This is a genomic window from Rodentibacter genomosp. 1 (genome assembly GCF_001999285.1).
In the GTDB taxonomy this organism is placed as follows: domain Bacteria; phylum Pseudomonadota; class Gammaproteobacteria; order Enterobacterales; family Pasteurellaceae; genus Rodentibacter.
In genome coordinates, this window is sequence record NZ_MLHN01000009.1 from 173,014 (window position 1) to 257,625 (window position 84,612).

The following is an 84,612-nucleotide window of genomic DNA, read 5'->3' on the forward strand; positions in this document are numbered from 1 at the left end:
GCTCCCCGCAAGGGAAATTTCAACACCCAATTTATGCGTTGCCTGCAAACAAACGTTTTTCTCGTGCTCAAATTTATGCCGGCGCCTTAGAAGGAAAGGGATTAGAATTGGCTTATAGTGATTCGATGCTTGATAACTTTTTACTCGGTGTACAGGGTAGTGGTTACGTAGATTTTGGTAATGGTAACTTAACTTACTTTGCTTATGCCGGACAGAATGGCTTTAAATATCAAGCCGTTGGTCGTTTGTTGGTGGAAGATGGCGAGATCCCAAAAGAGAAAATGTCAATTCAAGCTATTCGTGACTGGGGAAAAGCAAATCCGTCACGTGTACAGGCTTTACTTGAGCGTAATCCGTCCTATGTATTCTTCAAAAATGATCCGAGTGGCAAAGTAAAAGGTTCCGCAGGTGTACCACTTGTGCCAATGGCCGCGGTGGCTTCCGATCGCAATGTGATCCCATCGGGTTCTGTTTTATTGGTAGAAGTGCCTGATATTGATAATGATGGTAATTGGAAAGGTTCGCATAAATTACATTTAATGGTGGCATTAGATGTTGGTGGAGCGGTAAACGGACATCATTTTGATTTATATCGTGGCATTGGTGATCAGGCGGGGCATATTGCCGGACTTTCAAAACATTATGGACGTGTTTGGGTATTACAATAATGGCACGCATAGATAACTACGAACAGCGTTTTGGCGGTATCGGGCGACTTTATACTCCGGAGGGATTAGAGCGTCTTCGCCAAGCACAGGTATGTGTTATCGGGATTGGAGGGGTGGGATCATGGGTAGTGGAGGCGTTAGCCCGTTCCGGAATTGGGCAGCTCACCCTGATCGATATGGACGATATTTGTGTGACTAATATCAACCGCCAACTTCCGGCATTAAGCGGCAATATCGGCAAACTTAAAACGGAAGTGATGGCGGAACGGATAAAACTGATTAATCCCGAATGTATCGTCAATATTATTGATGACTTTATCACGCCCGATAATCAGACAGATTATCTCAATCGAGGTTATGATTATGTGATTGATGCCATTGATAATGTTAAAACCAAGGCGGCGATGATTGCCTATTGCAAACGTAATAAAATTAAAATTATCACCGTGGGGGGCGCAGGCGGGCAAACGGATCCTACACAAATTCAAATTGCCGATTTAAGCAAGACTATTCAAGATCCCTTGTTGGCAAAAGTGCGGTCGGTTTTACGCAAGGATTTTAATTTTACTCAAAATCCACAACGCAAGTTTGGCATAGACGCCGTATTTTCTACTCAACCGTTGATTTTTCCTAAAATGGGTGAAGGTTGTACCGTCTCCGCTACAATGAATTGTGCTAACGGGTTTGGGGCAGCGACTATGATCACCGCAACATTCGGCTTTTTTGCCGTTTCGAGGGTGATTGATAAATTGTTGAGAAAGTAGAATATAAAATACTTCATTAATATTGAAGGCAACGTAGGTTGCCTTTCTTTATTACACAAAACCATTGCAATTTATTTTAAAGCGTGTAGGCTTTTACGTCTATTTGAGAATCATTATTAAAAATTAGGGAGATAAAATGAAAACGATACTAAAAATGAGAGCCATTTCAACCGTACTTTTAAGCCTTCCAATGATGGCGAATGCGGATGTCTTAGCATCAGTAAAACCCCTTGGTTTTATTGCTTCAGCCATTGCGAATGGTGTAATTGATACCCAAGTTCTTGTGCCGACAGGTGCCTCTCCTCATGACTACAGTTTGAAGTTATCCGATATTCAAAAAGTGAAATCGGCGGATTTGGTATTGTGGGTAGGTGAGGACATTGATTCATTTTTAGAAAGACCGGTGAATCAAATTGATCGCCAAAAAGTGATTACCATTGCCGATCTTGCTGAGATTAAACCCTTATTAATCCAAGCCCATCACGAACATTCCCATGAAGAGGGCGAGCACGATCACAAACATGACCATAAACACGAACACAAAAATGGACATGAACATAATCACGATCATGAAAATCACGAAGGATTAAGCACGAACTGGCACATTTGGTATTCACCGGCAATGAGCCAAATTGTGGCACAAAAAGTGGCGGATAAACTGACCATACAATTTCCAGATAAAAAAGCATTGATTGAGAAAAACCTTGCGGATTTCAACCGCACTTTGGCGGAGCAAAGCGACAAAATCAAAGCCCAACTCGCCCCTTTTAAAGAAAAAGGTTTCTTTGTTTTCCACGATGCTTACGGCTATTTCAATGATGCCTATGGTTTAAAACAAACAGGCTATTTCACCATTAATCCATTGGTTGCACCCGGAGCGAAAACCCTTGCGCATATCAAAGAAGAGATCGCTGAACATCGTGTAAACTGTTTGTTTGCGGAGCCTCAATTCACACCAAAAGTCATTGAATCTTTGGCAAAAGGCACTGCGGTGAAGGTAGGGCGTTTAGATCCCATTGGTGATGGGGTAGCGTTAGGGGCAAATTCCTACGCCAATTTCCTTCAGGCAACGGCAGACAGCTATGCGCAGTGTTTGAGTAAGTAATGATGTTTGATAAATGGTGGGGAAACCCGCCATTTTTTGTTTCTGAAATCCGTGCGCCCCTAATTTGAATGGAAACTTATGCTATAATCGCCAAAATTTTTTTCTTGAGATCCCAAATGAAACAACTATTCGCCACAACTTCTCGTGGCTTTGAAGAACTGCTAAAAGTTGAGCTGACAGAACTCGGTGCTTTGAATCCCAAAGTGGTACAAGGTGGTGTGCATTTCCAAGCCGATGAGGAAACTCTTTATCGCACCTTGCTTTGGTCGCGCCTTGCCTCACGCATTTTACTGCCATTAATCGAAACCAAAATTTACAGTGATTTAGATCTCTATGCTGCTGTTTCCGCCTTTAATTGGCTTGCACACTTTGATGAACGCATGACCTTTTTTGTGGATTTCAATGGTACCAACCAAGAGATTCGCCATACTCAATTTGGTGCAATGCGGGTGAAAGACGGCATTGTGGATTACTTTGAACGCCAAGGCAAAGCCCGTCCGAATGTGGATAAAATGCAACCGGATGTGCGTATTCATGCTTATTTGAATCGTGAAGAATTGGTGATTTCTCTCGATCTGAGTGGTGAAGCGTTGCATTTACGTGGCTATCGTGAAGATACAGGGCAAGCGCCTTTACGTGAAACCTTGGCTGCAGCGATTGTGCTACGTTCCGGTTGGAAAGCGGGTATGCCATTGGTCGATCCTATGTGTGGTTCAGGCACATTGCTTATTGAAGCCGCACAAATGGAAGCCGGTATCGCCCCTCAATTATATCGCTTACATTGGGGCTTTGATTTTTGGAAAGGGCATAATCAAATGGTGTGGGAGAAAGTAAAAAGCGAAGCCATCGCTTCAGCAGAGGAAAAACAAGGTAAAATTCAACCGCACTTTTATGGTTTTGATCTTGATCACCGAGTGTTAAAAAAAGCACAACGCAATGCGCAAAATGCCGGTGTCGCTCACTTGATAACATGGCAGCAAGGCGATGTGGCGGCGCTCACTAACCCAAGCCCAAATGAAGTGGGCATGGTGATTTGTAATCCGCCTTATGGTGAACGTTTAGGTACGACACCGGCGTTGATTGCCCTTTATTCCGTATTTGGACAACGTTTGAAAAAAGAATTCGGTGGTTGGAATGCCTCAATTTTTAGTAGCGAATCCACCTTATTGGATTGCTTGAGAATGCGGGCAAACCGTCAATTCAAGGCGAAAAATGGACCGCTTGATTGTGTTCAAAAAAATTATCAGATTTCCCCTCGAACCCACGAAGAAAGTGCGGTGGAAAATTCCCTTGAATTTGACCGCACTTCAGAGGTGGCAGTAGATTTTGCCAATCGTTTACAAAAGAATATCAAAAAGATTGAAAAATGGGCAAAACAGCAGGGCTTGGATGCCTACCGTCTCTATGATGCCGATCTACCGGAATATAATTTAGCGGTGGATCGTTATGCCGATCATATTGTGGTGCAAGAATATGCTGCACCGAAGAATATTGATGAAAATAAAGCACGCCAACGTTTATTGGATGCGGTGACAGCAACCTTAAAGGTGACCGGCGTAGAAACCAACAAGCTGATTTTAAAAGTCCGACAAAAGCAAAAAGGCACAAATCAATATGAAAAATTAGCTAATAAAGGCGAGTATTTTTATGTGAACGAATACGGCGCACAACTTTGGGTAAATTTAACGGATTATTTGGATACCGGTTTATTTTTGGATCATCGCCTCACCCGAAAAATGGTGGGGGAGTTGGCGAAAGGTAAAGATTTCTTGAATTTGTTTGCCTATACGGGCTCTGCCACTGTCCACGCCGCATTGGGCGGGGCAAAATCCACTACAACGGTAGATATGTCGAATACCTACCTCAACTGGGCGGAGCAAAACCTGATTCTCAACGATCTTGATGGTAAGTCACATCAACTCATTCAAGCGGATTGTTTGCAATGGTTGGAAAAATGTGATCGTCAATTTGATTTAATTTTTGTGGATCCGCCCACTTTTTCCAATTCAAAACGAATGGAAGCAAGCTGGGATGTTCAGCGTGATCACATCAAATTAATGGGAAATTTAAAACGTATTTTACGCCAAAGTGGCACCATCGTTTTTTCCAACAATAAACGGGGATTCAAAATGGATTTTGCCGGGCTGGAGGCATTGGGGTTAAGTGCAGTGGAAATTTCCCACAAAACCTTACCACTGGATTTTGAACGCAATAAACAAATTCATAATTGTTGGTTGGTTACTGAGAAAAACTACGCTAGCTAATTCTAAATTCACGGAGATTACAATGTCATGCTCAAACTGTTGTCATTCAACACCTGTTCACATCTCTTCAGAATACCGTAAAGCTCTATGGATTGCCTTTGGGCTAAATTTCGCAATGTTTTTTGTGGAAATTCTCGTAGGTATAACATCAAGATCAACGTCATTATTATCTGATAGCTTAGATTTTTTTGGAGATAGTGCCAATTATTTAATCAGTCTATATGTTCTACCGATGGCGTTGATTCATCGTGCCAAAGCCTCTCTAGTAAAAGGGGTAACAATGGGGGGATTCGGTATGTTCATTCTTTTTACTACTATATACCGTTGGTTCTATGGCGAAATTCCTCACTATAGTCAAATGAGTATTGTTGGCTCCCTTGCATTATTGACTAACCTTGTTGCGATGTGGGTTCTCTACCGTTTCCGAGAAGGAGATAGTAATATGCGTGGTGTTTGGCTTTGTACAAGAAATGATGCAATGGGGAATCTGGTGGTTATTTTGGCAGGTGTAGTGGTTTATTTTACACAATCCAAATACCCTGATTTAGTTGTTGCTTTTATCCTCTCATTTCTTGCGATTCAAGCGTCTAAAGCGATTATCTTACAAGCTTTGGGGGAATTAAAATAGCAATCGAGGGTTGTGAAATATTGTTTCATGAATAAAAAATATTTCTTACATGGGTGAATGATACACTCTATGGATATAAAATAGCTCACAACCCATTCATCGCATTAATCAGCCTAATTTCATCATATTTTTCAATATCTTGTGCATAAATTGTGGCTTCTCTAATTTTGCTTTCCTGCAATAATTTTTCCCGTTGTGTGCCTTGTAACAATGGTGTATCAGGCGTGAACCATTGATTTCCTTGGCGAAAAATGAGATTTCCAATGGAACAATCCGTTACTTTTCCATGTTTAATAATCATAATTTCATCGCACTTTCCCCGCTGGGCTAAAAGAGAGTTAAGCAAATCCCGATTGGCATATTTCAAGCTGTAATCAATTTCATCACAGATAATTGGCTGAAAAGTGCGGTAGATTTTTCGCTGATATTCAACATATTGAATTTGCGTACTTTCCGCATTGTAATCAATACGGCAACGTACCAGTTGATTTTGCAAGTGAGAGGGGATTTGGATTAGCTCAAAAAGATTGAAAATTTTGACCGCACTTTTGCCATAGAAATGTCGTAAGCTCCGTTCATAACGGGCTTGATGATATTCAATGTTTTGAATGTTGCCCTGTTCAATGGCAAGGGTTTCAAACAGAGGAAACATTAGTTTTTCTCCTCGTTTCGACAAAAAGAAGGTAAATAGACTTTTTCGAGTAATTCTTGATATTCATCTTCCAAACGGCTTTGAATGGTAATACCGCCACCGCTGTGAAAATAATATTTCTCACTCACTTGAGAGATGAAGCGAATTGCTACTGCACTTTGTAGGTTTTCGCCATCAAAAAGACCAAAAATACCCGTGTAATAACCTCGGGGTTGGCGTTCCGCTTGTTGAATAATTTGCACGGTTTTTTCTTTGGGGGCGCCGCTAATCGAGCCTGCGGGCAATAACGTAGCAAGTATATTGCCAATATTTTGTTGCCAATGTTCATCTAGTTCGCCGCAAATCTCCGAACTTGTCTGCAAAATTTCGCCTTTTTGTGTTGCAATACGATCCACATAGCGAAATTTTGTGACCTGAATATTGGTCGCCACCATGGCTAAATCGTTTCGCATTAAATCCACAATGGTGTAATGCTCACGCAGTTCTTTTTCATCATTTAGCAGTTGCTGTTCTGCATTGGGGAGGGCAGCATTAATTGTTCCTTTCATCGGATAAGTGAAAATTTTGTTATCTTGAATATTGATAAAACATTCTGGTGAGAAGCAAACAAATTGATTTTTTAGCCATAATTTATAAGGTGCAGAGGATTGATAAAAAATCTGTTCAAGGGAAAAATTACCCGAAATTTCAGTGGGTGAAGTGAGATTTAACAAATAAGAATTGCCCTTTTGAATCTCTTTTTGTACCACTTCAAAACCTTGTTGATAATAGGAAAGGGGAATTGGGTATTTTTCAAAATGAATGTCTGTGGAGAAGTCTTTTGACTCGGTAATGTTTGTTTTTCCTAAAATATCAAAAAAAATGCCTCGTTGAGCCGTTTCTTCTAAAGGAAAAATTAACGGTTTTTGTTGTTCAAAATCAATCAAAAAAAAGAAAGGTTGGGATTGTTTGCCATAATGATTGGCTTGGTGGATAAAATGTTGCATTGTGCTATTTCTAATTTAGCGTAAAATTGCCCGATTATAACGAAAGCCGAGCAGTTATGAAATTACTCATTATTGATAATCACGATTCTTTCACTTTCAATTTAGTGGAGCTTGTTCGCCGCCTTGGTGTGTCTTTTGATGTGCTTAATGTGGAAGATTTGCATGAAAATACGCCTGAATCTTATAGCCATATCTTAATTTCGCCGGGGCCTGATGTACCACAGGCTTATCCGCAGCTTTTTGCGATGTTAGAAGGGTATCATCAGCAAAAATCAATCCTCGGGGTTTGTTTGGGACATCAAACACTATGTGAGTTTTTTGGTGGAACACTTTATAACCTAAAACAAGTTCGCCACGGGCAAAAACGGCAGTTAAAAGTGCGGTCAAATTCTCCGTTGTTTTTCGGGTTGCCGATGGAATTTGATATTGGCTTATATCATTCTTGGGCAGTGAAAGTTGAAAATTTTCCTCATGAATTAGAAATTACGGCCATGTGTGATGAAAATGTGGTGATGGCGATGGCTCATCAATCTTTACCCATTTATGGCGTGCAGTTCCATCCGGAATCCTATATGTCAGAATATGGTGAGCAAATTTTACGAAATTGGCTAAATATCGATCAATAATAGTGCTTGATTCTTCATCTAAAATTCGTATTATAGCCGTCTATACGTCAATACATCCAAATTAAAAAGAGAAAAATTATGTCTAGTTATTTATTTACTTCGGAATCTGTGTCCGAAGGACATCCAGATAAAATTGCCGATCAGATTTCAGATGCGGTACTTGATGAAATTCTAAAACAAGATCCCAAAGCCCGTGTCGCTTGCGAAACTTATGTGAAAACCGGAATGGCGTTAGTGGGGGGGGAAATCACCACTTCAGCGTGGGTGGATATTGAAAATCTCACCCGAAAAGTGATTTGTGATATTGGCTATGAACATTCCGATATGGGCTTTGATGGCCATTCTTGTGCCGTATTAAATGCTATTGGTAAACAGTCTGCGGATATTAACCAAGGAGTAGATCGTGAAAATCCATTGGATCAAGGCGCCGGCGACCAAGGTATTATGTTTGGTTACGCCACAAATGAAACCGATGTATTAATGCCCGCTGCCATTACTTATGCTCATCGTTTAATGCAAAAACAGGCAGAAGTACGTAAAAGCGGTAAATTAGCCTGGTTACGCCCTGATGCGAAAAGCCAAGTGACTTTAAAATATGAAGATAACAAAATTGTTGGCGTGGATGCTGTTGTGCTTTCAACGCAACATGCAGAAGATATTGAGCAAAAAGATCTTCGTGAAGCGGTCATGGAAGAAATCATCAAACCGGTATTGCCAAGTGAATGGCTTTCAAAAGACACGAAATTCTTTATCAATCCGACAGGTCGTTTTGTGATTGGTGGTCCGATGGGGGATTGCGGTTTAACCGGACGTAAAATTATTGTGGACACCTACGGCGGTGCGGCACGTCATGGCGGTGGAGCGTTCTCCGGTAAAGATCCGTCAAAAGTGGATCGTTCAGCGGCTTATGCAGCACGTTATGTAGCGAAAAATATTGTGGCTGCCGGTTTGGCGGAGCGTTGTGAAATTCAACTTTCTTATGCTATCGGTGTGGCAGAACCGACCTCAATTATGGTGGAAACCTTCGGCACAGGCAAAGTGGCAAATGAATTGTTGGTGGCATTAGTGCGTGAGTTTTTTGATTTACGCCCTTATGGTTTAATCAAAATGCTTGATTTAATTAAGCCTATTTATCGTGAAACCGCCGCTTATGGTCACTTTGGACGTGAGCAATTCCCATGGGAAAAAGTGGATCGTGCGGAAGAATTACGTGCGGCGGCAGGGTTGAAATAATCCTATTATGAATGACTAAAACCGCTATTTTTGGCGGTTTTTATTTTTCTAAATTTTATGTTTTCATCACAAACTCAATTTCGTCATTTAAAAATGCAGGTTCAGCGTAAACTGGCGGAATCTTTACGCCTTGCAGAAGATTATTTTAAACGAGCATTTCCTATGCCAACGGTAAATTATGATTTACGGGGCGTGAAAGCCGGTGTAGCGTATTTGCAAAAAAACGAAATCAAATTTAACCGCACTTTATTGCTTGAAAATATGCAAGAGTTTATTCATCAAGTCGTTCCCCATGAATTGGCGCATTTAATTGTGTATCAAGTATTCGGACGTGTTAAGCCTCATGGCAAAGAATGGCAGGGGGTGATGAATGAGATCTTTCATCTACCAGCAGATACTTGTCACCAATTTGATGTACAAAATGTGCAGGGTCGAACTTTTGCATATCGTTGTGCTTGCCAAACCCATTCTTTAAGTATTCGCCGCCATCATCGAATTTTAAAAGAAGGCGTGGAATATTTATGTCGAAAGTGTAAAGGGAAATTGGTTTTGATGGATGATAACTAATTTAGATTATGTTACACTCCAACCGTTTTTTACCTACAATATATAGGAGTTATCCAATGAAGAAATCATTATTAGCATTAGCGATCGGTACATTGGCTGTTGCTTTCGCTGCAAATGCAAACTGGTATGTCCAAGGGGATTTAGGTTATTCAAAAATCAAAACCTCGGGTGATATTGACTTTAATAAAAATAAATTTACCCCAAGTTTAGCGGTGGGTTACAAATTGGGTAATACCCGTTTTGCTTTAGATTATACGTATTATGGTAAATCCAGCCATTCAGAATTAAGCACTTATGACGGCGCTGATTCAACAGGTGCGCATATTCGCTTAACCGGACCGGAAAAATCGGAGTTGAAAGTTAATTCTTTCGGTTTCTCTGCGATTTATGACATTGATCTTAATTCACCAATCGTTCCTTATATTGGTGCTCGTTTATCCTATAACACAGTTAAGTATAATAGCCATTTCTATGCTTCAAATGGAAATGATAGTTATAGTGAATCAAATTCTTCAAAAGATCACAAAGTGGGCTATGGTGTATTAGCCGGTGTATCTTACAATTTTGCTCCAAATTGGGCGGTAAATGGTGGTATTGAGTATAACCGTTTAGGTTCATTTGATGATGTTAAAATCAACCAATACGGCGTGAAAGCCGGTATTCGTTACGAATTCTAATTTTGGGTTAAAGTGCGGTCAAAAATTTTCTTGTTTAGAGAGATTGAGACCGATAAAAACCGTATTTGGTGGGGAAATCAAATACGGTTTATTTTTTAGTTTAAATTATATTTAAACTAAATTTTCTAAGGCTTGAACAAACTTCAAATAACGTTGATATTTTTTCTGATAAGCGTTGAAATTCTCTTTATTCGGTACAAAAATTTGTCTATCTGAATTTAGTATCGTTGTTTTATCAGCCTTTTCAATAGCGTCCATTGCGATCAAGGCAGCACCGAAACAGCCGGTTTCTTCTACAAGCGGAATTTCTAATGTCATACCGGTTAAGTCTGCCAACATTTGCATCCAAACTTTCGATTTTGTCGGGCCACCCGTGACTCTTAATTTAGTCACATTCGGAAAGCGCTGAGAAATACGCTCTAAGTGATACATCAGGCTAAATAGGACACCTTCGTAAACGGCTTGGAGCAAGTGCATTTCGTTGTGATGCGCCTGTAGTCCGTAAAATCCTGCCTGCATACCTAATTTGGCGTTAGTGCCGTAAAGGAAAGGCATAAATAAGATCGAGCTTGAGGCTGGCTCTAATGTTTCAATACCCTTATTTAGTGCCTCATAATCCAAATGTTTAAAACGATGTAAAAACCATTCTAAATTTCCGGATGAAGTTGGGCTTGCCTCGTGAACAATAAATTTATTGTTTTCGATATAGCGCCCATAGACAAAAGGCGTGGATTGATTTACTGCAATATGATCTGTGATGCCACTTACCACAGACCAAGTACCGAGTACAATATTTAAGGTTTTCTCATCATTTAAGCCGGCACAAAGTGCGGTCGAAACCACATCAAATAATCCGCCAACCACGGCTGTGCCTTCTGCTAGTCCGGTGAGTTTTGCAGCCTGTTTAGTTACATAGCCTGCAATTTCATTCGATCTCATTATTGGTGGAAACTTATCGAAAATCTCTTCTATACCGAGTAATTTTGCGAGCTGAATATCATATTGCCCCGTTTGCATATTATAGATATTTGATTCAGAGATATTGGTCTCTTCACAAAATAATTGATCGGTTAAGCAGAATCTTAGGTAATCATGAGACATTAAAATTGCGCCGATACGATCATAGCGAGTTCGATCATATTCTTTCAGCCAGCGTAAAATTGAAACAGGGTGACCTGTCCACAATGTTTGTCTCGTGATGGGATAAAGTTTTTCCGGAATTTGTTCGGTTTGCCATTTTTTGACGATATCAAGTGCACGTTGATCAGATGATAAAATTGCCCGCCCTAAAGGACGATTTTGTTTATCTAAAAGAAATGCGCCTTTTCCTTGTGCTGAAATTCCAACTGCTTTGATTTGTTTTGCATCAATATGGCTTTGCTCAATCACTTCCTGTATCACCTGTGCAGTGATTTCCCATAAATTTTCCATATCCCGTTCAGCATAACCGGATTGTTCGCTAATCACCGAAACATTTTGGCGTGTAATGCCATACAGTTTTCCGGCACGATCAAATAATGCGGCTTTGATAAAGGTTCCACCGCAATCAATGCCTAAGTAATAATTCATAAAACCTCAATGAAAAATGAAGCAGCCAATGATAGCTGCTTGTGACAGATTAAATTATTTCGCTAATGCATCAATTTGATTGACCAATGTCTCACCATGTTTTTCAACGTAGGATTTACGCACTTTTTCTTCAATGATGGATTTAAATGGTGTTGGTTCAATGGTTTCGGTGACTTCAACGCCTTCTTTTCGCAGTTTCGCAATGATTTCTTGCTCATTTTTAACGTTTAGCTCTCGTTGGAAAGCACCGGCTTCTTTTGCAGACGCTAAAATAGCTTGTTGTAATTCCGCTGAAAGCGCATCAAATTTTGCTTTATTCATCACAACTATTAATGGGGTGTAACCATGGTTACTTAAGGTTAAATATTTTTGCACTTCATATAATTTGGAGGACCAGAAAATCCCGATAGGATGTTCTTGCGCATCCACTGCTCTTGTTTCTAATGCCGTATAAAGTTCCGCTAATGGCATTGGGACAGGGTTTGCACCTAATAGAGTAAAGGCTTCAATATACATCGGGTTTTGGTTTGTGCGGACTTTTAAACCTTTCACATCTTCCGGTTTGGTCATCGTATGCTTAGAATTGGAGAATGCGCGGAATCCTACATCCCAAAAAGCCAGCCCTTTTAGTCCCTTTTCTTCTAATGCTTTTAATAAACCCTCTCCAATTTCACCATCTAATACTTTATAAACATGTTCACGATTTTTAAAAATAAACGGAATATCAATGACATTTAATTCTTGAACCAATCCGGTGAAGTTGGGGGAACCTGACATTTCAAGATCGATTGTACCGCCACGAACACCGGCAATCATGGTTTGTGCATTACCTAAGGTGCTATCAGGGAATAATTTTAACTTTATTTCACCTTTGGTTTTTTCAGCCAATAATTCATTGAATTTTTTCGCTGCGATATGCTGGGTATCGCTACGTGGTGCTTCATAACCAAATCTTAAACTGGTTTCGGCTAAAACGGTTGAGGTAGTCAATACGGCTGCGCCGGCGATTAAAGTTGCTAAAAATTTCATATTAAAACGCTTCATAATGTTCTCCTAAATTAAGAGTGGTTAATAATCAGTGAGTGTTTATAGCATCCATTGTAGTGGAACTAAAATTAATGATGGAAAGAAAATAAACAGGAACAATAGGACAATCATCATTGCCATATAAGGGAGAATGCCTTTTGCTGATTGTTCAAAGGGTAATTTCGATACGCCGGTGATAACGTTTAACACATTGCCCACCGGTGGGGTAATTAAGCCAATAGACGTATTTAAGATAAACAAGACGCCAAAATAAACAGGATCAATACCGGCTTCTTCCACTAATGGCATAAGTACCGGAGTGAGGATTAATACTGTGGGCGTTAAATCCATCACCATACCAATAATGAATACAGAGAGCATAATCACAATTAGCAATAAGGTTGGGCTATCAATTAATGGCTCCAAAAATTCTGTCATGATCTGAGGCAATTCTGCAACGGTAATTAACCAACCGGTCACGTTGGCGGCAGCCACGAGGAACATCACCACTGCAGTGGTTTTTGCCGCTGCAAGAACAACCTTGTATAAGTCTTTGATTTTTAGTTCACGATAAATAAAGAGCGAGACGATCAAAGCATAAAATGCGGCGACAACACCGGCTTCTGTTGGGGTAAATATCCCTGAACGGAAACCACCAATGATGATAACCGGCAATAACAATGCCCAAATACTGTTTTTAAAAGAGATACATAATTCTTCTTTTGTTGCTTTTGAAAAGGTCATTAAATCTAAGCGTTTTGCCTGCCACCACCAAAGTAGGGCTAACATCACGCCCATCATCAAACCGGGGAAAATACCGGCTAAGAAAAGCTTGGTAATGGAAACACCACTTGCGACACCAAAGACAATAAATGGAATGGAGGGGGGAATAATTGGGGCAATGATCCCTGCTGTTCCGATTAAACCGGCGGATTTATCAACAGGATAACCTGTGGTTTTCATCATTGGTAATAGCATTGCTGCCACTGCTGCCGTATCTGCTACGGCAGAACCGGAGAGGCTGGCCATAATCATTGCTGCGATAATCGCCACAAAGCCTAACCCACCACGTTTATGACCTACTAATTTCATGGGTAAATCAATAATACGTTTTGATAATCCCCCTTCGTTCATAATCTCACCGGCAAGAATAAAGAAAGGAATTGCCATTAAAGAAAAGCTATCCGCTCCACTGACTAAATGCTGTGCCAAAATCTGAGAATCGAATAAGTCTAGCTGTAACATTAATGCGATGCCACAAATTAAAAGTGAAAAGGCAACAGGAATGCCTAAGATAATGGCACCAAGTAGGACTGAGAGGAAAATCACCACAATCATGCTTTTTCTCCTTTCGTTAAAAATGCGAGTTTTGAAATAAGGCGTGTGATAAGTAATATGCCAATTAAAATGCCTGCAACGACACTTGCAAAATAAGTGATGCCCTGTGGTAAACCGGAAATAGGTGCCAAATTACTAAGATTTAATTGGAACTGGATCCAGCTACCATCCACAATTAAATAGCAACAATAAAGCATTAGGCTATCTGTAAAAATGCCTAATATATTCCGCCCATTTGGGGAGAGCTTATCGGTTAAAATCGTGACATTAACGTGTTGGTTTTCATTAAATGCCAACACTGCCGCTAAAAAGGTGAGCCATATAAACATATAGCGTGAAACTTCTTCTGTCACACTAATACTGCTGTTGAAGCCATAACGTAGTACCACATTAAGAAAAACCAGAATCGACATCACCGATAAAATGAAAACAACAAGGGCTTCTAATACTTTTCCAACAACTTGAGCAAATGCTTTCATTGTTCCTCCTCAAGGTCATCAATCGCTACCTTAACAACCACTTTGCGAATAGTTGAAATTTCATTTTCCCTACAAGCACTTCGATGAGCATCTTCCGGAAAGAAAACGGCAAAATTGCCGGCGCGACATATCAGTTCCTGCTCGTTTTCAATGTGGGTATAAAAGAGAATGTCACGTTCCGTATCATAGCTTCCCGCAGTTTGATTATTGCCTAAGTCTGTTGCAACGCTCATTCTTTCCATACCGGAATGCCAATATTGCACATCAATATATTGACGATGAACTTCAGGTAAGTTTGTTTCTTTTAGGGAGGTCGTGAGATCGAGAACCTGCACATAGGAGCGACCTTTAAGCGGATAGCGACCGCTTTCCATTTGTTCAAAATCGGTATGTTTTAGGTAATCTAAGGCGGCAAGTACCGCCTTGGGATAATGGTTTGCCACCACATGAGAAATATGTCCGAAAATCATAAGCACTCCCTTAAAAAATTCTGAGAAAAATGACCGCACTTTTACAGTGATTTGAGTTTTGCCCAAACTGTATCGTCCACCGGAATACCGTTGGCTTTGTTATCAGCCAGAATTTGTGTAAATTCATGACCCGGTAAACGGACTTCTACATTTGGATCGGCACGTTCTGCGGTTTTGACATAATCCATAATCCGCTGGAGTTTTTCATTTTTGGTTTTACCATCAATGAGGCGATCCACTTCAATGGCAATAAATACCTGAGAAACACAATATTCATCATCTTTATCTTCGGTGACTGCAGCAGTGGACTCACCATTGGAGAGAAGTGTGGCAATCATATCAAGGACAATAGATAAGCCTGAGCCTTTCCAGAAGCCCATTGGCATTAAACGGCGGTTTTTTTCCACGGTTGCCGGATCTCGGGTTGGGTTACCTTCATCATCAAATCCTGCATCAACAAAAGTTTGACGTCCTTGTAAACGGTGTATTTCCAACATACCGTAAGAGTACATTGAACAAGACATATCAACCATCGTGATAGGATTGGTTGGAATAGCGATGATTAATGGGTTTGTGCCAATACGGCATTCTTTTGCCCCCCATGGTGGCATGACAGCGAGGGCATTTGTCCAACAAATACCGATATAGCCTTTTTCTGCCGCTTGCCAACCATAAGAACCGCCACGCATCCAATGGTTGGCATTACGTAATGCTACAACTCCTATACCATTTTGAGAGGCTAATTCAATTGCCCGAGCCATCATTTTTTTGGCAGTTAAATTACCAATCGCTTGGTGAGCATCCCATTGTTCAATCGCGCCTAATGACAGTTCTTTAGTTGGCAGAGCCTCCGGCACAATATCGCCATTTTCGAGTTGTTGAATAAAACGGGGAAAGCGGTTGACGCCGTGAGAATAAGCGCCCGCTTGTGTGGTATCGGCAAATACGCTGGCACATTCTTCGGCAATGTCTTCCCGAACATGGCGAGAAAGTAGAACCCGTTTGAATTCAGCTTTTAGATCTGCATAAGAAACTCTCATTTAACACCTCTATAATTTCAAATAGTAAAATCATATTTCAAAATATACAATTTGGCTGAGATGAAGTCAATTTTAGAAACAAGATTAAATTTCTTTAAAATCAATAAGATAAAAATAAATTTTCTATTCTGTGACAGAGATCTCATTTTTGCAAAGCAGGATTTCACATTATGAAATATAATACTTAAAGAAAGGAGGAATGCGATGACAAAAGAAAAATTAACTGGAAATCAAAGTCTTATAAGAGGGCTTAGACTTTTAGATATATTAAGTGATTTTCCTAATGGTTGCCCATTGGCGAAATTAGCGGATATTTCAGGACTTAATAAAAGCACTGTTCACCGACTTTTACAAGGATTGCAAAGTGAGGGCTATGTTAAGCCGGCTTCCACTGCGGGGAGTTATCGGTTAAGTATAAAATGTCTCAGCATCGGGCAAAAAATTCTAACTTCAATGAATATTATTAATGTGGTCTCGCCTTATTTGGAACAACTTAATCTCACTTTGGGGGAAACGATTAACTTTTCTCAGAGAGAGGAGGACAAGGCTATTATGATTTATAAGTTAGAACCTACTCACGGTATGCTAAAAACACGAGCTTATATTGGTCAACATATGCAACTTTATTGTTCGGCAATGGGAAAACTTTATTTGGCTTATCCTAAAAAACCGGACTATTTATTGCATTATTGGCAAACACATCAAGACGTTATTCAACAGCTTACGAAAAATACCATTACTCAGTTAGATGAAATGGAAGAGGAGTTGGAGGCTATCCGCCAAAATAAATTTGCCATGGATAAAGAAGAAAATGAAATTGGGGTAGTCTGTCTTGCATGCCCAATTTTTGATTCTTTTAATCAGGTGGACTATGCAGTTTCCGTTTCAATGTCGACTTATAAGTTGAAAAAAATAGGGATTGATTTTTTCCTCAAGGAAATCAGAAAAACGGCGCAGGATATATCAAAAGAATTGGGCTATGCGGAGTGTTAGTTTATAACATATTGAAATAATTTGATTTTGTAGCAAACTCAGTCCGTGTTTTCCTTTAATGCCGATAAAATTTAAAACACTTGAAAATTTAACCGCACTTTAGTCTTATGTTTAACATTGAGCTATTTCATATTTCTATGAGGTAGGGGGTTGAAAATTTCGTTTTCACTCTTATATCTGTGAGGCTCAATTTTTACTTATTTCATTTTATAAGGAAAAACTATGTCTCAAAATAAAGAAACCCGTGGCTTCCAGTCAGAAGTCAAACAACTATTACAATTAATGATTCATTCTTTATATTCCAATAAAGAAATTTTCCTACGTGAACTTATTTCCAATGCTTCCGATGCAGCGGATAAACTTCGCTTTAAAGCCCTTTCTAATCCGGCACTTTATGAAAATGACGGAGAGTTACGTGTGCGTATTAGCTTTGATAGCGACAACGGCACAATAACCATCAGTGATAACGGGATCGGGATGACTCGTGATCAAGTGATTGATCACCTCGGTACGATTGCAAAATCCGGTACCAAAGAGTTTTTGAATGCCCTAGGTAGCGATCAGGCCAAAGATAGCCAACTTATCGGTCAATTCGGTGTGGGATTCTATTCTGCTTTTATTGTCGCGGATAAAGTGACGGTGAAAACCCGTGCGGCAGGCGAAGAGGCTGATAAAGCAGTGCTTTGGGAATCAGCCGGAGAGGGTGAATACTCGATCGCTGATATTGAGAAAAAATCCCGTGGTACGGATGTGATTTTACATTTACGTGAAGATGAAAAAGAATTTTTAAACGAATGGCGTTTGCGTGATGTGATTGGCAAATATTCCGATCATATTGGGCTTCCGGTGGAAATGCTGACGAAAGAATATGATGATGAAGGCAAAGAAACCGGTGAAAAATGGGAAAAAATCAATAAATCCGATGCCCTTTGGACACGCAGTAAAAATGAGATTTCCGATGAGGAATACAAAGAGTTTTATAAACATTTAAGCCACGATTTTGCCGATCCGCTTTTGTGGGCGCATAACAAAGTAGAAGGCAATCAGGAATACACCAGCTTGCTTTATGTGCCGTCTAAAGCCCCTTGGGATTTATTTAATCGTGAACATAAACACGGCTTGAAACTCTATGTTCAACGTGTGTTTATTATGGACGATGCAGAACAATTTATGCCGAATTATCTGCGTTTTATGCGTGGTTTAATTGATAGTAACGATTTACCGTTAAACGTTTCCCGTGAAATTTTACAAGACAATAAAGTCACGGCAGCATTACGCAAAGCCTTAACCAAGCGCTCTCTACAAATGTTGGAAAAATTGGCGAAAGACGATGCGGAAAAATATCAACAATTCTGGAAAGAATTCGGTTTAGTGTTGAAAGAAGGCCCAGCGGAAGATTTTGGTAATAAAGAAACTATTGCAAAATTGCTACGTTTTGCTTCTACGCATAATGATAGTAGTGAGCAAACCGTCTCTTTAGAAGACTATATTTCTCGGATGAAAGAGGGGCAAAAAGCCATTTACTACATCACGGCAGATAGTTATGTGGCAGCGAAAAACAGCCCTCATTTGGAATTATTCAACAAAAAAGGCATTGAAGTCTTACTATTATCCGATCGTATTGATGAATGGATGTTAAGCTATTTAACGGAATTTGACAGTAAACCGTTACAAACTATTAGCAAAGCAGATTTGGATTTAGGCGATTTAGCAGATAAAGAGGAAGCGGAACAAAAAGAGCAAGATAAAGCCTTTGAAAGTTTTGTTGAGCGTGTGAAAACCTTGTTAGGTGAGCGTGTGAAAGAGGTTCGTTTAACCCATCGTTTAACGGACACGCCAGCCGTAGTATCTACCGGTAACGATCAAATGACCACCCAAATGGCAAAACTCTTTGCCGCAGCAGGTCAGCCTGTGCCGGAAGTGAAATATACCTTTGAGCTGAATCCGGAACACCACCTAGTGAAAAAAGTCGCTGATATTGCTGACGAAGCCGAGTTTGCTGACTGGATCGAATTATTGCTTGAACAGGCGATGCTTGCCGAAAGGGGAGCTTTAGAAAATCCGGTGGCATTTATTAAACGGGTGAATAAGTTGTTAGCTTAATCACCTTGATTTCGGTTAAAATCCCTATTCGTTTGAGTAGGGATTTTAAGTTGAGATTAATTTAAATTAGGTTTTTTATTCAAAGATTACAGGAAACTCTTCATTGAAGATAGGTTCTTTCTCCTTGGTTAGGGAATGTATATTTTTATCTTTCATAAATATTGCAGTCATTTTATATAGTTTTTTATGAAGGCAGGAGGATTTAGATAGATCTACATCATGTTCTAGATATGGATTGTTATTTCCATCATCCCTACATTTAACTACACTTGGTTCATCAGGAACAAAATAAGCTTTATAGTATATATGAGTATTATTTAAATGGGTTGTAAATATTTGCTCAGCTTTATCTACTGGCAAATCAATAAATATGTTAGTACAAGTAGGAAATTTATAGTAAATATACTTCTCTGGTGCTAAGGTTTTTTCACATAATCCAGATACACCCTCCCAATGTTCCCTACCAAAGCTGCTATTATAACGTTCTTTTTCAAAGTCATATGCCTCTCCTTTAGGATAATGGTATAGCTGTGAAGTCCAAATAGTTTTGATGTTATTGCTTAATACAAAATTTTTAGCTATATTATATTTTTTATAATATTCATCTAAAAATTCATCTTTATACTTTCTTATCTCAAATGGGTTTAGATTTTTTCTAGCAACATACATTACTTTATTATCGTCACTTAAAATAGAGTTTATATAGTCTTCACTATATTCATCTTTAATATGAGAATTTTCTCTACTTTCTAGAGGTCTAAGTGTTAAGAATTTTTCTGTGGCTAATACCCATTCAACAGCATCACTATAAAGTAGTTCGCTATTTCCTACTCTTAAAGGTTCAAAAAACTGCTTTCTTGCCTCATCTAAATCTACAAAATTAGGCTCTTTTCCCAAAGATGATGTGGAGAATAGGGTAAATAACAGAGAGAAAGTTAATGTTTTTTTCATTTTGTATCCTTAATGTTTTTAATTATGTTTGTATGTAGACGAAATATAGTAACGGCTAAGCGTGTAGATCTTTTCTTCATTTATAAGCTCTTGTAATTCTTTAAGAATGAGTGCTTTACTGATTCCACTTCTAATAAATTTAAGAAATAGGGTTTCTGAATCTAGACCAACAGGAAAAGTCGGATCTTGTTTTAAATCATTTTTACACTTATCTTCAATAAGCTTTAAGATTGACATTTTTAGTGTCATATAAATAACCCTCACATTAATAATGAGCAAAATTTTCCGTATTCTAAAAAAAAAACAACTTGTCAAGCCAATTTTAAAAAAGAAAAAATTCACACTTTGAATGCTTAATGATGATTTATAGCCTAGTTAATGAAATGTTATACATGAAAATATTATTTATAAGCCCTTTTTGCCTAAAGGAGTATCTTGCGAAAACAAATGCGTTTATTAAACGGGTGAATAAGTTGTTAGGTTAATCACCTAAGTTTCGGTTAAAATCCTCAGTCTGATGAGATTGAGGATTTTTTATTTGAGGAGATTTTATGATTACTGTTTACGGCATTAAAAACTGCGACACGGTGAAAAAAGCCTTGAAATGGCTTGTGGATCACCATATTGAGCATAAATTACACGACTATCGGGTTGATGGTTTGGATATGGCATTTTTACAACGGGCGGAAGCCCAATTCGGTTGGGAAAATCTTGTTAATAAACGCAGTACCACTTGGCGAAATTTAGATGATGAGGTGAAAAAAACATTGTCAAAAACAACCGCACTTTCTGTGCTTGCAGAGAATCCGACCTTAATCAAACGCCCGATTATTATGCAGGATGAGAAAGTATTGATTGGTTTTAGTGAAAAAGCGTATCAAGCGGTTTTCGGTAAATAGTTTGTCAGATGATTAAGCCCACTTTCGTTTAGAATCGTGGGCTTATTTTTGCTGATAGGATTAATTTCCTGAGATTTTCATTTTTTCTAATAAGATAGAGCCGGTTTGAATATTGGAGCGGTGCTCAATATCATCAGCAACTGCCACCATATTTTGCAGCATATCGGGGAGTTGTCCGGCAATGGTAATTTCTGCCACCGGATATTGGATTTCCCCATTTTCTACCCAGAAACCTGATGCGCCACGGGAGTAATCACCGGTAACAATGTTGACGCCTTGCCCCATGACATCGGTTACTAATAAACCGGTCCCCATTTCTCGCAAAAGTGCGGTCAATCCGCCGGTTAAATTTGGTTGTACCAGCCAATTATGAATACCACCGGCGTGACCGGTGCTTTTCATTCCCATTTTTTTACCACTGTAATGAGTTAATAAATAAGTTTGTAATATGCCGTTTTGTACGATTTCTAGGTCTTGTGTGCGTACCCCTTCGCTGTCAAAAGGGGTTGAGGCTAAACGGCGGAGCAAGTGAGGGCGTTCACTGAGATTAAACCAGTCCGGTAGTACTTGCTTACCTAAATGATCTAATAAGAAACTGGATTGACGATATAAACTACCACCACTAATGGCAGCAGCAAAATGTGAAATAATGCCTGTTGCCACGTCGTTTAAAAAGATTACGGGAACTTCTCGTGTGGTCAGTTTTTGTGGATTTAAACGTGCCACGACTTTTTTTGCACAATTTTCACCGACCCAATTAGGCGGGCTGAGTTGATTAAATTCACGTGAAACGGTGTATTCATAATCATTTTCTAGCGCATCTTCTACGCCTCCAATGACGGAACAAGATAAAGAATAACGGCTGGATAAATAACTTTGCAACATACCGTGTGTATTGCCATACACACGTACCCCTGTGTGGGAATTAAAACTTGCACCATTGCTATTAATAATCCGTTTATCTGCATCCAGTGCTGCTTTTTCCGTTTGAAAGGCAAGCGCCATTGCCTTTTCTACATCAACATCGGCAGGGTGGTAAAGCTCTAAATCAGGTGCATCAAATGCCATTAATTCCTTTTCGGCTAAACCGGTACAATCATCCGGAGAGGTATATTTAGCGATTGCCAATGCAGCTTCAACAGTGTTTTTTATTGCCTGTTCGCTTAAATCGGAAGTGGAGGCATTACCTTTTTGTTGACCTAAATAAACCGAAATACCAAGCGCCCCATCATTGGTAAATTCAACATTTTCAATTTCTTGCAAGCGGGTTGAAACGGATAAGCCACTCACTTTGGTGACGCCAACTTCTGCTGTCGCACCGGCTTTTTGAGCGGTTTCCAAGGCAAAGCTTACCGCTTGTCGTAATTTTTGTTCTTGAGTCTTTAAAAGTGCGGTCTGATTTTCTGTTGTTTTCATTCTCTTTTTTCCGTTAAAAATTTTTTGCATTTTATCTTATTTTCAAAGTTTATGCTAAAATGCGCCTCAAATTTTGAAGAAGGGATACTATGGCAAAGCGTAATAAAAAAGAAGTATTTGATTGGGAAGATGAAGAACAAGAAGAGATCATTTGGGTCAGTAAAAGTGAAATTAAACGTGATGCGGAAGACTTAAAACAACTTGGTGAAAAGTTGGTAAATTTAACGAAAACCAACTTAGCAAAAATTCCACTTGATGATGCCTTGCTAGAAGCGGTTGAGCTTGCGCAACGTTTACAAAAAGAGGCGCGTCGTCGTCAGCTACAATATATTGGCAAATTGTTACGTGGAACGGATGTAGAGCCTATTCGTGAAGCTTTAGATAAAATTGAAAATAAGCACCTTCAGCAGCAAGCAATGCTTCATAAATTAGAGATATTACGTGATGAATTGGTTGAAAAGGGTGATGTGGCATTGACCGATTTATTAAATGAATATCCGATGGCGGATCGTCAGCAATTGCGTAATTTAATTCGTGCTGCACAGAAGGAAAAAACACAAAATAAACCGGTAAAGGCTTATCGAGAAATTTATCAAGTGTTGAAATCTCTCATTTTACCGGATTAACATGACTTACTTTTGATCCTACTTAACTTCGGACAAAACCTCTATAGAGACTAGAATTGTGGTATGATTCGCCCTTAATTTTAAACAGGACAAAACGTTTTTATGAATATTCGTTGGAATGTTATTCTCGGTGTGACGGCGCTTTGTTTATTAGGCTGGTATTATTCACTGAATCAGGATAATAGCGATTTACAAAGTTTGGTAAAAGCGCCGGATAGCCCTGATTATATTGGTAAAAAAATGGAAACCACCGTTTTTTCACCGGAAGGAAAAAAGCAATATCTCGCATTGTCAGATAATGTTGAGTATTTTAATCAGGATGGTAAAACCAATTTTACTGCCCCCTTGGTTTACCTTTTTGATGGGGTAGGGAACAATCAATCTCAAAAAAATGAAACGGCGAAACTGCTTGAATCACAAAGCTGGAAATTAAGTGCGAAAAAAGCGGTTTTAACAAAAGATGAAATGTTGTATCTGGAAGGTAATGTTATTGCTGAGAGCTTGGAGCCGACCTCACGTCTTCAACGGGTTGAGACCCAATCGGCAACCGTGAATTTAAAAACACAAGATATCACTTCTGATACGATGGTGAAAATTAATGGGCAAAATTTTAATTCCACCGGCTTAAAAATGGTAGGAAATTTACGCCAACAAACGGCAACCTTAAAAGAGCAGGTAAAAACATATTATGAAATTAGTAAACCATAAGCTTTTTCTTATCACGACATTGGCGATGGCATCTTTTTCAGCTTTAGCCTTAAAAGATGACACGAATCAACCGATTAACATTGTTTCCGATAATCAATCCTTAGATATGGAAAACAGTGTGGTGACTTTTACCGATAATGTGGTGATCACACAAGGCTCTATTTTGATTAAAGCAAATAAAGTTGTGATTACCCGTCCTCCGGAAAACTCCGGTAAAAAAGACACGGTAGAAGCCTTTGGTACACCGGTAACATTTAATCAGTTGTTAGATGATGGCAAACCGGTCGATGGTAAGGCAAACCGAGTTCATTACGACCTCGGGGCTGAATTTTTAACACTGACAGGGCAGGCTGAATTAAAGCAGCTTGACAGTAAAATTAATGGTGAACGTATTACCTATGATGTGAAGAAACAGCAGTTAAAAGCAAATGGTGGTAAATCACGCGTTAAAACGGTGTTAATTCCCGCACAATTACAACAAAAAGGTAAAAAATAACCGATGTCTGTTTTACATGCCGAATTTCTCGCTAAAAGTTATAAAAATCGCAAAGTTGTCTCCGATGTGAGCCTGACTGTTCATTCGAACGAAATTGTTGGTTTACTTGGTCCTAACGGGGCTGGAAAAACCACCACATTCTATATGGTGGTGGGATTAGTACGACAAGATCAAGGAAAAATTATCATTGATGGTGAGGATATTAGCTTATTGCCAATGCATAGCCGTGCACAGCGTGGAATTGGTTACCTTCCTCAGGAAGCTTCAATTTTTCGCCGTTTAAGTGTTTACGATAATCTCATGGCTGTATTAGAAGTTCGCAAGGATCTCACACCGGAGCAACGTAGAAAAAGGGCGGATGAATTAATTGAAGAATTTAATATTGGGCATATCCGTGATAGTCTTGGGCAATCCCTTTCCGGTGGTGAACGTCGTCGTGTAGAGATTGCACGAGCGCTTGCGGCAAATCCTAAATTTATTTTACTGGATGAACCTTTTGCCGGCGTTGATCCGATTTCCGTGACGGATATCAAGAAGATCATTACCGATTTACGCAATCGAGGGCTGGGCGTTTTAATCACCGATCATAATGTACGAGAAACTTTAGATGTATGTGAACGTGCTTATATCGTTGGTGAAGGTAAAATTATTGCGACCGGTACACCGCAAGAAGTAATGAATGATGAACATGTTAAGCGTGTGTATTTAGGTGAACAATTTAAGTTATAAAGATGAAATTAACCGATCTTTTTCGCCCTGAGAATATTCGTCAGGGTGTTTGCTTTTCAAGTAAAAAGCGTTTATTTGAATCCATCGCCCATTTTGTTGTAGAACAATTACATTGTGAAAAAGGTGAGCAAGCCTGTTTTGAATGTCTTTTTAATCGTGAAAAATTGGGGAATTCAGGGTTAGGCAATGGTGTGGCAATGCCAAAAGCGAAGTTACCCACTGAGGCAACGGATAAAGCATTAGCAGTTTTTATGCAATTAGAGACACCTATTGACTATGATTCACAAGATGGTAAGCCTGTGGATTTAGTCTTTGCTGTTCTCGTGCCGGAAAACCAGTGCCAGACTTATATCCCAATACTTTCAGATTTAACGGAAAAACTCTCGGACAAAAATTTTCTTAAACAGTTACGTTCTGCAAAAAGTGCGGATGAAATTTGGCAAGTTTTTGAAATCATCGATCAGCTGGCTGAAACTTCAGATCCTTTGCCTGAGGATAAAGAATAATATTAGGGGGCTTTATGGAAATTATCATTATCAGTGGTCGTTCCGGTGCGGGAAAATCGGTTGCTTTGCATGCATTAGAAGATATGGGCTACTATTGTGTTGATAATCTTCCACTGGATCTATTATCTCAATTGACGGAAATTTTAGCCAAAAATCAACGTACAGTAGCGATAAGCCTTGATATTCGTAATTTGCCTGAATCAAGCCAATCCCTTGATCAAATTCTTACCACTATTCAACAGCGTTATGCGACAAAAATTATTTTTTTAGAATCTGATCGAAGTACGCTCATTAGACGATACAGCGACTCCCGACGGCTTCATCCGCTTTCAGTGAAAGATCTTTCACTTGAAGCTGCGATTGATGTGGAATATCAGTTACTTGAACCATTATTTCAGCATGCAAATTTCATCATTGATACCACGCATATTTCTACTCATACTTTAGCGGAGAAATTACGCGAGTTTTTAAGAGGAAATACGGCGAAAGAACTAAAAATTATCGTGGAATCTTTTGGTTTTAAATATGGCATTCCCCTTGATGCGGATTATGTTTTTGATGTCCGTTTTTTGCCGAACCCTCATTGGGATCCTGAGCTTAGACCTATGACGGGCTTAGATGAGCCGGTTGCCCGATTTTTAAATTGTCACGATGATGTTAATCATTTTATCTACCTTACGCGCAACTATATTGAAACTTGGCTCCCGATGTTAGAACAAAATAATCGTAGTTATTTAACTATTGCGATTGGTTGTACGGGAGGCAAACATCGTTCGGTGTACATTGCCCAACAACTTGGTGAATATTTCCAAGCTAAGGGAAAAAATGTGAAGATTCAACATAAATCTCTAGAAAAACATAAAAAATAGAGAGAATAGGATAATACTAGAATATTTCTAGACTTAGGACTTCTGCTAAATCATAAATGCCTTAAAAATTTGTTCAATATGTTCTATGAGAACGGCTTTTCCATGGATTTCTTCATCTTGCCAAGACTGTAATAAAATCGTAGGGGAAAATTGTTCTGTGGCCTTTTGGGCTAAGGGCAAATAACTGATATGCCAAGGTTCACGTCCAATTTTCTTCTCAGATGGCATATTCACAAAGGGAAGAATAAAGTCAAAGTGCGGTAGATTTTCAGTGAGAAATTCGCTTAGTTCAGAGAAATATCCTCCTTTTTCATATTCCCAAGGCTCTAATTGTAAGGCCTGCCCTTTGGGTAGAAGGTCAGGATCGAAAATGTCAATTTCTGTTCCCCAATGGTGGCGGCTTGCTCCCGGTAATGCTGACCAGCGTAGAATAGCCTGGCATTTTTGCCAATCTGCCAATGGCATTAAATCTAACGTATTTCCTTCATCATCGTGGACTTTTCGTTTTCCACTAAATTTGTTATTCCAAATGAGTTGCTGACGGGCAAAGTCTCGAAAACTGCTTGCAGTCTGTAAATTAAAGCCATTTTTGACCGCACTTTGTTGTAGTCCTTGAAATGCTTTCACGGCTTGAGGTTGTAAGAAATGATGAGACGAATGAGGCGTAGGGAGACTAACTAAGTGTTCACGGGATTGACCTGTGAGCATTTTTGAGGTGAGCTTCATTTTAGTTCTCCAATAGATTAACTAACATTTGATGATAAATTTGTCCGCACTTCGCCAAATCGTCAACATTGACACATTCATTGGCTTTATGAATAGTGGCGTTGAGTGGGCCGAATTCAACGACTTCCGCCCCCATGAGAGCGATAAAGCGTCCATCTGATGTCCCCCCGCCCGTTTCAAGATGGGGGGTAATTCCTATGACTTGTTGCAGGCTATCCATTAATGCACTGACCAACTTTCCCGGTTTCGTTAAAAAAGGTTTGCCGGAAAGGTGCCATTCAATACGATGTTTCAGTCCGTATTTATTTAACATTTCTGTGATTTTTTGCTTGATAATGTCATCGGTCATTTCAGTGCAATAACGTAAATTAAATTGCACATAAAGTTCGCCCGGAATGACGTTATTACTTCCCGTGCCTGCGTGGATATTTGCGATTTGCAAACTGGTTGGGGGGAAAAATTCGTTACCGTTATCCCATTGATAAGAGGTTAATTCTTGTAGAAAGGGGGCGGCTTGATGAATAGGATTTTCTGCTAAATGAGGATAGGCAACATGGCCTTGAATACCTTGAATATAGAGGTTTCCGGTAATCGACCCTCGACGACCGTTTTTCACCACATCCCCTAAGATTTTCGAACTTGAAGGTTCTCCTACCATACAGTAAGTGATATTTTCACCACGAGCCATTAAGGTTTCGACAACTCGTACTGTCCCGTCCCTTGCCGCAGCTTCTTCATCAGAGGTAATTAATAGTGCGATGGTTCCTTGATGATTAGGATTAGCTTTCACATATTCTTCCGCCGCTACAATCATTGCTGCAAGTGAGCCTTTCATATCTGAAGCACCACGACCATATAGCATATCCTCTACAATTTTTGCTTCGAAGGGAGGATATTTCCATTGGTTTTCATCACCCGTTGGCACAACATCTGTATGGCCGGCAAAGGCAATTACAGGTTCACCATTACCATGTTTTGCCCACAGATTTAGAGTGTCGTTAAAAGGCATCCATTCGATTTGAAAACCGAGCTTTTCCAATCGTTCTGAAATCAGCTGTTGGCAGCCTTCATCATTTGGGCTGATGGAGGGGCGACGAATCAACGCTTGCGCCAAGGAAACGATGTTTTCTTTCATAATGAATACCTATGTAAAAAGGGGGTAAGATTGAAAAAGAAATCAAAGTGCGGTCAAATTTGGCCACACTTTTTGTTTTTATCAGTATTATGTAGCTTGATCCAAGAGGGTTTTAGTAGCTTATAGGACTTTGTGTGAGTCCCAATTTCCACATTATTGAAATAAATTGGTTTTATAACGGATAACGCAGAATTCCCTTTATATTTTGTTGAAATTTTAATGCTTGTGCATTTGCTACATATTACGCTACTTTATTGATTTTTTTTCTTCATTATTAGGTTTAAATAAACCTGATGATCCTTCAGAATAGTCTCTTGGCGGTTCCTCTTGCGGTTTCTCCGTTGCGGTGATTAATTGTTGGGTGAATAATCCTCTTGGATTCTTTCCTAACAATGTATCGGAAGAATGGGCATAGTGACGATAGAGTTTTTGGTAATCACCAATGAGGGTTTTAAACAATTCTGCACTTTCAGCAAAGTGTTTTTCTAATTGTTCATTTTGACTATCAAGTTGGGCTTTTACGTTCTTGAGTTCCGTTTCCGTTTTAACTTGATTTTTAACGGAACCTTTTGTTAGACGTAAAATTAAATAACCTAGAATTACGCCGATAATAAGGCCAATACCGGCGGCTTGCCACATTTCAGTTGTCCACGTTTGCATAATTACTCCTTAATATAGGTGAAGGGCGGACTCAATTGTAAAATAAACGAGAAAAAATTTCTTTGCCATGGATCACAAATTTAACATTAAACTGCGGCAGTAATGACAATTTCTACTTTCCATTCCGGTACGGCAAGTCCGGCTTCAACAGTTGCACGGCTTGGCGGATTTTCAGTATCCACCCATTCATCCCAGGCTTGATTGAATTGTGCATAATCTTTCATATCAGCAAGAAATACTTGGGCGTTAAGAATATTTCTTTTATGAGAACCAATTTCAGTGAGTAATTTATTAATGAGTGAAAGCACTTCTTTGGTTTGTTCATAAGCATTTTTTTCAAGTGTTGTTTCAGGCACTTGTCCGGCAAAATAGGCTATGCCATTATGAATGGAAACTTCGCAAAAGCGTGTACTAGGTTGAATGCGTTGAATGGTCATTATGTTCCTTGTGAGTTGGGACTGAGGGTATTCTAAAGGGCGTTGAAGTTTTTGTAAATCTTACTTTATCAGAGTAGAATAGCCGATAATTATTCTCAATAAAATTAGAGATGAAATTATTAATTTCTAATCAACACGGTGCCGTAGTGATGGCATTGTTGCCTTTTCTTTACGGTATATTCTTGTCAGAACCCGTATGGGCGCATATTTTTTTATTTCTTGCTTGGGCTTGTCTTTATTTGATGTCTTACCCTTTCTTGAGTTTGTTTAAAGGCAGAAACAGGGAGGAATATCGAAAGTGGACGATCATTTATGCGATGGCGACATCTATTTTTGTTTTCCCGGCATTGTTTTATAACTGGCAAATTCTTTATTTTATCGGTGCAATGCTCCCTTTTTTATGGATAAATATTTATTACATCAAGCAAAAAAATGAACGTCATTTATTAAATGACCTTGCAGGAATTGCTATTTTTTCCCTTGCTGGTATGGATGCCTACTATTTTTCTGACCGCACTTTTGATGAAAAAATCGGGTGGGTTGGGCTTTACCCCTCGCTGTTCTTTATTGGCACGACTCTCTATATTAAATCCATGATGAGGGAACGTAAAAATCCAATATATTTACGCACTTCGATTATTTTTCATTCCTTTCTTGTTACCTATTTTGCCGTAATGGGGCAGTTTTATTTGATGTCGGCATTTAGCGTGGGGTGGATTCGTGCAGTTTATTTGCCAAGAAAGAAACTTTCAGTCAAACAAGTGGGTCTAACAGAGCTCGTTATCACCACTATTTTCTTTATTTTTCTTTTGCTCGGTACTTTATAGGTACCTAGGATTAAATATCATGAAAAAATCACTTGTTATTTTTACCGCACTTTTATCGCTTTCAAGTTTTACCCAAGGGAAAGAAATGAATGCTATTCAAAAATTAACAGATCAAGAACGTCTGAATATGGCACAGGATTTTGCCAATAAGCAGGATTGGAAATCCGTCTTTAATATTATGCAGCCGCTTGCTCTAGAAGGAAATGTACAAGCACAAAGTAATTTAGGTATGCTTTACAACCTTGGGCGTGGGGTGCAAAAGGATCAAGAAAAAGCCTATTGGTGGTTTAGTGAGGCCGCAGAGATGGGGAGTATTCGTGCGATCAATAATTTAGCCATGATGTATTATCGTGGTGGCTATGTCAGAAAAGATATTCCGCAGGCGATCAAATTATTTGAAAGGACAGCTAAGTCTAAAGATTTGGATGCGATGATGATGCTTTCTGAAATTTACTTAAATCAAAAAAATGAATCCAAAGCCTTTGAATGGGTGAAAAAAGCGGTTGATTTAGATAATCCTGTCGCGAAGTTGCGTTTAGGCATTTTCTATGAAGAGGGCGTGGGCACAGCAGTCAATAAGCCCCTTGCCTCATTAATGTATCGTGAGGTATTAATTTCAGATAATATACCGAATGAACTTAGAAAAGTCGCTGAACAGCGATTACTACGCCTTCATTGATCCTAAGTGGTAAATGAAAACGTTTCCCTAAATGGGGGAAACCCCATGACATATAAAAGAGTCCCCTATGAAAAATTATCGTTCCCCTTTATTTCCGATCTTCATTTTTGTGTCGATCAATCTCCTTATCTTTTCTTTATCCCGTTTGGGTTTAGCTATATGGCAAGCTGAACGTGTTTCTGCTGTCGATGGTTGGTCATCCTTGTTCCTGCAAGGTATACGCATTGATGTCGTTGCATTGTGTTATTTATTCGGTGTCCCTGCATTATTCACAGTATTTTTCCATACAAGTGAGCGTTGGAAAAAAATCTTACGTATTTGGCTGACGCTGGGGAGTGTGTTCATTCTTTTTATGGAGATTGCAACCCCAGCCTTTATTGAAACCTATGATTTCCGCCCAAATCGTTTATTCATCGAATACCTCATTTATCCGAAGGAAGTCTTTACTATGTTGATGGAGGGGCATTTAAGTGCGGTCATTTTTAGCCTTGTTTTTACGGTTTTAGCGACCATCGTTTATTGGAAACTTGCCGACTGGGCAGTGAAAGATTTACGAATGATGCGATGGATATGGCGTCCGGTAGTGGCATTATTAGTTATCGCAGTAAGTTTCTTTGGGGCTCGTTCAACCTTGCAGCATCGTGGGATTAATCCTGCTATGGTGGCTTTTTCGTCTGATGCATTAGTTAATTCCTTAGTATTAAATTCAGGTTATTCCGTGATTTATGCTGCACAACAATTTAAAGATGAAGATAAATCATCGGAAATGTACGGCAAAATGGAGTTTGATGAAATGTTGCGTATTGTAAAAGCGAGTCGTGGCAGACCGGATAGTGATTATATTTCTGATAAATTTCCTACCCTCACTAAAAATGTCGCAACCAATCAAGGCAAACCTAAGAATATTGTGATTTTGTTACAGGAAAGTCTCGGTGCACAATTTATCGGTGCTTTGGGGGGTAAACCGCTTTCGCCCAATATTGATCAATTAGCAAAAGAAGGTTGGTTTTTTGAAAATCTTTATGCCACAGGTACTCGTTCTGTTCGTGGTATTGAAGCTGTCACCACCGGTTTTACGCCAACACCTGCACGTGCTGTTGTGAAATTAAATAATGCACAAAGTAACTTTTTTACTATTGCTGATTTCTTAGCAAAACAAGGCTACGATACATCTTTCATTTATGGGGGAGAAAAGCACTTTGATAATATGGCAAGCTTTTTTTATGGTAATGGCTTTAAAACCATCATTGATCAACAAGATTATAAAAATCCTAAGTTTACGGCAACTTGGGGGGTGAGTGACGAGGATTTATTTGATAAAGCCCATGAAACTTTTACTCAGTTACAAAATGAAGGAAAACCTTTCTTCAGTCTTGTTTTTAGCTCCAGTAATCATGATCCTTTTGAATTTCCGGATGGTAAAATTGAACTCTATGAACAACCTAAAGCCACACGAAATAATACGGCAAAATATGCTGATTACGCTATCGGGCATTTTTTTGATTTAGCGAAAAAGTCCAATTATTGGAAAGATACAATTTTCTTGGTGATTGCTGATCATGACTCGCGCGTTGCCGGTGCATCATTAATGCCAATAAAGCATTTTCACATTCCTGCATTAATCTTAGGGGAAGGCATTGAGCCACGTCGTGATTCCCGTTTGGTGAGTCAAATTGATATGCCAACAACTTTACTTTCTTTGGCCGGCGGGTACGGTAATTATCCTATGATAGGATTTGATTTAACTCAAAATGTTAATCCCGATCGTGCCATTATGCAATTTGATCAAACCCAAGCGTTGATGAAAGGCAATGGTGATGTGGTGATCCAAATGCCAAATAAGGCAGCGCAAGGTTATTTTTACGATAAAACAAAAGAAACCCTCACAGAAAAAGCCGTGCCTGAGGCGATGAAAAAAGAAGCTCTTGCACATGCGTTACTGGGAAGTTATTTGTATAAAAATCGACTGTACCAATCGGGAGATAAATAGGGAAGGGGCGATTAAGCCCCTTTTTTATTGAGTAAGTCATTTTTGTTCTATTTAACGATACGATAATGACATCGCTAAATTTATAGAGAGTGGCAAAGTGCGGTCATAAATATGTACATTGAATGTCTCTACAAATAAACCCTAGATTAGATTTACCTGCTTTTTAAGCGGGTGTAACCGAGAGCTAGCAGAAAAAGACAGGCTTGTAATAAAATGATACAGGGGCCGGTTGAAGCATCAATATGATAGCTAATAATCGTACCGATGATACTTGTTGTAACAGATACCGATATGGCAATAAGTAGTATTCTATCAAAACGTTTACTGAGTATATAAGCCGTGATACCCGGTGAAATCAACATGGCTACGACAAGAATAACGCCAACAACCTGCATAGCACTGATAATTGTCATCGCTAATAAAATTAATAATCCATAATGTAGAACTCTAGGGGAAAGTCCGACCACTCTAGTGTGACTTGAATCGAAGCAATAGAGTAAAAAATCCCGTCTTTTCAATATCACAATGAGAAAAATAATACCGGAAATAAACAAGGTTTGGATGACTTCAGTGAAACTCACGCCAAGTAAATTGCCAAATAAAATGTGGGAAAGATGTTGATCCGTTTCAATCTTAGTAAACATAACGATACCTAGAGCAAACATGCCTGAGAAAACAATACCCATCGCAGTATCTTCTTTAATTCGGCTGTTTTCTTTTAAGTAACCGACACTAAGTGAGCAGATCAAGCCGGCACAAAAGGCGCCGATTGTTAAAGGGATTCCGAGTAGAAATGCGACAACAATACCGGGAAGAACCGCATGAGAAATGGCATCCCCCATTAATGCCCAACCTTTTAGTACCAAATAGCAAGATAAAATGGCACAGATAATCGCAACAATAAGCGCAGTTGCCAGTGCATTTTGCATAAACGGGTATTGGAAGGGTTCAGCAAACCAATTCAGTAAATTATTCATTTGTTTGCTCCTTTTTACCGGATAATTTTTGTGTAATAACACCGTATTTTGGAGAAAAGAAGAAAGCAATTAAGAAAAGTGCAGTTTGAAAACAGACAATGATTCCTCCAGTCGCTCCATCTAGATAATAACTGAGATAAACGCCTAATACACTGGTTGTGATACCGAGAGACACGGCAATTAACGCTAAGGTTTTAAAACGATCTGTTAATAGATAGGCGGTTGCTCCCGGTGTAATGACCATTGCAATGACTAAAATTGCCCCTACGGTTTGTAACGCTGCAACAACACAAGCGCTTAATAACGTGAAAAAGAGTACTTTATAGTAAACAGGTTGTAATCCCACTGAGACGGCATGGGTTTCGTCAAAAAATACCAATAAGAGATCTTTCCAAAAAATCAGCATAAATACTAAGCAAACAGAAACGATGATGCCCATTTGAATAATATCTTCATCAGCGATACCTAAAATATTGCCTAAGATAATTTCTTGCACATTAATTGAGGTGGGATTGAGGGAAATAATCAATAAACCGAGAGCAAAAAAGGTGGTAAAAATAAAGCCGATGATTGCATCTTCACGTAACTTGGAGATGGATTTTATCCAAAGTATAGAAAGTGCGGCCAAAATACCGGAAAAAAATGCACCTAAAGCATAGGGTAAGGAAAAGGAATAGGCAATAGCTACACCGGGAACAACAGAATGGGAAAGGGCATCGCCGATTAGTGACCAACCTTTTAGCATGAGATAAGAAGATAAGAATGCACAAATTCCGCCTACCGCTGCACTCAGTAGTAATGCCTTCAACATATAGTCATAATGGAAAGGTTCCAGTAATAATGCCATCATCAGTTTTGATCCCTTTGCTCTGCATTTTCACAATCATGTTCACCACAGCAAGATTTGATGGTCGGTGCCGGCGGATCGTTTTTCGTTTGGCCATAGAATACGGCTGGTAACTCATCATCCGTGATAACAGTAACCGCACGGGTATCTTCATCGTCATGTAAGTCACTACTCTGTAATTTAATATGGCGTAGCACACCGCCAAATGTATGCTCTAAATTTTGTTGGGTAAAGGTTGTTCGTGTCTCTCCCACGGCTAATATGGTGCGATTAATCATAACAACTTGATCGCAGTAATCAGGAATTGACCCTAAATTGTGCGTTGAAACCAGTATTAAATGACCTTCATTACGTAATTCGGAAAGGAGATCCATAATCGCATTCTCGGTTTGGACGTCTACGCCGGTGAAAGGCTCATCTAATAAAATAATTTTACTTTGTTGTGCTAATGCTCGTGCTAAAAAAACACGTTTTTTCTGTCCGCCTGATAATTCACCGATTTGGCGTTCTGCAAGGTGTTCTATCGAGACTCTACGCATTGCTTGTTGAACTTGCTGTTTGTCTTCTGGTTTTGGTCTTCTTAAAAAATTCATATAACCATAACGCCCCATCATCACCACATCATAAACGGAAACAGGAAATTGCCAATCTACATCTTCCGTTTGTGGTACGTAAGCAATGAGATTCTGTTTTAGTGCCTGTTTAATGGGTAAACCACAAAGTTGAATATGACCTTGCTGAGGACTCACTAATCCCATTAAACTTTTAAACAAGGTTGATTTACCGCTACCGTTTACGCCGACTAAGGCGCAAGTTGTACCGCCTTGTAAATGAAAAGAAACATCGTAGATTGCGGTATGTCCGTTATTATACCGAACGGTAATATTTTCAACCTGTATAGATGTATTCACCGTGGTGTTCATTATTTTTCGAATCCTTTTGCTATTGTTGAGACAGTCGTATTTAACAAATCAATGTAGGTTGGAACCGGGCCTTTTGTCGTAGAGAGAGAATCTACATAAAGCACGCCACCATATTTTGCTCCGCTTTCTTTCGCAACTTGTTGTGCCGGTTTTGGTGAAATCGTACTTTCGCTAAAAACAACAGGGATTTGGTGTTGACGAACTAAATTAATCATATTACGAACCTGTTGTGGTGAACCTTGCTGTTCAGCATTTATTGGCCATAAATAAACTTCTTTGAAACCGTAATCTTTTGCTAAATAGCTAAATGCCCCTTCGCTTGTTGCCAACCAACGTTGTTTTTCAGGAATATTAGATAATTTTTCCCGTAGAGGTTGGTCGAGTTCTTTGATTTTTTTGATATAAGTTTCTGCATTTTGACGATAAATATCGGCATTTTGTGGATCATATTTGATCAATGCTTGCTTTATGTTTTCGACATAAACCAAGGCATTGGTTGGAGACATCCAAGCATGTGGGTTTGGTAGGCCTTGATAAGGTCCCTCAAAAATAGACACAGGTTGGATACCTTCAGTGACAGTAATAGATGGCGTATCTTTATGCAGATTTTGGAAAAAACGTTCAAACCAACGTTCAAGGTTTAGTCCATTCCATAAGATCAGGTCTGCTGATTGTGCTTTGACAATATCTTTTGGTGTGGGCTCATAATCGTGAATTTCAGCGCCAGGCTTGGTAATCGATTCCACTACAGCAGCATCGCCGGCAACATTTTGAGCAATGTCTTGAATAATTGTAAAGGTGGTAATGACCTTAAATTTAGCATAGCTTGGTAAGCTAAATAGTGAGCCTAAGAGTAGGCAGGTTGTCATGATTAAACGCATAAATCATCTCCTTTTTAGAAAAATTATCGCCTATCATACAACAATTTTTTCATTAATCAAATGATAATGATTGTCAAATGTTATTTCTTTAATATAGATCAATTTTAGTTCTCCTATAATTTAGAAAATAAATACGCTGAGCTTGCTCTTTTGTATTTTTGATCAACTAAATTTCTTCATTCAACCTTGTGAAATATTGAGGAGCAATAGAATGAAGCGATTGTATCGTAGAAGCAAACTGCTATTATTTAGGGGGAGTGGTAGAGATGTTTACTTGCGTGATAGAGAAATGAGAAAAAAGACTAAGATTTTTATATTTGTAGTTTTGTTGGGAATGCTGGCGGGCATGAATATTTTTAACCCACTTCGTATTTTTAATCCTATTCAAATAACGTTGGAAAGCACATTTAAAACGGAATTTAAGGCAATAAATGAGCAATGTTTTGTTAATCAAATGCAATTTCAGACCTTAGAAAAAACGCGTATCCGTTTGCTCAGTTGGAATATTCACAAAGGTGAGGATTCTGGTTGGCGGCAAGATTTAGCCCGTTTTTCTCAAGAGCAGGATCTGGTTTTACTGCAAGAGGCTACACCAGAACAAGACCTACCTTCATTTTCGAGCGCACTTTTTGTTTCTAGTTTTGCGTATAAAGGGAGAGCATCGGGCGTGAAAAGCTTTTCGAAATGGATTCCAATGAATTATTGTGGCATTTCACAATCTGAGCCTTGGATTCATATCCCAAAAGTCGCAAGTGTCATGCGTTTTCCATTAAAGAACGATGATGAATTGGTTGTTATTAACGCACATTTAATTAATTTTGAATGGACACCTAAGGCATATCAAGCACAACTCGCACAGATTTTTTCCCTTATTCCATCTCCTCAAAGTGCGGTTATTTTAGCGGGAGATTTTAATGCTTGGAATGAGGAGCGGAAACAGATATTGAATGAATTTATCACTCAAGCGGGGTTAAATGAAGTTTCCTTTTCACCTGATGAGCGACGACGTTTTTTCAATTATCCTCTTGATTTTGTGTTTGTGCGAGGAATGAATGTTGAACTTGCCAAAACGACGCAAGTGGCCTCCTCGGATCACGCGCCGATTTGGGTAGAATTGACCTTAGAATAATTAAAAGGTTGGTTTTGTGGAAATTGGTGGGATAAAAATTAACCGCACTTTTTAATTTTTATGACTCCTATCGCAATATCTTGTAAAACCACTGAAAAAAATCTACCGCATTTTCACCGAACAATGATACATTTAGACGAAGCTGACTTTTGTCATTAACGGAAGAATGAATGCAGATTCATTCTATATAATCATCAAACAGAGGGAAACAGTATGTTAATTGGTGTACCAAGGGAACTGCTTGATAATGAAAGCCGTGTGGCGGCAACGCCAAAAACGGTTCAGCAAATCCTGAAATTGGGCTTTGAGGTAATCGTAGAACAGGATGCCGGCTTTAAAGCAAGTTTTGAGGATCAGGCATTTGTAGAGGCTGGTGCAAAAATCGGTACCGCAACCGAGATTTGGCAATCGGATATCATTTTTAAAGTGAATCCGCCAACCGATGATGAAATCGCACAAATGAAAGAGGGTGCAACGCTGGTGAGTTTCATTTGGCGTGCGCAAAATCCTGAGTTAATGCAAAAATTAACGGCGAAAAAAATCAATGTACTTGCAATGGATGCCGTTCCGCGTATTTCACGTGCACAAGCTTTGGACGCTTTAAGTTCAATGGCGAATATTTCCGGCTATCGTGCAGTGATTGAGGCCGCACACGAGTTTGGCAGTTTCTTCACCGGACAGATTACCGCAGCAGGTAAAGTCCCACCGGCAAAAGTGTTGGTGATTGGTGCGGGGGTAGCGGGGTTAGCGGCAATTGGTGCAGCAAACAGCTTGGGGGCGATTGTGCGTGCTTTCGACTCCCGTCCTGAAGTCAAAGAACAAGTACAAAGTATGGGCGCAAGCTTCTTAGAAATTGATTTTAAAGAAGAAGGCGGTAGTGGTGATGGTTATGCAAAAGTGATGTCGGAGGAGTTTAACCGCCGTGCGATGGAACTTTATGCTGAACAAGCCAAAGAAGTGGATATTATCATTACAACGGCTGCAATTCCGGGTAAGCCTGCACCACGTTTAATTACCAAAGAAATGGTAGATTCGATGAAGCCTGGTTCGGTGATTGTGGATTTGGCTGCCGCAACGGGCGGTAACTGTGAATATACCGAAGCCGGTAAGGTCGTGACCACTGAAAATCAAGTGAAAGTCATTGGTTATACGGATTTTCCAAGCCGTTTACCAACCCAATCCTCTCAACTTTACGGCACAAACCTCGTTAATTTACTGAAACTCTTATGTAAAGAGAAAGATGGCAATATCAATATTGATTTTGACGATGTGGTATTACGTGGGGTGACCGTTGTACGTGATGGGGAAGAAATTCCACCGGCGCAAATTCAAGTTTCTGCTCAGCCAAAACAAGAGGCAAAATCTACACCTGTTGCAGAGAAAAAAGAAGCGAAACCGATGGATCCTCGAGTGAAATATGGTGTGATGGCAGGTGTTGGCGTGTTATTCCTGTGGCTTGCTTCCGTTGCCCCAGCGGCATTTTTATCACATTTTACCGTCTTTGTATTGGCGTGCGTGGTGGGCTATTACGTGGTTTGGAATGTGAGTCATGCTCTTCACACACCGTTAATGGCGGTAACCAACGCCATTTCAGGCATCATTATTGTGGGGGCGTTATTACAAATTCGTCAGCCGACCGGCAACCTCTTTATTGATGCGTTAGCCTTTGTGGCAATTTTAGTGGCAAGCATCAATATTTTTGGTGGCTTCCGTGTAACACAACGTATGTTGGCAATGTTTAGAAAAGGTTAAGGAGATCGCAATGTCTGAAGGTTTAGTACAGGCTGCGTATATTGTTGCAGCATTACTTTTCATTATGAGCTTGGCGGGACTTTCTAAACACGAAACTGCTAAAGCTGGTTGTTGGTTTGGGATTGTCGGGATGACAATCGCCCTAGTGGCAACGATTTTCGGGCCTCATTCTGAGGGAACATTCTGGATCATCATTGCGATGATTATCGGTGGTGTGATCGGTGTTCAACGTGCATTAAAAGTGGAAATGACGGAAATGCCGGAACTTGTGGCAATTCTGCACAGCTTTGTGGGCTTGGCCGCCGTGCTTGTGGGCTTTAATAGCTATGGTTTGCATGATATTCCAACCATGCCAAATGGTTTGGATGAAGTACAACAGGCAACATTCCTTGCAGAACAGGCTACGTTGACAACTATTCATAATGTAGAAGTATTCCTCGGTATCTTTATCGGGGCAGTCACTTTCACCGGTTCTGTGGTGGCATTCGGTAAACTCAGTGGCAAAATCAATTCAAAAGCCCTAATGTTACCTCATCGTCATAAATTAAATTTAGCAGCACTGGTGGTTTCTGCCTTATTAATGGTTGCTTTCTTGAACAGTCCGGAAAATATTTTCCCAGTGTTGTTAATGACCGTAATCGCACTCGCATTCGGCTGGCATTTAGTGGCATCTATCGGTGGTGCAGATATGCCGGTGGTGGTTTCTATGCTTAACTCCTATTCGGGGTGGGCAGCAGCAGCGGCAGGTTTTATGCTGAGCAATGACCTATTAATCGTAACCGGTGCATTGGTTGGTTCTTCCGGTGCGATTCTTTCTTACATTATGTGTAAAGCGATGAACCGCTCATTTATCAGCGTGATTGCCGGTGGTTTTGGTAATGATGTTCAAGTGTCTTCCGATGAAGAGCAAGGCGAGCATCGTGAAACTACCGCAGAGGAAGTGGCGGAATTATTGAAAAATGCAAGCTCTGTCATTATCACACCGGGATACGGTATGGCGGTGGCGCAGGCACAATATCCGGTGGCGGATATCACCGCAAAATTACGTGAACGTGGTGTGAATGTCCGTTTTGGTATTCACCCTGTTGCAGGTCGTTTACCGGGTCATATGAATGTGCTTTTGGCGGAAGCAAAAGTGCCTTATGATGTGGTGCTTGAAATGGATGAAATCAATGAAGATTTCGCAGATACCGATGTGGTATTGGTTATCGGGGCAAACGATACGGTAAACCCGGCGGCAATGGAAGATCCAAACAGCCCGATTGCAGGAATGCCGGTATTAGAAGTATGGAAAGCACAGAATGTCATCGTATTCAAACGCTCTATGGCAGTGGGATACGCCGGCGTGCAAAATCCATTATTCTTCAAAGAAAACACACAAATGCTCTTTGGTGATGCGAAAGATCGTGTTGAAGACATTTTGAAAGCGCTTTAAACCGCCTTTAAAAACGCAGTAAAAAATAACCGCACTTTGAGACTAAAGTGCGGTATTTTTTGCGTTAAATTTACCATCTCACAAAGCGTACACCACTATGCTGCAATAATAATTGCATCGGATCTTCATCTGTAGCGCTACTTTTTTCTCTCAGTTCAATTAATTTCATTCGTAAATGAGCTAATTCGTGAATCCGTTTGGCAATATCTTTAATGTGGCGATCGAGCAGTTTATTCATTTCTTCGGTACGTTGTTCAGGGTGATGTTCAAGCGCAATGAGGGTTTTGATCTCATTGAGGGATAAATCCAAACTTCGACAATGGCAAATAAAAGAAAGACGCTGAAGATGCTCTTCATTGTACTTGCGAAAATTGCCGGTGGTGCGTTGAGGGGGAGGCAGTAGCCCTTGTTTTTCATAAAAACGGATCGTTTCAACGGTACAATTTAAGGCTTTGGCGAGCTGACCTATTTTCATGATTTTCCTCAAAATTTTGCTTGACTCTGAAGTTACTTCATATTTTATCATTAGCCCCGTTTTTTTAATAATTAAATAAATGAGGAGACAAACAAATGCAATTCAAAAAACTTACAGTGGGATTAACCGCACTTTTCACACTATCTTTAGCAAATGCCCACAATATATGGCTTGAACCGACCTCATCACAAGGTGAATATGTGATGAAATTTGGTCACTCTGAAACGGAATCTTATCCTCAACATAAAATCCAATCTTTTCAAGTCTTAAATTCTCAAGGAAAATTAACTGCACTGGATTATCAATTTAAAGATGGCGAAGCGTATATTGAGCCAAAATCGGATATTGTCTTCATGGCGTTTAATAATGGTGTATGGTCAAAATTACCTAGTGGCAGATATGTAGAGAAAACCAAACGTGAAGAACCCTCCGCGGAATTTAGTACGAATCCATTGAAGTTGGGGAAAGCCATTTTAAAATGGGATGAACAATCTTTTAAAGCCCATGATGTGACTTATGAATTGATTCCACAGGCGAGAGCAGAGGCGGGAAAACCCCTTGCTATTCTTGTTTTACACAACGGTAAGCCGGTTCAAGGAATCAAAGTAGGCGTAGGTGAAGATGCTCCTTTTAATTTAACCAATGAAAAGGGGATTGCCGAATTTACGCCTGTGAAAGGTTACAACAAAGTCTGGGCGGAGTTTGAAGAAAATGTGGCGGATAATCCTGATTATGATCGCCGAACCATTGAATATATGCTGACCTTTGATGCCCAATAAATGGTCGATGCCGCAATGAAAATATTGTCTTTTTTTACCGCACTTTTTTTTGCATTGTATTTACCGAATGTGCAAGCCCATGCGCTTCATGTATTTGCTCAATATGACGGGCAAATCCTTTCCGGTAAATCTTACTATTCTGATCTGACACCGGCTGCGGAAACCTATTTAGAAGTGTTTCGTTCGGGAACGGAAGAACCTATTTTAAATGCTAAAACAGATACAAAAGGCGAGTTTCGCCTTGCTGTGCCGAATATGGCAGATTCGGTGTTAAAAGTCGTGGTTGAGGGGGAAGAAGGGCATCGAGCTTCCGTTGTTGCGGATCGTACATCGCCAGTCAATAATCAAACAGCGGATCTGATGTTACTACGGGCGGATATTGCCCAGCTAAAAGATAAAATTTATTGGCACGATATCTTAGGCGGCATTGGTTATATCGTAGGAATAGCCGGCTTGATTGCTTGGTTGAATGCCCGAAAAATGAAACAAGGATTCAAATAATGCATTTATCTGAAGGAGTGTTGCATCCCCCTATTTTATTGGCTGGAGCAGTGCTTGCCGCCGCGGGTGTGGCAATCGGGCTTCGTAAGTTAGAACATGAACGTTTACCACTTACCGCCTTGTTTGCTGCTGCCTTTTTCGTCGCAAGTACGATCCATATACCGGTAGGGATTGGCAGTGTACATTTGATCTTAAATGGTATGGCTGGTTTATTTCTAGGCTGGACGGTATTTCCGGCATTTCTTATCGCATTATTGTTACAAGTATTGTTCTTTTCCTTTGGCGGATTTGCCGTTTTAGGTGTGAATCTCTGTATTATGGCAATACCGGCTATGCTTGTTCATTATCTTTTTCACTCTTCCTTACGTCCTGAAATGAGCTTAAAGCGTTGTCTTTTAACCGGTATTGGTGCCGGGGTGATTGGTGTTGGTGGGGCAGCAGCTTTGGCTTCTTTGGCATTAGTGCTTGATGGTGGAAAACATTACATTGATCTTATTTGGTTACTGCTCGTTTCTCATCTTCCTGTATTTATTTTAGACAGTGTGATGAGTGTCGGCGTGATTTCTCTACTTTGTAAAATGTATCCGGATGCACTTAAATCTACGACACGAATTTCTTCATGAAAATTCATTCCCTATTTCAACCGCATTTTCGATTAATTTATCTCTTTATTTGGGGATTGATTATCAGTGGTTTGCAAGATCTTGCTTGGCTCATCACGCTAAATATTAGCGTGATGTTTGTTTCTGTCTTGCTCATTTCAGTGGGAAAACAACCCTTTTCCCTTTATTTTAGACGTTGGATCCATCTCTTACTTTTCATCGTTTTAATGTGGGTGACACTCAGTTGGCGAATCGGGGAAAATGGGATTGAATATTATCCTCAGGGAATCCGGATTGCGGAGATTCTTAGCCTTAGAACGAACCTTTTGTTGTTTTCTGTTTGGCTTTTTTTATGGAATATCAATGAAACCGTTTTGATACAGGCACTCGGTAAATTACCTTTACCTGAAAAATTAATTCAATTATTTGTGTTGACCGTGCGTTACATCACGCTTTTAGGTGAATTGCGACAAAAAATGGATCGAGCAATGCGTGCCAGAGGGTATCAACCGAAATTTAATGCCCGAACACTTTATGTTACGGCACAAAGTGTTGCATTATTATTAATTCATGCCTTGTTAAAAGCTGAAATGGCACAAATTGCACTGAAATGCCGTGGTTTTCAATGTGGAAAAAGGAAAGAAGATGCTGAGCGTTAAAAATCTTTATATTGAGCGTAATAATAAAAGGATTATTGAGGATTTAACTTTTCACCTTGAGGGGCAAACACGTTTATTTGTTCAAGGGGAGATTGGCACGGGAAAAACAACATTATTACTGGCATTGCTTGGTTTTGTGCCTATTTCAAAAGGTGAGATCAGGCTGTTTGATCAAATTTGTCAAAAAGAAAAAGATTTCGCGCCTTTCCGAGGTAGAGTAGGAATTTGTTTTCAAAATGCTGATGATCAACTTTTTGGGCCCACTGTATTAGACGATGTGGCGTTTGGTCCGCTAAACCAACAACATCCTCGTGAATATGCCTATCAACTTGCAGAGCAACAACTTGAACGTTTGGACATTGCTCATTTAAAGGATCGTACGGTGCATACCCTTTCCGGCGGGGAAAAAAACTTTACCGCACTCGCCGGTGTACTTGCTATGCAGCCTCAAATTTTATTATTGGATGAGCCCACCAATGGACTCGATCGTAAAAATATCGAAAAACTGACCGCACTTTTGCGTGAACTTGGGCTGCCTATGCTTATTTCTTCACATCATCAAGGGTTTATTGATGGATTAGCCGATGAAATTATCAGCCTGTGATGAGGAAAATGAAAAGTCTCCCGCTGTCAATATTCTTCTTGATCTACCAAAGAAATGGCTAGCCGGAAGCGCTTTCCTTCCGGCATAAATCCTTCAACACTTCTTAGTCAAGGAATTGAGACGTGTTTTGTTAGTGAATCCAGAAAAAATAGGTTAATCCACTAATAATGGCAATGCAGCATAGGTTTAAGATCATACCGACTTTTGCCATATCAATTTGTTTAATATGACCGGTACTAAAGACAATGGCATTAGGTGGTGTTGCAATTGGCAACATAAATGCACAACTTGCACCACAGGCGATAATCGCTGCAAGAGAAATTGGCGGTAAACCCATTGATTGAGCAACGGAAATGACAATAGGCATAATCAATGCGGCACTCGCTGTATTTGAGGTAAATTCCGTTAGGAAAATAATAAAAGTTGTCAGGGTGACACAAAGTATCCAAAGCGGTTTTGTTTGGACAAATTGAACGATGCTATCAGCCATAATTTTACTCGCACCGGAGTCTCGCATTACTACGCTAAGGGTTAATCCGCCACCAAATAAAATTAAGACGCCCCATTCAACCCGCTCTTGAATTTCTTTCCATTTTGCGGCGTTGGAAATGCAAATTAAAATGACCGCACTTAGTGCGACCACTGTATCAAAGTTTTCAATTTTATTTGGTAAAGCAAGGGTCGTTGATAGCCAAGGATTGATCAATGAGCCAAAGAGAAGCAATATCGCCATGACAGAAAAGATCATCAGCGTGATAAGATTCTTTGAAGTAAAAGGAACTCGCTCAATCGTTGGGGTAAAAGGAACGTTAAAATTCGGACGTAGTATTATCCACAGGGAAAATAACATTGATGGGAGTAATAGCAGCATAACCGGAAACCCATAGCCTAACCATTCGGTAAAGGTTACGGAAATTTGGGAAGCGAGAATGGCGTTGGGCGCGCTACCTACTAGAGTACCGATTCCACCGATATTTGCACTAAATGCCATGCCGAGTAGAACAAAAGCATATAGGCGATAATTATTATCAGAATGAATTCCTTTCAGCATACCTAGTGTTAATGGCAACATCATTGCGGCAACAGCCGTGTTATTAATCCACATGGAAAGAAATGTCGTGACACCAAATAAATAGGCAATAGCCAGTTTCAAATTTCCCTTGGCTAAACGGATAATATAGCCTGCAATGAGTTTATCTAGGGACTGAATTTGTAACACTGCCGCCATCACAAATCCACCAAAGAACATATAAATAATGGGCGTTGAGAAAGGGGCGAGTGCTTTTTGAGTATTGATAAGTCCTAATCCGATCGCTAATACTGGGACAATTAAGGATGTCACGGTGATATCAAAAGCTTCGGTTAACCAGAGAATCCCGATGAAAATTAATAATGCTAAGCCTCGATTTTCAGTGGGTGAGAAAGGAAGATAGCGAATTAAAAACAGCATCAAAAGAAAATCTATGGCGAGGATAATCGCGCTTTTATATTTTGATAAAAAAGAATATTGAGTTTTCATCGTTCTACTCCTTGTGTGTTTTTAATCAACAAACTTTTAACAAAATTCAAACAATGGGTCAATAGTCTCAAGCTGGTATGAGGTGTTGAGAGAACAGATATTTATAAAAACTCAGTAAAATTTAACCGCTCTTTGATAGAGATAAAAGCAGGATTCTAAAAAGTAGGGACACACTGCGTGTGTCCGCTTATAACATATTGAAATACGGACACACTGCGTGTGTCCGCTTATAACATATTGAAATACGGACACACGCAGTGTGTCCCTACCCAAAAATAGATTTGTGCAACTGCTACATGATACCGAATTTTATCTCGGTTTTATTTCACCTGATTAATTAGAAATTGAGTGAGTAAAAAAACCGGGCGACCGGTTGCGCCTTTATTCGCACCTTGTAACCATGCGGTACCGGCGATATCTAAATGTGCCCAACGATATTTTTTGGTGAAATTGGATAAGAATGCTCCCGCTGTGCTTGCACCGCCCCAACGTCCGCCAATATTGGCAAGATCGGCAAAGGGTGATTTTAGCTGTTCTTGGTATTCTTCACCTAATGGTAAGCGCCAAGCTTTATCTGTGGTTTGGTTTGCTGCATTGAGTAATTCGCTGACAAGGTTTTCATCTTCCGACATTAAGCCGCTGTTGTGTTGCCCGAGTGCGACAACGCATGCGCCGGTGAGGGTTGCTACATCAATGACAAGCTCAGGGTCAAAGCGTTCCACATAGGTAAGTGTATCACATAGCACAAGACGACCTTCCGCATCGGTATTTAACACTTCCACAGTTAAGCCGTTCATGGTGGTGAGAATATCGCCCGGACGATAGGCATTACCATCCGGTAGGTTTTCACAACCGGCAAGCACCCCAATCACATTGAGGGGTAAATTAAGCTCGGCAAGGGCTTTCATCGTCCCGAATACGGAAGCCGCTCCCCCCATATCATATTTCATTTCATCCATCTCTGTGGCAGGTTTTAAGGAAATACCACCGGCATCAAAGGTTAAGCCTTTGCCGACAAGCACAATCGGTTTGGTATTTTTATCTGCGGCGTTGTTAAAATGAAGAAGCGACATATAAGCTGGGTTTGATGAACCGCGGGAAACCGCAAGATAGGCTTTCATTCCTAAATCAGCCATCATTTGTTCATCAATGACTTCAAATGAAAGTGCGGTAGATTTTTCTGCTAAATTTTTCGCTTGATCTGCAAGATAAGCCGGGTTACATACGTTAGGCGGCATATTGGCAATATCTCGTGCTGCTTTCACGCCGCTTGCAATAGCTTGGGCATGCTTGATAGCCAATTGTGCCTGTTGGCAATCTGTGTTGAAAATGAGCGTTTCTAGGCTGATTGGTTTGGCTTTCTGAGATTTGAATTGATCGAATTGATAGTTGGTATGCTCAATGGTTTCAATTGCAAAACGGATGTTCCAGTAAAGATCACGGTTTTTGATTTCAACTTCTGTCAAATAGCAAACCGCTTCACGAATATAGGCATCTTTTAAGGCGTTTAACATATTTTGAATGAGCTGCTTATATTGGCGTTCGTTAAGTTCGCCTTTTTTTCCGCAACCAATAATGAGGACTCGTTTTTCTGTAATGCCATGGAGATCACGTAGCAATAAAGTTTGTCCTAATTTTCCGGTGAGTTCGCCGGATTTGACTAAACCGTTTAGATACCCTTGTGTTGCTTGATCTATTTCGTTAAAACTGGTTGAAAATTCATTGTTTTCATAAGCACCAATGATGATACATTCAAAGGTTTGAGAAAGTGCGATTGATTTTGCTTGATATTTCATTTGATTTCCTTTTTTGATTGTTTAAATCAGCGAAAATAAGGTATCATACGCGGTCGATTTTATCTAGTTTTCCCCTCAATTTTAACGATAAACAATACGATATAAGATGATTTTAACGCGATATTTAACGAAAGAAGTCTTCAAGAGCCAAGTGGCGATTTTATTCATTTTGCTGTTGATTTTTTTCTGTCAGCAACTTGTGCGCGTACTTGGTTCGGCAGCAAATGGTAATGTGCCGGCTGATTTGGTTTTTTCTTTACTTGGACTTGGAATGCCGACCATGGCGCAGCTAATGTTGCCATTGTGTTTGTTTATAGCCATTTTATTGACCTTTGGCCGTTTATATGCCGAGAGTGAAATCACGGTGATGAGGGCTTGTGGTATTGGACAGCGTATTCTCGTGCGTGTCGCCTTGATGCTTTCTTTAATCACTGCCGGATTAGCTGCATATAATGCGTTATGGCTTTCTCCTTGGGCAATTCAAAAACAAAGTACGCTAGTAGAAGAGGCAAAAGCTAACCCAACTATGGGGGCGCTTTCTTCCGGTCAATTTATGTCTACCAACAATAATAATTTCGTGCTATTTATTGACAGTATTAAAGGTAACCAAATTAATGATGTTTACCTGTTTCAAACTGCACCTAAAGGGCAGACAAAGCCTTCAGTTGTGACGGCTGAAAAAGGGGTGTTAAAATCCTTACCAAATGGTGATCAAGTTCTGAATTTACAAAATACACAACGTGTAGAGGGTACGGCAGCGCTACCTGATTTTCGTCTCACTCATTTTGATGAATATCAGGCTTATTTGGGCTATCAGGTGACAGAGAGTCAATCTGATGAAGCCGCTACATTTTCTTTTGAGGCACTAATAAATAAAAATGATCCTGCGGCAAAGGCAGAATTACATTGGCGAATCACCTTGATTTTAGCTGTACCATTAATGGCATTAATTGCTGTGCCGTTAAGCAGAGTGAATCCAAGACAAGGACGTTTTGCAAAAATTCTCCCGGCATTATTGCTCTATCTCATTTACTTCTTATTACAAAGTTCATTTAAATCGGCTGGTTCTGCCGGAAAGCTAGATGCCGCTATTTTAATGCCTCTTGTGAATATCCTGTTCTTGTTGCTTGGTGTCGTGTTGAATGGTTGGGATAGCACTGTAATGTATAAACTTCGCCATCTTCTTAGCCGAAAAGGGTAAAACAAATGATGAATACCTTAGACCGTTATATTGGTAAAAGCATTTTAGGGGCGATTTTTGCCACTTTGCTCACACTTGTTGGTTTATCTGCGATTATTAAATTTGTCGAGCAATTTCGTAGTGTAGGGAAAGGCTCTTATGATGTTTTGCAGGCAGTTGCATTTACCTTTTTAACCATACCGAAAGATGTAGAAACGTTTTTCCCGATGGCGGCATTATTGGGCGCGTTGATTGCGCTTGGTAATTTGGCTAGCCGTAGTGAATTGGTTGTGATGCAATCAGCCGGTTTCTCACGTTTTAAAATTGGATTAGCGGTGATGAAAACAGCCTTACCATTAGTGATTTTAACAATGGTAATGGGTGAATGGGGCATTCCACAAACGGAGCAATTTGCCCGTGATATGCGTACTCGTGCTATTTCCGGCGGTTCAATGCTTTCGGTAAAAAATGGTGTGTGGGCGAAAGATGGGCGTCATTTTATTTTTGTGCGTAGAGTTTCTGAGGATACAACATTAAACGATGTGTATATTTATACCTTTGATGACAATCGAAATCTCACCCAATTGAAACACGCAAATCAAGCGGCCTATTCTGCAGAAGAAAACAAATGGCAACTGCGCCAAGTGAGTGATTCAAAAATTCAAAAGGATGAAATTACGACAATGAACCGTTTAATTGAATCTTGGGAAACGAATTTGACACCGGATAAATTAGGCGCAGTTTCTTTACGACCAACCTCATTATCTATCAGTGGTTTATATGAATACATCGCATTCTTAAAAGAGACGGGACAAGATGTTCGCCGATTTGAACTGACCTTTTGGCGTAAAATTTTTCAGCCGGTTTCTGTCGGGGTGATGATGATGCTTGCGTTATCCTTTATTTTTGGCTCTTTGCGTAGCGTGACGGCAGGCGCAAGAATTGTAACGGGAATTTGTTTTGGTTTCTTGTTTTATGTGGTAAATGAGATTTTTGGGCAAATGAGCGTGGTTTATAATATGCCGGCTGTGCTTGGCGCATTAATCCCAAGTTTGTTATTTATTGCGATTATTTGGTGGCTGTTAAGTCGAAAAAGGGATTAGTTTCACAGTAGATAGAAAAGTGCGGTTAATTTCACAAGCGTTTTAAAGCTTATTTGAAATTAACCGCACTTTTGTTTTGGCAGATTAGCCCTCTTTAAAGGAAAGCATCATTTCTTCTGCTTTTTTCACCATTTCTTCTGAACCAACAAATAACGGTACGCGTTCGTGTAATTCTTTCGGTTCAATATCTAAAATTCGGCGATAGCCATCAGTGGCCAGACCACCGGCTTGTTCCGCTAAAAATGCCATTGGATTGCCTTCGTAAAGTAAACGCAATTTTCCTTTTGGATAGTTAGTGGCGCTAGGATAAATGTAAATCCCGCCTTTTAATAAATTGCGGTGAAAATCGGCAACAAGGGAACCGATATAGCGTGAAGCATAAGGACGTTGTGTCGCTTTATCCTCTTCTTGGCAATATTTAATATATTTTTTCACACCTAGTGGGAATTTGAGGTATTGCCCTTCGTTGATGGAATAAATACGCCCGTCTTTTGGCATTTTCATATTCTCATGGGATAAACAGAACGTGCCGATAGAAGGATCATAGGTGAATCCATTTACCCCGTTTCCGGTAGTGTAAACCAACATAGTTGAAGAACCATATACGATATAACCTGCTGCTACCTGTTTATTGCCCGGTTGAAGGAAATCTTCCATCGTTACCGGTGTACCAATAGGTGAAACACGGCGATAAATAGAGAAAATAGTCCCTACGGATACGTTCACATCAATATTTGATGAGCCATCAAGGGGATCGGTTAAAATCACATATTTCGCATTGCGACCCCGTTCTGTGTCAAAGGCGATAAAACTTTCCTCTTCTTCAGAGGCAAAACCCGCTACTTCCTCTCGAGCCATCAGCGCAGATTTCATGGTATTGTGAGCAAAAAGATCAAGCTTCATTTGGCTTTCTCCTTGCACATTTTCAAGGCCGGATTGACCTAAGATATTTGTTAACCCCGCTTTATTAATATCACGATGAATAATTTTAGCTAATAAACGGATAGACGATAAAATTCCACTTAATTCCCCTTTTGCATTTGGATATTCAGCTTGGCGTTCTACAATAAATTCACTTAATGTTTTCATAATATTTCCTTTTTATAATCATCGTGGAAATTATATGTCATTTAAAATTTTCCCAAAAAAGACAAATTTCAATAATGGGATCTCGATCACAAAAATTTTATATTTTTAAAATAGGTTAAACTTAGAGTGTGATAGCAATAAGTCATTATTGGTTGAGATGTTTTTCTAAATGAAGATCCACAATATCAACTAAATGTTTGAGGAAAGAAATATCTTGTCCATTGTGAAAACGCTGTACATCACGGGAGCGAAACAGTAAAAGTGCGGTGGGTTTATGGGTATCTTTTGTGCCAAGTAAACAGCAAGCCACAGAGCCAATGGGTAATTCTTCCGGTAAAAATATTAAAGACTTTTCTTTACCGCTTAAATCACCTAAATAAAATTGGCGTAAGCCGAAGCGTTCCAAGCGAATAATATCAAAGGCTTTACGATCAATCCAATTATATGAGGGAATATTTGCCGTTTTTTGCCAGCTATCGGTAAAGAGGAGAATTTTGGCTCCTTCTAATTCATAAGATTTTGCCCATTGATCTAATTTCTTTTCAATAGAAAGAAAATCTTGAGCCTGAAATAATTTCTTTTGGAGTGGAATTAATGCAAAGAAAATATCGGCCTCTTGGATCGCTAACTGGTGACATTTTTCAAGTTGTGAGGTGAGCGCGGTAATTTCTTGACGATATTGCATTAATTGAGCTTCGATGAGTGAAATCGCCCCTTTTTGTGAATGATGAAAAGTCAGATTTTTTAAGAGCGAGGGGTGTCGGGTAAAGAAATCAGGATGGTTTTCAAGGTAATGAATAATATCTTGTTCGTTCATAATGAGTGATTCAAAAACAGAAGAAAAAAAGACCGCACTTTTGAGTGCGGTCGAGAAATAAGAAGAAAATTATTCTGCAAAAGGGTCACGTAAAATCATGGTTTCGACACGATCCGGACCTGTTGAAAGAATATCCACTGGGACACCGGTCACTTCTTCAATACGTTTGATATAGTTTAGGCAGTTTTGTGGCAATTTATTGACATCGGTAATGCGGAAAGTATTTTCTTTCCAGCCTGGCATAGTTTCATAAATTGGTTCAACCCCTTCCCAATCTTTTGCCGCAAGTGGTGCGTATTCTACAATGTCTCCATTTGGCATTTTGTATGCTACGCAGATTTTGACTTCATCAAAACCATCTAACACATCAAGTTTTGTCATACAGAAACCGGAAATTGAATTAAGTTGGATTGCACGACGAATAGCGACCGCATCAAACCAACCACAACGACGGGCACGACCGGTTACTGCACCAAATTCATTTCCTTTGCGTGCAATTTCTGCGCCCACATCATCGAATAATTCAGTGGTGAAGGGGCCGCCACCCACTCGGGTACAGTAGGCTTTAATAATGCCTAATACGTAATCCAAATTACGAGGGCCGAAACCTGATCCGGTTGCAACCCCACCCGCAGTGGTATTTGAACTGGTGACGTATGGATAGGTGCCGTGGTCGATATCTAACATTGTACCTTGCGCACCTTCAAACAAGATGTTGTCACCATTTTTGCGTGCAGTATCTAAAATTGTGGTGATGTCTGCTACCATACCGGTGATAATATCGGCCACCGCCATTACTTCATCTAAGGTTTTTTGATAATCAACCGGCTCGACTTTATAGTAGTTCATGAATTGGAAATTATAGTATTCAAGAATATTTTTGAGTTTTTCAGCAAACGCTTCTTTATCAAATAAATCGCCGACCCGTAAACCACGTCGTGCAACTTTATCTTCATAAGCAGGGCCAATACCGCGACCGGTAGTACCAATTGCTTTTTTACCCAATGCTGCCTCACGAGCATGATCCATCGCAACGTGATATGGGAGGATTAAAGGACAAGCCTCGGAAATTAATAAACGCTCGCGGACATTGATACCACGGCTTTCAAGCTCGCCCATTTCTTGCATTAATGCGGCAGGTGAAAGTACCACGCCATTGCCGATAAGGCAGGTCACATTTTGGCGTAAAATACCGGATGGGATTAAACGTAAGACGGTTTTTTCACCATTAATAATCAGCGTGTGCCCCGCGTTATGACCGCCTTGATAGCGTACAACGTATTTTACGCGATCCGTTAATAAATCAACGATTTTACCCTTACCTTCATCGCCCCATTGAGCACCCAAGATAACGACACTTTTTCCCATAACTTCCACCTTTTAAATTTGGTTGATTGATCAAATGAATAGCCTGATATTTTTTATTCTTTTTGATTATCCTAAAAATTAAATTCTACACTTTAATTAAGGGATGAATATTAGTTTAGAACGAATCACGGCTCGCTATATTAAACTATTCTGCTATCACTTTCTAGCTTTGATGTGCCTTGAATTTGATGATAAATCAATGGTTTTTTCTTTTACGGCGGAACAAAAGATTGAATAATCCGAGCAATAAACCGATTCCGCCGCCGATGAATCCCCAGCTGTTTCGTCCCATTGCTTCGGGTGGTTGTGGGCTTTTAGTGAAATGAAAGCCGGTAAAATTTTCATCAAGCGGATTAACGGATTTCATCATATTGAGTTTACCTTGCCAATCTTGACGCTCTACGCTATTGCCATAAGGAATGTTACCCAAATTGAGTTCTGCGGCAGTTTTGACTTGAGTAAATAAATTTTTCCATTGAAGAATAAGTGTGTCATAGCGCTCTTTTTGAGTGATGATATTAATATGATTAAGCAGTGAAGACAGTAATTCCTGCGATTCTCTTGCTTCATCTAATGTCAGGGTGATTTTTCCGGTGTTATAACCAAGAGATTGGAAATGGGTATTTTTGATTAAATCATTTAATAGTTGGGTATTTTCAGTCACATCTTCACTGATTTTTTGCTTGTAATAGGTCGAATTTTCCCAAAACTGTTTTAGGTTGTCATAAGCAACCAATTGTTCGGTAAAATTTTGATAGATTAATTCGGGAATTTTATTTTCAATACTATCTTGTCCTTGCATCAGGTGATACATGGAGAAGAGCGAATAATAATTGCCTAGTTGAGATAAGGTAGGATAAGTGATTTCCGCTTCTGTTTTCCATTTGGGCTTTATCCAATAGCTTGATACATAGCCGATGACGCTAAAAAGTGCGGTTGAAATTATGAGTGTTTCTAACGTCTTTAAATATGACATTTTCCATTTCCTCTTCGTTTTTATTGAGATTTGATTCTAAGATTCTTTTCTACGTGGCTTACGGCTTAGAACAAAGGATAACAATATTGAAGTCACATTTTGATTCGTTCAAAAGTGACTTCATTATTTAAGTAAAGGGGATTATTCAAATAGCGATCTATGTAACGAACGAAGTACCTTATCGGCATGTTCACTTGGCACTAACATACAAATATTATTGGTGCTGGCGCCGTAGCTGATCATTCGGATATTATAATTTTCTAGTGTGTCAAAAATGCGTTTTGCCACACCGGCTGCAATGTGTAAATCATTGCCGATCAGTGCAACTAAGGATAAACCGGTATCCACTTTTACGGTGCAATATTGTCTTAGTTCTTCCAGTAATTCATTAGAAAGTAATTCTGTGCCGGACGATGTTGATCCTGTTTTATCCAAGGTTAATGCAATGCTGATTTCTGATGTGGTGATCGTATCCACTGAAATTTTATGTTTTGCCAAAATACCGAAAACATTTGCTAAAAAGCCTTGTGCATGCAGCATACTGAGGCTTGAAAGTGTTAACAGGGTTTGTTCTCGGCGTAATGCGATGGCTCGGAAAGTCGGGCGGGGTTGGGGATCGCGTGTTACCCAAGTTCCGCCATCATGTGGGGCTTTACTTGAGCCAACATAAACCGGAATATTGCTACGAACGGCTGGAAGTAAGGTTGCCGGATGGAGGACTTTAGCCCCGAAGGTTGCCATCTCCGCCGCTTCAGCGAAACTCATGGTATCAATGCGTTGTGCCGTTGGGACGATACGGGGATCTGTCGTGTAGATACCGGCAACATCCGTCCAAATTAAGACATCTTTTGCGTTAAGAACTTCCGCTAACAAGGCTGCGGAATAATCACTGCCACCACGTCCTAACGTGGTCGTTTTACCACCGGGTTCACGACCAATAAATCCTTGAGTAATGATTAATTCCCCGCGATCAATCATCGGTTTTAAAATATTGTTACTGTTGCTTTGGGTTTTTTCATCATCGGGAGCGGCTTTACCAAAATGAGTATTGGTTGCCACGATATTACGTACATCAAGCCAAGTTGCACCGGTGTTTTGTTCACGCAAAATTTCAATAAAAATTTGAGTTGACATCATCTCCCCGTGGCTGATTAATTCGTCAGTCAATGCAGCTGATGTGGCGAGACTTGCAGCTTCAGAAAGGTATTCGATATTTTCAAGATATTTTTCAATGATTGGGCGAACTCGGCTGTCATCTTTGAGTTCATTTAAAATATTTTCTTGAATGTGGCGGACTTCACCAATTAATCTTCTACGCTCCTCTGCTTCTACGCCGTTTGCGAGTTCTACCAAAAGATTGGTAACACCGGCAGAAGCGGAAAGCACCACAACGCGTGTATTGGGATCGGCAATAATGATTTTTGCACAAGCAGTCATTGCCGCATAGTTTGCAACGGAAGTACCACCAAATTTGGCGACGGATAAATGAGACATAACGAATTCTCCCTGTGAATAAAGATTTTAAGTATTGTGTTTGCAAGGTTATAGGAATAACGATTTAGCCAAAAATTGTCAAATAAATTCCGTAAAAAACGCTAAAAAGAGTTCATTCAAAAAATATAAATGAACTAGGGAATATTTAAAGATATTCATTGATTATTAGGGAGCGGAAGTGGTTCAGGATCGCCTAAAAAATAGGGTTGAACTCCAATTAGTAGATCAAAGATTGCTTTTATACGGGCAAAGGTTTCCCGAATTCTTGTACCAAAATAAATGTCGGGTTGCTTGGCGGTGAAGCAAATGGCGTCAATATCATAATATCTTGCGATGAACAGGGCACGTTCGCAATGAAATTTTTGGCTGATAATGGTATAGGGAGGAATCTGGAACACCTTATCGGCTCTGATGATGGAATCTAGTGTGCGGAAACCGGCAAAATCTTGAAAAAGCCTATCTTCAGAAATACCCATTTTACGTAAATCTCTGAACATATTACGTGGTTCATTGTATTGTAGTGTGCGGTTATCGCCACTAAGCAGAAGATAGCTGACCTTTTGATTTTCGATAAGGGTTTTGGCGGCGGCAAGGCGATTGGTGTAGTAATCGTTGGTTTTTCCCGTTGCCACATATTTTGATGTGCCGAGTACGACCCCATAGGGGCGGTAAGGCAGTCTATCGGCATTTTCAAATACTCGATCACGAACGGATAAACTGATTACTTGATCGATGACGAGGAAAATTAAAAGAAAGAAGGCACTTAAACCACATAGCCAGAGAATTATTTTTTTGTAATGAAAGCGATGCCAGAGGGAAAGTGCGGTCATTTTTAGTGTATTTTTTGAATCAATCATAGTAACTAACATAATGAAAACTGGGAGTTAGTTCAAGCTGAATTTTACGTTCTTTTCCTATGTGTTTATTTAGCCGTTTAGACGGCTAAAATTTCTTGACAAAGATAATAAGCTGTCGATAATTGAAAACATCTTTATCTTACGTAGTAGGTTTTCAATGTCAGTTCAGAATGTGGTGCTTTTTCAGGATAATCCGCTAGCACTTGTGTTAGGCGGTGAGATTTCGCCCATTAATGTGGCTTATCAAACTTATGGAACATTGAATGCCGATAAAAGTAACGTTGTATTAATTTGCCATGCCTTAACCGGTGATGCCGAACCTTATTTTCCTCATAAAGAGCAAACCGGTTGGTGGCAGAATTTTATGGGTGATGGGCTTGCCTTAGATACTTCTCGTTATTTCTTTATTTGTTCTAATGTCTTGGGGGGATGTAAAGGCACGAGTGGCCCTTCTTCCCTTAATCCTAAAACAGGTAAACCTTATGGTAGCCTCTTTCCGGCGATTACTGTGCAGGACATTGTGCATGTGCAAAAAGCATTAATTGATTATTTGGGCGTGACGCATTTGAAAGCCGTGATTGGTGGCTCTTTCGGGGGAATGCAAGCCACTCAATGGGGCATTGAATATCCGGATTTTGTCGATAATATCGTGAATCTTTGTTCTTCGCTTTTTTTCAGTGCCGAAGCCATCGGATTCAATCATGTTATGCGCCAAGCGGTGATGAACGATCCCAATTTTAATGGCGGAGATTATTATGATGGTACACCTCCCGACCAAGGTTTATCTATTGCTCGAATGTTAGGTATGTTGACTTATCGTACGGATTTACAGCTTGCTAAAGCTTTTGGGCGAGCAGCGAAATCGGAGGGGGATTTTTGGGGCGATTATTTCCAAGTGGAATCTTATCTGAGTTATCAAGGGAAAAAATTTCTTGAACGCTTTGATGCCAATAGCTATCTTCATCTATTGCGAGCATTGGATATGTATGACCCAAGTTTGGGTTATCTTGATGTAAAAACGGCACTTTCACGTATTAAAGCACATTATACTCTCGTTTCTGTTACGACGGATCAATTATTCAAATCTATAGACCTACATAAAAGCAAACAATTGTTAGAGCAAAGTCAGGTTGATTTGGATTTTCACGAGTTTCCATCAATTTACGGACATGATGCCTTTTTGGTTGATTATGATGGATTTGATAAATGGATTCGGGAAGGATTGGATAAAAAATAATAATTTTATAGCTGATTCAAAATGGACTGGATATAAAAAAGTGCGGTCATAAATTTTCTTGATTTTATGACCGCACTTTATTGTTTAATTAGAGATCAAAATCCCCAAAATCTTTAGTATCCACTTTAGAATCAATCTGACCGACAAGGTAAGAACTCACTTCTACTTCTTGTGGCGCTACTTGTACGTTATCGGAAACCAACCAAGCATTGATCCAAGGAATTGGGTTAGAACGGGCTTGGAATGGTAATGGCAAGCCAACAGCCTGCATACGGATATTGGTGATGTATTCTACATATTGCACCAAAATATCTCTGTTTAAACCGATCATTGAACCGTCTTTAAACAAATAATCCGCCCATTCTTTTTCCTGTTCCGCTGCGGCGAGGAATAAGTCGTAAGCTTCTTGCTTGCATTCTTCGGCAATTTCTGCCATTTCAGGGTCGTCCTGACCGGCCGCCATAATGTTTAAAATATGCTGTGTACCGGTCAAATGTAAGGCTTCATCACGGGCGATAAATTTAATGATTTTTGCGTTACCTTCCATTAATTGACGTTCCGCAAAAGCGAAAGAGCAGGCGAAAGACACGTAGAAACGAATGGCTTCAAGGGCATTCACACTCATTAAGCAAAGGTAAAGTTGTCTTTTGAGATTGCGTAAGGTAACAACACATTCTTTTCCGTCCACCGTGTATGTGCCTTCACCGTATAGCCCGTAAAGCTGGCTATCACGAATCAAGTCATCATAGTAGGAAGAAATATCTTTTGCACGCTTGATGATTTCTTCATTGGTGACAATATCATCAAAAACGATAGACGGATCATTCACAATATTACGAATAATATGGGTGTAAGAACGGCTGTGAATGGTTTCAGAGAACGTCCAAGTTTCGATCCAAGTTTCTAATTCAGGAATAGATACCAACGGTAACAATGCCACATTTGGACTGCGACCTTGAATAGAATCCAATAGGGTCTGATATTTTAAGTTACTGATGAAAATATGTTTTTCATGTTCCGGTAAAGCCGCATAGTCGATACGATCTTGAGAAACATCCACCTCTTCCGGACGCCAGAAGAAAGAAAGTTGTTTTTCAATGAGCTTTTCAAAAGTCTCATATTTTTGTTGATCGTAACGGGCAACGTTTACATTTTGACCAAAGAACATAGGTTCTTTGAGTTGATCGTTTTTAGTTTGTGAGAAGGTTGTGTAGGCCATTTGGTTTTCCTCTGTTGTAAAAGTGCGGTCGATTTTAACCGCACTTTAAATGGTTGATTAATTAGATCTTACATGCCCCGCCTGCGCAGCCGTCATCAAGATCTTCTTGGGCGTCTTCGGCACCGTCGCGGGTGTTTTGGTAATAAAGCGTTTTTAAGCCGTATTTGTAAGCGGTTAATAAATCTTTTAATAACACTTTCATCGGCACTTTACCGTCTTCAAAACGTTTTGGATCGTAGTTAGTGTTAGCGGAAATCGCTTGATCCACGAATTTTTGCATAATACCCACTAAGTGTAGATAGCCATCATTGCTTGGAATATCCCACAGTAATTCGTATTGCTCACTCAAGTTTTCGTAGTCCGGCACCACTTGTTTTAAGATCCCGTCTTTTGAGGCTTTCACACTCACATGACCACGTGGTGGCTCAATACCATTGGTAGCATTAGAGATCTGTGATGATGTTTCTGAGGGCATTAATGCGGTGAGCGTAGAGTTACGCAAACCAAACTCTTGAATCTCTTGACGCAAACTTTCCCAGTCGTAGTGCAACGGTTCTTGCGTCAGACTATCAATATCTTTTTTATAGCTATCAATCGGCAAAATGCCTTGTGCATAAGTGGTTTCATTGAAATATTCACAAGCCCCTTGCTCTTTGGCTAAATTCATTGAGGCTTTCAATAAATAATATTGAATCGCTTCAAAGGTGCGGTGGGTTAAATCATTCGCACTGCCATCGGAATAACGCACGCCATTTTTCGCTAAGTAATAGGCATAGTTAATCACGCCAATCCCTAAAGAACGGCGGGCAAGGGAACTGCGTTTTGCGGCTGCAACAGGATAGTCTTGATAGTCGAGTAAAGCATCCAATGCTCGAACCGCAAGATCCGCTAATCCTTCTAATTCATCAAGGTTTTCAATTTTACCTAAGTTAAATGCAGAGAGGGTGCAAAGAGCAATCTCACCGTTTTCATCATGAATATGATTTAATGGTTTGGTTGGTAACGCAATTTCTAAACATAGGTTAGATTGGCGTACCGGTGCCAGTTGTGGATTAAACGGCGAATGGGTATTGCAGTGATCCACATTTTGAATATAGATACGACCGGTTGAGGCTCGTTCTTGCATTAACAAAGAGAAAATTTCAACCGCTTTAACGGAACGCTTACGAATGCTTGGATCTTGCTCGTATTTGAGGTAAAGCTCTTCAAATTTATCTTGATCGGCAAAGAAGGCTTCGTAAAGACCCGGTACATCAGATGGGCTGAATAAAGTAATATCGCCGCCTTTAATTAAGCGTTGATACATTAACTTATTTAATTGAACACCGTAGTCCATATGGCGCACACGGTTATCTTCCACACCACGATTATTTTTTAACACCAGTAGGCTTTCAGCCTCTAAATGCCATAACGGGTAGTAAACTGTTGCCGCACCGCCACGCACGCCACCTTGTGAACAAGATTTCACCGCGGTTTGGAAATATTTATAGAACGGAATACAGCCCGTATGGAAAGCTTCACCACCACGGATTTCACTACCCAAGGCACGAATCGCACCGGCGTTTACGCCAATTCCCGCCCGTTGGGAAACATATTTCACAATAGCAGAGGCGGTAGCATTGATGGAATCCAAGCTATCGCCACATTCAATTAAAACACAAGAACTGAATTGGCGGGTTGGCGTTCTTACGCCTGCCATAATTGGGGTTGGTAAGGAAATTTTAAATGTAGAAGTCGCATCGTAAAAACGCTTGATATAGTCCAAGCGGGTTTCCTGAGGATATTTTGAGAATAAACTCGCTGCCACCAATAAATAAAGGAATTGTGCCGATTCGTAAATTTCACCGGTAACACGGTTCTGTACTAAATACTTGCCTTCCAGCTGTTTGACTGCCGCATAGGAAAACGTCATATCACGCCAGTGATCGATAAAGCTGTCCATTTCATCCCATTCTTCACGAGTATAATCGTCTAAAAGGGCGTGATCATATTTGCCCATACGTACAAGTTTTTTTACGTGCTCATATAAACGAGGCGGATCGAAATGACCATAGGCTTTTTTGCGCAAATGGAAAATCGCTAAACGAGCGGCAAGATATTGGTAATCAGGCGTATCTTTGCTGATTAAATCTGCGGCTGCTTTGATGATGGTTTCGTGAATATCAGAAGTACGAATACCTTCGTAAAATTGGATGTGTGAACGTAATTCTACCTGAGAGACGGAAACATTTTCTAATCCTTCAGCCGCCCAAGTAATGACGCGGTGAATTTTATCAAGATTGATTTGTTCTTGCGTGCCATCACGTTTTGTCACCATTAAACTTTTGTTCATAAGTACGAGCCCTATTATTGTTATGATATTTTTTTTGAACACAAGATATAGTGTTCATAAAAGAACGGCACACAAGATAATGTGTTTTTCTATTAGGATCAAGTGATAAATTTTCTCTCAAGATGATTGACAAAAGGTAAGTTATTTAAAAACAAATACTTTTCTAAAGATTATAAATTTTTTAATTTTTTGCTTGAAAAAATGCAAAAAGTGCGGTTGAAAAATCAGGTCATTTTCAACCGCACTTTAATTGATTAGGTAAATGATTTTCAGGAAGATCAGTTTAAATATTTGAACACTTTAACGACTTTTTGTACGCCGCTAATTTTGCTGGCAATGTCTGCGGCGGCGTCCGCTTGGGCTTGCGTGACATTGCCCAATAAGAACACTTCACCATTTTCAGTGATCACCTTCACATCCGTTGATTTCACTCGATCATCTACTAACATTTTGGATTTTACTTGTGTGGTGATCCAGCTGTCTTTGCTGATTTGCCCGATAGTAATTTTAGGGCTTACGCGTAATTCATTATATACATCGGTGACCCCATCCACACCTTTTGCTAGGCTAGTGGCGGTTTCCTTTGTACTTTCACTTGGTACTTGACCGATTAATAGTACCCGTGAGTTGTAAGACACCGCATTTACGCGAGCCTCAGATTTGATTTGTTCATCTTTATCTAAGGCATTTTCGACTTTAAATTCAAGGGTTTCATCATCGACTTGTGTACCCATTGTACGAGGATCCGTTGCTACTTTTGTGCCTGCTGCAGCGCCGCCAAGTACTGCGGCAACACAGCCTTGCAGTAAAACGGTAGCACTTATAATAAATGCCAGTTTTTTAAATGAGGTTAGTTTCATTTTTCTCTCCTTTATTTAAATGAATCAGTCACTTAGTCAGATAAATGCTGAAATAGTTTAGTGTCGATAGGCATTCTATCAAACTCTTGGAAATAATGTTTGATCGATCAGTTCACAAATGGCATTAATCACAAATAAATGATTCTCCAAAATACGGCTTTCTTTGTTGGTAGGAATGGAAATTTCCAAATCCTGTTCTGCTAATAAGCCTTGAATCGCATCATTATTTGAACCGGTTAAGGCAATTACGCTAATTTCTTTGCTTACAGCATTGGCAATGGTATTGAGTACGGCTTTTTCTATGCCGAGCGGGGCAAAGCCAATTAGTAAATCACCGGGTTTTGCTACCGCATTGAATTGATGTTGATAGAGGTTTTCCGGTGAATGATCAAAAACTAATGAAGAACCGACCGCACTTTCTAGGCTGAGTAGGACGGAAGGAAAACTTGGGCGTTCAATATCGTAGCGGTTAAGTAGATTGGAAACCAGAAATTGTGCATTGGCGTAAGAGCGTGAGATGCCACAGGCGATCACTTTATTGCCATTAAGTAAACATTGAATCACTTTTTGGCTAGCATTGGCGATATTTTCCGTCAGTAAACTAGAGGCGGAAATTTGAATTTGTATGCTTTCGCTATAAATGTCTTTAACTTGTTGTAACATAATTGAAAATAAAATTAGTCGAGAAAATTAGGAATCCATTGGATATCTTGTGTCGTTTTGCCGAAAGCAACGAGATCAAAACGGCAATCGGCATCTTCTAAACTGAGATTTTGTTTCGCAAGCCAGAGATTTGCCGCATCAAGCCATTTTTGTTGTTTATGCCAATCGACACTCTCGATAGCCGAGCCAAAGTGTGCGTTTGAACGTTGGCGAACTTCCACAAATACGATAGTTTGCCCATCTTGCATAATAAGATCTAATTCGCCACATTTGAAATACTGATTTGCTGCAATAAAAACCAGTCCTTTTGATTCCAAAAAAAGACGGGCTTGATGCTCAAAGCCCGCTCCTTGTTGACGTTTTAAAGAAAACATCTTAGTTGGCTACCGGTACGACTTGACCATTTTGGTATTGGAACCAAGTCATATCACGTTCTACATTGCAGTTTGATCCTGCACTTAAGATGCCGGTTAAACCGCTTAATTGATAGCCCGGCACTTGGCGTAATTCATTGAAATGATTGATTAATAGCCAAGCATCTGCCCCCATGGCATATAAGCGCATAAGCTGATATTCACTGCCTGTTGAACTCGCTACTTTTTGATATTGTGCGGAGGTTGATTCTTTAAAGAAAGGAATATCGCTAAATTGCACGCCCTCCATTTGTATTGCATATTCTGAGGAATTATTTGCCGTATTGGTACGTGAACTTGCGTAAATTTTCACGTTCGGTAGGCTGTTGGCAAGATAACCTTTCATTTCTGCCAGCTCATCAGGATTAGCGAGCGCATAAAGTGCGGTTGTATTTGAGGCATTTTCTTGGAAGAAGTAAGGTACATCTGCTGTTAAGTTATAGTAACGGATATTGGCATCCGTTGAGGCTAATTGTTGCCAACGAACATTAAAGGCATTGCCGACACGTTGACCTAGCTCATTTTGTGGCATCGCAACAACAGGATTACGTACACCATCATTCCACATTTTGGTGGCGGCAGATTCGGCTTCATCCTCTGGTGATAAACCGTAATAACACATTTGGTTAATGGCTCGGACATTTGGCGTTGCGTTTAATGCCAATACATCGATCCCTTGCACGGATGCAGGGTTATTAATGATTGCCTCAACATTTTGTTTTAAAAGTGGCCCTACTAATGCTTTTACGCCGGATTGTTTGGCTTGTGCGATAATCTCGTCAATGGAATAAGTCGATGAATCAAAAATTTGCACCGGAATGGTGGAATTTCCTTTGGCATCATTAAAGCCGGATAGAATAGTATTGCCTAAAATTTGCCCGTCACCGCTAACCGGTAAGATTAAACCGATTTGTACAAGATTTGTTTGTTGGAAATCTAATAAACTTTGTAATTCTTTTGGGAACAGAGTGGCAGCGGCATGATTTGGATAAGCGCTTTTCCACTGTTGTAGGGCTTGGCTTAATTGCACAGGCTGACGAATATTATCATTATAGGCTTTAATTAAAGTCAGCCAGCCACCTAGTGCCACATTCCCTTCATCTGATGTATTATTGATCACGCCGGTGTTAGCGGAACGTAATAGCGCCCAAGTTTTATCTATATTATCTTGGCGACGTTGCACATCGGAGAGATTTTCATACATTTTGATACGGGATTTTACGGCTTCAATGACATCTTTACGATTTTCAAAAACAGTGGCTTGTGTTTCATAATAACGAGATTTTTGAGAGGCGCTTAGTTTATTTAAATCAATTAAACGTAATTGGCTCTCCGCTACATCGTTTGCGCCTTTGGCAGCTGAAAGACGGCCTTCAATTAATAGACGATCAAGTTTTTGGGCATCATTTAGTTCGCCTAATTCAGATAATATTGCCTCGGATTGGGCAATTTTGTTCTCTGTAATAAATGCGCGCGCAGCGAGTAATTTATAGGTTTCTTTATCTTCAATACTTGGTGTCTGTTCCAATTTGTTCATATAAAATTCAGAACTGGCGTTGGCATCACGTTGAAGTGTTTCGGTGAAGCTGCTACCGAATAAATTGGAACAGCCGGCTAACGCCACTGATAATAAAATTGGTATTAAACGTTTTTTAAAACCTACACCTTGTAATAGAATAGCCATATTCTTTTTTGCTCCATGATGAATGAGTCAATAATAGGGGCGATCTTACTTACCTCAAATCTTAAAAGCAAACAAAAATGAACGATTTAAGTGGAATTTTATATATTGTGGCAACGCCAATTGGTAATTTGCAAGACATTACTCAACGTGCTTTGGAAATCTTTTCCCAAGTGGATTTAATGGCAGCGGAAGACACTCGTCACAGTGGTTTGTTGCTCAGTCACTATGGTATTAAAAAGCCGTTTTTTGCATTACATGATCATAATGAACAAGAAAAAGCTGCTGTTTTGGTAGAAAAACTGAAACAAGGGGTAAATATTGCATTAATATCCGATGCAGGTACACCTTTAATTAGTGATCCCGGTTTTCATTTAGTGCGTCAATGTCGTGAGGCGGGAATCCGTGTCGTGCCTTTACCGGGGGCTTGTGCTGCAATTACGGCGCTATGCGCTTCAGGTATCGCTTCGGATCGTTTTTGTTTTGAAGGTTTTTTGCCGGCGAAAAGTAAGGCACGTAGAGATAAATTAGAAAATGTGGCAAAAGAAGAGCGCACTTTGATATTTTATGAATCTACCCACCGCATTTTAGATACCCTTTCCGATATGCAAGAGGTACTTGGCGAAGATCGCTATGTGGTGCTTGCCCGTGAAATCACGAAAACATGGGAAACGATAGTGGGTGATACCGTAAAAAATTTACGGCAATGGTTAGATGAAGACCCCAACCGAACTAAGGGGGAAATGGTGTTGATTGTAGAAGGTCAACCTAAGCGAGAAAATGAGGGGGAATTTTCTCCTCAAGCGATTAAAGCCTTAACCTTGATTACCCAAGAACTGCCTCTTAAAAAAGCGGCGGCAATTGTAGCGGAATTATATGGTTACAAGAAAAATGCCTTATATCAATTTGGTTTAGAACATTTATAAGCGATTTTTTATTTTACAAAAACTTGCTGTTTTTTGACCGCACTTTTTAGCTAAGTTTTATTTTATAGACCTCGTCTATTTACGGAGAAGAATATGTTAAAACAGGTTTCGGAAAGTTTATTGACTCCAAGTCATTTATCCACCAAAGAATTATTAAATATTTTTGATCTAATGTCGCACCGCAATATTGATTATGCGGATTTATATTTTCAGCTTAGCCAAGATGAAAATTGGGTATTGGAAGACGGGATTATTAAAGAGGGTGGTTTTCACATTGATCGTGGCGTAGGGGTTCGTGCGGTATCCGGTGAAAAAACCGGTTTTGCTTACTCGGATCAAATTAACCTTGCTTCACTGCAACAATGTGCCAATGCAGTGAAGGGCATTGCGCAACGTCAGCAAGGCAACATTATTGTGCCAAATGCACTTAATGCCGTAAATCCGATTATGCGTTATGCTTCCATTAATCCGTTAGAAAGCCTTTCTAAAGAAAAGAAAATTGAATTATTACATTTAGTTGATCGTACTGCTCGAGCGGAAGATCCGCGTGTCACCCGAGTTTCTGCCGGTTTAAGTGCGGTTTATGAAGAAGTATTGGTGATGGCAACAGATGGCACATTAGCTGCCGATATTCGGCCGCTTGTCCGTTTGTCAATTTCTGTATTAGTGGAAGAAAATGGAAAACGTGAGCGGGGAAGTTGTAGTTCCGGTGGACGTTTTGGATTGGATTGGTTCTTTGAAATGGTCGATGGTGATATTCGAGCCATCAATTTTGCGAAAGAAGCGGTTCGTCAAGCCTTGGTTAATTTAGGTGCTGTGGCGGCACCGGCAGGACTTATGCCTGTTGTGTTAGGCGCAGGGTGGCCAGGGGTGCTATTGCACGAAGCGGTAGGGCATGGTTTGGAAGGCGATTTTAATCGTAAAGAAAGTTCTCTATTTACAGGGAAAATTGGTGAATTAGTCACCTCTCCACTTTGTACGATTGTTGATGACGGCACGATTGCTCACCGCCGTGGTTCTCTCACCATTGATGATGAAGGTGTACCAAGTCAATGCAATGTACTCATTAAAGACGGCATTTTACAGGGCTATATGCAAGATAAAATGAATGCCCGTTTAATGGGCGTGAAGCCTACGGGTAATGGCCGTCGAGAATCTTATGCGCATTTACCGATGCCACGTATGACAAACACTTATATGCTGGCGGGGCAGAGTCAATTTGAGGATCTAATCGCTTCGGTAGAGCATGGCGTTTATGCTCCGCACTTTGGTGGTGGGCAAGTGGACATCACTTCAGGTAAATTTGTGTTTTCTACCTCTGAAGCCTATCTGATTGAAAAGGGGAAAATCACTAAGCCGGTAAAAGGCGCAACGCTAATCGGTAGCGGTATTGAGGTGATGCAAAAAATTTCGATGGTGGCAGATCAAAGCGAGTTAGATTTAGGCATTGGCGTTTGTGGTAAAGACGGACAAAGTGTACCGGTTGGCGTAGGTCAACCGGCATTGAAGATTGATGAAATCACTGTGGGTGGTACAAATTAATTGAAAAAATCACCGCACTTTGTTAGGGAGAGGACGTTTTGTTTTTATCTAAGTGATTGGCAAAACGTCCGTTGTGACTAATTTCTCACACAAATTTTTTCAAATTCATCAAAAAATGTTGGGAATGTTTTTGCGGTGCACTTCGGATCAAGAATCGTGACCGGTGAATCTGAAAGTGCGACTAAGGCAAAGCACATTGCCATGCGGTGATCGTTATAAGTCTTAATTTCAGCAGGTTGGAATTGATCTAATGGAAGCGGTTGAATACGAATGAAATCCTCTCCTTCCTCGACTTCAGCACCGATTTTACGCAATTCTGTGGCCATCGCTGTAAGGCGATCGGTTTCTTTTACACGCCAGTTGTAGATATTGCGAATGGTGGTTTCACCTGTTGCAAAAAGTGCGGTGGTGGCGATAGTCATCGCCGCATCGGGAATATGGTTCATATCCATATCAATCCCCTGAAGATTCGCGTTTTCGGCTTGAATAAAATCTTCTCCCCAAGTAATTTTAGCCCCCATTTTTTCTAATACATTAGCGAATAATCGGTCACCTTGGATAGAATTTTTGCCAATCCCGGTCACTTTTACCTTGCCTTTAATGGCTGCGGCAGCCAAGAAATAAGAGGCTGAAGAGGCATCACCTTCTACTAAATATTTCCCCGGGGAGAGATAGGATTGGTTACCTTTAATGTGGAAATGCTGATAGCCTTGATTTTCAACAGTTATGCCAAAATCTTTCATCATAGCCAATGTAATATCAATGTAGGGTTTGGAAACCAATTCACCGATAATCTCAATATCCATATCACTTTCTGCAAGCGGAGCGACCATTAAAAGTGCGGTCAAAAATTGTGATGAAATTGAACCGTCAATTTTTACTTTTCCACCTTTCATACCGGTGTTGCGAATAGCAAGGGGAGGGTAGCCTTCATTTTCTAAATAACGTACATTTGCGCCGGCTTGATGAAGGGCATCCACTAAATGACGAATTGGGCGTTCTTTCATTCTAGGTTCACCGGTGAGAATGACTTCACCTTCTGTTGCGCTTTTCAGACAAAGTGCGGCGGTTAAGGGACGCATAGCTGTCCCGGCATTGCCAAGAAAAAGTGAAAGTCCACCCTGAATATTAAATGCACCACCTAATCCTTCAATTTCACAGATTCTTTTATCTTCAGAAAGTTGATAATTTACGCCGAGTGCTTTAAGGGCGTTTAACATATGACGAATATCATCACTATCAAGCAAATTGGTGACTTTTGTTGTGCCTTTGGCTAGTGCAGCAAGGAGTAATGCCCGATTAGATAAACTTTTTGATCCCGGGAGATTGATGGTTCCTTCTACCGAACAAATAGGTGTAAGCGTGATTTTTTCCATTACAGCACCACCGTCTTATTTTTATAAACAAAAATTTTATCGTGTAATGCAAGGTCAAGTGCTCTGCTTAACACGGTTTTTTCTACATCTCTTCCAGCACGCATCATTGCATCTGCACTGTAGGTATGATCGATATGAATGACATTTTGCATAATAATTGGCCCTTGATCCAATTCATTGTTGATGAAATGAGCGGTTGCACCAATGATTTTTACACCTCGTTCATAGGCTTGTTGATAGGGCTTGGCACCAATAAACGCCGGTAGGAAGGAGTGATGAATATTGATCACGCGGTTTGGATAACGTTCTACAAATTCAGGGTTGAGTACACGCATATATTTTGCCAAGACAATATAATCCGGTGCGTATTCATCAATTTTTTCTGAAAGCAATTTATCATGTTCAATACGCGTTAAACCTTCGTGGCTGATACAATGAAAAGGAATATCAAAACGTTCAACTAACTCTTGTAAATTGCTATGGTTGCCAATTACTGCTGCAATTTCTACATCCAAAGCCCCATAATAATTTTTCATTAAAATATCACCAAGACAATGGGCTTCTTTTGTAACCAAAATGACAATGCGTTTACGTTGTGTACTAATTAAACGACAATTTGTTCCTTTAGGTAAACTATATTTAAGATCTTCAAGTAATGTTGTTTCGTTAAAAATTCCTTCAAGTTCGGTACGCATAAAGAAATGTTTTGTCTCGAAATCAACAAATTCATTATTATGTAAGATATTCAGTTGATGTTTATAGCAAATATTTGTGATTTTTGCGATTAAGCCTTTATCATCCGGACAGTCTGTGAGAAGTATTTTTTTTTCAATCATGATATTAATGCTGCATTTATTGTAATAAAAGAAAAAAGAACCCATAGGAATATGGGTTCTTGAGAATTGAATAATTAGATTTCAAAATCAGATAATGATTGACCAGAGTTTAATGCATCTTGAATAACACTTGGTGTGCGTCCTTGACCTGTCCATGTTTTTTGTTTTCCATTTGTATCGGTATATTGATATTTTGCAGGACGGGGCGCTCGTTTTTGGCGAACACTGGATGTACCAACACCACTGATAATATCCTGTAATTCTTCTATAGTAATTCCTTCTTGTTTCATTAATTCTTTATATTTTTCAATACGTGCTTGACGTTCAATTTCAGCTTTTTGCATTTCTTCCATTTGAACACGTTTTTCTGCAACTGCCTCTTCAAATTTCTTTAATGAGTTTTCTGCTTGTTCTAATGTAAGATCACGTACAACAGAACGAATAGTACGAAGATTGGTAAATGCTTTAATTAAATCAGACATAGTAAACCTCAGTGATATATACAATATGAATTGGGTTATTATAATAACGAAACTCATCTAGAAGGTAAATATTAAATAAGAAAATAAATGACTTACTAATATTGCAAGATTTATATTATTGAGTACTTAATTTAGGTTAACTGAGATTATTTAATAGAAACTATTAGATCTTTTCCATTTTTTCTTGTAATCTTAAATTCCCTATAAAAGTAGAGGTGCGGTTACTATAAGTATTTTTTCTGAGTGGATAACGATGACGAAAAAAGAAAGGAGTCACTGCCGAAATCAGTTAAAAGTCATTTTGACTGGTTGGTAACGTATCTGAAAGGAACGTTACTGTCATAGTGATTAACTATGGAGCGCTACGGTTAGGCTAGTCATTTCAAGTCTATTTTCTGCCGTTGTCTCCATTATTTTTAGGTATAACATAATGGAACTTATCGATTATTCTTCTTCAATTTGGTCTATCCTTCCCGCTTTATTGGCGATTGTATTGGCTATCTCGACACGCCGTGTATTAATCTCTTTAAGTGCCGGTATTTTAGTGGGAGCTTTGATGCTCAATGAGGCTTCAATCCTACCGACATTAACTTATTTGAAAGATAACATTGTCTCATTGGTGTATAGTGAGGGGGCAATTAATTCAAATATGAACATCGTGCTTTTTTTAATTTTGCTCGGCATTTTGACCGCACTTTTAACCGTTTCAGGTAGTAATCGTGCTTTTGCAGAATGGGCTCAATCACGTATTAAGGATCGTCGTGGTGCAAAATTATTGGCCGCATCATTGGTTTTTATCACGTTTATTGATGATTATTTCCATAGCCTTGCAGTGGGGGCAATTGCCCGTCCTGTGACGGATCGTTTTCAAGTTTCCCGTCCTAAATTGGCATATATTTTAGATTCAACAGCCGCACCCATGTGCGTGATGATGCCTGTTTCAAGCTGGGGAGCTTACATCATCACTCTAGTCGCAGGTTTACTTACCACTTACTCCATTACTGAATATACGCCGATGGGGGCATTTGTAGCAATGAGTTCAATGAACTACTATGCAATTTTTGCTCTATTAATGGTGTTTTTTGTGGCTTATTTTTCTTTTGATATTGGTTCCATGGCTCGTCATGAAAAAGCGGCAATAGCACGAGAAAATCATGAGCAGGAAGAAGTATCTGGCGTAAAAGGTCATGTTCGGAATCTTGTTTTCCCTATTTTAGTTTTAATTGTCGCTACGGTTTCAATGATGATGTATACCGGTGGACAAGCTCTTGCTGAAGCAGATTCGCCATTTTCTGTATTAGGTGCTTTTGAAAATACGAATGTTGGGGTTTCTCTCGTTGTTGGTAGCGTCAGTGCGGTTATTATTTCCTCAATTTTAGTTATGTTAGATCGCCAAGTGAGTTTTTCTGAATACGTGCTGAGTTGGGGATTAGGCATTAAATCTATGCTTGGTGCGATTGCGATTTTATTTTTTGCTTGGACAATCAATAAAATTGTGGGTGATATGCAAACGGGCAAATACCTATCTTCCTTGGTTTCGGGCAGTATCCCTGTTCAATTTTTACCGGTTATTTTATTTATTCTCGGTGCTGCAATGGCATTTTCAACCGGTACAAGTTGGGGGACGTTCGGTATTATGTTACCGATTGCCGCGGCGATGGCAACGAATGCTGCGCCGGAGTTGATGTTACCTTGCCTTTCTGCTGTGATGGCAGGCGCAGTATGTGGTGATCATTGTTCACCGGTCTCGGATACTACGATTTTATCCTCGACAGGGGCAAAATGTAATCATATGGATCATGTAACAACACAGTTACCTTATGCCTTAAGTGTGGCAGCGGCGACTTGCGTCGGTTATATCGTTGTTGGCTTTACTAAATCAGGCGTTGCCGGTTTTATTGCAACCGCAATATTTCTAGCTGTACTCGTTTTTATTGTAAAAAAACGTTAAAAATTTAGTTTTATTCAAATAATTAAATAAAAATTATATTTTATAAAATGCGGCTTAATGTCGCATTTTTTTTGATTTTTAAATGCGTGGTTTTTCTTTATGCTATATTTTTATAAATTATTAGTTATTAATTCTGATTTAATGATTTTTTTGTGTTTTTAGGAGACTAGACAAAGATTTTTTTCTTAGTATGATGAAAGAAGATTGAGCAAACGATTGCTCTATTAGTAATGGAAAGTGCGGTCAATTTTAGGAGTGAATGATGAAAAAATTATCCGGTGCAGAAATGGTAGTACAATCACTACGTGATGAAGGCGTAGAGTATTTATTTGGTTATCCTGGGGGGGCAGTGCTTGATATTTATGATGCGATTCATACCCTTGGTGGTATTGAGCATATTCTTGTACGTCATGAACAAGCCGCTGTTCATATGGCAGATGGTTATGCGCGTGCAACGGGCAAGGTGGGTTGTGTGTTGGTGACATCCGGCCCGGGTGCAACGAATGCCATCACCGGTATCGCGACTGCTTATGCGGATTCTGTTCCTATGGTAGTGATTTCAGGGCAGGTAATGAGCCATTTAATTGGTCGTGATGCATTCCAAGAATGTGATATGGTGGGGATTTCACGCCCAGTGGTAAAACACAGTTTTATTGTCAAAAAAGCAGAAGATATTCCGGAAACAATCAAAAAAGCCTTTTATATTGCTTCAACCGGTCGTCCTGGTCCCGTTGTGGTAGATATTCCAAAAGATACGGTAAACCCGAATCATAAATTTCCTTATGAATATCCAAAATCTGTTGAAATGCGTTCTTATAACCCAACGGTAAACGGACATAAAGGGCAGATTAAAAAAGCGCTCAAAGCCTTATTAGTGGCAAAAAAACCGGTGTTATTCGTAGGCGGCGGGGCGGTTGCCGCAGAATGTAGTGAAGCATTAACCCAATTTGCTCAACGTTTGAATTTACCGGTTACCGCATCACTGATGGGATTAGGTGTCTATCCGAGTACGGATAAACAATTCTTAGGTATGCTTGGTATGCACGGGACTTATGAAGCCAATAATGCGATGCATGAAAGCGATTTAATTTTGGGTATTGGGGTACGTTTTGATGATCGTACGACCAACAATCTTGAAAAATATTGTCCAAATGCGAAAGTCATTCAAATTGATATTGATCCGACATCTATTTCTAAAAATGTCCAAGTGGCAATCCCCATTGTTGGCAATGCCAAAAATATCTTAGATGAATTTTTAGGTTTATTAGGTGAAGATGGGGGGAATCGCCCACAAAATCATCTTGAAGACTGGTGGAAACAAATTAATGAGTGGAAAGCCAAAAACTGCTTGGATTTCGACCGCACTTCAGGGGTGATTAAACCTCAACAAGTGATGGAAGCCGTTTACCGTATTACTCATGGTGAGGCTTATGTCGCTTCGGATGTTGGACAACATCAAATGTTTGCGGCATTGCATTACCCATTTAATCAACCGCGTCGCTGGATCAATTCTGGTGGGTTAGGCACGATGGGCTTTGGTTTACCTGCTGCATTGGGGGTAAAACTTGCGCAACCAAACGCAACGGTAGTATGTGTGACGGGGGATGGTAGCATTCAAATGAATATTCAGGAATTATCCACCGCAACGCAATACGGTATTCCTATTGTCATTATTTGTTTGAATAATCATTTTTTAGGTATGGTAAAACAATGGCAAGACTTGATTTATTCGGGACGGCATTCGCAAACTTATATGAATTCTCTTCCGGATTTTGTGAAATTGGCAGAATCCTATGGACACATAGGAATTAAGATTGCTACACCCGATGAGTTGGAAAGCAAATTAGAAGAGGCATTTAAACTTAAAAATAAGCTCGTCTTTGTCGATATTAATGTTGATGAAAGTGAACATGTTTACCCAATGCAAGTGCGTGGTGGTGCAATGAATGAAATGATTTTAAGCAAACCTCAAGAGGAGAAAGCATAATGCGTAGAGTATTATCTGTTTTATTAGAAAATGAATCCGGCGCATTATCGCGCGTAGTCGGTTTATTCTCTCAACGGGCATTTAATATTGAAAGCCTGACTGTTGCCCCAACGGATGATCCCACTTTATCAAGGATGACCATTGAAGCCGTAGGCGATGAACAAGTGCTTGAACAAATTGAAAAACAACTGCATAAACTTGTGGATGTCTTTAAAGTGATTAATCTCAGTGATCACGAACATGTTGAACGTGAGGTTTTATTGGTAAAAATACGTGCAACAGGCGCATCACGTGATGAAATTAAACGTCTTGCCGATATTTTTCGCGGTCAGATTGTGGATGTTACGCCTAAATCTTATACCGTTCAATTAACAGGGACGAAAGATAAACTTGATGCTTTTGTTAAAGCGGTGAAAGAAGAAACCACTTTGTTGGAAATTGTTCGTTCAGGTTTGATCAGTTTATCACGTGGAGAGAAAAATATTCTCTAGGAAAAAGTGCGGTTGATTTTCTCCGCATTTTCATGGCTATCATAACTATATGATTAAAAGGACGCAGCTTGGCGTCCTTAATGATTGGATTTTTAAAAATCACTTCATTATTCAGGTTTCGCTTCCTTGATCGGCGCATTATCTAAGACATCCCATAAACTGCCACGGGGTTCAGTTGGCGTAGGGCGGGGAGCTGTATCATAAGATGGCATAGTAGTTGAGGTACTGCAAAAACTCTGCCCTTTATTTGCCCATACAGGAATAGCACGGTTACTGCCACAATCCCAACTACCATATTGATTAATCCCAACCCATTTTATCGCCGCGGGCTTTTGCAGTTTTAATTTTTCAATGTAAACACGATTGAGATAGTCTTTATAAATTTGTAGTGCACCGGATGCGCCGGTCAGTTTAGTTTCACCGTTATCATCACGCCCGAGCCAAATGGTACTTACATTTCGTCCGTCAATACCGACAAACCATGTATCACGTGCGTCATTTGTGGTACCGGTTTTTCCGGCTAAATGAAGATTCGCATAGTCATTTTGTAAACTGCGCGCTGTGCCTCGTTCCACGGTTTGTTGCATCGCAAATAAGGTTTGGAAGGCCGCTTCTTGGGAGACGACTTGTTCAGCCTCTTTTTTATGCTGATAAATTAGATTACCTTGGCGATCTGAAATGCTATCCACGGTAGTTAAATCAATTCTTCCACCTTGGTTGGCGATGGTTTGATAGAGTTTCGTCACATCGTAAGGGGAAATAGCGTAAGAACCAAGTAACATTGCCGGCACTTTAGGGATTGCTACATTATCCCAACCCATCGCTTTTTGTGTATCAATCACCTTATTTAAACCCACTTTCATACCAATATTAACAGTCGGAATATTTAAAGAACGGGCAAGGGCGTCCATCAGCATGATCGAACCGCTATATTTACGATCATAGTTACGCGGCTGCCAAGGTGGGCTACCTTTTACGTTAATAGTAATCGGTTGATTATTAATCGGCGTGTTGAGACGGAATTGCTCAGGATAAGAAAGTGCGGTCAAATAAATAGAAGGTTTGACCAATGATCCTATTTGACGTTTCGACATTAATGCCCGATTGAAACCGGCATATTGGGTTTGTAATCCACCGACAACGGAGCGAATTTCACCGGTACGATAATCTGCCACAATCATTGCCCCTTCCAAATAAGGATTCTTCGTTGTTACTTGTAATTTAGAAACCGTATTGACTACGGCATTTTCCGATTGTTCTTGCTGTTTGAGATCCATCGTTGAGAAAATACGTGCACCGAGTAGGCTAGCGCTTTTATGTTCACCCACTAAACGGCGTAAATCTGCCCTTAGTGTTTGAATAAAGGCAGGATATTTGCGTGAAATTTGCCCCTTAGTCTGCACGCCAAGAGGGCGGTTGCTAAGTAATTCGTAAAGTTCATCACCAATCATTTGATGATCGAGCATTAGTTTTAACACGACATTACGGCGTTTAAGGGCATTTTGAGGATTTCGCCACGGATTAAAGAGAGAAGGGCCTTTTACCATCCCTACGAGTAAAGCAATCTGATCGAGACTGATTTCACGAACCGAACGGCCGAAATAAAACTGACTGGCAAGTTCAAAACCGTGAATTTGCGTATCGCCGTTTTGCCCAAGATAAATTTCATTAAGATAGGTTTCGAGGATACGATTTTTATCGTAACGCCAATCTAAAATCAGTGCCATGATCGCTTCGTTAGCTTTACGGGCAAGGGTGCGTTCGCTAGATAAAAAAAGATTTTTAACTAATTGTTGGGTTAATGTGCTACCGCCTTGTACCGTTTGACCGGCACGAATATTGGTGATCAATGCGCGCATAATCCCAATGGGATTAATGCCGTGATGGTCATAAAAACGGCGATCTTCCGTTAAAATGAGCGCATCAATTAGTAAACGAGGATAATTTTGCAGAGGAATGGCAAGACGATCCTCGTTGTCTGATTCCAACATTGCGATAAGTTTTGGCGCAAGACGAAATTCATCAATAGCTTGAACAGTGACAAGATCTTCAATTCGACTTAATTTATTGTCTGTAAAACGCAAGCGTAATACTCGCTGCGGTTCCGGTTTATCGGGGAAAGGGAAGGCACGGCGTAAAACAACTATTGTATTATCTTCCAATTTGAAATCGCCGGGAGCGGCAACCATCGTGGTCTGGCGATATTCATTATCCAATAAAATTTGAACGACCTCATCAAAACTGAGGTCATCGGAAATTCTGACGCTTTCAATTCGGCTATATACTTCAGCGGGTAAACGCCAAATTTGCCCGTCCATTTTGGCTCGAATTTGCCAATCTAAATAACCGCCATAAAAAGCCGTGAGCACAGCTGTTGTGAATCCGGCTTTGAATAGAAATATTTTGCAAGTATGACGCTTGCTTGGTTTCGATTCTTGGCTTTTTTCTTGTTTGTTGTTTTCTGCGGTCATTGTTGCTATGCAATAAAATCAAGGTAGGATTTAAGGAAATGAATAAAATCAGGCGTGCCACAAAAGGCGATACTTTCTTCATCATAGTAATGGAAATCCTCTTCTAAGATTTCATCGGATTCCATCATTAGGTTATTGGCACGTACCATCACTTCATCAGCATTTAAAAAGAGCGTATATTCCGTACCAATCAAGCGGGTTTCTTGATTCTCAGTTAGTTGCTGAGCGGTAGAAAGTGCGGTCAAAATCGATTGTGGATTTGACCGCACTTCCGTATTGAACCAATTGGCAAGGGCAATGTGTTCCATTGAACATTTAGCCGTAATATTGCCCAAGTGAGAAGTAAATTGAAAATCCATATTAAATACTGAAAGAGGATCCGCAACCACAAGTACTGGAGGCATTTGGGTTATTGACGATAAAGCGAGAACCTTCTAAGCCTTCCGTATAATCGACGGTACCACCGATCAAATATTGCAAACTCATTGGGTCAATCACAAGTTGTACGCCGGATTTTTCGATAGTTAAGTCTCCTTCATTTACTGTTTCATCAAAGGTAAAACCATATTGGAAACCGCTACAACCCCCACCGGTAATATAAACACGGAGTTTAAGATTGTTATTTTCTTCTTCGCTAATTAAACTTTTTACTTTATTGGCAGCTGCATCGGTAAATATAAGCGGGACGGCAAGATTATCTGTCATATTATTTTCCACTTTCCTAAATTTGAATTGGGGCTATTATCCAATAACCGACTAAGGCATTCAAGATTTTTCACGGAAATCGTGCTACAATTCGCAACATTGTTATGTTCAAATAGCGAGGAATAAAATGGCAATTCCATTAAGAACTGAAGAAGAAATTGTAAAATTACGTGAAGCGTGTAAATTGGCTGCAGATGTATTGGTCATGATTGAGCCTTATGTTAAAGCAGGCGTTACAACGGGGGAATTGGACCGTATTTGCCACGAGTATATGGTCAATGAACAAAAAGTGATTCCGGCTTGCCTAAATTATCATGGTTTTCCTAAGGCAACTTGTATTTCTATTAACGAGGTGGTTTGTCATGGTATTCCAAGTTCGGACAAAGTGCTGAAAAATGGTGATATTGTCAATATTGACGTGACGGTGATAAAGGATGGCTATTTTGGCGATAACTCAAAAATGTATGTTGTGGGAGAAACCAATATTCGTAGCCAAAAATTAGTGGACGCGGCACAAGAGGCGCTCTATGTTGGTTTACGTACGGTAAAACCGGGTATTCGCTTAAATGAAATCGGCAAAGCGGTGCAAAAATATACGGAAAGCCAAGGTTTTAGCGTGGTACGGGAATATTGTGGACATGGTATTGGTACAGAATTCCATTGCGATCCGCAAGTGTTACATTATTATGCCGATGATGGTGGGGTGATTTTAAAACCGGGTATGGTGTTTACCATTGAACCGATGATTAACGCCGGTAAGAAAGAAGTCCGTGTAATGGGGGACGGCTGGACGGTGAAAACCAAAGATCGTAGCCATTCTGCACAATATGAGCATCAAATTGTGGTGACAGAAATCGGCTGTGAAGTAATGACGATTCGTGATGAAGAAATTCAAGAAGGTCGGATTCAACGTCTTATGGTGAATATTTAAATTAATTATGAAAGCCCACTTTGGTGGGCTTTCCTTTTATAATGTGTATCAAATAAATTTAATTGAGATCGTTATGCTTTTCCCTTTCGATATTCATTCTCCTCTCACCCCAAGTGCGGTCAAAATTCAGCGTGAAAATCTTAAACAATTTGAGCTGAATAATTTTTCACAATATTCTGTTTTCGAACTGATCGAAAATCGCACGGATTTTTATGATGCTTTATTGCAACGGCTATGGATTCAAATTGGGTTGGATAAACAACCTCAACTTTCTCTCATTGCCGTTGGTGGCTATGGGCGGCGGGAAATGTTTCCACTGTCAGATTTAGATTTCTTAATTCTCACTGCGCAAATTATGTCTGTCGAAATAGAAGAAAAGGTCGTGCAATTTGTTCAGTTTTTATGGGATTGTGGTTTTGAAGTCGGACATTCAGTACGTACGCTGGCACAATGTGAGAGTGAAGGGCGGGAAGACATTACGATTGCAACAAATTTGTTTGAAGCCAGATTTCTCGCGGGAAACCGACCGCACTTTGAATCGCTTTGTAAACGGGTGAAAGCCGATAATTTTTGGTCAAAAGAAGCCTTTTTTAATGCGAAAGTGCAAGAACAAACCGAACGTTATCAGCGTTATCACAACACGAGTTACAATCTTGAACCGGATATTAAATACAGCCCCGGTGGTTTGCGGGATTTGCATTTGTTGTATTGGGTGGCATTGCGTCATACAGGGGCTCAGACCTTGGAGACAATTTTAAAAAGCGGTTTTATTTATCCGCAAGAATATCAACAGTTACAAGAAAGTCGGGCGTTTCTGTTTAAAATACGGTTCGCTTTGCATCTTATTTTGAAACGCTATGACAATCGTTTGTTATTTGATCGTCAAATCAGAGTGAGTGAATTACTCGGTTTCAAAGGGGAAGGAAATCAAGGCGTAGAAAAAATGATGAAACAGTTTTTCCAGTCGCTACAGCGTATTTCCCTTATCAGCAATCTTCTGATTCAGCACTATCGAGAACATTTTTTATCACCTCATTATGATGTATTTATTCATCAATTAGACGATGATTTTGAATTGATAAATAAACGTTTATGCTTGCGTAATCCGAATTTATTTTTTGAACAACCTGAACGTATTCTTGATTTATTTTTTTATTTAACCCGGTTTGAACAAGCAACGGTTCATTCCGAAACTTTACGTAAGCTACGCCTTGCTCTAGAACAATTGCCACAAAAATTGTGTGAAATTCCCGCCGCACGTGAAAAATTTTTACGTTTATTTAATCAGAAAAATGCCATTTCTCGAGCTTTTGTTCCTATGCATCAATATGGTGTCATGACGGCTTATCTCCCTCAATGGCAGACAATTGAAGGACTTATGCAATTTGATTTATTCCATATTTATACAGTGGATGAACATACTTTACGGGTGATGTTAAAACTGGAAAGTTTTTTATTGGAAGAAAATGCCGCTGAGCACCCTATTTGTCATCGTTTATTTAGCCAATTTTTTGACCGCACTTTGTTGTATATTGCCGCATTATTTCACGATATTGCGAAAGGGCGAGGAGGCGATCATGCAGAACTTGGTGCGGTAGATGTGATGGAGTTTGCCCAATTACATGGTTTTGATCGACGTGAAACGGATACCTTGAGTTGGTTGGTGAAGGCACATTTGCTTATGTCCGTTACCGCACAACGGCGTGATATTTATGATCCGGAAGTGGTGATGAAGTTTGCGGAAGAGGTACAGAATCAAGTACGACTAGATTATTTAACCTGCCTCACAGTTGCAGATATTTGTGCCACTAACAGCACCCTTTGGAATAGTTGGAAGCGATCGCTTTTTTCTTCTTTGTATCATTTTACTCAACAGCAATTCAGTCAGGGTATGGTGGAATTATTGGATTACTCGGAAAAATCAGAAGAAAATCGCCGCTTGGCATGGCAAATCTTGCAATCCTCATTGCTCTCTATTTCTGAGGAAACTGTCCTGCTATTATGGGGGCGTTGCCCTGAGGAGTATTTTCTACGTAATACGCCTAAACAAATTGCGGGACATACGGCATTGTTGGTGGATTTTTCCGGTGAATTACTGGTGAAAGTGACAAATCGTTTTTCTCTTGGCGGAACAGAAGTGTTTATTTATTGCCAGGATCAGCCACACTTATTTAATAAAGTGGTGACGACCATCGGGGCGAAAAAATTCAGTATCCATGATGCGCAAATTATCACGGCACAAGATGGCCACGTATTCGACAGTTTTATCATTACAGAACTTAACGGCAATTTAGTCAAATTTGATCGTCGCCGTGAATTAGAAGGGGCGCTGACAAAAGCATTACAAAGTGAAAAAACGTTGTTATCCTCAATGGTTTCCAATCGCCAATTACAGCATTTCAGTGTGAAAACAGATGTTCGTTTTTTACATGAAAATAAAACGGAGCATACGGAAATGGAATTGATTGCATTGGATAAACCGGGCTTATTGGCAGAGGTGAGTCAAATCTTCAATGATCTTCAGATAAATTTGCTGAATGCTAAAATTACGACCATAGGTGAAAAAGCGGAAGATTTTTTCATCTTAAAAAATAAAGACAATAAAGCCTTAACATTGGCAGAAAGAGAAACGCTGCGTCAGGTTATTGAGCAAAAGATTAAATAAGACGGTATTATGTAGCAAATGTACAAAAGTAGAAATTTCAATGATATGTAGAGACACACTGCGTGTGTCCGCTTATAACATATTGAAATACGGACACACTCAGTACGTCCCTACCCTAAAAACAGATTTGCGCAACTGCGACATAATACCGAAATAAGAAAAAAGTGCGGTGAAATTTGACCGCACTTTTGAGGATTAGCGAAGGGAAGCAAAAGCAATATCGGCCGCTTCCAGTGTTTTGGCAATGTCTTTATCGGTATGAGCAAGAGACATAAAGCCGGCTTCAAATGCTGATGGGGCAAGATAGACACCCAAATCAAGCATCTTATGGAAGAAAATTTTGAATTTTTCCGTATCACATTTCATGACTTCGGCATAAGAGGTTACTTCTTTTTGATCGGTAAAGAAAATACCGAACATTCCACCTACATAATTGACGACAAATGGAACCTTGTGTTTTTCTGCCAACGTTTTTAAACCTAAACAAAGTTTTTCGGTTTTTTCAGCGAGCTTTTGTTCGTTCCCCGCCATTTTTAATTCATTTAAACAAGCTAAGCCGGCTGCCATGGCGATAGGGTTACCGGATAAGGTCCCCGCTTGGTAAACCGGGCCTGTTGGCGCAAGATATTCCATGACGGCTTTTTTTCCGCCTACAGCTCCCACAGGCATTCCCCCGCCAATAACCTTCCCAAGCGTAGTGAGATCAGGTGTAACACCATAATAAGCTTGCGCTCCTGCAAGTGCCACACGGAACCCCGTCATCACTTCATCAATGATGAAAAGTGCGCCATATTTGTCACAAAGTTCACGCAAGACTTGCAAGAAACCGGCTTTAGGTGGAATGCAATTCATATTACCCGCAACGGGTTCAATAATGACGCAAGCAATGCTATCAGGAAATTGTTCAAATAATTGCTTAACAGAATCTAAATTATTGTATTCGGCAGTAAGGGTATGTTTGGCAAAATCTTCAGGCACGCCCGGAGAACTTGGTTGACCGAGTGTGAGTGCACCGGAACCTGCTTTGACTAAAAGTGAGTCGGAATGGCCGTGGTAACAACCTTCAAATTTTAAAATTTTATCCCGACCGGTATAACCACGGGCAAGGCGAATAGCAGTCATCGTTGCTTCAGTGCCGGAGCTCACCATTCTCACCATTTCAATAGAAGGCATCAGTTCGCAAACCAATTCAGCAAGATCAATTTCTGAAGGTGTAGGTGCGCCGAAACTTAACCCATTTTCTGCCGCTTTCAATACGGCATTTAAAATAGTGGGGTGGTTATGTCCTAAAATCATTGGCCCCCAAGAACCCACATAATCAATATATGGTTTGCTATCCGTGTCGTAAATATAAGCACCTTGTGCTTTTTGAATAAATACCGGTGTTCCTCCTACACCTTTAAACGCCCGAACGGGGGAATTGACACCACCGGGAATAATTTGTTGTGCACGAGAAAAAAGTGCGGTTGAATTTGTCATTGTTTTTCCTTGAATATAAAAAAGTGACGCTATTGTACTTAAAAATACTGGCTTTGTTAAAAATATCTTTCTTGCTAAATTTTCCTTATGTTATCCTTTACAAAAAATGATGAAGGTCAATCTATGTTAAGTCTTATTGTTACTTTTCTTGGTGCATTTCTGACCTTAATGGTTATGCGCCCTATTGCGAATAAAATCGGTTTGGTGGATAAACCCAATTATCGTAAGCGTCACCAAGGCGCAATTCCTTTAATTGGCGGCGTATCCCTTTTTATGGGAAATCTCTGTTATTACTTAATGGAGTGGGATCAACTTCGTCTCCCTTATTTATATCTATTTAGTATTTTCGTGTTGCTTGCCATTGGAATCTTAGATGATCGCTTTGATATTAGCCCTTTTTTACGGGCCGGAATTCAAGCTGTGCTGGCTATTTTGATGATCGATCTCGGCAATGTTTATCTTGATCATTTTGGACAAATTTTAGGGCCTTTCCAATTAACCCTTGGTTCTATTGGGCTAGTGATTACAGTGTTTGCTACCATTGCGATTATTAATGCCTTCAATATGATTGACGGTATTGATGGGTTACTTGGTGGATTATCTTGTGTCTCCTTTGCTGCGATTGGGATCTTAATGTTTCGTGACGGGCAAATGGATATGGCACATTGGAGCTTTGCCTTGATTGCTGCAATACTACCTTATTTAATGTTAAATCTCGGCATTCCGTTTGGCCCAAAATACAAAGTCTTCATGGGGGATGCAGGAAGTACGTTGGTGGGTTTTACGATCATTTGGATTTTATTGTTAAGTACCCAAGGTAAAGGGCATCCAATGAATCCTGTCACGGCACTTTGGGTGATTGCAATACCACTGATTGATATGGTGGCGATTATTTACCGTCGTTTGAGAAAAGGGAAAAGCCCGTTTCGACCGGATCGTTTGCATGTACATCATTTAATGGTGCGGGCGGGGTTAACATCTCGCCAAGCTTTTCTCTTAATTACTTTAATGTCCGCTATTTGCGCAACAATTGGTATTCTAGGTGAAATTTACTATATCAATGAATGGGTGATGTTTATTGGATTCTTTGTCTTGTTCTTTCTTTATGTTTATTCCATTACAAGAGCATGGCGGATTACTCGTTTTGTACGAAGAATGAAACGTAGAGCAAGAAAGGCGAAAATATAGTAGGGATAGTAGTACATAAATAATAGTAGAACGTTTTTAAAGTGAGCGGAATATTTACAAAATCTATACAAATTGAATAAAAAACTATCTTTCAAGAAAAAATTAAAAAAAAGTGCTAGACAAGGAATATTGAAATCATTAATATACGCCCCGCAACGACGCAGTACGCGTTCGTAGCTCAGTTGGATAGAGCGTTGGCCTCCGGAGCCAAAGGTCGCAAGTTCGAATCTTGTCGAGCGCGCCAGAGTCAATGCAATGAAAACGAAGTTTATGGTGGCTATAGCTCAGTTGGTAGAGCCCCGGATTGTGATTCCGGTTGTCGTGGGTTCAAGTCCCATTAGCCACCCCATTAAATGTCGGCGAGTAGCGCAGCTTGGTAGCGCAACTGGTTTGGGACCAGTGGGTCGTAGGTTCAAATCCTATCTCGCCGACCACTTTTGCTCTTTAACAACGAATCAGACAATCTGTGTGGGCACTTGTTGATTGACTTATTAAAATATTTTAATTTTGAAGTCTTAATAGGTGCTGAAACTAGAAATTCATATTACTTTAAGTGATGTATTATTATAGCT

Annotated in this window: 80 protein-coding genes, 3 tRNA genes, 1 pseudogene and 1 riboswitch (1 of these 85 only partly in view); of the genes and pseudogenes, 43 read left to right on the forward strand and 41 right to left on the reverse strand. The window is 39.9% G+C overall.

What is annotated here, in order from left to right; genetic code table 11:
- The 5 genes from mltA to BKK54_RS05985 all read left to right on the forward strand — a co-directional run.
- On the forward strand, window positions 1-668 hold the 3' portion of the coding sequence (gene mltA / locus BKK54_RS05965; RefSeq protein WP_077542208.1) for a murein transglycosylase A. It extends 445 nt beyond the left edge of the window; 668 of the gene's 1,113 nt are visible here — the last part of the coding sequence; its start codon lies beyond the left edge, outside the window; it ends in the stop codon at window positions 666-668.
- Window positions 668-1,432, forward strand: a complete 765-nt coding sequence (gene tcdA, locus BKK54_RS05970) for a tRNA cyclic N6-threonylcarbamoyladenosine(37) synthase TcdA (protein WP_077542209.1) — start codon at window positions 668-670, stop codon at window positions 1,430-1,432. Before mltA ends, tcdA begins: the two co-directional genes overlap by 1 nt.
- A 136-nt stretch (window positions 1,433-1,568) precedes the next feature.
- Window positions 1,569-2,537, forward strand: coding sequence for a zinc ABC transporter substrate-binding protein ZnuA (znuA, locus tag BKK54_RS05975; RefSeq protein ID WP_077542210.1), 969 nt, complete (start codon window positions 1,569-1,571; stop codon window positions 2,535-2,537).
- Between the two features lie 116 nt (window positions 2,538-2,653).
- Window positions 2,654-4,801 (forward strand): bifunctional 23S rRNA (guanine(2069)-N(7))-methyltransferase RlmK/23S rRNA (guanine(2445)-N(2))-methyltransferase RlmL, encoded by a 2,148-nt coding sequence (gene rlmKL / locus BKK54_RS05980; RefSeq protein WP_077542211.1) that lies wholly within the window; start codon window positions 2,654-2,656, stop codon window positions 4,799-4,801.
- 22 nt (window positions 4,802-4,823) lie between these two features.
- Window positions 4,824-5,429, forward strand: a complete 606-nt coding sequence (locus tag BKK54_RS05985) for a cation diffusion facilitator family transporter (RefSeq protein WP_077542212.1) — start codon at window positions 4,824-4,826, stop codon at window positions 5,427-5,429.
- An 85-nt stretch (window positions 5,430-5,514) separates the two neighbouring features.
- On the opposite strand, the gene BKK54_RS05990 is transcribed toward BKK54_RS05985, so the two are convergent.
- Both BKK54_RS05990 and BKK54_RS05995 read right to left on the reverse strand, forming a co-directional pair.
- On the reverse strand, window positions 5,515-6,081 hold the full coding sequence (locus BKK54_RS05990; RefSeq protein WP_077542213.1) for an aminotransferase class IV family protein: 567 nt from the start codon (window positions 6,079-6,081) through the stop codon (window positions 5,515-5,517).
- Window positions 6,081-7,082: an aminodeoxychorismate synthase component I gene (locus BKK54_RS05995; RefSeq protein ID WP_143541431.1), complete on the reverse strand. Its 1,002-nt coding sequence runs from the start codon at window positions 7,080-7,082 to the stop codon at window positions 6,081-6,083. Before BKK54_RS05995 ends, BKK54_RS05990 begins: the two co-directional genes overlap by 1 nt.
- A 41-nt stretch (window positions 7,083-7,123) precedes the next feature.
- Here BKK54_RS05995 and BKK54_RS06000 point away from each other — a divergent pair, with 41 nt between their 5' ends.
- The 4 genes from BKK54_RS06000 (at window position 7,124) to BKK54_RS06015 (ending at window position 10,170) form a co-directional block, all read left to right on the forward strand.
- Entirely contained in the window at window positions 7,124-7,693 is a 570-nt protein-coding gene (locus BKK54_RS06000) for an anthranilate synthase component II (RefSeq protein ID WP_077542215.1), read from the forward strand.
- A 78-nt stretch (window positions 7,694-7,771) separates the two neighbouring features.
- Window positions 7,772-8,926: a methionine adenosyltransferase gene (gene metK, locus BKK54_RS06005; RefSeq protein WP_077542216.1), complete on the forward strand. Its 1,155-nt coding sequence runs from the start codon at window positions 7,772-7,774 to the stop codon at window positions 8,924-8,926.
- Between the two features lie 57 nt (window positions 8,927-8,983).
- Window positions 8,984-9,493 (forward strand): SprT family zinc-dependent metalloprotease, encoded by a 510-nt coding sequence (locus BKK54_RS06010; protein WP_077542217.1) that lies wholly within the window; start codon window positions 8,984-8,986, stop codon window positions 9,491-9,493.
- A gap of 56 nt (window positions 9,494-9,549) precedes the next feature.
- Entirely contained in the window at window positions 9,550-10,170 is a 621-nt protein-coding gene (locus tag BKK54_RS06015) for an opacity family porin (protein ID WP_077542218.1), read from the forward strand.
- Window positions 10,171-10,281: 111 nt separating this feature from the next.
- Here BKK54_RS06015 and BKK54_RS06020 read toward each other — a convergent pair whose 3' ends face one another.
- Genes BKK54_RS06020 through yiaK form a run of 6 tightly spaced genes read right to left on the reverse strand, consistent with a single transcriptional unit; the run spans window position 10,282 to window position 16,092 of the window.
- Entirely contained in the window at window positions 10,282-11,739 is a 1,458-nt protein-coding gene (locus BKK54_RS06020) for an FGGY-family carbohydrate kinase (protein ID WP_077542219.1), read from the reverse strand.
- Between the two features lie 54 nt (window positions 11,740-11,793).
- Complete coding sequence (locus BKK54_RS06025) at window positions 11,794-12,783, reverse strand: TRAP transporter substrate-binding protein (RefSeq protein ID WP_077542220.1); 990 nt, start codon at window positions 12,781-12,783, stop codon at window positions 11,794-11,796.
- Window positions 12,784-12,825: 42 nt separating this feature from the next.
- Window positions 12,826-14,103 (reverse strand): TRAP transporter large permease subunit, encoded by a 1,278-nt coding sequence (locus tag BKK54_RS06030; RefSeq protein WP_077542221.1) that lies wholly within the window; start codon window positions 14,101-14,103, stop codon window positions 12,826-12,828.
- Entirely contained in the window at window positions 14,100-14,582 is a 483-nt protein-coding gene (locus BKK54_RS06035; protein WP_077542222.1) for a TRAP transporter small permease, read from the reverse strand. Before BKK54_RS06035 ends, BKK54_RS06030 begins: the two co-directional genes overlap by 4 nt.
- Entirely contained in the window at window positions 14,579-15,052 is a 474-nt protein-coding gene (locus BKK54_RS06040; protein WP_077542223.1) for a YhcH/YjgK/YiaL family protein, read from the reverse strand. Before BKK54_RS06040 ends, BKK54_RS06035 begins: the two co-directional genes overlap by 4 nt.
- A 41-nt stretch (window positions 15,053-15,093) precedes the next feature.
- Window positions 15,094-16,092: a 3-dehydro-L-gulonate 2-dehydrogenase gene (yiaK, locus tag BKK54_RS06045; RefSeq protein WP_077542224.1), complete on the reverse strand. Its 999-nt coding sequence runs from the start codon at window positions 16,090-16,092 to the stop codon at window positions 15,094-15,096.
- A 204-nt stretch (window positions 16,093-16,296) separates the two neighbouring features.
- On the opposite strand from yiaK, the gene BKK54_RS06050 reads away from it, so the two are divergent.
- Window positions 16,297-17,085 carry an IclR family transcriptional regulator gene (locus BKK54_RS06050; RefSeq protein WP_077542225.1) on the forward strand — a complete coding sequence of 263 codons (789 nt, stop codon included), beginning with the start codon at window positions 16,297-16,299 and terminating at the stop codon, window positions 17,083-17,085.
- A 222-nt stretch (window positions 17,086-17,307) separates the two neighbouring features.
- Window positions 17,308-19,188 carry a molecular chaperone HtpG gene (gene htpG, locus BKK54_RS06055; protein ID WP_077542226.1) on the forward strand — a complete coding sequence of 627 codons (1,881 nt, stop codon included), beginning with the start codon at window positions 17,308-17,310 and terminating at the stop codon, window positions 19,186-19,188.
- Between the two features lie 75 nt (window positions 19,189-19,263).
- Here htpG and BKK54_RS06060 read toward each other — a convergent pair whose 3' ends face one another.
- Complete coding sequence (locus tag BKK54_RS06060; RefSeq protein WP_077542227.1) at window positions 19,264-20,139, reverse strand: hypothetical protein; 876 nt, start codon at window positions 20,137-20,139, stop codon at window positions 19,264-19,266.
- An 18-nt stretch (window positions 20,140-20,157) separates the two neighbouring features.
- On the reverse strand, window positions 20,158-20,388 hold the full coding sequence (locus tag BKK54_RS06065) for a hypothetical protein (protein WP_077542228.1): 231 nt from the start codon (window positions 20,386-20,388) through the stop codon (window positions 20,158-20,160).
- A 302-nt stretch (window positions 20,389-20,690) separates the two neighbouring features.
- Between BKK54_RS06065 and BKK54_RS06070 the strand changes: the two genes are divergently transcribed.
- Complete coding sequence (locus tag BKK54_RS06070; RefSeq protein WP_077542229.1) at window positions 20,691-21,038, forward strand: ArsC family reductase; 348 nt, start codon at window positions 20,691-20,693, stop codon at window positions 21,036-21,038.
- Window positions 21,039-21,098: 60 nt separating this feature from the next.
- On the opposite strand, the gene pmbA is transcribed toward BKK54_RS06070, so the two are convergent.
- Complete coding sequence (pmbA, locus tag BKK54_RS06075; RefSeq protein ID WP_077542230.1) at window positions 21,099-22,454, reverse strand: metalloprotease PmbA; 1,356 nt, start codon at window positions 22,452-22,454, stop codon at window positions 21,099-21,101.
- Between the two features lie 89 nt (window positions 22,455-22,543).
- On the opposite strand from pmbA, the gene yjgA reads away from it, so the two are divergent.
- The 6 genes from yjgA (at window position 22,544) to rapZ (ending at window position 26,388) form a co-directional block, all read left to right on the forward strand.
- Window positions 22,544-23,080 carry a ribosome biogenesis factor YjgA gene (yjgA, locus tag BKK54_RS06080; RefSeq protein WP_077542231.1) on the forward strand — a complete coding sequence of 179 codons (537 nt, stop codon included), beginning with the start codon at window positions 22,544-22,546 and terminating at the stop codon, window positions 23,078-23,080.
- A 102-nt stretch (window positions 23,081-23,182) separates the two neighbouring features.
- Window positions 23,183-23,788 (forward strand): LPS export ABC transporter periplasmic protein LptC, encoded by a 606-nt coding sequence (gene lptC, locus BKK54_RS06085; RefSeq protein ID WP_077542232.1) that lies wholly within the window; start codon window positions 23,183-23,185, stop codon window positions 23,786-23,788.
- Window positions 23,769-24,284, forward strand: coding sequence for a lipopolysaccharide transport periplasmic protein LptA (gene lptA / locus BKK54_RS06090; RefSeq protein ID WP_077542233.1), 516 nt, complete (start codon window positions 23,769-23,771; stop codon window positions 24,282-24,284). Before lptC ends, lptA begins: the two co-directional genes overlap by 20 nt.
- 3 nt (window positions 24,285-24,287) lie before the next feature.
- Window positions 24,288-25,013 (forward strand): LPS export ABC transporter ATP-binding protein, encoded by a 726-nt coding sequence (lptB, locus tag BKK54_RS06095; protein WP_077542234.1) that lies wholly within the window; start codon window positions 24,288-24,290, stop codon window positions 25,011-25,013.
- A 2-nt stretch (window positions 25,014-25,015) separates the two neighbouring features.
- Complete coding sequence (gene ptsN / locus BKK54_RS06100) at window positions 25,016-25,519, forward strand: PTS IIA-like nitrogen regulatory protein PtsN (RefSeq protein WP_077542235.1); 504 nt, start codon at window positions 25,016-25,018, stop codon at window positions 25,517-25,519.
- A 14-nt stretch (window positions 25,520-25,533) separates the two neighbouring features.
- Entirely contained in the window at window positions 25,534-26,388 is an 855-nt protein-coding gene (gene rapZ, locus BKK54_RS06105) for an RNase adapter RapZ (protein ID WP_077542236.1), read from the forward strand.
- A gap of 45 nt (window positions 26,389-26,433) precedes the next feature.
- On the opposite strand, the gene BKK54_RS06110 is transcribed toward rapZ, so the two are convergent.
- From BKK54_RS06110 to BKK54_RS06125, 4 genes are all read right to left on the reverse strand, one after another.
- A complete protein-coding gene (locus tag BKK54_RS06110) occupies window positions 26,434-27,114 on the reverse strand; it encodes a M15 family metallopeptidase (protein WP_077542237.1) in 681 nt (226 codons plus the stop codon).
- Window position 27,115: 1 nt separating this feature from the next.
- Window positions 27,116-28,249 (reverse strand): succinyl-diaminopimelate desuccinylase, encoded by a 1,134-nt coding sequence (gene dapE / locus BKK54_RS06115; RefSeq protein ID WP_077542238.1) that lies wholly within the window; start codon window positions 28,247-28,249, stop codon window positions 27,116-27,118.
- A 246-nt stretch (window positions 28,250-28,495) separates the two neighbouring features.
- Window positions 28,496-28,909, reverse strand: coding sequence for a YhcB family protein (locus BKK54_RS06120; RefSeq protein WP_077542239.1), 414 nt, complete (start codon window positions 28,907-28,909; stop codon window positions 28,496-28,498).
- 86 nt (window positions 28,910-28,995) lie between these two features.
- Entirely contained in the window at window positions 28,996-29,346 is a 351-nt protein-coding gene (locus tag BKK54_RS06125; RefSeq protein WP_077542240.1) for a RidA family protein, read from the reverse strand.
- Window positions 29,347-29,456: 110 nt separating this feature from the next.
- Here BKK54_RS06125 and BKK54_RS06130 point away from each other — a divergent pair, with 110 nt between their 5' ends.
- The 3 genes and pseudogenes from BKK54_RS06130 to BKK54_RS06140 all read left to right on the forward strand — a co-directional run bounded on the left by BKK54_RS06130 (window position 29,457) and on the right by BKK54_RS06140 (window position 32,842).
- Entirely contained in the window at window positions 29,457-30,173 is a 717-nt protein-coding gene (locus BKK54_RS06130; RefSeq protein ID WP_077542241.1) for a YwiC-like family protein, read from the forward strand.
- Window positions 30,174-30,273: 100 nt separating this feature from the next.
- Window positions 30,274-30,711, forward strand: a pseudogene (locus tag BKK54_RS06135) (tetratricopeptide repeat protein); the annotation flags it as partial.
- Window positions 30,712-30,919: 208 nt separating this feature from the next.
- Window positions 30,920-32,842: an LTA synthase family protein gene (locus tag BKK54_RS06140; RefSeq protein ID WP_077542243.1), complete on the forward strand. Its 1,923-nt coding sequence runs from the start codon at window positions 30,920-30,922 to the stop codon at window positions 32,840-32,842.
- 152 nt (window positions 32,843-32,994) lie between these two features.
- On the opposite strand, the gene BKK54_RS06145 is transcribed toward BKK54_RS06140, so the two are convergent.
- The 4 genes from BKK54_RS06145 to BKK54_RS06160 are packed head-to-tail and all read right to left on the reverse strand — an operon-like array spanning window position 32,995 to window position 36,470.
- The gene (locus BKK54_RS06145) at window positions 32,995-33,819 is read right to left on the reverse strand and encodes a metal ABC transporter permease (protein WP_077542244.1); all 825 of its coding nucleotides are present in this window, start codon (window positions 33,817-33,819) and stop codon (window positions 32,995-32,997) included.
- Window positions 33,812-34,669 (reverse strand): metal ABC transporter permease, encoded by an 858-nt coding sequence (locus BKK54_RS06150; RefSeq protein ID WP_077542245.1) that lies wholly within the window; start codon window positions 34,667-34,669, stop codon window positions 33,812-33,814. The genes BKK54_RS06145 and BKK54_RS06150 overlap by 8 nt, the downstream gene beginning before the upstream one ends.
- The gene (locus BKK54_RS06155) at window positions 34,669-35,589 is read right to left on the reverse strand and encodes an ATP-binding cassette domain-containing protein (RefSeq protein ID WP_077542246.1); all 921 of its coding nucleotides are present in this window, start codon (window positions 35,587-35,589) and stop codon (window positions 34,669-34,671) included. Before BKK54_RS06155 ends, BKK54_RS06150 begins: the two co-directional genes overlap by 1 nt.
- The gene (locus tag BKK54_RS06160) at window positions 35,589-36,470 is read right to left on the reverse strand and encodes a metal ABC transporter substrate-binding protein (RefSeq protein WP_077542247.1); all 882 of its coding nucleotides are present in this window, start codon (window positions 36,468-36,470) and stop codon (window positions 35,589-35,591) included. The genes BKK54_RS06155 and BKK54_RS06160 overlap by 1 nt, the downstream gene beginning before the upstream one ends.
- A 289-nt stretch (window positions 36,471-36,759) precedes the next feature.
- On the opposite strand from BKK54_RS06160, the gene BKK54_RS06165 reads away from it, so the two are divergent.
- The 3 genes from BKK54_RS06165 to pntB all read left to right on the forward strand — a co-directional run bounded on the left by BKK54_RS06165 (window position 36,760) and on the right by pntB (window position 40,786).
- Complete coding sequence (locus BKK54_RS06165) at window positions 36,760-37,599, forward strand: endonuclease/exonuclease/phosphatase family protein (protein ID WP_279626086.1); 840 nt, start codon at window positions 36,760-36,762, stop codon at window positions 37,597-37,599.
- A 213-nt stretch (window positions 37,600-37,812) separates the two neighbouring features.
- Complete coding sequence (gene pntA, locus BKK54_RS06170; protein ID WP_077542249.1) at window positions 37,813-39,351, forward strand: Re/Si-specific NAD(P)(+) transhydrogenase subunit alpha; 1,539 nt, start codon at window positions 37,813-37,815, stop codon at window positions 39,349-39,351.
- A gap of 10 nt (window positions 39,352-39,361) precedes the next feature.
- The gene (pntB, locus tag BKK54_RS06175; protein ID WP_077542250.1) at window positions 39,362-40,786 is read left to right on the forward strand and encodes a Re/Si-specific NAD(P)(+) transhydrogenase subunit beta; all 1,425 of its coding nucleotides are present in this window, start codon (window positions 39,362-39,364) and stop codon (window positions 40,784-40,786) included.
- A 70-nt stretch (window positions 40,787-40,856) separates the two neighbouring features.
- Here pntB and BKK54_RS06180 read toward each other — a convergent pair whose 3' ends face one another.
- Window positions 40,857-41,261: a Cd(II)/Pb(II)-responsive transcriptional regulator gene (locus BKK54_RS06180; protein WP_077542251.1), complete on the reverse strand. Its 405-nt coding sequence runs from the start codon at window positions 41,259-41,261 to the stop codon at window positions 40,857-40,859.
- 95 nt (window positions 41,262-41,356) lie between these two features.
- On the opposite strand from BKK54_RS06180, the gene BKK54_RS06185 reads away from it, so the two are divergent.
- Genes BKK54_RS06185 through BKK54_RS06205 form a run of 5 tightly spaced genes read left to right on the forward strand, consistent with a single transcriptional unit; the run spans window position 41,357 to window position 44,406 of the window.
- Window positions 41,357-42,040: a DUF4198 domain-containing protein gene (locus BKK54_RS06185; protein WP_077542252.1), complete on the forward strand. Its 684-nt coding sequence runs from the start codon at window positions 41,357-41,359 to the stop codon at window positions 42,038-42,040.
- Between the two features lie 15 nt (window positions 42,041-42,055).
- Complete coding sequence (locus tag BKK54_RS06190; protein ID WP_077542287.1) at window positions 42,056-42,541, forward strand: hypothetical protein; 486 nt, start codon at window positions 42,056-42,058, stop codon at window positions 42,539-42,541.
- Window positions 42,541-43,164, forward strand: coding sequence for a cobalt transporter CbiM (gene cbiM, locus BKK54_RS06195; RefSeq protein ID WP_077542253.1), 624 nt, complete (start codon window positions 42,541-42,543; stop codon window positions 43,162-43,164). The genes BKK54_RS06190 and cbiM overlap by 1 nt, the downstream gene beginning before the upstream one ends.
- Complete coding sequence (locus BKK54_RS06200) at window positions 43,161-43,802, forward strand: energy-coupling factor transporter transmembrane component T family protein (RefSeq protein ID WP_077542254.1); 642 nt, start codon at window positions 43,161-43,163, stop codon at window positions 43,800-43,802. Before cbiM ends, BKK54_RS06200 begins: the two co-directional genes overlap by 4 nt.
- Window positions 43,789-44,406 (forward strand): energy-coupling factor ABC transporter ATP-binding protein, encoded by a 618-nt coding sequence (locus tag BKK54_RS06205; protein WP_077542255.1) that lies wholly within the window; start codon window positions 43,789-43,791, stop codon window positions 44,404-44,406. The genes BKK54_RS06200 and BKK54_RS06205 overlap by 14 nt, the downstream gene beginning before the upstream one ends.
- Window positions 44,407-44,536: 130 nt before the next feature.
- Here BKK54_RS06205 and BKK54_RS06210 read toward each other — a convergent pair whose 3' ends face one another.
- Together BKK54_RS06210 and BKK54_RS06215 are read right to left on the reverse strand one after the other, a co-directional pair.
- A complete protein-coding gene (locus tag BKK54_RS06210) occupies window positions 44,537-45,925 on the reverse strand; it encodes an SLC13 family permease (RefSeq protein ID WP_077542256.1) in 1,389 nt (462 codons plus the stop codon).
- Window positions 45,926-46,245: 320 nt separating this feature from the next.
- Complete coding sequence (locus tag BKK54_RS06215; RefSeq protein WP_077542257.1) at window positions 46,246-47,721, reverse strand: leucyl aminopeptidase; 1,476 nt, start codon at window positions 47,719-47,721, stop codon at window positions 46,246-46,248.
- Between the two features lie 106 nt (window positions 47,722-47,827).
- Between BKK54_RS06215 and lptF the strand changes: the two genes are divergently transcribed.
- Together lptF and lptG are read left to right on the forward strand one after the other, a co-directional pair.
- The gene (gene lptF, locus BKK54_RS06220; RefSeq protein WP_077542258.1) at window positions 47,828-48,922 is read left to right on the forward strand and encodes an LPS export ABC transporter permease LptF; all 1,095 of its coding nucleotides are present in this window, start codon (window positions 47,828-47,830) and stop codon (window positions 48,920-48,922) included.
- Between the two features lie 5 nt (window positions 48,923-48,927).
- Window positions 48,928-50,004, forward strand: coding sequence for an LPS export ABC transporter permease LptG (gene lptG / locus BKK54_RS06225; RefSeq protein WP_077542259.1), 1,077 nt, complete (start codon window positions 48,928-48,930; stop codon window positions 50,002-50,004).
- Window positions 50,005-50,088: 84 nt separating this feature from the next.
- Here lptG and fbp read toward each other — a convergent pair whose 3' ends face one another.
- The 6 genes from fbp to BKK54_RS06255 form a co-directional block, all read right to left on the reverse strand.
- On the reverse strand, window positions 50,089-51,093 hold the full coding sequence (gene fbp / locus BKK54_RS06230; protein ID WP_077542260.1) for a class 1 fructose-bisphosphatase: 1,005 nt from the start codon (window positions 51,091-51,093) through the stop codon (window positions 50,089-50,091).
- 145 nt (window positions 51,094-51,238) lie between these two features.
- On the reverse strand, window positions 51,239-51,910 hold the full coding sequence (locus BKK54_RS06235) for a DUF484 family protein (protein ID WP_077542261.1): 672 nt from the start codon (window positions 51,908-51,910) through the stop codon (window positions 51,239-51,241).
- A 69-nt stretch (window positions 51,911-51,979) separates the two neighbouring features.
- Entirely contained in the window at window positions 51,980-53,278 is a 1,299-nt protein-coding gene (gene purA / locus BKK54_RS06240; protein WP_077542262.1) for an adenylosuccinate synthase, read from the reverse strand.
- Window positions 53,279-53,474: 196 nt separating this feature from the next.
- Complete coding sequence (locus BKK54_RS06245; protein WP_077542263.1) at window positions 53,475-54,254, reverse strand: hypothetical protein; 780 nt, start codon at window positions 54,252-54,254, stop codon at window positions 53,475-53,477.
- Window positions 54,255-54,395: 141 nt separating this feature from the next.
- Window positions 54,396-55,748: a lysine-sensitive aspartokinase 3 gene (gene lysC, locus BKK54_RS06250; protein ID WP_077542264.1), complete on the reverse strand. Its 1,353-nt coding sequence runs from the start codon at window positions 55,746-55,748 to the stop codon at window positions 54,396-54,398.
- Between the two features lie 155 nt (window positions 55,749-55,903).
- Window positions 55,904-56,605, reverse strand: coding sequence for a SanA/YdcF family protein (locus tag BKK54_RS06255; RefSeq protein ID WP_244153115.1), 702 nt, complete (start codon window positions 56,603-56,605; stop codon window positions 55,904-55,906).
- A 157-nt stretch (window positions 56,606-56,762) separates the two neighbouring features.
- On the opposite strand from BKK54_RS06255, the gene metX reads away from it, so the two are divergent.
- Complete coding sequence (gene metX / locus BKK54_RS06260) at window positions 56,763-57,842, forward strand: homoserine O-acetyltransferase MetX (RefSeq protein WP_077542265.1); 1,080 nt, start codon at window positions 56,763-56,765, stop codon at window positions 57,840-57,842.
- Window positions 57,843-57,930: 88 nt separating this feature from the next.
- On the opposite strand, the gene nrdB is transcribed toward metX, so the two are convergent.
- The 6 genes from nrdB to BKK54_RS06290 all read right to left on the reverse strand — a co-directional run bounded on the left by nrdB (window position 57,931) and on the right by BKK54_RS06290 (window position 65,013).
- A complete protein-coding gene (gene nrdB, locus BKK54_RS06265) occupies window positions 57,931-59,061 on the reverse strand; it encodes a class Ia ribonucleoside-diphosphate reductase subunit beta (RefSeq protein WP_077542266.1) in 1,131 nt (376 codons plus the stop codon).
- A gap of 61 nt (window positions 59,062-59,122) precedes the next feature.
- Complete coding sequence (gene nrdA / locus BKK54_RS06270; protein WP_077542267.1) at window positions 59,123-61,393, reverse strand: class 1a ribonucleoside-diphosphate reductase subunit alpha; 2,271 nt, start codon at window positions 61,391-61,393, stop codon at window positions 59,123-59,125.
- Between the two features lie 278 nt (window positions 61,394-61,671).
- On the reverse strand, window positions 61,672-62,253 hold the full coding sequence (gene dolP / locus BKK54_RS06275; protein ID WP_077542268.1) for a division/outer membrane stress-associated lipid-binding lipoprotein: 582 nt from the start codon (window positions 62,251-62,253) through the stop codon (window positions 61,672-61,674).
- Between the two features lie 78 nt (window positions 62,254-62,331).
- Entirely contained in the window at window positions 62,332-62,916 is a 585-nt protein-coding gene (locus BKK54_RS06280; protein WP_077542269.1) for a D-sedoheptulose-7-phosphate isomerase, read from the reverse strand.
- Window positions 62,917-62,930: 14 nt separating this feature from the next.
- Window positions 62,931-63,290, reverse strand: a complete 360-nt coding sequence (locus BKK54_RS06285; RefSeq protein ID WP_077542270.1) for a YraN family protein — start codon at window positions 63,288-63,290, stop codon at window positions 62,931-62,933.
- Between the two features lies 1 nt (window position 63,291).
- Window positions 63,292-65,013, reverse strand: coding sequence for a penicillin-binding protein activator (locus BKK54_RS06290; protein ID WP_077542271.1), 1,722 nt, complete (start codon window positions 65,011-65,013; stop codon window positions 63,292-63,294).
- Window positions 65,014-65,090: 77 nt separating this feature from the next.
- Here BKK54_RS06290 and rsmI point away from each other — a divergent pair, with 77 nt between their 5' ends.
- Window positions 65,091-65,936, forward strand: a complete 846-nt coding sequence (gene rsmI, locus BKK54_RS06295; RefSeq protein WP_077542272.1) for a 16S rRNA (cytidine(1402)-2'-O)-methyltransferase — start codon at window positions 65,091-65,093, stop codon at window positions 65,934-65,936.
- Between the two features lie 93 nt (window positions 65,937-66,029).
- The gene (gene tldD, locus BKK54_RS06300; protein ID WP_077542273.1) at window positions 66,030-67,478 is read left to right on the forward strand and encodes a metalloprotease TldD; all 1,449 of its coding nucleotides are present in this window, start codon (window positions 66,030-66,032) and stop codon (window positions 67,476-67,478) included.
- A 77-nt stretch (window positions 67,479-67,555) separates the two neighbouring features.
- Here tldD and aroA read toward each other — a convergent pair whose 3' ends face one another.
- The 3 genes from aroA to BKK54_RS06315 all read right to left on the reverse strand — a co-directional run bounded on the left by aroA (window position 67,556) and on the right by BKK54_RS06315 (window position 70,172).
- Window positions 67,556-68,854: a 3-phosphoshikimate 1-carboxyvinyltransferase gene (gene aroA, locus BKK54_RS06305; RefSeq protein WP_077542274.1), complete on the reverse strand. Its 1,299-nt coding sequence runs from the start codon at window positions 68,852-68,854 to the stop codon at window positions 67,556-67,558.
- Window positions 68,854-69,690, reverse strand: coding sequence for a formyltetrahydrofolate deformylase (gene purU / locus BKK54_RS06310; RefSeq protein ID WP_077542289.1), 837 nt, complete (start codon window positions 69,688-69,690; stop codon window positions 68,854-68,856). The genes aroA and purU overlap by 1 nt, the downstream gene beginning before the upstream one ends.
- A 74-nt stretch (window positions 69,691-69,764) precedes the next feature.
- Window positions 69,765-70,172, reverse strand: coding sequence for an H-NS family nucleoid-associated regulatory protein (locus tag BKK54_RS06315; protein WP_077542275.1), 408 nt, complete (start codon window positions 70,170-70,172; stop codon window positions 69,765-69,767).
- 202 nt (window positions 70,173-70,374) lie between these two features.
- Window positions 70,375-70,545, forward strand: a riboswitch (Lysine riboswitch).
- A 57-nt stretch (window positions 70,546-70,602) separates the two neighbouring features.
- Here BKK54_RS06315 and BKK54_RS06325 point away from each other — a divergent pair.
- From BKK54_RS06325 to ilvN, 3 genes are all read left to right on the forward strand, one after another.
- Window positions 70,603-72,123: a Na+/H+ antiporter NhaC family protein gene (locus tag BKK54_RS06325; RefSeq protein WP_077542276.1), complete on the forward strand. Its 1,521-nt coding sequence runs from the start codon at window positions 70,603-70,605 to the stop codon at window positions 72,121-72,123.
- 262 nt (window positions 72,124-72,385) lie between these two features.
- Window positions 72,386-74,110: an acetolactate synthase 3 large subunit gene (locus BKK54_RS06330; protein WP_077542277.1), complete on the forward strand. Its 1,725-nt coding sequence runs from the start codon at window positions 72,386-72,388 to the stop codon at window positions 74,108-74,110.
- Window positions 74,110-74,601, forward strand: a complete 492-nt coding sequence (ilvN, locus tag BKK54_RS06335) for an acetolactate synthase small subunit (protein WP_077542278.1) — start codon at window positions 74,110-74,112, stop codon at window positions 74,599-74,601. The genes BKK54_RS06330 and ilvN overlap by 1 nt, the downstream gene beginning before the upstream one ends.
- 107 nt (window positions 74,602-74,708) lie before the next feature.
- On the opposite strand, the gene mrcB is transcribed toward ilvN, so the two are convergent.
- From mrcB to erpA, 3 genes are read right to left on the reverse strand one after another with little or no spacing between them, the layout of a single operon-like run.
- Window positions 74,709-77,072, reverse strand: a complete 2,364-nt coding sequence (gene mrcB / locus BKK54_RS06340) for a penicillin-binding protein 1B (protein ID WP_077542279.1) — start codon at window positions 77,070-77,072, stop codon at window positions 74,709-74,711.
- 5 nt (window positions 77,073-77,077) lie between these two features.
- Window positions 77,078-77,431, reverse strand: a complete 354-nt coding sequence (locus BKK54_RS06345; protein WP_077542280.1) for a YacL family protein — start codon at window positions 77,429-77,431, stop codon at window positions 77,078-77,080.
- 1 nt (window position 77,432) lies between these two features.
- Window positions 77,433-77,777 carry an iron-sulfur cluster insertion protein ErpA gene (gene erpA, locus BKK54_RS06350; RefSeq protein WP_077494827.1) on the reverse strand — a complete coding sequence of 115 codons (345 nt, stop codon included), beginning with the start codon at window positions 77,775-77,777 and terminating at the stop codon, window positions 77,433-77,435.
- 127 nt (window positions 77,778-77,904) lie between these two features.
- On the opposite strand from erpA, the gene map reads away from it, so the two are divergent.
- Both map and glnD read left to right on the forward strand, forming a co-directional pair.
- A complete protein-coding gene (map, locus tag BKK54_RS06355; RefSeq protein ID WP_077542281.1) occupies window positions 77,905-78,708 on the forward strand; it encodes a type I methionyl aminopeptidase in 804 nt (267 codons plus the stop codon).
- 73 nt (window positions 78,709-78,781) lie between these two features.
- On the forward strand, window positions 78,782-81,373 hold the full coding sequence (gene glnD, locus BKK54_RS06360) for a bifunctional uridylyltransferase/uridylyl-removing protein GlnD (protein WP_077542290.1): 2,592 nt from the start codon (window positions 78,782-78,784) through the stop codon (window positions 81,371-81,373).
- A gap of 195 nt (window positions 81,374-81,568) precedes the next feature.
- Here the strand turns inward: glnD and hemL are convergent, their stop codons facing one another.
- Window positions 81,569-82,852, reverse strand: a complete 1,284-nt coding sequence (gene hemL, locus BKK54_RS06365) for a glutamate-1-semialdehyde 2,1-aminomutase (protein WP_077542282.1) — start codon at window positions 82,850-82,852, stop codon at window positions 81,569-81,571.
- A 123-nt stretch (window positions 82,853-82,975) separates the two neighbouring features.
- On the opposite strand from hemL, the gene wecA reads away from it, so the two are divergent.
- The 4 genes from wecA to BKK54_RS06385 all read left to right on the forward strand — a co-directional run bounded on the left by wecA (window position 82,976) and on the right by BKK54_RS06385 (window position 84,474).
- Complete coding sequence (wecA, locus tag BKK54_RS06370; RefSeq protein ID WP_077542283.1) at window positions 82,976-84,040, forward strand: UDP-N-acetylglucosamine--undecaprenyl-phosphate N-acetylglucosaminephosphotransferase; 1,065 nt, start codon at window positions 82,976-82,978, stop codon at window positions 84,038-84,040.
- A 167-nt stretch (window positions 84,041-84,207) separates the two neighbouring features.
- Window positions 84,208-84,284: transfer RNA gene (locus tag BKK54_RS06375), tRNA-Arg, on the forward strand.
- A gap of 29 nt (window positions 84,285-84,313) precedes the next feature.
- Window positions 84,314-84,389 (forward strand) — tRNA-His (locus tag BKK54_RS06380).
- A gap of 8 nt (window positions 84,390-84,397) precedes the next feature.
- Window positions 84,398-84,474 (forward strand) — tRNA-Pro (locus tag BKK54_RS06385).
- Window positions 84,475-84,612 lie beyond the last annotated feature (138 nt).

Coding starts and splice junctions, on each gene's coding strand:
- hemL (WP_077542282.1), bottom strand. CDS start 82,852: ATGACAAATTCAACCGCACTTTTTTCTCGTGCACAACAAATTATTCCC.
- rsmI (WP_077542272.1), top strand. CDS start 65,091: ATGAACGATTTAAGTGGAATTTTATATATTGTGGCAACGCCAATTGGT.
- BKK54_RS06160 (WP_077542247.1), bottom strand. CDS start 36,470: ATGCGTTTAATCATGACAACCTGCCTACTCTTAGGCTCACTATTTAGC.
- BKK54_RS06030 (WP_077542221.1), bottom strand. CDS start 14,103: ATGATTGTGGTGATTTTCCTCTCAGTCCTACTTGGTGCCATTATCTTA.
- BKK54_RS06155 (WP_077542246.1), bottom strand. CDS start 35,589: ATGAACACCACGGTGAATACATCTATACAGGTTGAAAATATTACCGTT.
- mrcB (WP_077542279.1), bottom strand. CDS start 77,072: ATGACCGCAGAAAACAACAAACAAGAAAAAAGCCAAGAATCGAAACCA.
- fbp (WP_077542260.1), bottom strand. CDS start 51,093: ATGAAAACATTAAGTGAATTTATTGTAGAACGCCAAGCTGAATATCCA.
- znuA (WP_077542210.1), top strand. CDS start 1,569: ATGAAAACGATACTAAAAATGAGAGCCATTTCAACCGTACTTTTAAGC.
- nrdA (WP_077542267.1), bottom strand. CDS start 61,393: ATGAACAAAAGTTTAATGGTGACAAAACGTGATGGCACGCAAGAACAA.
- BKK54_RS06040 (WP_077542223.1), bottom strand. CDS start 15,052: ATGATTTTCGGACATATTTCTCATGTGGTGGCAAACCATTATCCCAAG.
- BKK54_RS06130 (WP_077542241.1), top strand. CDS start 29,457: ATGAAATTATTAATTTCTAATCAACACGGTGCCGTAGTGATGGCATTG.
- BKK54_RS06050 (WP_077542225.1), top strand. CDS start 16,297: ATGACAAAAGAAAAATTAACTGGAAATCAAAGTCTTATAAGAGGGCTT.
- BKK54_RS05985 (WP_077542212.1), top strand. CDS start 4,824: ATGTCATGCTCAAACTGTTGTCATTCAACACCTGTTCACATCTCTTCA.
- purA (WP_077542262.1), bottom strand. CDS start 53,278: ATGGGAAAAAGTGTCGTTATCTTGGGTGCTCAATGGGGCGATGAAGGT.
- cbiM (WP_077542253.1), top strand. CDS start 42,541: ATGCATTTATCTGAAGGAGTGTTGCATCCCCCTATTTTATTGGCTGGA.
- tcdA (WP_077542209.1), top strand. CDS start 668: ATGGCACGCATAGATAACTACGAACAGCGTTTTGGCGGTATCGGGCGA.
- BKK54_RS06255 (WP_244153115.1), bottom strand. CDS start 56,605: ATGATTGATTCAAAAAATACACTAAAAATGACCGCACTTTCCCTCTGG.
- dapE (WP_077542238.1), bottom strand. CDS start 28,249: ATGAAAGAAAACATCGTTTCCTTGGCGCAAGCGTTGATTCGTCGCCCC.
- BKK54_RS06120 (WP_077542239.1), bottom strand. CDS start 28,909: ATGCAAACGTGGACAACTGAAATGTGGCAAGCCGCCGGTATTGGCCTT.
- BKK54_RS06145 (WP_077542244.1), bottom strand. CDS start 33,819: ATGAATAATTTACTGAATTGGTTTGCTGAACCCTTCCAATACCCGTTT.
- yiaK (WP_077542224.1), bottom strand. CDS start 16,092: ATGAGAGTTTCTTATGCAGATCTAAAAGCTGAATTCAAACGGGTTCTA.
- BKK54_RS06125 (WP_077542240.1), bottom strand. CDS start 29,346: ATGACCATTCAACGCATTCAACCTAGTACACGCTTTTGCGAAGTTTCC.
- BKK54_RS06180 (WP_077542251.1), bottom strand. CDS start 41,261: ATGAAAATAGGTCAGCTCGCCAAAGCCTTAAATTGTACCGTTGAAACG.
- metK (WP_077542216.1), top strand. CDS start 7,772: ATGTCTAGTTATTTATTTACTTCGGAATCTGTGTCCGAAGGACATCCA.
- BKK54_RS06345 (WP_077542280.1), bottom strand. CDS start 77,431: ATGGATTTTCAATTTACTTCTCACTTGGGCAATATTACGGCTAAATGT.
- dolP (WP_077542268.1), bottom strand. CDS start 62,253: ATGAAACTAACCTCATTTAAAAAACTGGCATTTATTATAAGTGCTACC.
- BKK54_RS06010 (WP_077542217.1), top strand. CDS start 8,984: ATGTTTTCATCACAAACTCAATTTCGTCATTTAAAAATGCAGGTTCAG.
- BKK54_RS06110 (WP_077542237.1), bottom strand. CDS start 27,114: ATGAAGCTCACCTCAAAAATGCTCACAGGTCAATCCCGTGAACACTTA.
- erpA (WP_077494827.1), bottom strand. CDS start 77,777: ATGACAGATAATCTTGCCGTCCCGCTTATATTTACCGATGCAGCTGCC.
- purU (WP_077542289.1), bottom strand. CDS start 69,690: ATGATTGAAAAAAAAATACTTCTCACAGACTGTCCGGATGATAAAGGC.
- BKK54_RS06190 (WP_077542287.1), top strand. CDS start 42,056: ATGAAAATATTGTCTTTTTTTACCGCACTTTTTTTTGCATTGTATTTA.
- wecA (WP_077542283.1), top strand. CDS start 82,976: ATGTTAAGTCTTATTGTTACTTTTCTTGGTGCATTTCTGACCTTAATG.
- map (WP_077542281.1), top strand. CDS start 77,905: ATGGCAATTCCATTAAGAACTGAAGAAGAAATTGTAAAATTACGTGAA.
- lysC (WP_077542264.1), bottom strand. CDS start 55,748: ATGTCTCATTTATCCGTCGCCAAATTTGGTGGTACTTCCGTTGCAAAC.
- ilvN (WP_077542278.1), top strand. CDS start 74,110: ATGCGTAGAGTATTATCTGTTTTATTAGAAAATGAATCCGGCGCATTA.
- rlmKL (WP_077542211.1), top strand. CDS start 2,654: ATGAAACAACTATTCGCCACAACTTCTCGTGGCTTTGAAGAACTGCTA.
- pmbA (WP_077542230.1), bottom strand. CDS start 22,454: ATGAAAACAACAGAAAATCAGACCGCACTTTTAAAGACTCAAGAACAA.
- BKK54_RS06025 (WP_077542220.1), bottom strand. CDS start 12,783: ATGAAGCGTTTTAATATGAAATTTTTAGCAACTTTAATCGCCGGCGCA.
- yjgA (WP_077542231.1), top strand. CDS start 22,544: ATGGCAAAGCGTAATAAAAAAGAAGTATTTGATTGGGAAGATGAAGAA.
- lptA (WP_077542233.1), top strand. CDS start 23,769: ATGAAATTAGTAAACCATAAGCTTTTTCTTATCACGACATTGGCGATG.
- tldD (WP_077542273.1), top strand. CDS start 66,030: ATGTTAAAACAGGTTTCGGAAAGTTTATTGACTCCAAGTCATTTATCC.
- BKK54_RS06070 (WP_077542229.1), top strand. CDS start 20,691: ATGATTACTGTTTACGGCATTAAAAACTGCGACACGGTGAAAAAAGCC.
- BKK54_RS06185 (WP_077542252.1), top strand. CDS start 41,357: ATGCAATTCAAAAAACTTACAGTGGGATTAACCGCACTTTTCACACTA.
- BKK54_RS06330 (WP_077542277.1), top strand. CDS start 72,386: ATGAAAAAATTATCCGGTGCAGAAATGGTAGTACAATCACTACGTGAT.
- lptF (WP_077542258.1), top strand. CDS start 47,828: ATGATTTTAACGCGATATTTAACGAAAGAAGTCTTCAAGAGCCAAGTG.
- BKK54_RS06200 (WP_077542254.1), top strand. CDS start 43,161: ATGAAAATTCATTCCCTATTTCAACCGCATTTTCGATTAATTTATCTC.
- metX (WP_077542265.1), top strand. CDS start 56,763: ATGTCAGTTCAGAATGTGGTGCTTTTTCAGGATAATCCGCTAGCACTT.
- aroA (WP_077542274.1), bottom strand. CDS start 68,854: ATGGAAAAAATCACGCTTACACCTATTTGTTCGGTAGAAGGAACCATC.
- BKK54_RS06035 (WP_077542222.1), bottom strand. CDS start 14,582: ATGAAAGCATTTGCTCAAGTTGTTGGAAAAGTATTAGAAGCCCTTGTT.
- BKK54_RS06015 (WP_077542218.1), top strand. CDS start 9,550: ATGAAGAAATCATTATTAGCATTAGCGATCGGTACATTGGCTGTTGCT.
- BKK54_RS06140 (WP_077542243.1), top strand. CDS start 30,920: ATGAAAAATTATCGTTCCCCTTTATTTCCGATCTTCATTTTTGTGTCG.
- BKK54_RS06215 (WP_077542257.1), bottom strand. CDS start 47,721: ATGAAATATCAAGCAAAATCAATCGCACTTTCTCAAACCTTTGAATGT.
- ptsN (WP_077542235.1), top strand. CDS start 25,016: ATGAAATTAACCGATCTTTTTCGCCCTGAGAATATTCGTCAGGGTGTT.
- BKK54_RS06000 (WP_077542215.1), top strand. CDS start 7,124: ATGAAATTACTCATTATTGATAATCACGATTCTTTCACTTTCAATTTA.
- pntB (WP_077542250.1), top strand. CDS start 39,362: ATGTCTGAAGGTTTAGTACAGGCTGCGTATATTGTTGCAGCATTACTT.
- BKK54_RS06285 (WP_077542270.1), bottom strand. CDS start 63,290: ATGTTTTCTTTAAAACGTCAACAAGGAGCGGGCTTTGAGCATCAAGCC.
- lptC (WP_077542232.1), top strand. CDS start 23,183: ATGAATATTCGTTGGAATGTTATTCTCGGTGTGACGGCGCTTTGTTTA.
- glnD (WP_077542290.1), top strand. CDS start 78,782: ATGCTTTTCCCTTTCGATATTCATTCTCCTCTCACCCCAAGTGCGGTC.
- BKK54_RS06280 (WP_077542269.1), bottom strand. CDS start 62,916: ATGTTACAACAAGTTAAAGACATTTATAGCGAAAGCATACAAATTCAA.
- pntA (WP_077542249.1), top strand. CDS start 37,813: ATGTTAATTGGTGTACCAAGGGAACTGCTTGATAATGAAAGCCGTGTG.
- BKK54_RS06290 (WP_077542271.1), bottom strand. CDS start 65,013: ATGGCTATTCTATTACAAGGTGTAGGTTTTAAAAAACGTTTAATACCA.
- BKK54_RS05990 (WP_077542213.1), bottom strand. CDS start 6,081: ATGTTTCCTCTGTTTGAAACCCTTGCCATTGAACAGGGCAACATTCAA.
- BKK54_RS06210 (WP_077542256.1), bottom strand. CDS start 45,925: ATGAAAACTCAATATTCTTTTTTATCAAAATATAAAAGCGCGATTATC.
- BKK54_RS06205 (WP_077542255.1), top strand. CDS start 43,789: ATGCTGAGCGTTAAAAATCTTTATATTGAGCGTAATAATAAAAGGATT.
- htpG (WP_077542226.1), top strand. CDS start 17,308: ATGTCTCAAAATAAAGAAACCCGTGGCTTCCAGTCAGAAGTCAAACAA.
- BKK54_RS06325 (WP_077542276.1), top strand. CDS start 70,603: ATGGAACTTATCGATTATTCTTCTTCAATTTGGTCTATCCTTCCCGCT.
- rapZ (WP_077542236.1), top strand. CDS start 25,534: ATGGAAATTATCATTATCAGTGGTCGTTCCGGTGCGGGAAAATCGGTT.
- BKK54_RS06235 (WP_077542261.1), bottom strand. CDS start 51,910: ATGAACGAACAAGATATTATTCATTACCTTGAAAACCATCCTGATTTC.
- BKK54_RS06245 (WP_077542263.1), bottom strand. CDS start 54,254: ATGTCATATTTAAAGACGTTAGAAACACTCATAATTTCAACCGCACTT.
- BKK54_RS06060 (WP_077542227.1), bottom strand. CDS start 20,139: ATGAAAAAAACATTAACTTTCTCTCTGTTATTTACCCTATTCTCCACA.
- BKK54_RS06165 (WP_279626086.1), top strand. CDS start 36,760: ATGAGAAAAAAGACTAAGATTTTTATATTTGTAGTTTTGTTGGGAATG.
- BKK54_RS06150 (WP_077542245.1), bottom strand. CDS start 34,669: ATGATGGCATTATTACTGGAACCTTTCCATTATGACTATATGTTGAAG.
- BKK54_RS06065 (WP_077542228.1), bottom strand. CDS start 20,388: ATGACACTAAAAATGTCAATCTTAAAGCTTATTGAAGATAAGTGTAAA.
- nrdB (WP_077542266.1), bottom strand. CDS start 59,061: ATGGCCTACACAACCTTCTCACAAACTAAAAACGATCAACTCAAAGAA.
- lptG (WP_077542259.1), top strand. CDS start 48,928: ATGATGAATACCTTAGACCGTTATATTGGTAAAAGCATTTTAGGGGCG.
- BKK54_RS06315 (WP_077542275.1), bottom strand. CDS start 70,172: ATGTCTGATTTAATTAAAGCATTTACCAATCTTCGTACTATTCGTTCT.
- BKK54_RS06020 (WP_077542219.1), bottom strand. CDS start 11,739: ATGAATTATTACTTAGGCATTGATTGCGGTGGAACCTTTATCAAAGCC.
- lptB (WP_077542234.1), top strand. CDS start 24,288: ATGTCTGTTTTACATGCCGAATTTCTCGCTAAAAGTTATAAAAATCGC.